At 50.0% G+C, this 115,343-nt stretch carries 103 protein-coding genes (2 of these 103 cut by a window edge); 61 read left to right on the plus strand and 42 right to left on the minus strand.

From position 1 onward, the window contains the following. Both ACO0K4_RS00260 and mpl read right to left on the minus strand, forming a co-directional pair. On the minus strand, window positions 1–50 hold the beginning of the coding sequence (locus ACO0K4_RS00260) for a YqiA/YcfP family alpha/beta fold hydrolase (protein ID WP_422954614.1). It extends 523 nt beyond the left edge of the window; the window shows 50 of its 573 coding nt (coding positions 1–50); its start codon is at window positions 48–50; its stop codon lies off the left edge, out of view. Beyond that, window positions 47–1,471, minus strand: a complete 1,425-nt coding sequence (gene mpl, locus ACO0K4_RS00265; RefSeq protein ID WP_422954615.1) for a UDP-N-acetylmuramate:L-alanyl-gamma-D-glutamyl-meso-diaminopimelate ligase — start codon at window positions 1,469–1,471, stop codon at window positions 47–49. Before mpl ends, ACO0K4_RS00260 begins: the two co-directional genes overlap by 4 nt. 317 nt (window positions 1,472–1,788) lie before the next feature. Here mpl and ACO0K4_RS00270 point away from each other — a divergent pair, with 317 nt between their 5' ends. The 7 genes from ACO0K4_RS00270 (at window position 1,789) to ACO0K4_RS00300 (ending at window position 7,937) form a co-directional block, all read left to right on the plus strand. After that, complete coding sequence (locus ACO0K4_RS00270; protein WP_422954616.1) at window positions 1,789–2,382, plus strand: hypothetical protein; 594 nt, start codon at window positions 1,789–1,791, stop codon at window positions 2,380–2,382. Further along, complete coding sequence (locus ACO0K4_RS00275; RefSeq protein ID WP_422954617.1) at window positions 2,379–2,918, plus strand: TlpA family protein disulfide reductase; 540 nt, start codon at window positions 2,379–2,381, stop codon at window positions 2,916–2,918. Before ACO0K4_RS00270 ends, ACO0K4_RS00275 begins: the two co-directional genes overlap by 4 nt. A 67-nt stretch (window positions 2,919–2,985) precedes the next feature. Further along, entirely contained in the window at window positions 2,986–3,423 is a 438-nt protein-coding gene (aroQ, locus tag ACO0K4_RS00280) for a type II 3-dehydroquinate dehydratase (RefSeq protein WP_422954618.1), read from the plus strand. 123 nt (window positions 3,424–3,546) lie between these two features. Then, a complete protein-coding gene (accB, locus tag ACO0K4_RS00285; protein ID WP_422954619.1) occupies window positions 3,547–4,005 on the plus strand; it encodes an acetyl-CoA carboxylase biotin carboxyl carrier protein in 459 nt (152 codons plus the stop codon). 152 nt (window positions 4,006–4,157) lie between these two features. Further along, on the plus strand, window positions 4,158–5,528 hold the full coding sequence (gene accC, locus ACO0K4_RS00290; protein WP_422954620.1) for an acetyl-CoA carboxylase biotin carboxylase subunit: 1,371 nt from the start codon (window positions 4,158–4,160) through the stop codon (window positions 5,526–5,528). 93 nt (window positions 5,529–5,621) lie between these two features. After that, the gene (prmA, locus tag ACO0K4_RS00295; RefSeq protein WP_422954621.1) at window positions 5,622–6,533 is read left to right on the plus strand and encodes a 50S ribosomal protein L11 methyltransferase; all 912 of its coding nucleotides are present in this window, start codon (window positions 5,622–5,624) and stop codon (window positions 6,531–6,533) included. Between the two features lie 12 nt (window positions 6,534–6,545). Then, entirely contained in the window at window positions 6,546–7,937 is a 1,392-nt protein-coding gene (locus tag ACO0K4_RS00300) for a DUF3426 domain-containing protein (RefSeq protein ID WP_422954622.1), read from the plus strand. Window positions 7,938–7,948: 11 nt separating this feature from the next. Here ACO0K4_RS00300 and ACO0K4_RS00305 read toward each other — a convergent pair whose 3' ends face one another. Beyond that, window positions 7,949–8,881, minus strand: coding sequence for a pseudouridine-5'-phosphate glycosidase (locus ACO0K4_RS00305; protein WP_422954623.1), 933 nt, complete (start codon window positions 8,879–8,881; stop codon window positions 7,949–7,951). A gap of 10 nt (window positions 8,882–8,891) precedes the next feature. Then, window positions 8,892–9,983, minus strand: coding sequence for a PfkB family carbohydrate kinase (locus ACO0K4_RS00310; RefSeq protein WP_422954624.1), 1,092 nt, complete (start codon window positions 9,981–9,983; stop codon window positions 8,892–8,894). Between the two features lie 626 nt (window positions 9,984–10,609). On the opposite strand from ACO0K4_RS00310, the gene rbsK reads away from it, so the two are divergent. The 10 genes from rbsK (at window position 10,610) to ACO0K4_RS00360 (ending at window position 20,476) form a co-directional block, all read left to right on the plus strand. Beyond that, the gene (gene rbsK, locus ACO0K4_RS00315) at window positions 10,610–11,539 is read left to right on the plus strand and encodes a ribokinase (protein ID WP_422954625.1); all 930 of its coding nucleotides are present in this window, start codon (window positions 10,610–10,612) and stop codon (window positions 11,537–11,539) included. Between the two features lie 221 nt (window positions 11,540–11,760). Further along, window positions 11,761–12,762, plus strand: coding sequence for a BMP family lipoprotein (locus tag ACO0K4_RS00320; protein ID WP_422954626.1), 1,002 nt, complete (start codon window positions 11,761–11,763; stop codon window positions 12,760–12,762). A 193-nt stretch (window positions 12,763–12,955) separates the two neighbouring features. Beyond that, window positions 12,956–14,533 carry an ABC transporter ATP-binding protein gene (locus tag ACO0K4_RS00325; protein WP_422954627.1) on the plus strand — a complete coding sequence of 526 codons (1,578 nt, stop codon included), beginning with the start codon at window positions 12,956–12,958 and terminating at the stop codon, window positions 14,531–14,533. 2 nt (window positions 14,534–14,535) lie between these two features. After that, a complete protein-coding gene (locus ACO0K4_RS00330) occupies window positions 14,536–15,612 on the plus strand; it encodes an ABC transporter permease (RefSeq protein WP_422954628.1) in 1,077 nt (358 codons plus the stop codon). 10 nt (window positions 15,613–15,622) lie between these two features. Next, window positions 15,623–16,594, plus strand: a complete 972-nt coding sequence (locus tag ACO0K4_RS00335; RefSeq protein ID WP_422955404.1) for an ABC transporter permease — start codon at window positions 15,623–15,625, stop codon at window positions 16,592–16,594. 202 nt (window positions 16,595–16,796) lie between these two features. Next, window positions 16,797–17,789 carry a nucleoside hydrolase gene (locus ACO0K4_RS00340; RefSeq protein ID WP_422954629.1) on the plus strand — a complete coding sequence of 331 codons (993 nt, stop codon included), beginning with the start codon at window positions 16,797–16,799 and terminating at the stop codon, window positions 17,787–17,789. Window positions 17,790–17,801: 12 nt separating this feature from the next. Then, on the plus strand, window positions 17,802–18,644 hold the full coding sequence (locus tag ACO0K4_RS00345) for an isopenicillin N synthase family dioxygenase (protein ID WP_422954630.1): 843 nt from the start codon (window positions 17,802–17,804) through the stop codon (window positions 18,642–18,644). A 166-nt stretch (window positions 18,645–18,810) separates the two neighbouring features. Further along, window positions 18,811–19,227, plus strand: a complete 417-nt coding sequence (locus tag ACO0K4_RS00350) for a cytidine deaminase (protein ID WP_422954631.1) — start codon at window positions 18,811–18,813, stop codon at window positions 19,225–19,227. Beyond that, window positions 19,224–19,445, plus strand: a complete 222-nt coding sequence (locus ACO0K4_RS00355; RefSeq protein ID WP_422954632.1) for a TIGR02450 family Trp-rich protein — start codon at window positions 19,224–19,226, stop codon at window positions 19,443–19,445. Before ACO0K4_RS00350 ends, ACO0K4_RS00355 begins: the two co-directional genes overlap by 4 nt. Window positions 19,446–19,594: 149 nt before the next feature. Next, window positions 19,595–20,476, plus strand: coding sequence for a dienelactone hydrolase family protein (locus tag ACO0K4_RS00360; RefSeq protein WP_422954633.1), 882 nt, complete (start codon window positions 19,595–19,597; stop codon window positions 20,474–20,476). Window positions 20,477–20,479: 3 nt separating this feature from the next. On the opposite strand, the gene ACO0K4_RS00365 is transcribed toward ACO0K4_RS00360, so the two are convergent. Then, the gene (locus tag ACO0K4_RS00365; RefSeq protein ID WP_422954634.1) at window positions 20,480–20,626 is read right to left on the minus strand and encodes a hypothetical protein; all 147 of its coding nucleotides are present in this window, start codon (window positions 20,624–20,626) and stop codon (window positions 20,480–20,482) included. Between ACO0K4_RS00365 and ACO0K4_RS00370 the strand changes: the two genes are divergently transcribed. From ACO0K4_RS00370 to ACO0K4_RS00385, 4 genes are all read left to right on the plus strand, one after another. Further along, the gene (locus ACO0K4_RS00370; RefSeq protein ID WP_422954635.1) at window positions 20,625–21,086 is read left to right on the plus strand and encodes a methyltransferase family protein; all 462 of its coding nucleotides are present in this window, start codon (window positions 20,625–20,627) and stop codon (window positions 21,084–21,086) included. The two genes, ACO0K4_RS00365 and ACO0K4_RS00370, sit on opposite strands and share 2 nt — an antisense overlap. A 114-nt stretch (window positions 21,087–21,200) precedes the next feature. Continuing rightward, window positions 21,201–21,881, plus strand: a complete 681-nt coding sequence (locus ACO0K4_RS00375; RefSeq protein WP_422954636.1) for a UPF0489 family protein — start codon at window positions 21,201–21,203, stop codon at window positions 21,879–21,881. A 136-nt stretch (window positions 21,882–22,017) separates the two neighbouring features. Further along, entirely contained in the window at window positions 22,018–22,824 is an 807-nt protein-coding gene (locus ACO0K4_RS00380; protein ID WP_422954637.1) for a ZIP family metal transporter, read from the plus strand. Window position 22,825: 1 nt separating this feature from the next. Then, a complete protein-coding gene (locus ACO0K4_RS00385; protein WP_422954638.1) occupies window positions 22,826–23,596 on the plus strand; it encodes a C1 family peptidase in 771 nt (256 codons plus the stop codon). Window positions 23,597–23,780: 184 nt separating this feature from the next. Here ACO0K4_RS00385 and ACO0K4_RS00390 read toward each other — a convergent pair whose 3' ends face one another. The 3 genes from ACO0K4_RS00390 to ACO0K4_RS00400 all read right to left on the minus strand — a co-directional run bounded on the left by ACO0K4_RS00390 (window position 23,781) and on the right by ACO0K4_RS00400 (window position 26,946). Then, window positions 23,781–24,638: a sulfurtransferase gene (locus tag ACO0K4_RS00390; RefSeq protein WP_422954639.1), complete on the minus strand. Its 858-nt coding sequence runs from the start codon at window positions 24,636–24,638 to the stop codon at window positions 23,781–23,783. A 105-nt stretch (window positions 24,639–24,743) separates the two neighbouring features. Then, complete coding sequence (locus tag ACO0K4_RS00395; protein ID WP_422954640.1) at window positions 24,744–25,697, minus strand: DMT family transporter; 954 nt, start codon at window positions 25,695–25,697, stop codon at window positions 24,744–24,746. Window positions 25,698–25,836: 139 nt separating this feature from the next. Further along, window positions 25,837–26,946 (minus strand): aromatic ring-hydroxylating oxygenase subunit alpha, encoded by a 1,110-nt coding sequence (locus tag ACO0K4_RS00400; protein WP_422954641.1) that lies wholly within the window; start codon window positions 26,944–26,946, stop codon window positions 25,837–25,839. Between the two features lie 750 nt (window positions 26,947–27,696). On the opposite strand from ACO0K4_RS00400, the gene ACO0K4_RS00405 reads away from it, so the two are divergent. Further along, on the plus strand, window positions 27,697–28,629 hold the full coding sequence (locus ACO0K4_RS00405; RefSeq protein WP_422954642.1) for a lipase family alpha/beta hydrolase: 933 nt from the start codon (window positions 27,697–27,699) through the stop codon (window positions 28,627–28,629). Window positions 28,630–28,705: 76 nt separating this feature from the next. Next, window positions 28,706–29,683, plus strand: a complete 978-nt coding sequence (locus ACO0K4_RS00410) for a lipase secretion chaperone (RefSeq protein ID WP_422954643.1) — start codon at window positions 28,706–28,708, stop codon at window positions 29,681–29,683. Window positions 29,684–29,829: 146 nt separating this feature from the next. Here the strand turns inward: ACO0K4_RS00410 and ACO0K4_RS00415 are convergent, their stop codons facing one another. Continuing rightward, window positions 29,830–32,100, minus strand: a complete 2,271-nt coding sequence (locus tag ACO0K4_RS00415) for a DUF1631 family protein (protein ID WP_422954644.1) — start codon at window positions 32,098–32,100, stop codon at window positions 29,830–29,832. 536 nt (window positions 32,101–32,636) lie between these two features. Here ACO0K4_RS00415 and ACO0K4_RS00420 point away from each other — a divergent pair. From ACO0K4_RS00420 to dxs, 3 genes are read left to right on the plus strand one after another with little or no spacing between them, the layout of a single operon-like run. After that, window positions 32,637–32,891 carry an exodeoxyribonuclease VII small subunit gene (locus tag ACO0K4_RS00420; protein WP_422954645.1) on the plus strand — a complete coding sequence of 85 codons (255 nt, stop codon included), beginning with the start codon at window positions 32,637–32,639 and terminating at the stop codon, window positions 32,889–32,891. Beyond that, entirely contained in the window at window positions 32,888–33,790 is a 903-nt protein-coding gene (locus tag ACO0K4_RS00425; RefSeq protein ID WP_422954646.1) for a polyprenyl synthetase family protein, read from the plus strand. The genes ACO0K4_RS00420 and ACO0K4_RS00425 overlap by 4 nt, the downstream gene beginning before the upstream one ends. Before the next feature lies 1 nt (window position 33,791). Continuing rightward, on the plus strand, window positions 33,792–35,660 hold the full coding sequence (gene dxs, locus ACO0K4_RS00430) for a 1-deoxy-D-xylulose-5-phosphate synthase (protein WP_422954647.1): 1,869 nt from the start codon (window positions 33,792–33,794) through the stop codon (window positions 35,658–35,660). A gap of 391 nt (window positions 35,661–36,051) precedes the next feature. Here dxs and ACO0K4_RS00435 read toward each other — a convergent pair whose 3' ends face one another. Further along, the gene (locus tag ACO0K4_RS00435; RefSeq protein WP_422954648.1) at window positions 36,052–36,603 is read right to left on the minus strand and encodes a cob(I)yrinic acid a,c-diamide adenosyltransferase; all 552 of its coding nucleotides are present in this window, start codon (window positions 36,601–36,603) and stop codon (window positions 36,052–36,054) included. A 231-nt stretch (window positions 36,604–36,834) separates the two neighbouring features. On the opposite strand from ACO0K4_RS00435, the gene ACO0K4_RS00440 reads away from it, so the two are divergent. Next, on the plus strand, window positions 36,835–37,725 hold the full coding sequence (locus tag ACO0K4_RS00440; RefSeq protein ID WP_422954649.1) for a LysR substrate-binding domain-containing protein: 891 nt from the start codon (window positions 36,835–36,837) through the stop codon (window positions 37,723–37,725). Here ACO0K4_RS00440 and ACO0K4_RS00445 read toward each other — a convergent pair. The 5 genes from ACO0K4_RS00445 to ACO0K4_RS00465 form a co-directional block, all read right to left on the minus strand. Next, window positions 37,710–40,058 carry a putative bifunctional diguanylate cyclase/phosphodiesterase gene (locus ACO0K4_RS00445; RefSeq protein ID WP_422954650.1) on the minus strand — a complete coding sequence of 783 codons (2,349 nt, stop codon included), beginning with the start codon at window positions 40,056–40,058 and terminating at the stop codon, window positions 37,710–37,712. The genes ACO0K4_RS00440 and ACO0K4_RS00445 overlap by 16 nt on opposite strands. Before the next feature lie 612 nt (window positions 40,059–40,670). Then, entirely contained in the window at window positions 40,671–41,567 is an 897-nt protein-coding gene (locus ACO0K4_RS00450; protein WP_422954651.1) for an aldo/keto reductase, read from the minus strand. Window positions 41,568–41,702: 135 nt separating this feature from the next. Continuing rightward, complete coding sequence (alaC, locus tag ACO0K4_RS00455) at window positions 41,703–42,932, minus strand: alanine transaminase (protein WP_422954652.1); 1,230 nt, start codon at window positions 42,930–42,932, stop codon at window positions 41,703–41,705. 99 nt (window positions 42,933–43,031) lie between these two features. Continuing rightward, complete coding sequence (locus ACO0K4_RS00460; RefSeq protein WP_422954653.1) at window positions 43,032–44,225, minus strand: anhydro-N-acetylmuramic acid kinase; 1,194 nt, start codon at window positions 44,223–44,225, stop codon at window positions 43,032–43,034. 195 nt (window positions 44,226–44,420) lie between these two features. Next, window positions 44,421–45,788: a peptidoglycan DD-metalloendopeptidase family protein gene (locus tag ACO0K4_RS00465; RefSeq protein ID WP_422954654.1), complete on the minus strand. Its 1,368-nt coding sequence runs from the start codon at window positions 45,786–45,788 to the stop codon at window positions 44,421–44,423. A gap of 348 nt (window positions 45,789–46,136) precedes the next feature. Here ACO0K4_RS00465 and tyrS point away from each other — a divergent pair, with 348 nt between their 5' ends. The 4 genes from tyrS (at window position 46,137) to ACO0K4_RS00485 (ending at window position 49,543) form a co-directional block, all read left to right on the plus strand. Continuing rightward, window positions 46,137–47,399, plus strand: coding sequence for a tyrosine--tRNA ligase (gene tyrS, locus ACO0K4_RS00470; RefSeq protein ID WP_422954655.1), 1,263 nt, complete (start codon window positions 46,137–46,139; stop codon window positions 47,397–47,399). Beyond that, entirely contained in the window at window positions 47,396–47,845 is a 450-nt protein-coding gene (gene dtd, locus ACO0K4_RS00475) for a D-aminoacyl-tRNA deacylase (protein ID WP_422954656.1), read from the plus strand. Before tyrS ends, dtd begins: the two co-directional genes overlap by 4 nt. A gap of 7 nt (window positions 47,846–47,852) precedes the next feature. Continuing rightward, window positions 47,853–48,518 carry a histidine phosphatase family protein gene (locus tag ACO0K4_RS00480; protein WP_422954657.1) on the plus strand — a complete coding sequence of 222 codons (666 nt, stop codon included), beginning with the start codon at window positions 47,853–47,855 and terminating at the stop codon, window positions 48,516–48,518. A 323-nt stretch (window positions 48,519–48,841) separates the two neighbouring features. Continuing rightward, window positions 48,842–49,543 (plus strand): hypothetical protein, encoded by a 702-nt coding sequence (locus tag ACO0K4_RS00485; protein ID WP_422954658.1) that lies wholly within the window; start codon window positions 48,842–48,844, stop codon window positions 49,541–49,543. Between the two features lie 196 nt (window positions 49,544–49,739). On the opposite strand, the gene ACO0K4_RS00490 is transcribed toward ACO0K4_RS00485, so the two are convergent. Next, window positions 49,740–50,351 carry a 5-formyltetrahydrofolate cyclo-ligase gene (locus tag ACO0K4_RS00490; RefSeq protein ID WP_422954659.1) on the minus strand — a complete coding sequence of 204 codons (612 nt, stop codon included), beginning with the start codon at window positions 50,349–50,351 and terminating at the stop codon, window positions 49,740–49,742. 43 nt (window positions 50,352–50,394) lie between these two features. Here ACO0K4_RS00490 and ACO0K4_RS00495 point away from each other — a divergent pair, with 43 nt between their 5' ends. From ACO0K4_RS00495 to ACO0K4_RS00525, 7 genes are all read left to right on the plus strand, one after another. Then, window positions 50,395–52,389 carry a transglycosylase SLT domain-containing protein gene (locus ACO0K4_RS00495; protein ID WP_422954660.1) on the plus strand — a complete coding sequence of 665 codons (1,995 nt, stop codon included), beginning with the start codon at window positions 50,395–50,397 and terminating at the stop codon, window positions 52,387–52,389. Window positions 52,390–52,396: 7 nt separating this feature from the next. Continuing rightward, complete coding sequence (locus tag ACO0K4_RS00500) at window positions 52,397–53,113, plus strand: glutathione S-transferase family protein (RefSeq protein ID WP_422954661.1); 717 nt, start codon at window positions 52,397–52,399, stop codon at window positions 53,111–53,113. Window positions 53,114–53,138: 25 nt separating this feature from the next. Continuing rightward, complete coding sequence (locus tag ACO0K4_RS00505) at window positions 53,139–54,386, plus strand: multifunctional CCA addition/repair protein (RefSeq protein ID WP_422954662.1); 1,248 nt, start codon at window positions 53,139–53,141, stop codon at window positions 54,384–54,386. A gap of 177 nt (window positions 54,387–54,563) precedes the next feature. After that, window positions 54,564–55,244, plus strand: coding sequence for a GNAT family N-acetyltransferase (locus ACO0K4_RS00510; RefSeq protein ID WP_422954663.1), 681 nt, complete (start codon window positions 54,564–54,566; stop codon window positions 55,242–55,244). Between the two features lie 474 nt (window positions 55,245–55,718). Further along, window positions 55,719–55,862: a hypothetical protein gene (locus ACO0K4_RS00515; RefSeq protein WP_422954664.1), complete on the plus strand. Its 144-nt coding sequence runs from the start codon at window positions 55,719–55,721 to the stop codon at window positions 55,860–55,862. A gap of 74 nt (window positions 55,863–55,936) precedes the next feature. After that, on the plus strand, window positions 55,937–56,815 hold the full coding sequence (locus ACO0K4_RS00520) for a response regulator (protein ID WP_422954665.1): 879 nt from the start codon (window positions 55,937–55,939) through the stop codon (window positions 56,813–56,815). 52 nt (window positions 56,816–56,867) lie between these two features. Beyond that, window positions 56,868–57,281 (plus strand): DUF1801 domain-containing protein, encoded by a 414-nt coding sequence (locus tag ACO0K4_RS00525; protein ID WP_422954666.1) that lies wholly within the window; start codon window positions 56,868–56,870, stop codon window positions 57,279–57,281. Here the strand turns inward: ACO0K4_RS00525 and ACO0K4_RS00530 are convergent. After that, window positions 57,265–58,101, minus strand: coding sequence for a hypothetical protein (locus ACO0K4_RS00530; RefSeq protein WP_422954667.1), 837 nt, complete (start codon window positions 58,099–58,101; stop codon window positions 57,265–57,267). The genes ACO0K4_RS00525 and ACO0K4_RS00530 overlap by 17 nt on opposite strands. Before the next feature lie 120 nt (window positions 58,102–58,221). Between ACO0K4_RS00530 and ACO0K4_RS00535 the strand changes: the two genes are divergently transcribed. Further along, complete coding sequence (locus tag ACO0K4_RS00535; protein WP_422954668.1) at window positions 58,222–58,968, plus strand: helix-turn-helix domain-containing protein; 747 nt, start codon at window positions 58,222–58,224, stop codon at window positions 58,966–58,968. Between the two features lie 45 nt (window positions 58,969–59,013). Here the strand turns inward: ACO0K4_RS00535 and ACO0K4_RS00540 are convergent, their stop codons facing one another. Beyond that, entirely contained in the window at window positions 59,014–59,514 is a 501-nt protein-coding gene (locus tag ACO0K4_RS00540) for an Lrp/AsnC family transcriptional regulator (RefSeq protein ID WP_422954669.1), read from the minus strand. Window positions 59,515–59,723: 209 nt separating this feature from the next. Between ACO0K4_RS00540 and hppD the strand changes: the two genes are divergently transcribed. Continuing rightward, window positions 59,724–60,839, plus strand: a complete 1,116-nt coding sequence (hppD, locus tag ACO0K4_RS00545) for a 4-hydroxyphenylpyruvate dioxygenase (protein WP_422954670.1) — start codon at window positions 59,724–59,726, stop codon at window positions 60,837–60,839. Window positions 60,840–60,934: 95 nt separating this feature from the next. Next, entirely contained in the window at window positions 60,935–61,864 is a 930-nt protein-coding gene (phhA, locus tag ACO0K4_RS00550) for a phenylalanine 4-monooxygenase (RefSeq protein WP_422954671.1), read from the plus strand. Between the two features lie 143 nt (window positions 61,865–62,007). Here phhA and ACO0K4_RS00555 read toward each other — a convergent pair whose 3' ends face one another. The 3 genes from ACO0K4_RS00555 to ACO0K4_RS00565 all read right to left on the minus strand — a co-directional run bounded on the left by ACO0K4_RS00555 (window position 62,008) and on the right by ACO0K4_RS00565 (window position 64,939). Beyond that, a complete protein-coding gene (locus tag ACO0K4_RS00555) occupies window positions 62,008–62,928 on the minus strand; it encodes a hypothetical protein (protein WP_422954672.1) in 921 nt (306 codons plus the stop codon). Window positions 62,929–63,203: 275 nt separating this feature from the next. Next, entirely contained in the window at window positions 63,204–64,067 is an 864-nt protein-coding gene (locus ACO0K4_RS00560; RefSeq protein WP_422954673.1) for a lipid A biosynthesis acyltransferase, read from the minus strand. Continuing rightward, window positions 64,064–64,939: a lysophospholipid acyltransferase family protein gene (locus ACO0K4_RS00565; protein ID WP_422954674.1), complete on the minus strand. Its 876-nt coding sequence runs from the start codon at window positions 64,937–64,939 to the stop codon at window positions 64,064–64,066. The genes ACO0K4_RS00560 and ACO0K4_RS00565 overlap by 4 nt, the downstream gene beginning before the upstream one ends. Before the next feature lie 329 nt (window positions 64,940–65,268). Between ACO0K4_RS00565 and metK the strand changes: the two genes are divergently transcribed. Together metK and ACO0K4_RS00575 are read left to right on the plus strand one after the other, a co-directional pair. After that, window positions 65,269–66,447, plus strand: coding sequence for a methionine adenosyltransferase (gene metK / locus ACO0K4_RS00570; RefSeq protein ID WP_422954675.1), 1,179 nt, complete (start codon window positions 65,269–65,271; stop codon window positions 66,445–66,447). Between the two features lie 268 nt (window positions 66,448–66,715). Then, complete coding sequence (locus ACO0K4_RS00575; protein WP_422954676.1) at window positions 66,716–67,579, plus strand: M14 family zinc carboxypeptidase; 864 nt, start codon at window positions 66,716–66,718, stop codon at window positions 67,577–67,579. A gap of 105 nt (window positions 67,580–67,684) precedes the next feature. On the opposite strand, the gene ACO0K4_RS00580 is transcribed toward ACO0K4_RS00575, so the two are convergent. Together ACO0K4_RS00580 and ACO0K4_RS00585 are read right to left on the minus strand one after the other, a co-directional pair. Further along, window positions 67,685–68,368 (minus strand): Fe2+-dependent dioxygenase, encoded by a 684-nt coding sequence (locus ACO0K4_RS00580; protein WP_422954677.1) that lies wholly within the window; start codon window positions 68,366–68,368, stop codon window positions 67,685–67,687. 182 nt (window positions 68,369–68,550) lie between these two features. Then, window positions 68,551–70,677, minus strand: a complete 2,127-nt coding sequence (locus ACO0K4_RS00585) for a TonB-dependent receptor (RefSeq protein WP_422954678.1) — start codon at window positions 70,675–70,677, stop codon at window positions 68,551–68,553. Between the two features lie 806 nt (window positions 70,678–71,483). Here ACO0K4_RS00585 and ACO0K4_RS00590 point away from each other — a divergent pair. Then, window positions 71,484–73,610: a prolyl oligopeptidase family serine peptidase gene (locus ACO0K4_RS00590; RefSeq protein WP_422954679.1), complete on the plus strand. Its 2,127-nt coding sequence runs from the start codon at window positions 71,484–71,486 to the stop codon at window positions 73,608–73,610. 148 nt (window positions 73,611–73,758) lie between these two features. Here the strand turns inward: ACO0K4_RS00590 and ACO0K4_RS00595 are convergent, their stop codons facing one another. After that, on the minus strand, window positions 73,759–73,887 hold the full coding sequence (locus ACO0K4_RS00595) for a hypothetical protein (protein WP_422954680.1): 129 nt from the start codon (window positions 73,885–73,887) through the stop codon (window positions 73,759–73,761). 210 nt (window positions 73,888–74,097) lie between these two features. Here ACO0K4_RS00595 and ACO0K4_RS00600 point away from each other — a divergent pair, with 210 nt between their 5' ends. The 4 genes from ACO0K4_RS00600 (at window position 74,098) to ACO0K4_RS00615 (ending at window position 80,767) form a co-directional block, all read left to right on the plus strand. Further along, window positions 74,098–75,849 carry an ABC transporter ATP-binding protein gene (locus ACO0K4_RS00600; protein WP_422954681.1) on the plus strand — a complete coding sequence of 584 codons (1,752 nt, stop codon included), beginning with the start codon at window positions 74,098–74,100 and terminating at the stop codon, window positions 75,847–75,849. Window positions 75,850–75,868: 19 nt separating this feature from the next. Further along, complete coding sequence (locus ACO0K4_RS00605) at window positions 75,869–77,614, plus strand: ABC transporter ATP-binding protein (protein WP_422954682.1); 1,746 nt, start codon at window positions 75,869–75,871, stop codon at window positions 77,612–77,614. Window positions 77,615–77,633: 19 nt separating this feature from the next. Beyond that, window positions 77,634–79,868, plus strand: coding sequence for a penicillin-binding protein 1A (locus ACO0K4_RS00610; protein WP_422954683.1), 2,235 nt, complete (start codon window positions 77,634–77,636; stop codon window positions 79,866–79,868). A 323-nt stretch (window positions 79,869–80,191) separates the two neighbouring features. Continuing rightward, a complete protein-coding gene (locus tag ACO0K4_RS00615; protein ID WP_422954684.1) occupies window positions 80,192–80,767 on the plus strand; it encodes a putative 2OG-Fe(II) oxygenase in 576 nt (191 codons plus the stop codon). Between the two features lie 327 nt (window positions 80,768–81,094). On the opposite strand, the gene metC is transcribed toward ACO0K4_RS00615, so the two are convergent. Beyond that, complete coding sequence (metC, locus tag ACO0K4_RS00620) at window positions 81,095–82,312, minus strand: cystathionine beta-lyase (RefSeq protein WP_422954685.1); 1,218 nt, start codon at window positions 82,310–82,312, stop codon at window positions 81,095–81,097. Window positions 82,313–82,778: 466 nt separating this feature from the next. Here metC and ACO0K4_RS00625 point away from each other — a divergent pair, with 466 nt between their 5' ends. From ACO0K4_RS00625 to ACO0K4_RS00635, 3 genes are all read left to right on the plus strand, one after another. After that, on the plus strand, window positions 82,779–83,258 hold the full coding sequence (locus ACO0K4_RS00625) for an Lrp/AsnC family transcriptional regulator (RefSeq protein WP_422954686.1): 480 nt from the start codon (window positions 82,779–82,781) through the stop codon (window positions 83,256–83,258). A gap of 124 nt (window positions 83,259–83,382) precedes the next feature. Beyond that, window positions 83,383–84,291, plus strand: coding sequence for an AEC family transporter (locus ACO0K4_RS00630; RefSeq protein WP_422954687.1), 909 nt, complete (start codon window positions 83,383–83,385; stop codon window positions 84,289–84,291). A 100-nt stretch (window positions 84,292–84,391) separates the two neighbouring features. Next, on the plus strand, window positions 84,392–85,483 hold the full coding sequence (locus tag ACO0K4_RS00635) for an enoyl-CoA hydratase/isomerase family protein (protein ID WP_422954688.1): 1,092 nt from the start codon (window positions 84,392–84,394) through the stop codon (window positions 85,481–85,483). Window positions 85,484–85,597: 114 nt separating this feature from the next. On the opposite strand, the gene ACO0K4_RS00640 is transcribed toward ACO0K4_RS00635, so the two are convergent. The 9 genes from ACO0K4_RS00640 to ACO0K4_RS00680 form a co-directional block, all read right to left on the minus strand. Continuing rightward, window positions 85,598–86,293 carry a DUF4197 domain-containing protein gene (locus tag ACO0K4_RS00640; RefSeq protein WP_422954689.1) on the minus strand — a complete coding sequence of 232 codons (696 nt, stop codon included), beginning with the start codon at window positions 86,291–86,293 and terminating at the stop codon, window positions 85,598–85,600. A 123-nt stretch (window positions 86,294–86,416) separates the two neighbouring features. Beyond that, window positions 86,417–87,571 (minus strand): deoxyguanosinetriphosphate triphosphohydrolase, encoded by a 1,155-nt coding sequence (locus ACO0K4_RS00645; RefSeq protein ID WP_422955405.1) that lies wholly within the window; start codon window positions 87,569–87,571, stop codon window positions 86,417–86,419. Window position 87,572: 1 nt separating this feature from the next. Further along, complete coding sequence (gene aroKB, locus ACO0K4_RS00650; RefSeq protein WP_422954690.1) at window positions 87,573–89,177, minus strand: bifunctional shikimate kinase/3-dehydroquinate synthase AroKB; 1,605 nt, start codon at window positions 89,175–89,177, stop codon at window positions 87,573–87,575. Window positions 89,178–89,206: 29 nt separating this feature from the next. After that, window positions 89,207–91,339, minus strand: coding sequence for a hypothetical protein (locus ACO0K4_RS00655; RefSeq protein ID WP_422954691.1), 2,133 nt, complete (start codon window positions 91,337–91,339; stop codon window positions 89,207–89,209). 28 nt (window positions 91,340–91,367) lie between these two features. Then, window positions 91,368–93,482 (minus strand): type IV pilus secretin PilQ, encoded by a 2,115-nt coding sequence (pilQ, locus tag ACO0K4_RS00660; RefSeq protein WP_422955406.1) that lies wholly within the window; start codon window positions 93,480–93,482, stop codon window positions 91,368–91,370. 32 nt (window positions 93,483–93,514) lie between these two features. Further along, window positions 93,515–94,060 (minus strand): pilus assembly protein PilP, encoded by a 546-nt coding sequence (locus ACO0K4_RS00665; protein WP_422954692.1) that lies wholly within the window; start codon window positions 94,058–94,060, stop codon window positions 93,515–93,517. Then, entirely contained in the window at window positions 94,057–94,704 is a 648-nt protein-coding gene (locus tag ACO0K4_RS00670; RefSeq protein ID WP_422955407.1) for a type 4a pilus biogenesis protein PilO, read from the minus strand. The genes ACO0K4_RS00665 and ACO0K4_RS00670 overlap by 4 nt, the downstream gene beginning before the upstream one ends. Window positions 94,705–94,727: 23 nt before the next feature. After that, window positions 94,728–95,348: a PilN domain-containing protein gene (locus tag ACO0K4_RS00675; RefSeq protein WP_422954693.1), complete on the minus strand. Its 621-nt coding sequence runs from the start codon at window positions 95,346–95,348 to the stop codon at window positions 94,728–94,730. Then, window positions 95,348–96,430 carry a pilus assembly protein PilM gene (locus ACO0K4_RS00680; protein ID WP_422954694.1) on the minus strand — a complete coding sequence of 361 codons (1,083 nt, stop codon included), beginning with the start codon at window positions 96,428–96,430 and terminating at the stop codon, window positions 95,348–95,350. The genes ACO0K4_RS00675 and ACO0K4_RS00680 overlap by 1 nt, the downstream gene beginning before the upstream one ends. Window positions 96,431–96,922: 492 nt before the next feature. Here ACO0K4_RS00680 and ACO0K4_RS00685 point away from each other — a divergent pair, with 492 nt between their 5' ends. Continuing rightward, window positions 96,923–99,235, plus strand: coding sequence for a penicillin-binding protein 1A (locus ACO0K4_RS00685; RefSeq protein WP_422954695.1), 2,313 nt, complete (start codon window positions 96,923–96,925; stop codon window positions 99,233–99,235). An 86-nt stretch (window positions 99,236–99,321) separates the two neighbouring features. On the opposite strand, the gene cyaY is transcribed toward ACO0K4_RS00685, so the two are convergent. Next, on the minus strand, window positions 99,322–99,636 hold the full coding sequence (gene cyaY / locus ACO0K4_RS00690; RefSeq protein WP_422954696.1) for an iron donor protein CyaY: 315 nt from the start codon (window positions 99,634–99,636) through the stop codon (window positions 99,322–99,324). Between the two features lie 159 nt (window positions 99,637–99,795). Between cyaY and lptM the strand changes: the two genes are divergently transcribed. Continuing rightward, window positions 99,796–99,981, plus strand: coding sequence for an LPS translocon maturation chaperone LptM (gene lptM / locus ACO0K4_RS00695; protein ID WP_422954697.1), 186 nt, complete (start codon window positions 99,796–99,798; stop codon window positions 99,979–99,981). 61 nt (window positions 99,982–100,042) lie between these two features. On the opposite strand, the gene ACO0K4_RS00700 is transcribed toward lptM, so the two are convergent. Together ACO0K4_RS00700 and ACO0K4_RS00705 are read right to left on the minus strand one after the other, a co-directional pair. After that, window positions 100,043–100,591 carry a 1-acyl-sn-glycerol-3-phosphate acyltransferase gene (locus tag ACO0K4_RS00700; RefSeq protein WP_422954698.1) on the minus strand — a complete coding sequence of 183 codons (549 nt, stop codon included), beginning with the start codon at window positions 100,589–100,591 and terminating at the stop codon, window positions 100,043–100,045. A 107-nt stretch (window positions 100,592–100,698) separates the two neighbouring features. Further along, window positions 100,699–100,905 carry a hypothetical protein gene (locus ACO0K4_RS00705; protein WP_422954699.1) on the minus strand — a complete coding sequence of 69 codons (207 nt, stop codon included), beginning with the start codon at window positions 100,903–100,905 and terminating at the stop codon, window positions 100,699–100,701. 282 nt (window positions 100,906–101,187) lie between these two features. Between ACO0K4_RS00705 and ACO0K4_RS00710 the strand changes: the two genes are divergently transcribed. Then, on the plus strand, window positions 101,188–101,424 hold the full coding sequence (locus tag ACO0K4_RS00710; protein ID WP_422954700.1) for a hypothetical protein: 237 nt from the start codon (window positions 101,188–101,190) through the stop codon (window positions 101,422–101,424). Between the two features lie 25 nt (window positions 101,425–101,449). On the opposite strand, the gene ACO0K4_RS00715 is transcribed toward ACO0K4_RS00710, so the two are convergent. The 5 genes from ACO0K4_RS00715 to ACO0K4_RS00735 all read right to left on the minus strand — a co-directional run bounded on the left by ACO0K4_RS00715 (window position 101,450) and on the right by ACO0K4_RS00735 (window position 107,705). Beyond that, window positions 101,450–102,046 (minus strand): sulfite oxidase heme-binding subunit YedZ, encoded by a 597-nt coding sequence (locus ACO0K4_RS00715; RefSeq protein ID WP_422954701.1) that lies wholly within the window; start codon window positions 102,044–102,046, stop codon window positions 101,450–101,452. Window positions 102,047–102,307: 261 nt separating this feature from the next. Then, a complete protein-coding gene (msrP, locus tag ACO0K4_RS00720; RefSeq protein WP_422954702.1) occupies window positions 102,308–103,288 on the minus strand; it encodes a protein-methionine-sulfoxide reductase catalytic subunit MsrP in 981 nt (326 codons plus the stop codon). 204 nt (window positions 103,289–103,492) lie between these two features. After that, entirely contained in the window at window positions 103,493–104,638 is a 1,146-nt protein-coding gene (gene ccsB, locus ACO0K4_RS00725) for a c-type cytochrome biogenesis protein CcsB (RefSeq protein WP_422955408.1), read from the minus strand. Window positions 104,639–104,749: 111 nt separating this feature from the next. Continuing rightward, entirely contained in the window at window positions 104,750–106,918 is a 2,169-nt protein-coding gene (locus tag ACO0K4_RS00730) for a cytochrome c biogenesis protein ResB (protein ID WP_422954703.1), read from the minus strand. A gap of 115 nt (window positions 106,919–107,033) precedes the next feature. Continuing rightward, entirely contained in the window at window positions 107,034–107,705 is a 672-nt protein-coding gene (locus ACO0K4_RS00735) for a c-type cytochrome (RefSeq protein ID WP_422954704.1), read from the minus strand. 340 nt (window positions 107,706–108,045) lie between these two features. On the opposite strand from ACO0K4_RS00735, the gene yihA reads away from it, so the two are divergent. From yihA to ACO0K4_RS00770, 7 genes are all read left to right on the plus strand, one after another. Beyond that, window positions 108,046–108,792, plus strand: coding sequence for a ribosome biogenesis GTP-binding protein YihA/YsxC (gene yihA / locus ACO0K4_RS00740; RefSeq protein WP_422954705.1), 747 nt, complete (start codon window positions 108,046–108,048; stop codon window positions 108,790–108,792). Between the two features lie 303 nt (window positions 108,793–109,095). Then, window positions 109,096–110,109: a porphobilinogen synthase gene (gene hemB, locus ACO0K4_RS00745; RefSeq protein ID WP_422954706.1), complete on the plus strand. Its 1,014-nt coding sequence runs from the start codon at window positions 109,096–109,098 to the stop codon at window positions 110,107–110,109. Between the two features lie 25 nt (window positions 110,110–110,134). Beyond that, window positions 110,135–110,785 carry a lysoplasmalogenase gene (locus tag ACO0K4_RS00750; protein ID WP_422954707.1) on the plus strand — a complete coding sequence of 217 codons (651 nt, stop codon included), beginning with the start codon at window positions 110,135–110,137 and terminating at the stop codon, window positions 110,783–110,785. Between the two features lie 66 nt (window positions 110,786–110,851). Further along, complete coding sequence (locus tag ACO0K4_RS00755) at window positions 110,852–112,099, plus strand: sterol desaturase family protein (protein ID WP_422954708.1); 1,248 nt, start codon at window positions 110,852–110,854, stop codon at window positions 112,097–112,099. Next, window positions 112,080–113,192, plus strand: coding sequence for a magnesium transporter CorA family protein (locus tag ACO0K4_RS00760; protein WP_422954709.1), 1,113 nt, complete (start codon window positions 112,080–112,082; stop codon window positions 113,190–113,192). Before ACO0K4_RS00755 ends, ACO0K4_RS00760 begins: the two co-directional genes overlap by 20 nt. A 112-nt stretch (window positions 113,193–113,304) precedes the next feature. Then, complete coding sequence (gene sbcB / locus ACO0K4_RS00765) at window positions 113,305–114,753, plus strand: exodeoxyribonuclease I (protein ID WP_422954710.1); 1,449 nt, start codon at window positions 113,305–113,307, stop codon at window positions 114,751–114,753. 251 nt (window positions 114,754–115,004) lie between these two features. Then, window positions 115,005–115,343, plus strand: partial view of a PAS domain S-box protein gene (locus tag ACO0K4_RS00770; protein WP_422954711.1) — the beginning only. The gene runs 1,446 nt beyond the window's last position; only the first 339 of its 1,785 coding nucleotides appear in the window; the start codon lies at window positions 115,005–115,007; its stop codon lies beyond the right edge, outside the window.

Below are 115,343 nucleotides of genomic sequence, written 5' to 3' on the forward strand. Positions count from 1 at the left end.
GCTTTAAAGGATTGTGGCGACGAGCGAAACCCGTGCAGGTACAAAATCATGCTTGTGCAGCCTTGCTCAAGGCATCCAGCAATTTTTGATGAATGCCGCCAAAACCACCATTACTCATGACCAGAATATGATCACCTGGCTGCGCTTTGCCGACAATATCCTCGACCAGTTCACTCAGCTCATGATGAGCGCTCGCCTTGTCGCCAAGCGGCTGCAAGGCTTCGGCCAGATCCCAGCCCAGGACGGTTTTACCTGTGGCAGGTGCGCCATAAGCGAAAACCAGATCCGCCTCTGCCAGACTGCCTGGCAAAGCTTGTTTCATGGTGCCGAGTTTCATGGTGTTGGAGCGTGGCTCCAGCACCGCCAGAATGCGTGCCGCACCGACCTTACGCCGCAAACCCGCAACCGTGGTCGCAATCGCGGTCGGATGATGCGCAAAATCGTCTACGACGGTAATGCCATTTGCAACACCGCGGACTTCCATGCGACGCTTCACATTAACGAATTGTCCCAAAGCCTCAATGGCAATCGCTGGCGTGACGCCAACATGGCGAGCCGCCGCAATCGCAGCCAGCGCATTCAGGCGATTGTGCGCGCCATTCAATTGCCACTGTACCGTACCCTGGAATTCACCATGAAAGAGAACGTCGAAATCTTCACCGTCTTTTAAGATCAATGACCAGCCTTGCTGGGCGTCACTGCGCACATCCGAAACGGGATCCCCGCCGAAAAATTCTTGTCCACTCCAGCAACCACGCTCCAATACGCGCTGCAAAGAGTCTTCCTGCCCATTTACGATCAATCGGCCAATACCGGGCACCGTGCGCACCAGGTGATGGAACTGGGTTTCAATCGCGGTGATATCGGGGAAAATATCGGCATGATCGTATTCGAGATTATTCAGAATTGCTGTCTTGGCGTGGTAATGCACGAACTTGCTGCGCTTATCAAAGAAAGCGGTATCGTACTCATCAGCCTCAATGACAAAAAAATCGGATGCCGCCTGATTCAATGCATGACCCGTCAGACGCGCAGAAATACCGAAATTCAAGGGCACGCCACCGATCAAAAAACCCGGCGCATAACCAGCAGACTCCAATATCCATGCCAGCATCGCGGACGTCGTCGTCTTGCCATGAGTGCCCGCAACTGCCAAAACCCATTTATCCCGCAGGATATGTTCGCCCATCCATTGCGGACCGGAGATATAAGGCAAGCCACGATTCAGGATTTCTTCCATTAAGGGGTTGCCGCGGGTAACCACATTACCGATCACATATAGATCAGGCTCAATGGCAATCTGCTCAACGCCAAAACCTTCCGTCAGCGTAATTCCCTGCGACTCCAGCTGCGTACTCATAGGAGGATACACATTCGCGTCACACCCCGTCACTTTGTGCCCGGCCTCCTTCGCCAACACGGCCAGACCACCCATGAACGTACCGCAAATACCTAATATGTGAATATGCATAATTATTTGGTCAAACGAGCTAGCTGCGCGCAAATTTCAGAATCCCGCAATTCTACCTGAGAGATGCCTTTAACCCAGCTTTTCCATCAGACCGTTTTATCTGCATGGAGGCACTGCTGACGTGTTAAGAACTCCATTCAACTCTATTCAATCCGATTGGTTTTTGATCCACACTTTCATGGCTGGACTGCAAGCGTGACGGTAACTATCAACTATCTGGCGAACTGCCTGACGCTACTTTGATAGTAAATCCGGCTTTACTTCAGCGTTAATTCAGCTTTAATCCGGGATTTCTCCTTTTGGTTTATCATGCCGACATGATGATAAGTACCTCTACAGAAGCCGAATCCCTGCGCGCCGAAATCGCTGCGCTGGCGGCTCGCATGATTGCTGAAGATGGCGCAGATTATGGCTCCGCCAAGCGCCGGGCCGCCAAACAATTGCTAGGCAATCAAAAAGTCCGTGGCGATGTCATGCCAGACAATCAGCAGATTGAGCAAGAAGTACGCGAATACAATGCAATCTTTTTTGGCGACACCCAACCACAACGCTTGCTGGAATTACGCGAAATTGCTCTGGATGCAATGCAACTACTGGAAAGGTTCAATCCGTATCTGGTCGGCGCCGTCATGAATGGCACAGCAGGTGATCATTCCGACATCTATTTACATTTATTTACCGACAATGGCAAAGATGTCGCCATTTTTCTGCTGAATCAAGATATCCGTTTTGAAGTCACGGAAAACGCTTCAAGCAAGCGGCATGAGCCAGTTGAGACCTTAAGTTTTATGTATCAGCAAGAGGGAGTGCACCTGGCGCTCTATAATCAAGATGATTTGCGCGCCGGGGGGCGTAATGAGCGCGCAGGCATGGCCGCAGTGGCGGCATTAATTTCAGAAAGTCAGGAATGAATAAACGTTTTTTCTTCGCCGCCGTTTTGGTCGCGATTGCGTCAATCACATTTGGCGTAGTCGCTGCCAACAAACAGCTGGCGCCCTCAGCCCCCAAAAACGCCAGCGTGGCGCAATTGCTCGCGCTATCCTTGCCGGACAGCAAGGGGCAAACCCAGAAACTCGCACAATGGCAAGGGAAGTTCTTACTGGTTAATTTTTGGGCAACCTGGTGCGGACCTTGCGTTCAGGAAATGCCGGAACTATCCGCGCTACAAAAAGACCTGGCCAGCGCCAACGTGCAACTTCTGGGCTTAGGCATTGATAGCCCGACCAATATCGCTGATTTCGCAAAAAAATATCAGATTACCTATCCCTTATTCGCTGCTGGCATGGAAGGCACCGAATTATCTCGCCAGTTGGGCAATCAGGCCGGAGGATTACCATTTACCGTACTGATCGCCCCGGACGGCTCGGTGGCAAAACAATATCTCGGTCGCCTGAAAATGGATGAGTTACGGGCTGATATAAGTAAACTGACTAAAGCCGCCAAATAGTTTTCCTTGCCAATCCACTACAAATAGCGGCAAAATGCGGCTATCTTCGTGAAACAGAATTGATAATATGGCAAGCAAACTGCTGCTGCTGAATGGTCCTAATCTGAATTTGCTAGGCACTCGTGAGCCGCAAGTCTATGGCGCAACGACACTGGCCGAGCTGGAAAATGCCGCACAAAACCAGGCGCAGCAAGCGGGAGCAAGCCTGCTCTGTTTTCAAAGCAATCACGAAGGTGCCCTGATTGACAGGATACATGCTGCGCGTACAGAACAGATTGACGCCATCATCATTAATCCGGGTGGTTTGACGCATACCAGCGTTGCTTTGCGTGACGCACTTGCCGGCGTTGCGATCCCTTTTATTGAGGTACATATTTCCAATGTGCATCAAAGAGAACACTTCCGGCATCATTCTTTTCTTTCCGACATAGCCAAAGGCGTGATTTGCGGCCTTGGCACTGAAGGCTATCGATTAGCGATTGACTTTAGTTTAAAAAATCTTTAAATTCTTGCATCTTCACGCAATTTACATACATTGGCTTCGATATAGCATATAATTGCGTGCATTCCAATAACGCTTACTGAACTAATTTTTGAGTTCAGACGCATCTTCACTAGGGGATTTCACATGGATTTAAGAAAACTCAAGACCTTGATTGATCTCGTTGCCGAGTCCGATATTGCCGAACTTGAAGTCACTGAAGGCGAAGGTAAAGTCAGGATTGTTAAAACCTCTGCCGTTCCGCAAAATCAAGTCGTGATGATGCAACCTCAGCACATGCAACAAGCAGCACCAATGGCAGCAGCACCGGCCGCCGCGGCTAGCGCACCCGCAGCGCCAGTCGTCCCAGAAGGTAATATCGTCAAATCTCCTATGGTAGGCACGTTCTACCGCTCTTCTGCACCAGGTTCCGCACCATTCGTTGATATCGGCAAAAACGTCAATGCCGGCGATACTCTGTGCATCATTGAAGCGATGAAACTGTTGAACGAAATCGAAAGTGATTTCAGCGGCACCATCAAACAGATTTTGGTAGAAAACGGTCAGCCGGTCGAATACGGCCAGCCTTTGTTTATCGTTGGCTAATTCAAGACTCTAGCCTGGACTTCGTTTTAAGATAGGCCAAGATATCAAAACGGCTAAACTCAGTATTCCACATTGCGTACTCGTTGAATTTTGTACCCAAGTGAGCATACTGCCTGCAACGCTGCAAGCAACGTTACTGCAAAATTTATATCATGTTTGAAAAAATTCTAATCGCCAACCGGGGGGAAATCGCGCTACGCATCCAGCGCGCCTGCCGTGAAATGGGCATCAAAACCGTGGTCGTTCATTCTGAAGCAGACCGTGAAGCAAAATACGTGAAGCTGGCTGATGAATCTGTCTGTATCGGCCCTGCTCCGTCGAATTTAAGTTATCTCAGCATGCCGGCAATTATCAGCGCCGCTGAAGTGACCGACGCACAAGCGATTCATCCAGGCTATGGCTTTTTGTCAGAAAATGCCGATTTCGCAGAGCGCGTAGAGCAATCCGGCTTTGTCTTCATCGGTCCGCGAGCAGAATCTATCCGTCTGATGGGCGACAAGGTATCTGCTAAGCACGCCATGATCAAAGCAGGCGTACCTTGCGTGCCGGGCTCCGAAGGCGCACTCCCTGATGATCCTAAAGCGATCGTGCAAACTGCACGTAAAGTCGGCTATCCGGTCATTATCAAGGCGGCTGGCGGTGGTGGTGGACGCGGCATGCGCGTGGTCCACACTGAGGCAGCATTACTCAATGCGGTCACCATGACCAAAACGGAGGCTGGCGCCGCATTTGGTAATCCTGAAGTGTACATGGAGAAGTTTCTGGAGAATCCGCGCCATGTGGAAATCCAGATCCTGGCGGATCAGCACGGCAGTGCCGTATGGCTAGGTGAACGTGATTGCTCTATGCAACGTCGTCACCAGAAGGTCATTGAAGAGGCACCGGCACCTGGCATCCCGCGTAAGATCATCGAGAAAATCGGCGACCGTTGCGCTGCAGCTTGCCGTAAAATCGGCTATCGCGGTGCTGGTACATTTGAATTCCTGTACGAAAATGGCGAGTTTTATTTCATTGAAATGAATACCCGCGTTCAGGTCGAACATCCGGTAACCGAAATGATCACCGGTATCGATATTGTGCAGGAACAGATCCGTATCGCGTTTGGTGAAAAACTACGGGTACGTCAAACTGATATCGAGCTGAAAGGTCATTCCATCGAATGCCGCATTAATGCAGAAGATCCGTTCAAGTTCGTACCATCACCGGGACGCATCACATCCTGGCATGCACCTGGTGGTCCTGGCATTCGGGTAGATTCACATGCCTACGCTGGCTATTTCGTTCCGCCAAATTATGATTCCATGATCGGCAAGGTAATCTCTTACGGCACGACCCGCGAACAGGCGATTCGTCGCATGCAGATTGCGTTGTCCGAAATGGTAGTCGAGGGAATACAGACCAATATTCCTTTACATCGCGAGCTGATGGTCGATGCACGATTCATCGAAGGCGGCACTAATATTCATTATTTAGAGCACAAGCTGGCAGAAATGCCCGATCTGGCAAAGAAAAATAAATCTTAAGTCCGGCTTCCGGATTGTCGAACTAAAAGTAAATCGGGACGCAGTGGATCCATTGATCTGCTGCGTCCTGATGTAGTAAACAAGGATATAAAAATGGGTTGGATAGAGATTGTCATCGAAGTAGCGCGCGATCATGCGGAAAGTCTGTCAGATGCATTGATGGAGGCAGGTGCGTTATCCGTTTCTGTTGAAGACGCTGATGAAGGTACCGATGCAGAAAAACCTTTATTCGGCGAGCCTGGCATGGAACCGGAAGAAGCCGCATGGGATCACAGCCGCGTCGTCGCGCTGATCGCAGAAGACGCAGATCCCGTCGCTATCCTGACCGCAGCATCGACTGAAGTCGGACTGCCGGCAGTTCCCGCCTATACAACCCGCACCGTCGAAGAACAAGACTGGGTCCGACTGACGCAATCCCAGTTCGACCCTATTCATATCGGTAAAAGCATTTGGGTCGTGCCAAGCTGGCATGACATTCCAGACCCAGACGCGCTCGTGCTTGAGTTAGACCCTGGCCTGGCCTTTGGTACTGGCAGCCACCCTACCACCCGTCTCTGCATGGAATGGCTGGAAGCACACGCACCGAAAGATCTGTCCGTATTGGATTACGGTTGCGGCTCTGGCATTCTCGCGATGGTCGCAAAAAAACTCGATGCACGCGCTGTGGTCGGTGTCGATATTGATCCGCAAGCGATTGAGTCAGCGCAATTCAATGCAGAACGCAATCATTGCGATATCACGTACGCGCTGCCAGAGACTTTTGCGGCATCACATCCGATTGGCGTACAGTTTGACGTCGTTGTCGCCAATATTTTATCCAGCCCACTCAAAGTCATGGCACCGATGCTGGCAGGTCGCGTTGCTAAAGGTGGCGCGCTGATTTTATCTGGCGTCTTAGCGCGGCAGGCTGAAGAAGTTGCTGCAGCCTATGCGCCATTCATTCAACTCACCGTCTGGGCAGAGCACGAAGGCTGGGTAGCCTTGTCCGGTCGCCGTTCAGCCTAAGGACGCACAAGCATGGCACTAGCCACTCAATGCCCTCACTGCCATACAACCTTCCGGGTTGCGAATGACCAGTTGAAGCTGCATGGTGGTCTTGTGCGTTGCGGCTCCTGCCAGCAGACTTTTAACGGCATTGAACACTTGCTGGCACCTGCCGCAGCGACACCTGCGGCGACTCCGCCTGCCCCATACCCCACTGCCACACCGGTCACTCCGACTACTTCAATTGATCAGATCGCTGCCAATCCAACGCCAGTTCCCGGAGTAATTGCTCCGGCACCTGCTGAGATTACGGCGCCGGTAATTGCGGAGCAAGCATCGGAGGCCATGCCGCAAGAAGAACTAGGTCATATCGCAAGCGCTGAGGCCTTGGAAGCAACCTCTCCGGAAGCGCTTGTCGATAAGGCTGGAACGCATCCTCCGGCAATCGCGGCAACTGCGGATGCGAGTAGCGAACCGCCATCAAGCGTTGACGATCTTGATTTTGATATGGGCGTCGAAGATCTTGATGCACCATCAGCGAATGCTCAAAATATCGTGCCAGCAGATGACACGCTCGACGATGAAAAAATCAATCAAGTTGAGCTGGAGACACGTATTGCTTTAATGGATGAGCCTTCATGGTCTGCTACAGAAGCCTCCGGCGAGAATGAGCCCGCAACAGACGGGGCAACAGAATCAGATAGCAGGCAAGAACCGCATTTAGATAATTCCGGCGCAACTGCCGATGACAGTGCGCATGATCCTCGGGACGAGGAAGTCTACTCCGGCGAGCCGGAGCAGCATTTGCATGACGGCTTAGACTTTGACACCAGCGGCAAATCCGACTCGATTACCGATGAATTATCACAACTAGAACAGCAGCCGGAGCATGAGGCAGAATTACCAGGCTTCGTCATCGCCGCAGAAAAAAACAAAGGACGCCGTCGCTGGATCCGTATTGCGATGATCGTTTTATCCCTGCTTATGCTGTTGTCACTATCAGGTCAGATGAGCTACAGCGCCCGCAATCAGATTGCGGCTTGGTTACCACAGACAAAACCTGTATTAATCGAGGGCTGCAAATTATTGAAATGCCAGATCAGCCTGCCTGCACAGATCGATCAGATTTCGATTGAATCAAATGAGCTGCAAGCGCTGTCTGCTGCCAGAAATGTTTTCACTCTGGCCGTACAGTTGCAAAACAAAGGGTCCCTCACGCAAGAATGGCCCATGCTAGAGCTGGTGCTGAACGATGCAAAAGACAAGCCAGTTCTGCGCAAAGTATTTGTGCCATCCGATTACCTGAACAATAAAAACGACCTGCCCAAAGGTTTTTCACCTTCCAGTGAGCAATCCGTTAAATTGTATTTTGAGTTATCCGACATCAAAGCTGCCGGATATCATGTGAGTATTTTTTATCCCTGATGTGGCACGAATCAAACAGTCTGATTCGCTGCATTCAGCATATTCAGCGCCACCGCCAGACGCGAACCGACTACCGCGTTATTCTTGACCAGAGCGATATTCGTGACCAGGCTGCGGCCTTCGGTTAATTGCTTAATCCTGTGTAATAAAAATGGGGTAACTGCCTTACCGCTGACACCCTGCTGTGCCGCCTCCTGCAAAGCCTGTTCTGTAATCTGATCAATCTCGACCTTTGGCATCGCGTCAGACTCTGGCACCGGATTAGCAATGACTACCCCGCCCCGCAAACCCAGACTCCATTTACAACGCACAAAACTGGCCTGTTCCTGCGCACTATCTAAACGGAAGTCCGCTTTGAAGCCGCTATCGCGAGTAAAAAACGCCGGGAACTCCATCTGACCGACGCTCACGACCGGTACGCCATGAGTTTCCAGATATTCCAGTGTCAGCCCCAGATCCAGTATCGACTTCGCACCAGCACATACGACTGCGACCGACGTTTGTGCCAGTTCCTGCAAATCGGCAGAGATATCAAAACTGGTTTCAGCTCCGCGATGAACACCACCGATACCGCCGGTGACGAATACCTGTATTCCCGCCAGCTCTGCACAAATCATCGTCGCCGCCACGGTAGTTGCACCTAGCTTGCCGGTCGTGAGTACATACGGCAAATCACGGCGACTGACTTTCATCGCATCTGGTGCGCTGGCAAGTTGTTCAAGCTCAGCATCAGACAAGCCAATCCGTATCTTGCCTCCGATGATCGCAATCGTCGCTGGCACCGCTCCCGACGCGCGAATCAATTGCTCGACTTCACGCGCAGTCTGAAGGTTTTGCGGATAAGGCATCCCATGGGAAATGATGGTGGATTCTAAGGCGACAACCGCTTTACCTTGTGCTTTTGCCTGGATGACTTCTTCTGAAAAAACGAGATGGTTTTGCATAATGTATTTTTTATTTAAGTAAATTTGTCAAAGTATCAGGAGTCAGGTCAGGGCAGACCGTTGCGGCACTTTGTAAGGTCAACGCAGCCAGATGTAGTCCACGCTGTGCTGCCGATATCATGTCAGTATCGTCATGACACAGCGACCAGCAAACCGCCGCGGCAAACGCATCGCCAGCGCCGGTGACATCACAGACATCCACGGCAGGCGCATGCAATACATGCCATTCCGCACCGTCGGTCAGCATCACGCCAGCCTCGCCCAAAGTGACGATGACATCCTGTACGCCTTGTGCCTGCACCAAGCGACAGGCATGCTTAATGTCATCCTCGGTATCGAGCGTTTGCGCTACCCGGGTTCCCAGCTCGGCCCGGTTAAGTATCAGCAACCTGACTCCTCGCAAGTTGTCAGGCAGGCGGCTCATCTTCGGCTGGGACACGGCCACCAGAACCAGCGGGTGAGCGCAACGTATCGCTTCAGCTTGTAAATAGTCAATACTGGATTTGGGCAAATTCAGATCTGCGACGGTCATCAGGGCAACTGCTCGTTGCGTCTGCCGGTTCGCCAGAAAAGTCACATCAAGCTGCTCGCACAATTGCATATGCGCCAGTGCCAGCACCATTTCACCATCGGCATCGAGAATCGCGGTGTAGCTACCACTACCCTGACCGCTCAGCGTCAGGCTGGCACTGGTATCCATCCCGGCAACACGCGCCTGCGCCAGCAAATCGGCACCGCTCGCATCATCACCCACCGCGCAGATCAGGCTTGTGGCGCTGCCCAGGCGAGCGAGATTTTCAGCGATATTGCGCGCCACGCCGCCAAAACTCTCGTGCTGGCTGACCGGATTCGATGTTCCCATCTGCAACGCCCCCACAGTCCGGACTTTACGGTCGATATTAGCCCCGCCGATGCATACCACCGGTCTGCGCTCAGGAAATACATAAGCACGTCCCAGTAAGCGTTTTTCGCGAATCAGGCTGGCGATATGACCTGCCACCGCCGAACGCGATAATTGCAGGCGCTCCGCCAGTTCCTGCTGCGAGATAAACGGCTGAGCATGGATAATCTGATAGACCTGTTCTTTTTTTGATTCGATCACGAGGCGTCCAAAAGTAGTACAAAGAAATAAAACAGTGAAAACGCTGAAGTAAAGAGGACTGACGCAAAACCACCATCTGATCACAGCCAAGCAGATTGAATCCGCAGTCTGGATGCGGCTTCCAAAGGTTTTTCGTGCCAAGAGGCGCACCCCGCTTGCGGATTCGTTTGGGGGAGTTTCTAAAAGATTTTCTCAAAACCCTTTAACCAATAGTCGAAGTCGAGGGAGCTACTTACTCCTGCCTTTTCCCAGCGCCTCCGTGGCGAGAGGTCTTGGTTTTTGCGTAAGCCCTATAAAAAATAAGATACAACAACAAACCAAAGCAGACATTTGTTTTTAATTATAAACAAATGTCTTCTTTGGTTCAAATTATTCGTCAAACTCTTCACGATATGATCATCAACTCCTCTCCATTTTTAATCGGATGCCACACCGGCGGAGTATTTTTTGCGTGATGATTTGACACGGCTAACTATCCCGTCCAAAATTTGCAACATTTTGAATTTGAAGCAAAATTTCAACGCTTTGCAGATTAGTTCTTGACTTGCATAAGCCCACCATAGTTAAATAGGAAATCGATTGCGCAAACGATTGCGCGATCATTTTTTTAGCCAAGAGATCGTCAAATGAAGCCACGCATCGCCGTTGTTGGTAGCGTCAATATGGACCTGGTGTTTCGCACCCCTCGCATGCCCGCCGTCGGCGAAACCATGCACGGTCATGAGTTCTGTCAAATCCCCGGCGGTAAAGGTGCAAATCAGGCCGTAGCGGCAGCACGTCAAGGAGCGGAAGTCAGCTTTATCGGCGCAGTAGGCAATGATGGTTTTGGTGAATTTTCTCAAACCTGTCTGGCGAAAGAAGGCATAGAACTCAGCCATCTTGCAACGATCAATGGTGTCGCCACTGGCGTCGCAGGTATTTTGGTCGAAGACAGCGGCAACAACAGTATCGTGCTGGCCGCCGGCGCCAATGCGCGTGTCAGCGTGGCCCAGGTAGAAAGTGCCAGCGCCACGATCAGTACGGCAAAGCTCTTACTCTGCCAGCTAGAAACCCCTCTGGCCAGCGTAGAACGTGCGATTCAGATCGCCCATCAGCATCAAGTCGGCGTCATCCTGAACCCGGCTCCCGCGCAAGACTTATGTGACGACATTTTGCAACTGGTTGACTATCTGGTGGTGAATGAGACAGAAGCATCTCAGCTCAGCCATATCACAGTGACCGACCAAAACAGTGCCAAATCAGCCTCGCAAGCACTGCTAAAGCGTGGTGTAGGCACCGTCCTGCTGACTATGGGTGAACACGGCGTCATCATTACAGATAAAACAGGTAGCCAGTTTATCGCCGCGATCAAAGTTGACGTCGTCGATACGACAGCAGCAGGCGACACCTTCGTTGGCGCATTTGCAGTTGGCCTGGCCAATGGATTGAGTGTGCTTGATGCCAGCCGCGAAGCGCAATACACGGCAGCACTGACGGTAACCAAACTGGGTGCACAAACCTCCATCCCGCATCGTCGGGATGTACTGGAATTTATGCAACGCCGCCACGCCGCTTAGCTAACACTAACTTCGCACATAATAGCTAAACCGGATATGGACATTACACCAGTCAGCTCAGCATCGCGGCAACAGATTTTGAAATAAAATCGGCGCTGCCCGACTGGAATAGAAAGACCATGTTAGGCTTGCTAGCCGCTGGTAAAAATACGCTTAAACTGATTTGAACCTGCCTGGCCAAGCAGTCATCTCCAACGAATACGACCGACGAGGATATACCGATGAAACTGAAGCATCTTTGCCTGACCATGACCGCTATATCGAGCCTGTTCGCGGCGAACGTGTACGCCGCGGATCCCAAGCTGGCGGTGATTTACGATGCAGGTGGCAAGTTTGACAAATCCTTCAATCAGTCAGCCTCCGAAGGCGCAGAGCGCTTCAAAAAAGAAACCAAAATCTCGTATCTCGAAGTTCAGGTCGCCAGTGACACCCAGACCGAACAAGTGCTGCGCAATCTGGCACGCAAGAACGTCGACCTGATTGCTGCAATCGGTTTTGCGCAGAGCCAGGCCGTTCAGAATATTGCCAAAGAATTTCCAAAAACCAGATTCGTCCTGATCGATGGCGTCGCCACCGGTGACAATGTCAGCTCCGTCCTGTTCAAGGAACAAGAAGGCTCTTATCTGGTTGGAGTAGCTGCCGCAATGGCGAGCAAATCCAAAAAAATCGGCTTCGTCGGCGGCATGGATATCCCGCTGATCCGCACCTTCTCTTGTGGCTACGCGCAAGGCGCCAAAGCGATTGACGCTAAAGTCGATGTCACAACCAATATGGTCGGCACCACGACGTCTGCCTGGAACGATCCGGCTAAAGGCGGTGAGCTGGCGCGTGCCCAGTTTGAACGTGGCGTCGATGTCGTCTTTGCTGCGGCTGGTGGCAGCGGCATGGGCACACTACAAACTGCCAAAGAAAAAGGCAAACTGGCAATTGGCGTTGACTCGAATCAAAATTATCTCTATCCGGGCACCATGCTGACCTCGATGGTGAAACGTGTAGATCAGGCCATCTATGACAGCTTCATGCAAATCAAAAACGGCAACTGGAAAGCCGGCGTCATCAGCAAAGGCTTAAAAGAAGGCGGCGTTGACTGGGCATTGGATAAAGACAACCGCAACCTGATTACGCCAGAAATCGAAAAACGTGTGAACGCCGCCAAGCAAGACATCATCAGCGGCAAAGTCAAAGTGATCGATTTTCGTGAAGGTAGTAAGTGCCCGGTTTGATACTGAATGTTTGATGCTGAATTCATGTCAGATTAATTGTCCAGCGAATCACCGGATAGACAAAGAGAGATTGATATAAGACCGCTGCCCACATTTGCAAAGATGATGGGCAGAATAAATTGCCGGTAAGCGTCAGTCCTCTGTTCCCATAAACATAGCCACCCTCACTCAGCTTATTTTTTACCATCCCTGTATGCAAGCAGCCGTAGAATTCCAACAAATATCGAAACGCTTTGGCGCAGTGCATGCCAATCGTGATGTGAGTTTTTCTATTGCGCCAGGCAGTATTCATGGCGTCATTGGTGAAAACGGCGCAGGCAAATCGACACTGATGAGTATCCTGTACGGCTACTATCGCGCCGACAGTGGCAAGCTGCTGATCAACGGTCAGGCACAACACATCCGCAACAGCCAGGAAGCCATCAAGCTCGGTATCGGCATGGTGCATCAGCACTTTATGCTGGTAGAAAACATGACGGTACTCGATAACGTGATGCTCGGCTCCGAAGGTGGCTTCCGCCTCGCCGCCCATCGCACTGAGGTAGAGAAAAAGCTACGTGAAATTTGCCAGCGGTATGCACTGGATGTTGATCCTCTCAGCAAAATTCAAGACCTTTCGGTCGGCTTGCAGCAACGGGTTGAAATTCTCAAACAGATCTATCGCAGTGCGAATATCCTGATCCTCGATGAACCGACTGCGGTTCTGACCGTACAAGAAACTGCATCTTTGTTTGCCGTATTGCGCCTGTTTAAAGAGCAGGGCAAAACCATCATCCTGATCACGCACAAGCTGCAAGAAATTCTCGACATCACCGATCAGGTCACCGTGATGCGCGCCGGTACAGTTGTCGGCTCCGTTGCCACCGCAACGACGAACAAAGAAGAGCTCGCCAACCTGATGGTAGGCCGCCCCATCCAGACACAATTGCCGCGTGCACCTTATGCACCGGGTCAGCCCGTGCTGGAAGTGAAGCATCTGAATTTGCGTAGCAAACAATCTGTCGAACTACTGAAAAATATTAATCTCACCATACGTGCAGGTGAAATTGTCGCCATTGCCGGTGTGTCGGGTAACGGTCAAAGCGAATTGCTGGAGATCCTGTCCGGCATGCGCTTGCCAAGCAGCGGTGAAATGCTCATGCAAGGCAAGGCATTACCAATCGCCAGACGCAAAGACGCCGACGGCCTGCCAGCAACCTTCCGCCAGCTAGGGATTGCGCATGTGCCGGAAGACCGCTTGCGTGATGCGGTTGTGAAGAATTTTTCGGTGATGATGAATAGCTTTCTCGGCTATCAGACACAGGTCAAAAAACGGTTCGGCTTGCTGGATCTTCAAGGGACGCTGGCGCGCTGTACGGATCTCTTGAAAAAATTTGACGTACGCCCGGCCGATCCTGCCCTGCGTATTGCTTTGCTTTCAGGCGGTAACCAGCAAAAAGTCGTGATTGCCCGCGAAATCGCTGCGGCACCGACATTAATGCTGATCGGACAACCGACCCGTGGTGTTGATATCGGTACCATTGAAAATATCCATGCACAAATCCTGGCAATGCGCGATGCAGGCGTCGCGATTTTGCTGGTCTCGGTCGAACTCGAAGAAGTCCGCGCACTGGCTGACCGGATTCTGGTCATGTCCGACGGCTGCATCACGGGTGAACTGATGGCAGAAGAATTCGACGCAACCCGTATTGGCCTGCTGATGGGCGGCTCCGCTGCCCAGCCAGCGCACCCAAGCGATACGGCGCGTCCGACATCACAGAGCAATGCATAGCCATGAATAATAATGAATTGCCACGCTGGGCTACAGCGATCGCCCTACCGCTTCTGAACTTGCTCTCCGCATTGCTGGTGGCTGCACTGGTTATTTATCTGCTGGGTGAAAGTCCGGTTGAATCGCTGGGCATTCTGCTTAACGCAGCGGTACTCAATCCTGAGGGCCTGGGCTACACCTTGTTTTATGCATCGACATTTATTTTTACCGGCTTGTCCGTCTCCATCGCAATGCAAGCGGGCTTGTTCAATATCGGTAGTGAAGGCCAGATGTATGTCGGTGGCCTGGGTTTAACGCTGGTGTTGCTGGCGCTCGATGCGAGTCTGCCGGGATGGTTGCTGATTCCTCTGGCAATTATCGGCAGCGCTGTGTTTGGTGCAGCCTGGGCCTATCTGCCCGGCTATCTGCAAGCCAGACGCGGCAGTCATATCGTGGTGACGACCATCATGTTTAATTTCATCGCGGCCAGCCTGATGAATTTTGTGATCGTGACTTATCTGATTCCAACCGGTCAGCAAAACCCCGCCAGCCGTGTGTTTGCAGAAGCTGCCTGGTTGCCGAAATTAAATGCAATCTTGCCCGTACTTGGTGAAACACCGCTGAACATCAGCTTCATCCTGGCGCTGGTCGCGCTGGCCATCTATAGCATCGCAGTGTGGCGCTCTGCCTGGGGCTATCAGTTGCGCGCCACAGGTCTGAACCAGCATGCGGCACACTATGCGGGTATCTCAATCACAAAAACCATCGTCATCGCGATGTTGATTTCCGGTGGTCTCGCTGGTCTGGCATCCGTGAATTCCCTAATGGGCTCAACGCATTATCTGAACCTGAATTTTCCGGCAGGCGCTGGTTTCATCGGCATTGCGATTGCCCTGATGGGTCGTCAGCATCCGCTCGGTATTTTGCTGTCATCAATCCTGTTCGGCGCGCTGATTCAGGGCGGCTTTGATCTGTCGCTGGAAAAACCGAACATCCCCACCGAAACCTTCATCTTTATCCAGGGCCTGATCATCTTGTTTTGTGGCGCTATGGAAAACCTGTATGCACCGGTGTTAGCGCGCCTACTTAAGCGGAACTGAAGCGGAGTTAATAATGTTTGATGATTTTCATTTCGCCAGCATACTGGTCTCTACCATCCGCAATGCGCCGGTTCTGATTTTCGCCGCGATGGCGGGTCTGTTTGCCGAGCGCAGCGGCGTCGTCGATCTGGCACTGGAAGGCAAAATGCTGGCCTCAGCCTTTGTCTCTGCTGCGGTTGCCTACACAACACAAAATCCCTGGCTGGGCATACTGGCGGGAGTCGGTATCTCTGTCGCAATCGCTTTGCTGCAAGGCTTTGTCAGCATCACACAAAAAGGTAACCAGCTGGTCGCCGGTATCGCGATTAATATTGCCATGAGTGGCCTGACGTTTGTCCTTGCCCAATTCTTTTTCTCGCAAGGTGGACGTACGCCAGATCTGGGTCAGGCGCGCTTGTTTGATATCGTCTTACCGGGTAGCGCGGCATTAGAAAACATCCCGCTGATCGGCTGGCTCTACAGCAAGTTAATCGGTGGTCACAGCGCGCTGGTCTATCTGGCTTTTGCATTAATCCCTGTCGTGCACTGGGTCGTTTATCACAGCCGTTTTGGCTTGCGCCTGCGCGCTGTTGGCGAGAACCCGCACGCAGCCGATGCCGCAGGTATCAATGTTGAGCGTACCCGCTTCATGGCAATGTTATGTGCGGGTGTCTTATGCTCGTTTTCGGGGGCTTATCTGTCTATCATACAAAGCGGATTCTTCCTGCGCGATATGTCTGCCGGTAACGGCTATCTGGCACTGACTGCACTGGTGTTCGGCAACTGGCGTCCTTTACAAACCGCATTGGGCTGCCTGATGTTCGGCTTTTTTACCGCATTGCAAGTACAGATCGAAGGTATCGAATTTCCAGGTATCGGTAAAATCCCTGGCTCCCTGATACAGATGATTCCGTATGTCGTCACCGTCGTCGTACTCGCGGGTCTGATGGCGAAATCGGTCGCCCCAAAAGCAATTGGTGTACCGTTTGTGAAGTCGCGTTAAAAAATTAAATGCGCTCTCCCGTCTGAGGGAGAGAACCATCGCTGAGATCGCAGCAGCCATATCGCTAGACGGCTATTTGGCCATATAGCGAACAGCCATGTTCGATCATGTTTTCGACCTCCTTGAACCGGGTCAACCGCAACAAGTCACTTCGCGTCTGGGTTCTGTTAATGGCCAGCCGGAGTAATTTTGGAGAACATCCATGCAAGCAAAACACAAAGTCATTTTTGATACAGACCCAGGTGTGGACGATGCAATGGCGCTGTACTTTGCACTCGCCCATCAAGACATCGACGTCATCGGTATTACCACCACTTTCGGTAATGTGTATGTAGAGCAGGCAACGATCAATGCCTTATATCTGACCCGTATCGCGGGCCGCAGCATTCCGGTAGCGCAAGGTGTGGACGTGCCATTCGCAAAAGCCGCCGGCACACCGCCCGACTTTATCCATGGTGCCGATGGTTTGGGAAATCTGCCAAGCCGTATAGACGTTGGTGGCAAAGCCGAAGTCGAAAGCGCCGCAGAATTCATCGTCAAAATGGCACGTCAGCATCCGGGTGAAATCACTCTGGTCGCGGTCGGTCCGCTCGGCAATCTGGGTCTGGCACTGAAGATGGAGCCGCAATTACCCAAGCTGCTGAAAAAAGTCGTACTGATGGCCGGTGCCGTTGACGAACCAGGCAATGTATCGCCGGTCGCCGAAGCCAATGTATGGAATGATCCTGATGCCGCCGATCTGGTCTTTACCGCAGGCTGGGATCTGACCATGGTCGGTCTGGACGTCACGCACCGTGTAGTATTGCCATCAAGCTTCTTTGCTCGCCTGGCAGCACAGCATCAGCACGTCGCGATGGATACGCTGTCACATGCGGTGAATTTCTATGCGAACTTCTACCAAAGCATTCGCCCTGACCTCGGTCATGCCTGCTATGGTCATGACGTACTGGCGTTTGTGTGGCTGGTTGCGCCAGAGATGTTCGAAACGCAATCCGGTCGTGTCCGTGTCGCCAAAGAAGGTATCGGCAATGGCCAAACCATGATGGCAAAACTCGCAATTCCTTACCCGCAACCGGGCTGGGAAATCAGCAAGCCAGAGACCCGCGTCTGCATGAAAGTCGATGCCGATGCCTGCGCTACATTGATCGATGCAACCTTGTCCGGCAACTGGCTACAACCAGCGCTGAGCAACTAAGGAGAAGCCGTCATGCATATTCAACCAGTTGATTATCGCGATCCGGACGCCGCAAAAAAATTCACCGAAAGCCTGCACAATACCGGCTTTGGCGTCTTGACCAATCATCCTTTGTCGCAAGATCTGCTCAATACCATTTACAAAGAATGGTATGACTTCTTCCAGACGGATGCGAAGAATAAATACGACTTCGATACCGAGAAAATGGATGGCTATTTTTCACCAAAAATTTCTGAAACGGCCAAGGGCAATACCAAGCGCGATCTGAAAGAGTTTTATCATATCTATCCGGAAGGTCGTTATCCCGCCGAAGTATCCGACGCAGCACGCCAGTACTATGATCAAGGCAACCTGCTTGCGACCGAGCTGCTGCAATGGGTAGAAGATCACACGCCCGCCGATATCAAAGCCAAATATTCAATGCCGCTGTCCGATATGATTACCGACAGTGACCTGACTTTGCTGCGCGTCTTGCATTATCCGCCTTTGCGCGGCGATGAAGAACCGGATGCCGTGCGCGCTGCGGCACATGGCGACATCAATCTGCTGACCGTATTGCCAGCAGCAACGCAAGCAGGCTTGCAGGTATTGGGCAAAGACGACACATGGCATGATGTGCCTTGCGACTTCGGTATGCTGATCGTGAACATCGGCGACATGCTCGATGAAGCGTCGCAGGGTTATTACCCGTCGACCATTCATCGCGTCCTGAACCCGACTGGCGAAGAGGCGAAAAAATCGCGTATTTCTTTACCGCTGTTCCTGCATCCCCGTCCCGATGTGGTGCTGTCGGAACGCCACACCTCTGGTAGCTATTTGCAAGAACGCCTGAAAGAACTCGGCGTTAAGAAATAAAGTTTTAGAGATTTTCAAAACGATCCCGCTTTATTCATGCGCCTTTCCAGCCTTTTTCGGCCTGGAAGCCGCACCGGATAAGCGGGATTGATTTTAAAATGATGATGAATCAATCTGCCTGGTCTGACTATTCTGTTCAGACACTTTACCTCCAAAGAGAATCCGCATGACAACCCAAGACCTCACGCAACACCTGATCGCCGAAGCCAATCAAGCCCGCGAACGTGCCTACGCACCCTACTCCAAGTTTAAAGTCGGTGCCGCGGTACAGACCAAGGACGGCAAAATTTTTCGCGGCTGCAATGTCGAGAACGCATCCTACGGCCTGTGTAATTGCGCCGAGCGCACTGCGCTGTTCAGCGCCATCGCAGCCGGCTATCGCCCAGGTGATTTCGCAGCGATTGCTGTCACGGGCGATACCGATGGCCCGATCGCTCCTTGCGGTGCCTGCCGCCAGGTCATCATCGAACTCGGCGGACCGGCATTAGCTGTCGTACTGACCAATATCAAAGGCGACATCAAACACACGACCGCCGGTGCACAATTACCGGATGCGTTTTATCTGGAACCGGACGCCAATTGAGCCACCTCAATCCCAAAAAACTCTTGCTCAGCAAATGGACTGCGGCCAAGCCTGAGAATAAAGAAAAACATTTTATTGTGACTCAGCTCATTGAGCCCGAGACGCCAGGTGCACCCTGTGAGCTGATCATCATAGAAGCAGTTCACTCCGGGAACAGCCGCACCATTCCCTGGAAGGAATTGACAGACACCACCAAATGGCTGCAAGGCTGGAAATAACACCATTTAAAAAATGATCGGATCGTTACTGCTATTGTGTGACAAGCTGGCACGGCGGCGATACAAATCACCAGCGCAAGGGTTTTAGGTTTTCCGGTATGCTATGCGCTGTTTTCCCCATGCCACAATAATTCCTTCAGGAGATTGTTATGCAGAATCAACAGGATTTCGATAGTCTGGTCGGCAAGTCAAAATTGGCTGAGGGCGTTGATCGCCGCAGCTTCATTCAAACCGCCGTCGGTGTCGGCTTTGCCGCCGCCGCATTACCCGTCATGGCGCAAACCATGATCAAAACCGACACCAACGGACTGACCGCCGGTGTCGTTGTACTAGAAATCAATGGGCAAAAAGTGCCCGTCTATCGCGCACAACCTGAAGGCAAAACCAACCTGCCTGTGGTTCTCGTGATCTCTGAAATTTTCGGTGTCCACGAACATATCGCCGATGTCGCGCGCCGCTTCGCCAAGCTCGGCTACCTCGCTCTGGCACCCGAATTATTCGTCCGTCAGGGCGATGCCAGCAAGTACCCGAACATCGGTGAACTGATTAAAGAAGTTGTCTCCAAGGTGCCCGATGCGCAGGTCATGTCTGACCTCGATGCCGTAGTTGCCTGGGCCAAGACCAACGGCGGTAATACCAGCAAACTGGCAATCACCGGCTTCTGCTGGGGTGGTCGTATTACCTGGATGTATGCCGCTCATAACCCCGGCGTCAAAGCCGGTGTCGCCTGGTATGGCCGCCTGGTCGGTGAGCCTACGCCGCTTGCCCCAAGCAACCCTGTTGACATCGCAGCAGGCTTGAAAGTGCCAGTCCTTGGCCTGTACGGCGCGAAAGATACCGGCATCAACGCCGAGTCGATTTTCAAGATGGAAGTGGAACTCAAAAAAGGCAACAGCAAATCCACATTCAAAGTCTATGAAAACTCAGGCCATGCGTTCCACGCCGACTATCGCCCTAGTTATGTGGAAGCAGATGCCAAAGACGGTTGGACTCGCTGCGTCGCCTGGTTTAAAGAAAACGGCGTCGTGTAAGTCTCACGGAACATACTGACCGCTGACCAAGCCCCCGGTCAGCGCCCTATCCGGTCCAAACAGGCTCAGACCGGATAGATTTTCTCCTCCCGCACAAGCTGCAATCAAGCGAATATCCACATCAGCCTGGTCACCAAGAGGACTCAGCATGTCATCTCTAGAACTCAAAATTCCACCTCCCTTACTCGCATTGGCAATAGGTTTTGGCATGAGCTTGCTAGCGCGCGTGCTACCGGCAATCGATTTACCGAATGCCCTCAGATTGACACTCTGTCTCGCCATCGCCAGCATTGGCGGCGCCTACAGCATCGCTGGCGCCATCGCTTTCCGCTCAGCGAAAACCACCGTCAATCCGATGACGCCCGAAAAGACTTCATCACTGGTACAAAGCGGTGTCTACCAGCTGACCCGCAACCCCATGTATGTCGGATTATTTCTCGTGCTGTGTGGCTGGACTGTATTTCTGATGTCACCGCTGGCGGCAATTGGTCCGGCTGGATTTATGCTCTGGATCAAGCACTTCCAGATCGCGCCGGAAGAGCGGGCGCTGACGGAATTGTTTGGTGATGAGTACCTGAAATATAAGTTGCGGGTTAGGGCTTGGTTTTAATTTTTTTTAAAAAAATTTCTAGTATCCCTAAGCAAACTTATTTTAATTAAAAACATCTATTTGTATTAGGTCGAATACTACCTGTTACATAGAATCAGATATTAAGTATTAAACATGGATAACCTAGACATTTCAACACTCAGACCGAACGACAACCTCTTAACACATATCGGAAAAAATATATGGCTAATGGATGATCATCGGTGGGCGATCTATGCATGGGAATCGCAAAGAAAGACTAATAAATATGATTTAGTTCATGCTGATTTTCACTGGGATGCTGTTTATGACTTCCACGACGACCCAATAGAAGAACAAACTTTGCTCAATGCGGACAGTGCTCGAATACATGAATATTTAGTCGAAAATCAATGGATCAGATTTGACTCTTTTATAGCACCAGCAGTCAGACGTGGCCTTTTTGAGGTAATTCACTTCTTTTGCAAAGAGACTGAATTCAACGATATTGCCATTGATTATGATCTTCTAAGAAGAACGAATACTACACAGACTATTCACGAATCTATTAATTCCCTATCAACTGCGACTTTTACAAGACCGATCATTTTTGATTTATGCCTAGATCTTTTTAATCATTCTGATCAATGGCAAACAGGAGAGCTCTGGACAGAAAGTGAAATAAGAGAATTTCTCTTACAAACTAAACACATCATTACTGCCGCTGAAATTGTGACCGTTTCACTATCATTTAACTATTCAGGAAATGAAGACGATACTCGACAATTAGCAAAATTAATATTACCTATTTTATTGCAGTACAGAACTAACAATTAAGCTCATGGATACCATAACCAAGAAAGTCGCATCAAACTAATTCCTATTTAGTTAGGGAAATTTATTCGCACGATATCGTTGCTAATTTGCAGAAAACCTCACTCTGTGTTTTAATTTGCAACCCAGTTGCAAGCGCATGGCTTGCATTGACGATTCGAGGTTCAAAATTCACTCCACGTTGTTATCTATTTTATTCGCCACGACGATTGCTGGCGTGCTGAGCATTAGTGCTGCGGCTATTTTTTCGTTTTCGCTGTTATCCAAAATGGTGGAGCGCATGGTCAGCCTGTCGGTCGGCATTATGCTGTCGACCTCACTGCTGCATGCACTACCAGAAGCATTTGAATCGGGTGCAGATCCACGTACTTTGTTTGCGTGTTTGCTGGGTGGTTTGCTGGCGTTTTTTTTACTCGAAAAATTTGCGATCCTGCGGCATTCGCATCATCACGAAGGCGATGGACACCATCACGAGCACGGACATGATGCACATGAGGCGGGCAAAGCAGGCTGGATGATACTGGTCGGTGACGGCTTGCATAATTTTACCGATGGAATTTTGATTGCTGCTGCATTTTTGGCGGATCCTAAGCTGGGTCTGGTGACTGGTCTGGCGATTATCGCGCATGAGATTCCGCAAGAGATCGGTGATTTTATCGTGTTGCTGAATGCGGGTTTTTCACGCACCCGTGCCTATATGTACAACCTGATTTGTAGTCTGATGGCGGTCGTTGGCGGCGTGCTGGGCTTTTATATGCTGGAGGGCGCGAGCAATCTGCTGCCGTACGTGCTGGTGTTTGCTTCATCCGGCTTTATCTATATTGCGGTAAGCGACCTGATGCCGCAAATGCAGCGTCGTGCGACCTTGCGTGAGACGATTCCACAAATACTATTAATCGCACTGGGCGTCGCTCTGGTGTTATTCGTTACGAGTCAACGAGGCTGATATGAGTAGAAAGATCGCGGGATATGGATGGTTGCCAGACTTGCCGGATCATCGCGATCATCGCTTCGATCTGCCACCGGATTATCTGCCTCATCTGCCGGCTAAGATTGACCTGCGTCCTCACTGCCCCAGCGTGTTTGATCAAGGCGAGCGCATCGGTAGTTGTACGGCAAACGCGGTGTGTAATGCGTTTCGCTTTAATCTGATGAAGCAAGGGATGCAACGCCCCTTCATGCCGTCACGCCTGTTCTTGCATTACAACGCCCGGGTCATGATAGGAACAGAACGCCAAAATCACGGCGCGCAGATTCGTGATGCGATCAAGAGTATCGCCAAGCAGGGGGTCTGTCGTGAAACTAGTTGGCCGTACGTCGCGAAGAAGTATGCGACCAAACCGCCGCGCACCGCCTATGACGAAGCACTGGATCATCAGGCAATCTGCTACCAGCGCTTACACCAAAAACTCGATCACTTCAAAGTTTGCCTGGCGACGGGTCATCCGTTTGTGTTCGGACTGACCTTGTACGAGGGTTTTGAATCCGACAAGATGGCAGCATCCGGTGTACTGAACATGCCGAAAAAAGATGAGGGACTGGTCGGTGGTCATTCGGTATTAGCGGTCGGTTATGACGATAAGAGCGAACGTTTTATCGTGATGAATTCCTGGGGGCCGCAATGGGGAAAACACGGTTTTTTCACCGTGCCTTATGCTTACTTGCTGGAGTCAAATCTGGCGGCAGATTTCTGGACCATACGCGCAGTCGAAGGCTGATGTGACTTGATCAAAATCAAGCGATACATCTGGCATATACCTCTCAAAAACAACATACTCCCGTCCTGTATATTTTCATATCCTAGAAAAAACATGCGGGATTGGGCATGTTTTATCTAAAAAATAGGGGAGTATCTGTACTTAGCTAGTTATTCACTTGTTCACTTCAGCCGCTTTATGCAGATTATCCCTCAGCACCGGTGACATAGGGACGTGCTGGCTCCGAGCACCATTCACTCCATGATCCAGGATATAACGCCGCACCGCTTAAACCGGCGACCTCAAGCGCCAGCAAGTTATGGCAAGCGGTTACCCCTGAGCCGCATTGCATAATCGATTTAGCCGCATCCGGCACAATCGCAGCCCATTCTGCCCGCAATTCCTCGGCTGATTTAAAGCGGCCATCTGGCTGAAGATTATCTTTAAAGAAGCGATTTTTAGCGCCGGGAATATGACCACCAACCGGATCGATCGTCTCATTCTCACCGCGAAACCGGTCCGCAGCGCGAGCATCCACCAGCGTGCGTGCCGAGGTAGCGAGATTGGCCAGTACGTCGCCGACGCTCACCTGATTGACCAGGCTGGCAGACGCGCTGATATTGCCACGGCCGCTCTCAGCAACTTTATCCGTCAATGGCAAACCCGCTGCCTGCCAGGCCGGAACACCGCCATCCAGCACGGCAACGGACCGGTGACCAACCCAGCGCAACATCCACCAAAGACGTGCTGCGAACATACCGCCGTGCGCATCGTACACAATGACCTGAGTCGAATGATCGATTCCCCATGAACGTAAAGCGCGGATGAAATCCTCCTTGGCAGGCAAAGGATGGCGTCCGTGAAAAGCACCGTTTGACGAGGTTTTAGCACCGGACAACTGACTGTCGAGATGAGCGAACTGGGCGCGCGGTAAATGACCTGTGTCATACGCTTTTTTACCGGCATGCGTGTCCATCAGATCATGGCGGCAATCGAGAATGACCCAGCGCTGGTCATCGATCCGGGCTGCCAAATCACTTGCAGAGATCAGAGTCGTGTACATAGTTTCCTTTATCTGAATAACTGACGAAAAATGCTTACAACACAAAATGTTTTCTGTAGAAAACACTGATGACAGAATACTCTTGCCTGCAGTGCGATGCCTGTATCACCGAGCGAAAGCTTGATATTCCGACGCAATCGGATCGTTAGGAAGAGCCGTTTTGTTACGACTATTATAAAACGTCGCGATCAGGCCGCTACTCAATATGATGGCGATACCACACCAGCTTAACCAAGCTAGCTGATCATGCCACAGCATCACATCCCAGATACTGGAAAACACAATGCCGACATATTGCAGGTTCGCGACTACCAGTGTATTTCCAAGGCGATAGGCCCGCGTCATCGCCATTTGCGCCGATGCCGCAGTGACACCAATGACCAACAATAACAGCAAACCTTTGAGCTTGTGGGGATGCCAGCCAGATGCCAGCGAATGATCGGATAAGCCGCCCGTAAGCAAGGCACCGAGTACACCGGCTACCGCACAGGTTGCAGAAAAATAAAACACGACACGGTACTCCGGCTCGCCCATCAAACCCATCTGGCGCACCTGCATATACGCGAGTGCAGCAAGCATGCCAGAGACCAGTGCAACCACACCACCCAGCATCTGATCGGCATGCATACTCGGTCGCAATAACAGGATCACGCCGGCGAATCCCAGTGTCACGGCACCGACCAAACCCCATTCGATACGTCGATTATCATTGCCATCGCGTCCGGCTTTAAACCAGGCCGTTGTGAATAGAAAAACGGCAATCCAGACCGGCGACATGTAATTCAGGGTAACCGCCATCGCCAGCGACAAACGACTGATTGAATAAAACCATAGCCACAATGCCAGCACGCCAATCGCCCCGCGCCATAGATGATGTCCTGGCATCGACGTGCGCAAGCTACCGCCCTGCACACGGATCAGGATAAAAATCATCAGCATGCCAATCGCACCGCGATAAGCAACGATCTCTGAGGTTGAGTAGGTATCCGAGGCGAGCTTCACGCAAACGCCCATGATAGAAAACAAGAAGCTGGCAACCAGCATCCAAAGTGACTGCATCGTTTTTCTCAAAAAATAAGGGGAGCTGTTCCGCTCCCCTATTATGCAGGTAATCGATTGACGTCTTCGTTTAGGTAACGAAGTTAAGTAACTAAGTTACCTAAACGATGGACGCAACCGAGGTAATTTAATCCTGCGACTAAAAATGCATTCTGCGTCGATACCACTCATGAAAATGCTGCATGCCATCTTCCATCGGTGATTGATACGGGCCGACTTCATTGACACCGCGATCCATCAGAATCTTACGACCAGCATCCATACGCAAAGCGATCTCATCATCTTCAATGCAGGTTTCCATATAGGCAGCACGCTCGGCTTCGATAAATTCGCGCTCAAACAGTACGATCTCTTCAGGGTAATAGAACTCAACCACATTACGCGTCTTGCCCGTTGCAGTCGGCCATAAGGTTGATACCACCAGCACATGGGGATACCACTCGACCATGATATTCGGATACAAGGTCAGCCAGATGGCACCGTATTTGGGTGTCTCGCCGTTACGGAATTTCAGCACTTGTTCTTGCCAGGCCTGATACGTAGCAGAACCGGACTTTAAGAGACCATTGTTCACACCAACCGTCTGCACGCTGTAGTCTTCGCCAAATTCCCAACGCAAATCATCGCAAGTCACAAAACTACCTAAGCCAGGGTGAAACGGCTCTACGTGGTAATCCTCAAGATACACTTCGATAAAGGTCTTCCAGTTGTAGTCACACTCATGGACTTCGACATGATCCAGCATATAACCGGTGAAATCGAGGTCTTTGGTGATACTGAGCTGCCCCATTTTTTCCATCACGTTATAACCGTTTTGCTCGAACAGTAAACCGTTCCAGTTTTGCAAAGGTGTGCGCGACAGATTCAGGCAAGGCGTGTCATCGAAATGCGGTGCGCCGATCAACTCCCCTTTGAGGTCATAAGTCCAGCGATGCAGCGGGCAGACAATATGATTGGTGTTGCCGCGACCATTGAACATCAGCGCCTGGCGATGGCGGCAGACGTTGGACATGAGCTCAATACCGGCAGCACCCTCGGCATTGCGAACAAGCATGCGGCCCTCGTTCTCGGCAGCGAGCGTGGCAAAGTCGCCGACATTGGGCACCATCAGTTCATGACCGACATAACGCGGGCCAGACTGGAAAAGTTGTTTGATCTCCCGTTGCAATAAGGATTGATCAAAATACACGTGAACAGGAAGTTGCGCGTCAGAGCGCGCGAGTTTGGAAAAAGAAGCCAGATCGGACATCCCTACCCCCCAAATTAATTTGCACCAACCTAAAGGAGAAAGAATCCACAAAAACCTGCTTTTAACTGCATATCGCGGTCAGTTGCGACAATATTCAGGCAAAAGCTCACACAAAAAGAATGAAGAGGAAATTTTGGACAAGACCGCGGATTATACCTGAATCGGCTGCACTGGGTAGCTACCGCGCGGCGATTGCCGCTGCGCTGGCTCAAATTTTTGCTTTCAGACTGTTGTCGGCAACCTACATATTTGCCTCAGAATGAACGCAAATGCATTTTTAGTAATTTTCGTCTAATTTTTTAGATCGTATCAACTTGTTTGTCCTGTGCAGTGACATTTTCTCAATTCTCCCCATGAGACAAATTTACCTCAAGAGAATTTCCCGCTCCGCACCACAGATGCTGCAGTGCACAGCGGTCACTATTTTTGCTGCGTCGCAGCTTGCTTATGAAATAGGCAAAACCTAGCCTGAGTTACTTCAAAGTCTGCGGATACATAGACAGGCAGTTACGGGTAGTTCCATTTCTTTGGAATAGCTATCTATCTCATAGTGCGTTTTTGCAGTTTTGTAACGACCAGAATAACCAATAAAAACAGTGTGGAGAGCACGGCACATTGGCGCGACCTGGTCGACACATACGGCAAAAAAATTCGTATCACGATCAACGAAGAAAGGAGGCACAGCAAAGGACACGACGCAGTCCTGCTTCATTTTGGTTATGTGAAAAAAATAATTTAAGAGACAAAAAAATGAACAAATCCTTCGTAAAAAAAATCTGCGCTTTACTGATTACGTTGACGGTGCTACCCGCACCTTCATGGGCCACCGGCTATACGGAAACAAAATATCCTATCGTGCTGGCACATGGTCTGTTTGGATTCGACAATATCGGTCCGGTTGAATATTGGTACGGCATTCCGGCAGCCCTGCGCTCCGATGGCGCCAAAGTCTATGCAACACAAGTATCCGCAGCGAACAGCACGGAAGTTCGCGGAGAACAATTGCTGACGCAAGTGAAGCAAATCATCGCGGTCACCGGCAAAGCAAAAGTCAATCTGATCGGACACAGTCATGGCGGTCCAACGGCTCGCTACGTCGCCTCGGTACGCCCCGATCTGATCGCATCCGTGACATCCGTAGGTGGCGTTAATCGCGGCTCTAAAGTTGCCGACCTGTTGCTGGGTATTGCACCGGATGGTTCGTTGTCGAACGCAGTCATCGTATCGATCACGAATGGTCTGGCAACCGTGATTAACTTCCTCTCCGGCGGCAAAGGCTTGACTCAGGATTCGCTGGCAGCAGCAAAATCACTGAGCACCGCAGGCTCACTGAAATTCAACACAGCACACCCGGAAGGCATTCCGACCAGCAGTTGTGGCGAGGGCGCATATCAGGTCAACGGCGTGTCGTATTTCTCATGGAGTGGCGCACAAGCTTATACCAACGTACTGGACATCATCGATCCTGCTCTCGCGTTAACATCACTGGCATTTAGCGGCGCCAAAAATGACGGCCTCGTCGCGAGTTGCTCGGCGCATCTGGGCAAAGTCATCCGCGATGATTACGCAATGAACCATCTGGATGAAGTCAATCAGACAGTAGGACTGGTCAATATCTTTGAAACTAATCCAGTAACGATTTACCGTCAGCATGCAAATCGCCTGAAGAATCAAGGACTGTAATTAGATCCGGGCAAAATCAAACCGGATCAACTCCAATAGAGCAGAAACAAATCATCACGATTTTTTTAAGAATGTCATGACTATCAAAAAAAATTCTGCCCTATTTGCAGGAATCATCGTGTTAGGCGCAGCGGTACTGGTTACCGCTGCTTTTTTTGCCTCATCAGCCTCTCAACACAATGAGAACGCCGGCGATGCACTATCCGGCAAAGATCCTTTTGCTTTCGTACGATCAATGGAGGGCACAGTACCAGACGGACAGATCAGACAATCCGATGGCGATACATTGATTGTAGATAATGCCTTGCGTCGCTTATTTGACTACTACCTGGCAGCTGTAGGTGAAAAATCTCTCGATGCGATTCGCACGGAGATAGAAAAAGAACTGGATGCGAAACTGAGTCAACATGCCGCGACTCAGGCAAAAAATTTATTGGGCCGCTATCTCGATTACAAACGGGAATTAGCCGATATAGAAAAAAACCCACCGTCAATCCGCCCTACTCCAGGAATGAATTCTGCAACTAGCGCCATCAAAGCGCGGCTCGCGATCATGCAGCAAACCCGTCAGCGCTATTTTAGCGAAAAAGAAAATCAGGCATTTTTTGCATTCGACGACGCCTACGATACAGATGCGATTGCACGCATGGACATCAGCGACGATCAGAGTTTGAGTGATGTGCAAAAAAAGAACCAATTGCAGGCCCTTGATGCGGCCATGCCAGCCAGTTTACGTGCCGAAAAAGAAGCGCCATATCAGGTAATCCGCTTAGAGGAAAATGTCGCAAAAATGCGCGCACAAGGTGCCAGCGACGATGAGATTTACCGCATGCGCGCCGCTGCCACGACACCGGAAGCGGCCGCCCGGCTGGCAGAACTGGACAGAGAAGATGCACAATGGAAAACCCGCATTGCCAACTATCTGACCGAACGCAGCAGGATCTTAAGCGACGCTGCGAATAAACCCGCAGCAGAACAAATCGCAGCGCTTCAGCAAATCAGAAACCAGATGTTTGATAGCAATGAACAAAAGCGCCTGGCGGCTTACGAGTGAATATCGGCATCACCGTGAGCAAAAAATACGCGCCATAAAAACATAGAAGAACAGATTCAACCGAATAATCAGAACAACTGGCTGTTCATGGAAATTAGTGGTTTATAAGGACGGAAAATAGACCGCGGCAGACCTGGACGACTGCTTTATTCGCTTAACGCTGTCTCTGGCTCAGGCGTCTGCTCGAGTGCTTCCATCAGGGCACGGTCAACGACTTTGTCCAGCATCAGAATTTGAGCGCGCTGCTCACGGAAGGTTTGTTCCAGCTCCTGAGCAGACACTGAGAATGACTTTTCTTTTTGGTTTGTCGTAAAGATGAACAAACTGCGCATAGGACTAACCCATGCGAGTCTTACCCTGTTGGTGTTGCCATCTTTTTTGGTCAGCTGTAACCAGACTCCTCTTTCGAGATTGGCGACCACCTCAGCATAATCGTCTTCGCCTGGCTCTGTATTAGGAATGCCATCGATCTCTGCTGTCTCGGCAGCATTCGCCTCTGCTTGAGCTTGAGCTTGAGCCTCAGCCTGGGCACGTTTTTCGAGCCGGCGTTCAGCGGCCAATTGGGCTGCTTCTACCGCAATTTCAATCTGACGTTCCGGTGACAATTCCAGAGGCGCCCTGACAATCGAGGCATGACACTCGGCTAACTCGGCAAAAAATTGTGCCCGGTCTGCATCGTCCCATTTGATCAGGCTCAACCATTTATTCAATCGTGCCAAAATTGCCGGTAACCGGTTCAACAGTTCCTGACGTTGCGGCAAGGTGATTTTGGGCTTGCAACTCCAGATCAGATCATCCATCGTTTTGATCGCATCAGCGACTGCATGCGGTTTTTGCTCTTGGACGCTATAGGCAAGCGTCAATACTTTGGTCCAGCGATTCTCAAGGAAGGTTTCGACAAAGGCGACCACTTCGCCCGTACCAACACGCATGGCAACCTCGTTGGTCGCAGCGATATTCGCTTGCTTGATCCGTTCTTTTTGGAGCGCACGCTTAATCGGTTCTTGCAAGGCCGTGGCACTGGCCTCTTCTTCTTTTGCGACAAAACTTTCGAGATCTGACACAACCTCGTCAAACAGCGTCATCTGCTGATCAAATTCGTTTTGCACACGACTGACATTACGCTGCATCGTCTGGAACAAAGGATCTTCCTGACCTTTGCTCTGATCTACCGCGACACTGTATTGCGTCAGCAAGTCAATCAGGCGACGCGCCGGATGCGCTTCCTGAAAAAAGAACTCCTTGTCCATCAAGGCGGCTTTTAACACTGGAATTTGCAATACACCGATCAGTTCCTTGATCTGCGTCGGAATGGTCTGATTATGAAAAACGGTATCAAATATTTTTGACAGCAAATCGAGTGTGGTTTTCTCTACACTGCTATTCGCCAATTCCGGCATCTGTTCGCGCATTTGCGATAAGCGCATTACATCCTGAGCGCCTGCAACGAACTGGCGCAACGCCATACCTTTTTGCAGATCCGCCAGGTAATGAAAGAGGCGTGTATCGGTTACCTGGGAAGAGGCGTCGGCATACTCTGGCTGATGGAATTGAGAATGGCTAAAGCGACCATCTTGCTCGTTATTATTTTGTCGATCAGATGCGTCATTGGCAGCGCGTCCAGATGGTGATCCAGTGGGATTCTTCCGGGAAAAAATGTCTTTCAGCTTTTGTTTGACATCGGTTTTCTCGACGGGATTACTCTCGTTATTTTGTGTCTTTTTAATGCGATACGATTCATGCAGATCCGGCAGTACGCCCTGACGCACCAGAAACTCATTCAGCGATTGCAGGATCGGCGACAGATCAAATAAAATTTCTGCGCGCAACAACGGCAAAATCAGCGGGTGAGCCTCAGCATCGGGGTTGAATTCACACCAGGCAGCATGCAAGGAACGTAAAAAAATCTCGGGCCGGAAAGGATTCTGTGCGGTGCTCAGGCTATCGACTTCCAGCACACTGGCAAGACGCATATTCAGCGCTGCCAGCTGCTCAGCGCTCGCCAGTTCCAGGCTGCGGCTAGCGCGACCCATAGCCAGTTTATTGTCCATTTCCTCATATGACACCAAGGTCAGGGCAACGTCTGCGGCCTGGACATTCGGCGTCTTTGGCTTGCTGGATAACTGAAGTGCTTGTAATTCTTTACGAAACGCCGCTTCGATACCGGCGGAACTCAGGTAATAGAAGGCATAACCATTATTCTTCAGTAATTGAGCTGAGTTAAAACTCAAATTGGCTTCACGCGCGTCACTGACCTGCTCGGACGCCGCAAAAAATGCATTCGACAAACGCGCAGAAAATGCATCTAGCTGCGCTACCACCAGATGAGTCGCCTGCGGAATCAGCGCACGCAACATCTCCGCACGCGCTAGGGGCGCTTTCTGAGCTGGGCGGTGATCGGGCGACTGGGCAGACATGATGGCTTTAGGTCAATTGGCTTTGCTTTGCTTAACTTAAGGTAAGGCTTATTGCTGGTGCTTTTTTACGATGCTGGCGACGACACAATAAGAAACGAATAGTGCTTAAAATAAAGTTTACCGAGTTTAATGCTTTATTAAAATGTAACCAACAAAAATGCGCAAAAGAAATCAACTTGGTTGCACTATAGGCGATTAATTTCCACGTGGAAATGTTTGAAACGCAATTTACGTCACTTTTTTTCACAAATTTTGTTACCAGATGCGACAAAAAAGTCAGTTCTCGTCAACTCTCATTTCAAATCAGCTCAATAGTAGAGACGAGATTAAGCAAGCGAGTAAGTTCAAGACTGAGTACAACATGAAGTTCATAACAGCATCGCCAGGCACTTCCGTTTCTTGGCAACAAGAGTTAGCAACGGGAGCTTAGCAACAAAAATTTTGCCAAAATCCCTGACAAACAATACTAATCCCCATTTATCGGCAAGCTTTGCACTAAAATGCAGGGTTAATCTTAATTTGCATCTGCTATTTATATGCCAAAAAAATCGTCGGGCACCGGTCAGCCAGAATCATTTGAAGCCGCCATGTCAGAGCTCTCTGAACTGGTCGCACAAATGGAAGCTGGCGAATTGCCGCTAGAAGCTTCTGTAAGTGCTTACCAACGTGGTTCGGAGCTAATTAAATACTGCGCCAGCCAGCTGGATAAAGTCGAGCAACAAGTCAAAGTCCTGGAAGCCGGTATGCTGAAGCCTTTTTCCGCTGACAACAGCGACGAGGCCAACTCATGAGTCACGCGGATCTGAATCAGGATTTTCGCCAGTGGATGACATCTACCCAGCAGCAGTGTGAAGAGGCATTAGCATTCTTCCTGCCAGCCAGCGATGTCATTCCGGGCAGACTGCATGAGGCCATGCGGTATGCGGCGCTGGACGGCGGCAAACGTGTGCGGCCACTGCTGGTATTCGCCGCAGGCCGCTTGTTTGATGCCCCTGCTGAGTTATTGGCAAGAGCGGCATGCGCCTTAGAGATGATTCACGCTTACTCGCTGGTACATGACGACATGCCGTGCATGGATGACGACGCACTGCGTCGCGGCAAGCCTACAGTCCATGTTAAATACGACGAAGCGACCGCCCTACTGGTGGGTGATGCATTGCAAGCCCAGGCATTTCTGGTACTCTCGGCAGGTGAAGGCGATCCGGCAACACGTTTAGCGATGCTGCGTTTGCTGGCACAGGCCGCAGGATCAACTGGCATGTGCGGTGGTCAGGCAATTGATCTGGCCAGCGTGGGCTTAGCGCTGACGATAGAGCAATTAGAGCAGATGCATCGTTTAAAAACCGGTGCCTTATTGCGTGCCTCGGTCTTGCTCGGCGCGATGAGTGGCAAAACCTTGTCTGACGATGAAGTCAAGTCACTGGATGCGTATGCAAGCGCCATCGGCCTGGCGTTTCAGGTTGTGGATGACGTGCTCGATGCCACCGCAGACTCGGCAACGCTCGGCAAAACCGCAGGCAAAGATGCGGCTGACAACAAACCGACGTATGTGTCACTGCTAGGCTTAAGCGCCTCACAGGAACTCGCACAAAAACTATGCAAAGACGCCCACGCAGCGTTATTGCCCTTTGGAGAAAAAGCTCACATGCTGCGCAGCCTCGCAGATCTGATTGTGCAGCGGAAAGCGTAATATGAATTTACTCGATACTATCAATTCCCCGGACGACTTACGCAAACTCTCACGCTCCCAGCTCAAGCCGCTGGCGGATGAGCTACGACATTTTGTGATTGATTCCGTCTCCAAAACCGGCGGCCATCTGTCGTCCAATCTGGGTACCGTAGAACTGACGATTGCTCTGCACTATGTATTTCAGACGCCGGAAGATCGCCTGGTCTGGGACGTCGGCCATCAGACTTATCCGCATAAAATCTTGACCGGTCGCCGCGATCGCATGCATACCTTGCGTCAGCTCGACGGCATTTCTGGTTTCCCGCGTCGGGTGGAAAGTGAATACGACACTTTTGGTACCGCCCATTCGTCGACATCGATTTCGGCAGCACTCGGCATGGCACTCGCAGCAAAAACCAAGGGCGAAGACCGTCATTCGGTAGCGATTATCGGTGATGGTTCGATGACGGCTGGCATGGCGTTTGAGGCGCTCAACAATGCCGGTGTGTACGACGATATTAATCTGCTGGTCATCCTGAACGACAACGATATGTCGATTTCACCGCCAGTCGGTGCGCTAAACCGTTATCTGGCGCGTCTGATGTCAGGTAAATTCTATGCGGCAGCGCGCAATGTGGGCAAATCTGTCCTGCCACCGCCGATGCTGGAGCTGGCAAAGCGCTTTGAAGAACACGCAAAAGGCATGATCGTTCCGGCGACGATGTTTGAGGAATTCGGTTTCAATTACATCGGCCCTATCGATGGCCATGACCTCGACTCACTCGTACCAACATTGCAAAATCTGAAGAACCTCAAAGGTCCGCAATTTCTGCATGTGGTGACAAAAAAAGGTCAGGGTTATAAACTTGCCGAAGCTGATCCGATTCTGTATCACGGCCCGGGCAAGTTCAATCCGGCCGAGGGCATCAAGCCGTCAACCGCTCCGGCCAAACAAACGTACACCCAGGTGTTCGGCAACTGGTTATGCGATATGGCCGCCGCCGATCCGCGGCTGATCGGGATCACGCCAGCGATGCGTGAAGGCTCGGGCATGGTTGAGTTTGAACAAAAATTTCCCTCCCGGTATTACGATGTCGGTATCGCCGAACAACACTCGGTGACATTCGCCGGCGGTATGGCGTGCGAGGGTTTGAAGCCCGTCGTCGCGATTTATTCGACCTTCTTGCAACGGGCTTATGATCAATTGATCCATGACGTCGCTTTGCAAAATCTCGACGTTACCTTTGCTCTCGACCGTGCCGGGCTGGTTGGTGCCGATGGTGCGACACACGCGGGCAATTATGATCTGGCCTACCTGCGCTGTATTCCGAATATGGTAGTCATGGCCGCCTCCGATGAAAACGAATGCCGCCAGATGCTGTCAACCGGCTTCCATTATCCTGGTCCGGCAGCGATCCGCTATCCACGCGGCGCAGGCGTTGGCACAGCGATGTCATCAGAATTGACGACTCTGCCTATCGGTAAAGCGGAGTTACGTCGCCAGGGACAGCGCATTGCGATTCTGGCATTCGGCTCCATGGTCCAGCCTTGCCTGAAAGCAGCGGATAAACTCGATGCTACTATCGTCAACATGCGCTTCGTCAAACCATTAGATACAGAGATGCTGGCAAGCATCGCGGCGAGCCACGAGTTCATCGTGACGGTCGAAGAGGGTACCGTGATGGGCGGCGCTGGCTCAGCAGTAGCAGAGGCGATGGCCGAGGCTGGCATCAGCAAACCGCTGTTAATTCTTGGCTTGCCTGATCAGTTTGTCGATCATGGTGATCCGGCGATTCTGCTCGCACAATGTGGCCTGGATGCTCCCGGCATTGAAGCATCTATCCGCAAAAAATTTGCCCCCGACGCACCGAAGTTGGTCGTGAACAATTAGAGAGAAAATCCAGCTCGCCAACAAATTCGGTTTACGCAGATATGCCTCCCCACAGCCGTTATGAAATTTGAAGGCTGAACCGGACATCCACAAAAAAAGCCACGCTGCGCTGTTGCAGACGTGGCTTTTCATTTTGGTCAGATTCTGCACCGGCAGTGTATAGACTCGCAGGGAGTTGCAGTGAATTACAAATATACTCCCTACAAGTATATTTAAACGCACCTTTAAAACAGTGCGGATTAAGCCATATCCAGATAAAATAATGGGGAGTATCTTATGTAAACGATATTTCAACATTCGTTTAGGCATTCATTTAAACAGGCGTTTCAGCCGCTAACGCAGCAATAGAGCATCTACAATATGCTAATTGCACGCTCCCCCTAGAAAGCGATCAGCGCTGTCTTTCTTTTTCCCACAGGACATCGCTACCACCTGCATAACGATTCAGAACACGCGACAAAACGAATAAGAGATCGGATAAGCGATTCATGTATTGGCGCGGATGCTCATTGATTTGCTCCGCTTTACCGACACTCACAATCGCGCGCTCCGCACGACGGCAAACGGTGCGGCAAACATGCGCAATCGCCGCCGCACGCGAACCACCCGGCAAAATGAAATCCCGCAGCGGCTCCAGATCCGCGTTGTAATGCGCTAGCAAAGCATCCAGACGTTCGACCTGGGCTTCAGTGATCATGGTGTAACCCGGAATACAAAGCTCACCGCCCATATCGAATAAATCATGCTGAATCGACACCAGCGCATGTTGCATTGTTTCTGGCAAGTCTTCGCATAGCAGTACACCGATCTGTGAATTCAGTTCATCCACATCCCCCATCGCATGCACACGCAAAGCATCTTTATCAATACGGCTGCCATCACCCAAGCCGGTAGTACCTGCATCACCGGTGCGGGTGGCAATTTTTGAAAGTCGGTTACCCATGATTACCTATAGCAAGAAGTTTATTCGTTGTTTGATGTCGGCAGGATACGGCATTTTTTTGAGGAACGCATCATAATGGACGACTAAAAGTGGCTCGAGAATATGATCAATGGGTCTAAACAGATGTTTATCGTAACCTCGTCTACAGTACGATGAGCTGACCAATAAACATTAATCCGATACGACAACGCAGCAATTACAACGCATTTACGACCTACGGACACTACCATAATGGCAACACGTTTACCGCCAGTACACGCCTTATCCGCCTTTGAAGCTGCTGCCCGCCACGCCTCATTCGCGGTGGCAGCAGAAGAGCTTTGTATTACTCCCTCCGCCTTATCTCATCGTATCCGCCTGCTGGAAGAACATTTATGTGAACGTGTATTTGTCCGGGAAGGTCGCAGCGTCACACTGACCGAATTCGGCAGGCGCTATCTTGATGTGGTACGCACGGCTTTACGGACCTTGTCAGATTTTCCGTTACCACACAAAGCAATGCAAAAGCAGTTGCGCGTCAAAGTAACTTTGCCGCCAACTTTTGCGCGCTATATGTTTATGCCGCGTCTGGCGAGCTTTACTGCATTGCATCCGGACATAGAAATTGAAATTTTTTTGTTCGTCCCGTTATACGACCTGAGTCTGTCAGAAAGCGATGTCGAGATTCGCTTTGGCGCAGGTGAATATCCCAATCTGGTGACAGAAAAATTATTTGTAGAGCCATCTTTTGCGGTGGCTAGTCCAGCATATTTAAACACGATTCCAGCGATTCAACATCCGGCAGACCTGCAGCACGCCAAGCTATTGCGCTCAGCACTGGAACCATGGCAGCCCTGGTTTGAAGTCGCCGGACTGGAATGGCCAGAACCGACCACCGGCTTACGTGTCGACGATCTGGGCTTGTTATTGGAAGCAGTCAAGCATGGTCATGGTATCGGCCTGACGCGCCAACATTTTGCTCAGGAAATGATAGAGCGGGGCGACGTCGTCCGCCTGTTCGACACACAACTCGCCACCCCGCCGCATGCCTATTATCTGGTGCACGAAGCGCAGGCGATTATCCGGCCTGAAGTACAGTTGTTTATTAACTGGATGCGTCAGACGTATCAATCCCCGGTATAGATGTGCATTTCGGCGGAAGGATTTTTTTCAAGCCATCCGTTGATCGATATTGGCCGGCAATACAAGCATCCCTGCAAACTGGCACAGCCACTCTCAATCAGGAAATCTGCCTGCTGCTGTGTCTCTACACCCTCCGCAACTACACGCAATCCGAGGTGGCTGGCCATCGATAAAATCGATTGCACAATCGCCGTATCATTTGGATCGCCGGGTGTGTCGTCGACAAAACTTTTATCGATTTTCAGTTCATAGATCGGTAGTTTTTTCAGATAGGCGAGACTCGAATATCCCGTACCAAAATCATCAATCGAGAAGCGCACACCCAAGGCCGCCAGAGCATGCATGCGCTCGACGGTTTCTTGCAGATTATGGATCAATAATCCCTCAGTGACTTCCAGCACCAGACGCGATGCCGGTGCGCCGGTTTCATTCAATACGGCGATGACTTTATCCACAAAATCGGCTTGCCTGAATTGTTTTGGACTGACATTAATCGATAAAGTCAGCGGCCACCCGGCTTGTTCCAGATGGAGCAATGCCAGGCATCCCTGCAATAATGCCCAGTCACCCAACTGAACAATCATGCCGGAATCTTCTGCAATCGGAATGAACAGCGCCGGAGAAACCGGGCCACGTTCGGGATGCATCCAGCGCATGAGTAACTCGGCGCCTTCGGGTTTGCCTTCATGATTGACCTGAGCCTGCATCACCATGTGCAACTGCCCTTCATACAGTGCTTTTGCCAGATCTCTGGTGAGAATCAGACGCTGTTCGACTTCTGACTGCATAGCCGCCTCAAAGAAGGCGATTTGATTGCGCCCTGCCGCCTTAGATCGATTCAGCGCAGTATCTGCCTCACGCAATAAATCATCGGTATTTTGCTCACTTTTTGGTAACAGAGTAACGCCAATACTACATCCTGAGTTGTACACCTGCCCGTCGATCTCGAAAGGATCCGCAATCGCTGCCCTGATTTTTTCAGCGACGGCTAATGCACCCAGTGCACCGGTACCGATGTCGCTGGCAATATTCGAAATGATGGCAACAAATTCATCGCCGCCAATCCGCGCTACAGTGTCAACTTCTCGCAATAAGGATTTCAGTCTTTGTGTCACTCGTACCAACAAAGAATCGCCGACGGCATGACCTCGGGCATCATTGATGTATTTAAAATGATCAAGATCAATAAACAGGACGGCGCTGACCAATCCTGTACGTCGCGCAGTGGCTAGCAAGATATCGAGCCTGTCCATCAGCAGGCGTCGGTTTGGCAACCCCGTCAGCACGTCAAAATAAGCAAGCTGATACAACTGCTGTTCGGCTTTTTTTCGTTCCGTAATATCACGTTCTACGGCAACCCAATGACTTGCAGACCCTTTGTCATCTTCCAGTGGAACGACATCCATTTCAACCCAGAATTCTTCGCCAAATTTGGTGTATTTGATCAGCTCGGCATGCACGGATGTCCCTGACTTAAATGCCTCCGCAATTCTGCTTAATTCTGATGTCTGTGTGTTCGGCCCGTGCAAAATACTGGCGGTTTGACCGAGTACTTCACTCAGGGTATAACCGGTTTTACGTTCGAACGCGTCATTGACAAAAACAATCTGATGCTCTGCGCCGGATCCCACGTCCATAATCAAGACAATATCGTTAAGGCGCGCAAGTGCGACCGCATTTAAACGCAGCGCCGTATTTGCTGCACGTAAATTGGATTGCTCAACCTTCAGCGAAGCAGCGATTGCCAGTTGCTCCCTCAGCGATCGTTCAAGGCGTTGTAGCAACACACCGCAAGAAATCGTAATCACCGAGCTGATAAAAGTGAAATTCAGCGTAATGACAATCCACTGAATAAATGGCTGGTCATCGTATTTTTCAATATGCAAATTCGCATTAAAAAAATAACCGATACACAGCATGGACATCGCATTCCAGAGTAAAGCGATGACTGCAGGACGAAAACCTACCAGCAACGCCGCCATCACAGGAAACGCCATCAGATAAATCTGACTGACCGAGCCGACCGTGAGCAAAAACCAGATGCCTAGTAAGTACAGCAGTATCAGCAAATTCCATGCACGGACATGAAACGGCAATTGCGGCTTGAGCCACAGCATCCCGACCCAGGCAAGCGCGAGCAGATCAATGGCAACGATGGACAGTAAGCCTTGTTTTAAGGCAAGCAAAATACTGGGAATCGCTGTAACAGCGCCCAAAGCAAACGCGACAAACAGAACGGCGGATAAAACTTGCGCACGCCATTGCTGCATGTCAGTCACGCCTGACTGACCGATCAGGAATTGATTGCGTATCCATTGCAAGAGAATCGCCAAACTATCCCTCCATCAATAGGTGAGAGGTGGTTCTGCGTAAAAAAGTGATCTGCTCAGGCGCTCGCTGCGGCTACGGCTAAGTAGCCCACTGCAAGGAATTTACGGCTTACCGGAAGGCATCACTTGATTTGGCTGATAAAAATACGGTTCATGTGGATGTAACAACATTAACAGCGACATCCGGGAAATGCCAGTACTATCTATTAGACATGATCTTACATTGCAGGGGCAAAAAGACAGCGCAGCTATGCGATCGTTTTTATATCATCGCAGAATGAATAAACGAACTATTGAATCCGCAAGCTGGATGCGCCTGTTGGCATGAAATGCCTTTGAAAGGCGCATCCAGCTTACGGATTCGTTTCAGGGAGTTTCTAAAAACTAGGAAGTTGAAAAATTACGCCTGATAAAATAAATGAGGTTTTCAGAAGTTTCCCTCAATACTTACTCGATGAGGTCTTGTTTTTCGTCTGAGCCTGCCGCTCTGTACTGAGAGAGTCACCTCTCTATCAAGCATGCGCTTCGCCAAGGCAACAGCAATCCGAATCAACGAGTCTCATTGTTTATCTACCTGAGCAATTTTCAGTACTTTCCAACCATTCTTCATTATTCCTAATCGACACCCTTACCTGCGGATGCACACCACAAGGTGAACCACTGCTCACGTGTCAGATGAATGCTGGTCGCCTGCGCCGCCTCTTTGATTGCGGCAATACGTCCGGAACCGGTGAGTACCACGGGCTTGGAAGGATGCTGCAATATCCAGGCAATCGCGACTGTCGACGGCGAAACGTGCAACTGCTCTGCAACAGAGTGCAAGGCCTGACGCACACGTATACCGCGCTCACTTTCATCAGCAAATAAGCGCCCTCCCGCCAGTGCGGACCAGATCATCGGTGCAATGCCCAGACGCTGACATTGATCCAGCGTGCCATCGTGTAAAGGCGGCAAATGCATCAGGGACAGTTCCACTTGATTCGTCACAAGCGGGAAACGGGACGCCAATAATTCAAACTGGGGCGGAGTAAAATTCGATACGCCAAAGTGCCTGACCTTGCCGCTCTTTTGTAAATAATGGAAAGCTTCTGCCATCTCATCCGCATGCATTAAAGGATCAGGGCGATGTATCAGCAACAAATCCAGTGTATCAATTTGCATCTGGCGTAAAGAATTTTCCGCAGAAGAAATGATGTGCGTACGACTGGTGTCGTAGTGCTGCATATGATGCGCAGGCCGCTGATCTGAGACCAGTTTGATGCCGCATTTGCTGACGATTTCTATCTTATTACGCAGATGCGGTGCAATTGCCAGCGCTTCGCCAAACAGCCGCTCGCACTGGTAATTACCGTAGATATCCGCATGGTCCGTCGTGGTGATACCCAACTCCAGTGCCTGCTCAATCAACGTCACACGCTGCTGCGGTGTCATGTTCCAGTCAGCCAGACGCCACAAACCCAGTGCAATGCGGGAGAACTGGGAACCTCCGAGAGAAATATTAATCCGTTGCATATCGTTATCTATCAAAATGTGAATAACATCCAGGCGCCGTAATACACATCACGCACATCACGCACATCACGCATATCACATCTATCACGCGTAGGTACATATCGTCCGGATCGCCTGGATCACCCCGCGGTCTGGCTATACCGTCAGACCGTCTTCCGCAAACATCTTCTTGAGACCACGCAATGCCTGCCGTATCCGCGCCTCATTTTCAATCAGGGCAAAGCGCACGTACTCATCGCCATATTCACCAAACCCGATGCCGGGCGAAACACACAGGCGAGCTTTTTCCAGTACCTGCTTGGCAAATTCCAGTGAACCGAGCTGACGATACTGTTCAGGGATATGCGCCCAGATGTACATCGAGGCTTTTGGTGTATCGACCATCCAGCCCAGCTCATGTAAGCCCTTCACCAGCACATCACGACGGCGCTGATACTTGTCGCGAATGTCGTTCACGCAGGTCTGATCGCCCTCCAGAGCAGCAATCGCGGCAACCTGTACCGGCGTAAAACTACCATAGTCATGATAGCTCTTAATACGCGCCAGAGCAGCAACCAGTTCTTTGTTCCCGACCATAAAACCAATACGCCAGCCAGCCATGTTATAACTCTTAGACAGCGTAAAAAATTCAACTGCAACATCACGCGCACCCGGTACCTGCATGATGGATGGCGCTTTCCAGCCATCAAACACGATGTCGGCATAAGCGAGATCATGGACCACTAAAATATGGTGTTCTTTCGCCAACTTCACTACACGTTCAAAGAATTCCAGCTCAACACATTGCGCCGTCGGATTCGACGGAAAACCGAAGATCATCATCTTCGGCTTAGGGTAACTTTCACGTATCGCCCGTTCCAGTTCCGCAAAAAAATCGACGCCCGGACTCATGCGTATGGAACGGATATCCGCGCCGGCAATGACGGCACCGTAAATATGAATCGGGTAGCTGGGATTCGGTACGAGAACGGTATCGCCTTTATCCAGCGTCGCCAGCATCAGGTGGGCGAGCCCTTCTTTAGAACCTATCGTGACGATTGCTTCTGAATCAGGATTCAAATCAACGTCATAGCGTGCCTTGTACCAGTGCGCAATCGCACGACGTAAGCGCGGGATGCCTTTGGATGCCGAATAGCCATGCGTGTCAGGCCGCTGCGCCACCTCAACCAGTTTGGCAACAATGTGCGCTGGCGTAGCACCATCGGGGTTACCCATCGACATATCGATAATATCCTCGCCACGGCGACGTGCAGCCATCTTGAGTTCGGCAGTGATATTAAAGACGTAAGGGGGAAGACGATTGATACGGGAAAAGGAATAACCTTGGGAATAACCCCGTCCCGGCGGAGTAGCTGTATTTGTCATGATCTCAATTGTACGTAAGCGCCCGGATCCGTCCGAGCGACGTTGAAGCGATTGCTTCGCTAACGATCATAACCAGCGAAATCGATTCCTGCAATGATTTTATGCAGGGTACAAAGCGCCTAAGATACGTTGTGCTTTGGCTCCGGTCACATCAGGCAAATTCCCTGGCAAACCCAGCATAAACTGCTGCGCCAGCCAGGCAAATGCGAGCGCCTCGACATGATGCGGTGAGACACCCAAATCCTCCGTCGTAGCGAGTACAGCCAACGACCGGCGTAAGTGCAGTTGTGCTGCAATACGCTGCATTAAATACCGGTTATACGCACCGCCACCGCAGATATAAATGCTACTGACATCAGGCGCATACCTCAGGATCGCATCGGCTAAGGTCTGCGCAGTGAACTCGCATAAAGTCGCCTGCACATCGACCGCCGGCACCTCAGGAAATGCATGTAATTTTGCGTTCATCCATTCCATCCGGAACAGATCACGACCAGTACTTTTCGGCGGCATCTGATGCAGAAATACCTCATCACATAAGGCGGCAAGCAAGGCCTCGTGTACCTGTCCCTGACTGGCCCAGTCACCATGAGCATCATAGGTCTTTGCCTGATGCTGTGCGATCCAGGCATCCATCAGAACATTACCCGGGCCAGTATCAAAACCGGTGGTTGAACCATCCGCATGCAAGATACTGATATTGCTGATACCGCCGATATTGGCAACCACACGACACTGACCGTTGAATCCAAAAATAGCCCGATGAAACGCCGGTACCAGCGGCGCGCCCTGCCCTCCTGCGGCAACATCACGGCTACGAAAATCTGCAATCACATCAACGCCGGTCAACTCGGCCAGCAAGGCGGGATTATTCGTCTGCCGTGTATAACCCAATTCCGGACGATGTCGTATGGTCTGACCATGCACACCGATTGCACGTACAGCTACCGACTCAGTTGCTGATCCAGTCGCTGATTCAGCTACAAGATCGGATATCATCGGATCACCTGAGAGTTGCCGCTGCAAGTCAGCAACGCAAACCGCGTAACGTTCTACGAGAGCGTTGGCAACCATTGCCTCGCGATGAATTTCGTTTTCACCGGATTGCTGCAAAGCCATCATATCAGCGCGTAGTCCATCGGAAAACGGCACATAAGAACTTGCGAGCAAGCGCATCGCAGAGTGTTCTCCCTTCGCTGGCAAGATGACGGCAACGCCATCCACACCGTCCAGGCTGGTACCCGACATCAGACCGATATATAGATTGTTCGTTGCGCTATTTAATGTAGTCATTGCTGGCATCTGAAAGAGAGATTGCACAATATTATCCCGCCAAGGCCTAGCCACGAAGACCGCACTTTAGTACGGAGAGGAGCTGGGAAGGAGCTACAACAGAGCTAGGTGGTTTTGTGTAATTCCCATGAAAAAGAAAAAGGCCGAACATGCAGCTCGGCCCTGTATTGTAATCGCAGTGTCACCTCAGATACATTATCTGGATGCGAGCTTCATGGTTTCCGCCATGCGTTCAGGGCGTAATAAAGCGAAACGATGGGACATCTCATCGGCCACCGTTTTAAACCGTGGCAAATCCGCTCCAGCCAGCGGCGGGGCGCTCGGTACGCTAATCGACATAGGATCACGCGCCTCATTGTTGACGCGGAATTCATAGTGTAAATGTGGCCCGGTTGACCAGCCTGTCGTACCGACATAACCGATCACTTCACCCTGGACTACCTTGCTGCCTTTATGAATCCCCGGGGCAAAGCGGCTCATGTGCGCATAGGCGGTACTGTAGTTGTTCCAGTGCTTAATCACAACCAGATTACCGTAACCACCGCTTGGCCCTGCCGTATCGACAACACCGTCACCGGAAGCACGAATTGGTGTTCCCGTTACCGCGGCAAAGTCCACACCTTTGTGCGCTTTCCATTGACCGGAAATCGGATGTACACGCATCGAAAATCCCGATGAGACGCGGGTGAATTCCAATGGTGATTTCAGGAAGGCTTTTTTCAGCGACTTACCATCAAAGCTATAGTAGCCGCCACTGTTAGGGGATTCGTCAAACCAGACAGATTGAAATACTTTGCCGGCATTGCTGAACTCGCCAGCCAAGACCCGGCCGGTTTTAACGAACTCGCCGTTTTGCCAGAAAGTCTCATACACCACATTAAAATGATCGCCGCGCTGCAGATAGCGAAAATCAACATTCGTTTCAAACATGCTGACGATCTGGTTAGCGATGTTATCTGGAATTTGTGCATCATCCGTCGCAGCAAACAAAGAAGAGCGGATATCGCCGGAACGCATCTCAACGCGCTTTTCCAGTTTTGCATTCGTATCGGACGCGATCAATTTGCCGTTGGCATCGCGGGTGACGGTGATACTGCGCGCTGGTTTGTCATTGCTGTCCAGCAAAGTCGCCTGTAACCATTCCAGCTCACCCTCGTCGTTCGTCTGTGCTCGCACAGATTTACCTGCGCGCAATTGCATCAGGCTACGGGCCGTCGCATCGGATTTCATGAAATCACTGGCTTCGCTGTCATCAACACCGAGACGCAATAACAAGGCGCTTAAGGTATCGCCGCGCAACACTTTTTCTTCGCGAATGAAATGCTGCTCGTGTTCTTCCAGAGCGGCGATCTGCTCATCGAGCTTAGGCAAAGCGAGTTGTTGGGTAATCTTCTTGACTGGCAGATCAGAGGCGTCAGGTGCCATCGGTGCCACACCGACTGCACCAAAAGCGCACACGGCAAAAAACAATCCGCACACCGAAACGATACGTGACGTGCGCGTGGTGCCGAACAACAGCCTGCTGCCAGAAGTTAAATGATGGAATTTATCTGATAGACGCATGCAATAAGTTAAAATTAACTGTTTTTACCGACAAAATTCTGATGAACAGCGTTTTGTCGAAGTGATTAATCAGTAAATAATTGCTGCTCATTTAGTTGCCCACATGATTACTCATTTAATGTGAACCAGCATGTGAGCCATCTCTAACGAAACACAATTATTTATTTGCTATTTTTTAGCTATTTCCGTCTGTATTACTGAATTCTGATGCGATGAAAAAGTCGCGTGATTATATAGCAAAACCTTGGTAATACCTTAGCGAAACCTTTTGAACGAAACGCCGATTATGGGCTTGCGGTAATCATTCGACTAGCAGTGTTACAAAAAATCGATGTATAAAAAATCAACATGACTTCTACACAAATTAACGCCAACAATCTCAAATCTACTCCGGTCGCTCTGCCTTTATCCGACGCTGTGCAACATGCGCTGGCCGTGACTAAACGCGGGGTCGATGAACTCCTGATCGAATCCGAATTCGCCCAGAAACTCGCTCGCAGTGAACAATCTGGCAAGCCTTTGCGCATCAAACTCGGTCTTGATCCGACTGCACCAGATTTGCACCTCGGCCATACCGTTGTTTTGAACAAAATGCGTCAGTTGCAAGATCTGGGCCATAACGTGATTTTTCTGATCGGTGACTTTACCTCCATGATCGGCGATCCGTCAGGACGTAATGCAACCCGTCCGCCGCTGACACGCGAGCAGATTGAAGAAAACGCACAAACCTATTTCAAACAAGCGAGTCTGGTACTCGATCCGGCAAAAACCGAAATCCGCTACAACTCAGAATGGTGCGATCCGCTTGGTGCGCGCGGCATGATTCAATTGTCATCAAAATACACCGTAGCACGCATGATGGAACGCGATGATTTCACTAAGCGTTTTAAAGCGGGCACGCCGATCTCTATTCATGAATTCTTGTATCCATTAATGCAAGGCTACGATTCCGTTGCGCTGCATTCGGATCTGGAGCTGGGTGGAACGGATCAAAAATTCAACCTTCTGGTTGGACGCGAATTACAAAAAGATTACGGGCAAGAGCCGCAATGCATCTTGACCATGCCTTTGTTGGAAGGTCTGGATGGTGTCGAAAAAATGTCCAAATCCAAAAACAACTACATCGCGATCACTGAGCCAGCCAACACCATGTTCGCTAAAATCATGAGTATCTCCGACATCATGATGTGGCGTTATTACGAACTGCTGTCGTTCTGCTCTCTGGAACAAATCGCCTCACATAAACAAGCCGTCGCAGACGGTCAGAATCCGCGTGACATCAAGGTCGCCATAGCACAAGAAATCGTGACACGTTTCCATTCCCGGCAAGCGGCAGAAGATGCGCTGGCCGATTTCGTCAATCGCTCCAAAGGCGGGATTCCCGACGACGTGCCAGAGATCCACCTGAGTGGCGCACCTATCGCTATCGCGCAGTTACTGAAGCAAGCGAATCTCTGCCCTTCTACTTCTGACGCGATGCGTATGATCGATCAGGGTGGCGTACGTCTGGATGGCGCCGTTATCAGCGATAAGGCAGTGAAAATTGAGGCAGGCACCTTTGTACTGCAAGTCGGCAAGCGCAAATTCGCCAAAATCACCTTGTCTGCATGATCGCCTTATTGCAGCGAGTCACAGAAGCTAAAGTCGTCGTCGATGGCAATACCGTCGGCGCGATTGATGCAGGCCTGCTGGTGCTCTTGTGCGCAGAGCGCGGCGACAGCGAAATACAAGCCGATGCCTTGCTCAAAAAGCTGCTCGCATACAGGGTCTTCTCCGACGACTTAGGCAAGATGAATCGTAGTCTGACGGACACCAAGGGCGGTTTGTTACTGGTACCGCAATTCACCCTGGCAGCCGACACGAACTCCGGCACGCGCCCCTCATTCACACCGGCCGCACCACCCGATGAAGCGAGACGCCTTTTCGATTATGTGGCGCAGCAGGCAGCGTCCAAACATGAGCGTGTTGCGACCGGTCAATTTGGCGCGGATATGAAAGTCTCGCTGACCAATGACGGTCCAGTCACGTTCTGGCTCGCCAGCAAGCCTACCCTGTAAATAGTCTATGACCGAAATTCTCTTAATCCGCCATGGCGAAACCGCCTGGAACGCCGTGCGCCGCCTGCAAGGCCATCTCGATATTCCGCTGAATGCCGAAGGCACACGTCAGGCCAAAGCACTGGCCTGGGCATTGCAAAATGAAAAACTCGATGCCATCGTCTCCAGCGATTTACAAAGAGCCGTTCAGACCGCTGGTGAGATCGCCAGACTGCAAGGACTGAGCACACGCATTGATGCCGGTTTGCGTGAGCGCTGCTTCGGCGGATTTGAAGGCGTTCTGTATAGCGAGATTCCGCACCAGTTCCCTGAAGCGTATACGACCTGGCAATCGCGCGATCCGGATGCCCCGTGTCCGCCGGGTGAAAATCAAGGTGAAACCATACGCCAGTTTCATGAGCGCGCCATCACACACATTCTGCATTACGGCCAACAATTTGAAGGCAAAAAAATCGCTCTCGTTGCGCATGGTGGCGTACTTGAATGCGCCTATCGTGCAGCCAAAAATCTGCCATTGAATGCCCCTCGCGACGTCACCATCTACAACGCCAGCATCAATCGCTTTCGTTACGACAGCGCGTTATCCAACGGTCTGGAATTATTGTCCTGGGGTGACATCGCGCATCTGGATGCCGATGCGATCGATGAAATTAATCAGAGTATGTCCAAATAATTTGAAAAGTATTTTTTTAATTCATTTTTAAATTCGTTTTTTAAATTCGTTTTTAAATCATTTTAAAAACGAATACCTCAGTATTCATGCGGCTTACAGACCAAAACATGCCAGCAAGCGCATGAACACTGCGGAATAGTGTTGAAATTTAAAAAATATCTCAATCAGCGTGCAATCTCATACCTGTAATGAGTCCCCTTGGAATTAACGTGTTTGCCGCCATCTAGCAGTTTGACGACCAACATATTGCGCTAAGACCGTACCAATCAGCCGTCCCTCCGGACATCAGCACACCTACATGTAAGCATTGGCGAAGGTAATTCATGGGCTTAGATCTTCTCAATTTAAAACAGGCTTCCAGCGATTTTGAACAATCGATGGAACGTCTGATCGAGCGAAATGTAGCGCCGCTGGTCGATCGTTCGATACAACAAGTCAGTACCGAACTCTCGCAAGTGATCCAGCAAGCCGGTGCGCAAATTGATCGCAATATTGCAGTGCTATCAGACGAAATTCATAATCAGCGCAGCATGACCAAGGATGACATCAAAGCCTTGATTGATTATTCGACCGAACAGATAGGCGCCGCGCTTGATCAGCGGATTCTGGCGATCAAACATGAGACCTCGACCCTGATCAATGAAAAAATCGACATGCTGAAATGCGAACTCGAAGATGCGGCCGTGACGAGCCGCAAAACCATGTATGTGAATGTCGCGATCTCTATCAGTGCAGCGATTGCCATGGCGATCATCGGCCTGATCTATAAAAAAATCTCGCTTGGCGAGCTCAATTTACTCAATGTATTCCGGGTCACTTTATTGTCATGCGCCACGTTCACTTTTGTGCTGTCGGTAATGAAGGGATGGCAGCGCTGGCGCGGCATGAAGCAAAGTAAAAAAGGCGTTGCAACGATCGCTATTTCCTATTTTGGCGTATTGCGGCCAAACGGTGCGGTGGGATTATTTTTGTTAAGTCTCGCCTTATTGGCCGGGTGGATGGCGATGTATCATTTTGTGACTTGAGCTGAGCTGACATGCGCTTACCGTACGCATAATAAAGTTGAAAGATATTTTAGAAGTTCCCGGTAGAGCATCCGTAACACTGATGCGGTCTACCGGACACTTTCGCCTGGCAAGCCGCATTTACCCTGGGGTGACAGAATGAAATCCCTCACTACCACTTAAGTTTATTCAATTAAGTTATTTCAATTAAATGACTTCAAAAATTTCCAGCCATTTTTTCGGTCAGCACAAAATCTAATGCCACGTCATGCAACTCCACAGCAAATTCCGTCTGCGCCAGTGCATAGGCGATGCCTAGCGTTTTAGGACGCGGCAGAAGCGCCAGGGTTCTGTCATAAAATCCGCCACCGTATCCAAGCCGGTAATTCGCAGAATTAAATCCTACGCAGGGAATCAACAAGGCCTCAGGCTGACTCAGTTTCGCTCGTTGTGCCGGTACCGGAATCCCGTAATCGTCCTGTACCATGAGGTCGCCGGGCGTCCAGCTTAAGAACTGTAAGGGCTTGTCCTTGGCAAGCACCAGTGGCAGGGCAAGTTGCACTTGCATCTGTTGCAAACGGGCATAACAATCGCGCAGATCCGGTTCGGCCTGGATGGGCCAGAATACGCCAAGACTGCTGATCTGATAACGCTCACACCAGGCAATCACTTGCTGTCCCAATTGACGGTCCCATTGCGTCCGGTCTTCGGCGCTGCTGGCGCGACGTGCATCGAGCAATTGCTTGCGCAATATACTGCGACTGATTTGTGTGCCGGATTTTCCGCTGTTTTGCAGACTCAGGCTTGCTTGCTGGGAGGGCTGTGTCATACTGTGAAAAACATCATGATGGAAGCGGTAGAAAATGTGGTCTATGAAGAAAATTGCCGGTCGCAGCATGCAGTCCGGACAAGAATTTGCACGAAGATACGTCCTGCCAGTCAGCCTTTGCATGGTAGCAGTTTTATCCTTGCAGACTAGCGCGGTAGCGGCAAAAAGCAACAAGAGTTTTGTGAATGACGATGACCGCTTTATGGCCTTGCGCGATGCAGCCATGCATGACGATGCGGCGCAGGCAGAACTCCATGCAGCGGCACTGAAAAATTTCGACATCCCTTCTTATGTCGATTATTACCGTCTCAAGACACGGTTCCGTGCTGCCTCTGCCAGCGAATTTCAAGCTTTTTTAACGCAGTACGAAGGCAGCGCCATCGCCGATCGCCTGCGCAATGACTGGCTGCTGATCCTCGGTCAACGCGGCGAATGGGATACGTTTGACATCCAATATCCGCAATTCCTTGTCGCTGACGATACGCAACTCAAATGCTATGCCTTACTGTCCAAAGCCGTCAAACAACAAAAAGTCGCCGATGCAGCACGCGCGCTGGTCACCGCACCGCGCGATTACGGCGCTGGTTGCTATTCGCTGGTGACTTATCTGGCGGAGCATGGCCAGTTCAGTGAAGCCGATCTGTGGGCACAAATGCGTATCGCTGCCGAAAACGGTGCGTTGCCGCTGGCGCAAAGACTGGCGAAGCTGTTGGATATCGCCGAGAAACAGGTCGTGACAGCCATCGACAAGCCGACTACTTTACTCAAAAAAACACCGGAAGCCGGTAAAGCCGCGCATGAGCTCTACCTGATCGCGCTCGGTCGCCTGGCAAAAACAGATCCCGATGAGGCGGCAGATACCTTGTCGCGCTATAGCGGCAAATTCAGCGAGACTGAAAAAGCACAGGGATGGGCGCATATTGCACTGCAAGCCTCGCTAAAATTACAGCCAGAAGCCCTCGGTTACTGGCAACGTGCGGACGGCGCAAATCTTTCTCTGGAGGGCTATCAGTGGCGCGTCAGGACAGCCTTGCGCGAAGGTGAGTGGAAGCTGGTAAAAAGTGCGATTGCCGCCATGCCTGCAAACTTAAAAAATGAACCTGCATGGGTTTATTGGTATGCGCGGGCACTGAAAAATGAAGGTAAGAACGAAGAAGCGCAGACAATGTTTGCCAGTATCGCTGATCAGTTACATTTTTATGGTCAGCTGGCGCTGGAAGAACGTGGTCAGAAAATCGGCGTTCCTTTAACCGTTAAACCCGTCACCGCCGATGAACTGGCACCGATGGAGAAGAACCCCGGGCTGCAACGGGCGTTGCGGTTTTATGCCATGAATTTGCGCTTCGAGGGTACCCGCGAATGGAATTGGGAACTGCGCAAAATGAATGAGCGTCAGCATATTGCGGCGGCAGAATTAGCGCGCCAGAACAATCTCCTGGACCGCATGGTCAATACCTCAGACCGCACCAAGGCGGAGATGGATTTTAGCCAGCGCTATCCGACGCCGTTTAACGACAGTATGTATAAAACGACGCAGGCACTGGGACTCGACATGGCGTGGGTCTATGGTCTGATCCGTCAAGAGTCACGCTTCATCATGACGGCGAAATCGCATGTCGGCGCCTCTGGCCTGATGCAGATCATGCCGGCGACTGCGCGTTATGTTGCAAAGAAAATCGGCCTCGGTAATTTTGTACCGGATCAGGTCAATGATATCGATACCAACATTGCACTTGGTACCAATTATCTGAATATGGTGCTGACGGATCTGGGTGGCTCGCAGGCTCTGGCATCCGCCGCTTACAATGCAGGTCCCGGACGACCACGCGCCTGGCGCGCCTCACTGACGCGTCCAGTCGAGGGGGCAATTTTCGCGGAAACGATTCCGTTTGCTGAAACCCGTGGCTACGTCAAAAATGTGTTGTCCAACGCAACCTATTACGCGGCATTATTTGAGAAAAAACCCCAGTCGCTGAAAGCACGTCTGGGCACAGTAATTCCCAAAGGAATGTCAGCGACGGATTCCGATTTACCTTAAGGTCTTTATGCAAGATACTGAATTAGAAACTACGCTCGCCGCCATCTTTTCTGGCGACAAAAAACCATCACTGCAATTGGTGATCGGGAATAAAAATTATTCGTCATGGTCGATGCGCCCATGGGTCGTGATGAAAGCGTTTGGCATTCCGTTTGAAGAAATCCGCATCCTGCTCGATAAGCCAAACACGACCTCTCAGATTTCCGAATACTCACTGGCGGGACGCGTTCCGGTTTTACTCGCGAATGAAATTACTGTCTGGGATTCTTTAGCGATTTGCGAATTTTTAGCAGAACAATTTCCATTACAAAATCTATGGCCTGAAGACGTTGCGGCCAGAGCGATTGCGCGCAGCATCTGCGCTGAAATGCATTCTGGTTTTGCAGCCTTGCGTTTTGATATGCCGATGAATATCCGGGCAAACCTGCACGGCAAAGGCCGTACGATAGGCTCCCAGGCAGACATCGGACGTATTAGCGAAATTTGGGAAGACTGTCTATCCGGTTATGGTGCACATCAGTTTTTGTTCGGCGATTTCTCGATTGCTGACGCGTATTTTGCACCGGTTGTAATGCGCTTCCGCACCTATGGTGTATCGCTGGCACCCGCCTTGCAAGCCTATGTCGAGCGCGTGACAGCGCATCCGGCAGTGGCTGAATGGATACGCGATGCTGAAGCCGAAACCGACGAGATGCCAGGCCATGATGCACGTCCGGCGGTCTGACTATTAGCTCCATACAAACATCAGAATGAAAATCTATATTGTTGGCGGTGCAGTACGGGATCGTTTGCTCGGTCTGCCGGTCCAGGATCGTGATTACGTGGTTGTCGGCGCCAGTCCGGAAAGCATGCTCGCACTGGGCTACACGCCGGTCGGTAAAGATTTTCCCGTCTTCCTGCATCCCAAAACGCATGAGGAATATGCGCTGGCCAGGACTGAGCGCAAGACTGCCGCGGGTTACAAGGGATTTGTATTCCATACCGATGCCGGAGTGACCTTAGAACAGGATCTGATCCGTCGTGACCTGAGCATTAATGCGATGGCACAGGATGAGGATGGCAGTATCGTCGATCCGTTTGGCGGACAGCGCGACTTACAAGCTAAAGTGTTTCGTCATGTCTCGGCGGCGTTCACCGAAGATCCGGTCCGCATCCTGCGTGTCGCACGTTTTGCCGCACGTTTTTCGGTTGAGCCGCATGCGTTTACTGTGGCAGAAGAAACCAATCAATTGATGCAAGAGATGGTCCATGCCGGAGAAGTCGATGCTCTGGTGCCGGAGCGGGTCTGGCAGGAGCTGGCGCGCGGGCTGATGGAAGCGCGTCCATCCCGCATGTTTGAGGTCTTGCGTGATTGCGGTGCACTGGCACGTTTGCTACCCGAATTAAACGTCCTGTGGGGCGTACCTCAACCGCCCAAACATCATCCGGAAATCGATACCGGCGTACACGTCATGATGGTCGTCGATTACGCAGCACAGCAAGGCTATTCACTGGCGGTGCGCTTTGCCGCCCTGATGCATGATCTGGGAAAAGGCGCGACCCCGGCTGCGGCCTGGCCCAGCCATCATGGACACGAGCAATTCGGTGTCGATCTGGTCGACGCGCTCTGTCAGCGCTTAAAGATACCCAATGACTGCCGCGATCTCGCCATAATGACCGCACGCGATCACGGCAACATTGGCCGTGCGCTGGAATTACGGCCAGATACCATCGTGGCGCTGCTGGAACGCAGCGATGCATTCCGCAAGCCTCAACGGTTTTTAGAATTATTACAGGCTGCGCAATCCGATTGCTTTGGTCGTGCAAATTTGCCTGACGTGAAATTTCCGCAGGCAAATTATCTGGCTCAGGCACTGCAAGCAGCCCAGCAAGTGCAGGCAGGCGAAATCGCACAACGCTTCCCCGGACAACCGCAACAGATAGGCGTGGCCATCCATCAGGCGCGTGTAGAAGCCGTCCGTAGCTTTAAGCGACAATACGAGCTCGCCCAACAATAATCAAAAGCACCGTCGATACCTTATGCAGATCATCCCAGGTCTGCTGACGTCACAATGCGCACAATGCTGGTTGGGATGTCGACAGGCCAGGGAGGTTTTCTGGAATAATCCATGATGTTCGTCTACAATGAAGCGACGATTGTGCACCGCACAATTTGCTTTACCGGAAGGATCGCCATGAACGTTTCAGACATATTCCCCAGCGGCAAAGATGGTGAGCCATCCGAAGCTAAACCTGCCCCGAAACATACCGTGTTCGTGAAGGAATTATCCGAAAAAGACCGCCGACGGATCTTGCGTCACTTCTTGGCACTCAAAGAAAGTGATCGCCTGCTGCGCTTTGGCACCTACCTGCCGGATGAAATGGTGACCAAGTACGTCGAAGGCATCGACTTCTCGCGTGACAAGGTATTCGGGGTCATGAGTGCGCATTTCCGTCTGGTTGGTGTGGGTCATCTGGCGTTCGCGCCGAAGCAAGCCGCAGACGAAGTCACGGATAAAGACAAAGTCGCAGAGTTCGGTGTATCGGTCTCAGAATCCGCACGCGGCAAAGGTGTGGGTTTCAAACTGTTTGAGCGCGGTGCGATTCATTGTCGCAATGCGGATGTCGACACGCTGTACATGCATTGCCTCTCCTCGAATCAGACCATGATCCATATCGCTAAAAAAGCAGGGATGGAAATTCATCGTGAATATGGTGAGGCAGACGCTTATCTCAAGCTATTACCCGCCGACGCTGCCAGCGTTTTAAAAGAGGCCATGCAAGAACAAGTCGCCGCTCTTGACTACACGATCAAAGCCAACACCCGTGCTGCGGTCAAATGGCTGGGCAATCTGTCCGGCACGAAAAGCGAATAGCAATACACTGGCATTGCGAGACTTCAAAATTTGTCATGCCACCGACGTGATGCGCTCAAGTATCAGGTTTTTAGACGCCACTAAGGGAACGTCTAAAAACCTCCAGATTGGAAATCACATCGACCGACTTGCGCAAAATTCAAAATCTCTCACCACAGCGACACGGATGCACAATGACACAGAGAAAACAGGAGTAAGCGGTTCCATGAAATAGGGATTAAAGCGCTTTTAGATGCACCCAAGAAGCAATCCGCATATTAGACGGGGCTTCCCGAGCCATTTCGTGCCAAAAGGCGCGTCACTGTTGCGGGTTCAATCCAGATTTTCATCATGATTTGAGATGCTAGGGATAATACGCTGAACCAGGCGCTGTTGGCGCAATCGAAGCGCATATGACGAAGCAGCACAAAGAGAAACATCCACAATGACCGGAAACCTGCCGTCAGAAGTCAACCAGCAGCTCTGCGGACTTGAATGAACAATCTCGACTCCGTCCTGCAATCTCAACGCAATACACCAGTTAGCCTGGCAGGCATTCTGTTCACCAGCTTAGTCCGCGGGCATTCGCAATACCAGGTTTTAACTGAAGCAAAAAAAACTGATAATTCATCAAGCTGAGAATATTGTGTTATCATTTCGCCAACAACACAAAAAGACACGTATCTCCAACCCATCAGGGACACATTTTCATCATGAACCAGACGTCAGCCCCCGCAGGAATACCCAATAACGATAGCCGTCAGTTCATTCTTGAAATGCTGGGCTTTTCTGACGCAGAAAAAACGATGCTGGCATCCACCTTCCGGCTCACGGGGCGCAGAAGTTTTTGCTATGCGGAGCTGACGAGTGAAGAAGACCGTACCGACATTTATCTGGTGAATACCGACAATCCCGAGGCAATGCAGGAGCTGGAAAAACGCGCACCGAATATCCATGCACCTGCCGTACTCATCGGTCGCGATCCGGCGGTTGCTGTCGACTGGCCGCTGATACAAAAACCAATACACTGGATGCGCCTGTTTGGTCAGCTAGATGAACTGATGAACGCCGCATTGCAAGAGCGCGGCCGCCGCCAGCAAGGAAGCGAGCAACATTGGGATGGTCATACCTATCGCCGCACCATCGACAAAAAGCAATTACCCGAAGCCTTATACATTCCGAAAAAAGCCGCAGAATCCGTGCTGGTCGTTGATGACAGCGCGACGGTACGTGCGTTTATGCGTATCAAATTAGCCCCTTTCCACTTCGATGTCGACTACGCTGAAAATGGTGAGCAGGCGATTGCGATGACCGAGGTCAAAAAATACACCTGCGTATTTTTGGATATCTTGATGCCGGGAATCGATGGCTATAAAGTCTGCAAACATATCAAGTCGAATGCCGGCACCAAAAATACAGCCGTGGTCATGTTAAGCAGCAAATCCTCTGCTTTCGATAAATTCCGTGGTAGCTGGGCTGGTTGCGATGCCTATGTCGGCAAACCGGTTGATGAGAACGAATTACTCTCAACGATTGCCAAGTTCTTGCCAAGTGCACGCGAAGCGTCGGTAAAGCAAACCTCGGTGGTGTAGGCAAGGCGATATAAACAGTCCTCCGACGACCAAGCCTGCCGCCAGCATGGCCATGGAATCAATCAGCAATCCGGCAGTAGCCAAAGTACTTGACGGCTACCCGCCACTGATCCGGCAGAAACTGCTGGCACTGCGCGAACTGATCTTCGCAACCGCAGCCACAACGCAAGGTGTCGGTCCGCTGGAAGAAACATTGAAGTGGGGCGAACCCGCTTACCTGACCACTATTAGCAAAAGTGGCAGCACCATCAGAATTGCATGGAAGGCGTCGCAACCTAAGCACTACGCCATGTACTTCCACTGCCAGACCAACCTGATCAGCACCTTCCGTACTCTATTTCCGGATGACTTCCATTTTGAGGGAAATCGCGGCATTGTTTTTCATCAGGACACACAAGTGCCGACAGAATATCTTGCGTTCTGTATTGCAGCAGCCCTGACCTATCACCTCAAAAAACAGAAGTAGCAGAGGTAGCAGAGCTACCGGCGTTAGCCAAAACTCTGGTACGCATCACCAGACGTCTTACCAGAATAGCGGCGGCCAGCGTGGCCAGCAGATGCTTTAAGGTGTGACCACTGATGGCATGCAAGGCATGCGCTAACTCATGGTCATGTATCTCTGCAAGCTTGGCCAGCACATACACCGCAAGTGCAGCAGCAAAGGCGATACGGTCAGCGCTAGCCGCGCCATACAGTGTCTGCCACAACGGAATCAGGATCAGGGGCAGACCTTGCAATAACAGGTAAAAACGCAAATCACCTGCCCCCTGTCTATCGGTGAAAAACCACCAGGCAACGCTGATCACGGCAAACATTACAAACCCAATGACATCGCGTCGCTGGCGTACAGTATCAATTGAGGCCGTTACGACCGTCTCTGCTCTCACCGCAGCCAGCAATCCCGCAAACGCCAGAGCGATCGGCAACCTGTCCCATAATAGCCGTGCATTATCCGGCGCAAGGTGATAAAAGCCAGAGCCAAAAGCCGTCAAGAACAGACTGACCAGAAATAACCGGTAAGCGCACCAGCCCGCCTTGATCGCAGGATGAGTACGTACTGGCCATAAACGCCACATGCCCCATAAGGCAACCAGCGCAAATCCACCATTCGATAACACATCTGCCGCATGCGACAAGCCGCACCACACCGATTGATCAGCAAATTCATGATAGTGAGGTAGCTGTGCAATCGGTCCATGTAGCAATAATGCCGCACTGATCACACCAACGAGCCACGAAGGAAGATGACAATAGAAAGAGCGCTGCTGAGTCGCTAAAGAGTTCAAGATAAGGTCTCCGGTAATTAAAATAATCAACTCGGAATTTGCCTTACATAAAACAAAAGTGATACCTTGATGAATAAAGTTGATTTATTTTACCAACGAAGGATCTAATTTCAATACCAAATGACTGAAACTACGCAATTAATTGCTACTCTCAAACGCCAGTTACGACAGCAGGGTAAAACCTATAAAGACGTCGCCAGCCTGCTGAACTTATCCGAGCCAGCCGTCAAACGTTTGTTCACGTCGACGCGCTTCCCGTTAGACCGCATCGTCCACATCGCGAATATGCTGGGTTTTACGCTCGCAGAACTAACGCAAGAAGCAGCCAGTAACGGATCGCGCTTACATACCCTGACAGATGCACAAGAAAAAGAGCTGGTCTCTGATCCTCAATTATTACTGGTGGCTGTCTGCGCGCTGAATCAATGGACCTTAAGCGACATCCTGAGTCGCTATCAGTTGACTGAGGTCAATTGTGTCACCCTCTTATTGCGACTGGACAAACTACAACTGATTCATCTGCTACCTGGCAACCGGATACGATTAAATGTCAGCCGCGATTTTGACTGGCGCCCGAATGGCTGGATACGACAATATTTTCAACAGCAAGGCTTGAGCGATTTCCTGGATAGCGGTTTCTTAGGCAGTCAGGAATCCTGTCAGTTTGCCCACGCCATGCTGACAGATGCAGCGATTCAAAAAATGCAATTGAAGTTACTGCAAATACGCAACAAATTCGCAGAGCTGCACCAGGAGAGCCTCTCGTCACCACTCCCCAAACGACGCGGCAGCGCACTACTGCTCGCGATGCGCGAGTGGGAACCAGTTGAGTTTGTGAGCTTAAGACGTTACGAGGACTTAAAATAAATTATCTCAATAAGAGAAAAATTTACATATAGCGCACTCAACTATTCAAGCATTCAATACCGGCAATGCCGTCGTATCTTTAATTTGCTGCAAGGCAAAGCTCGACTTTACGTCAAGTACCGCCGGGTGACGCAGCAGGGTTTCCATCATGAAGCGGGAAAAGTGATCCATGTTCTCGACATGTACCCGCAGCAGATAATCCATTTCCCCCGTCATCGCATAACACGCGACAATCTCCGGCCACTGCTCTACCGACGCCGCGAAATCATTACGCGGCGAACGTGACGCGCCTTTTCCCGGTGCATCGTTATGCTTCTCCAGACGCACGTTCACATAGGCCAGCAAGCCAAGGCCGATCTTGGCTGGCTCCAGCAGAGCGACATATTTGCGGATCACACCGCTCTCCTCCAGCCGCTTGATACGTCGCAGACACGGCGACGGCGATAGGTTGACTCTCTCGGCGACCTCCTGATTGGTCAAGCGTCCGTCAGCCTGCAAAATCGCCAGAATCTTGCGATCAATCTTATCCAAAGGAATTGTCGTCATAGTTTGCCAATATTTTAGTTATCACAGCAATATTATTGCGTAATTTTTGCAATTCTTGGGTTATTTTGCAATTTAATGGCGTGAATCAAGAACTATACTGAGAACTTAATCTATGTCAAAAACTTTGACTTTGATGGCCACCATCCGGCGCACTGGCACGATGTTGCTACTGTCGCGCAGATGCTAGACGATTACTTCAGGAGACAAGCATGACCTTCCAAACTTGGGAAAACCCTATGGGTACCGATGGCTTTGAGTTTATCGAGTACGCAGCACCCGATCCAAAAGCACTCGGTGAATTATTCGTCACTATGGGTTTTACTGCGATTGCCAAGCATCGCACCAAGGATGTGACACTGTTCCGTCAAGGTGGTGTGAACTTCATCATCAATGCAGAACCTGATTCTTTCGCACAAAAATTTGCCCGCAAACATGGCCAGTCTGTTTGCGCATTCGCTTTCCGCGTCAAGGATGCCAACGCTGCCTACAAGCGCGCACTGGAACTGGGTGCCTGGGGTTTCGACAATAAAACCGGCCCTATGGAACTCAACATTCCTGCCATCAAAGGTATCGGCGATTCCCTGATTTATTTCGTTGACCGCTGGCATGGCAAAGATGGCGCAGATGCAGGTGCCATCGGTAATATCAGCATCTATGATGCTGACTTTGTGGCACTGCCTGGCGTGGATTCCAATCCTGTTGGCAAAGGCCTGACTTACATCGACCACCTGACCCACAATGTGCATCGTGGCCGTATGAAGGAATGGGCAGATTTCTATGAAACCCTGTTCAGCTTCCGCGAAATCCGTTACTTCGATATCGCCGGCAAGCATACAGGCCTGAAGTCCAAAGCCATGACTTCTCCTTGCGGCAAAATCCGTATTCCTATCAATGAATCTTCGGATGACAAATCCCAGATCGCTGAATATCTGGACCTGTACCACGGCGAAGGCGTGCAACATATCGCCATGGGCACAGACAATATCTATGACACCGTGGGCGGCATGAAAGCCAATGGCGTGGTATTCCAGGACACCATCGATACATACTACGACCTGGTAGATCGCCGCCTGCCTGGCCATGGCGAAAACCTGGAAGCACTGCGCAAGCTGCGTATCCTGGTGGATGGCAAGAGCACAGAAACATCGCGTGAATTGCTGTTGCAGATTTTCACGACGACAGTCATCGGCCCTATCTTCTTTGAAATCATCCAGCGCAAAGGCGACCAGGGTTTTGGCGAAGGTAATTTCCGCGCATTGTTTGAGTCCATAGAGCTGGATCAGATCCGTCGTGGCGTTCTCAAAGACGATAAAACCCCTGCGTAATTCAGCAGCTCGTTAAGAGAATGCAAGGTCAACCAGATCGACAGCCAGGTGCGTCGTCTGTTGACCTTTTTTTGTTTGAGGAAGGAGACAACATCATGACTACTGCAACCGCATCGAATGCTGCAGTTGATACCGCACACAATGCCACTTCTACGACTATTTCGAATGAAGACTTTCTCGCTACCGTCGCCGAAAAATCGGACGGTGCCGCGTTGCGCGGTGATTACAAGCTGGCAGATACCCAATATGTAGTAGAACAGAATTGGGATCGCTACACAGAAGAAGAACACGAACTCTGGCGCAAACTCTATCAGCGGCAAGAGGCCTTATTACCAGGGCGCGCCTGTAATGAATTCATTGATGCATTACATAAAATGAATGCGGCTGGCGGCATACCGGATTTTGAGCAGACCTCCGCAGCATTGTTTAAAGCGACCGGCTGGCGCATCGTCGCCGTGCCTGGCTTGATCCCTGAATTTACCTTCTTCGAGCATCTCGCGAACCGCCGTTTTCCAGTTACAGTATGGTTGCGTACGCCGGAGGAATTCAACTATATCGTCGAACCTGATGTATTCCATGATTACTTCGGCCACGTGCCGATGTTGTTCAATCCAGTGTTTGCCGACTATATGCAGTTGTATGGCAAAGGCGGTTTAAAAGCCATGGGGTTGGGCGGTCTCGATTATCTGGCACGGCTGTATTGGTACACCGTCGAATTCGGATTGATCAATACACCGGAAGGCCTGCGCATCTACGGCGCGGGCATCCTATCGTCTGGTGGTGAAGTGGAATATTGTCTGAAATCCGGCACCACATCACGCCATATTCATCTCGACATACAGCGTTGCCTGCGCACTTTGTACAAAATCGATTCGTATCAGGAAAGCTATTTTGTGATCAACAGTTTCCAGGAATTATTCGACGGTACCGCACCGGATTTCGCGCCGTATTACGAAAAACTCAAACAACTTGAGGCGTTACCGGCAGATACCCTGCTCGCGGGTGAGATCGAGTTACTGGCTTAGCCAGTTGATGCGTATCAGAGTGCTTTGATACGCAAACACTGTCATTAAAAACTAAGGGCGCACTGTCTGGGCAGTGCGCCCTTATTATTAGTCGAGACTGATTGAGACTAGTTGAGTCAGGCTGAATGTGTGCTCGGGGACCACTACTTCGGAAACATATATTCCACTGCCGTCTTAGACATCCCCTTATCGCTATGCCCTACCCCGGCGACTGTCAGCAGTTCCCATTTCAGAGGCGCATTCAGTGTCGCAGCAACTTCTTTTGCCGTCTTCATAAAATTCTGCCCGCGTTCAAACCGATTTTTACCTTCTGCCCGGGCCTGAGGTGAATTAGGAACATGCCCACCTGATTCCTGCAAATCATCTTCACCCAACATGACCACCAAACGACGTGAAAAAACCGTGGCGAGCTGCGTTTCGCTGACAACGTCCTTATCCAGGCTCATCGGAAAGCGCGCCTGATTCCACGCGGGATAAACCGGCATTGTATAACTGCCAGCGTTAGCAGAAAACGCCACCTCAACTCTTGGCGATGGCATGAAGATCATGAAGCGATGAACGAATTGTGCTCCCGCCGAATGACCGTACAAGTAATAGCTAGGCGTGCTCAGTGATTCACGTTGACGCAGGTCGTCAAACAAATGCTCGATAACCCAGAAACTCCATTGCGTGTGATTGGAATTCGTCACATTGCCGAACTGATAGGCAGCACTGGGAAAATATCGCTCGGCAAACTCAGGGACGACTAACAAAAACTGATATTTCTCTGCATATGCTTTCCAGGCGTTACGATAATCCTCGCCATTGCGTTTGGTACCGTGCATCACGAACAGTACTTTGGTCTGCGCATTGAGCGTCGCTGGTTTGTAGTACCAGACCGTGACCGGTTTATCCGGCGCGCTCAGCGTATCGGTAAAACTGAAACTATTGCTACCCGCCGCTAAGGTAGTAGTTGGTGCGACAGCTGAAGGGGCGGCTAAAGGGGAGGCCAAGGGATCGGCTGCAACACAGACAGACGACAAAGCAAAAAATAAGGCAATCAAGCCTGTGAGATGAGTGAGCATATGAGTAAATATATGTGTAAGTAAGCGTCGCATTGTTCGTCGATTCCTTATTTAGATAATTAGATAATCCATCGTCTGATATACCTGATGCTCACTATTTATCAGTGGTTCAGCAGTAACTCAGCAATCACTAAGCGGGAACTTCTAAAACCCTTTAATCGAGATGCCGCACTAGGTACAAAACGCAGCAATACGTCGGCATTGCTGCGTTTTGCGACGGCGCAATGCGCTCACCTATTGGGCTTTTAGAAGTCCCCAACAGACGGCTAAGTCCGTCAATAAACGCTCGGTACGCCAGGTGGTCTGGTTTTAAATCGCTTATGCGCCCAAAAATATTCTGCCGGTGCTTTCAGGATTTCTGCCTCGATGTAGTCGTTCATCATGCGTGTTGCGGCGATGATGTCGTCGCCAGGATAATCAAGCCAAGGCTCACGGAAACTGACTTTCCATCCCTGATAATCAGGCAGCATCGTCGCAATGACTGGGATCACTTTGGCATGTGTAGTGGCAGCGATTCTGGCGACCGCAGTCAGGGTAGCTGCGGGTACGCCGAAGAAGGGTATAAACTCCGCATCCTTAGGTCCAAAATCCATATCCGGCAACATAAAAAACGGCAAACCCTCACGTATCGCACGGACAATCGGTTTGACGCCTTCGGCACGAGAAAACAATTTCACAGGACGAAAACGTGAACGGCCTTTACGTAAAGCCTGATCAAACACTTGGTTGCGTTGCTCGGTATAAATCGAGCACAAGGACGACTCCAGCATCACAGCAACACCTGCGACATCCAGGCTGACAAAATGTGGGCACAGCAAAATCGTCGGCCCGTCCTGAATACTCGCCAGCGGCACAGCTGGGTCAACCTGAATCAATTTCTTTAAGCGTTTTTCTGAAGCCCACCACAAGATGCCGCGCTCCAGCACGCTACGGGTATAGGCTTGAAAATGCTGTCGTGCGAGTTTGATCCGTTCTTCCTCACTGAGATGCGGCAAACACAGCCGCAAGTTCGTCAGCGTGATATGGCGGCGCGATTTAATCACTCGAAACAGCATGCTGCCAACGGCATCCCCAAAGCGTCCCAGCACTGGTAACGGCAGCCAGTGCATTACCCACATAAATCCCAGAACGAATCTCATGTGCGATCCTTTACCGAATCCGTGGAAACAGCCGAAGTCACCGGTGCAGCGACACCCTGCGGAATTTTGTAGCGGTTATAGCTCCAGAAATACTGCGCAGGCTTGCGGGCAATCAGTTTTTCCATCGCGGCATTGATCGCCTCTGCTTGTTGCGTGGCGTCTTCGCCCAACACTTCATCAAATGCGACAAAGCGCACCACGTAGCCGCGACCATGGGGCAAACGCTCGGCATACGTCAGTATCAACGGAGCGCCTGTCATCTTATGCAGCTTGGCCGACAGCGTCATGGTATAGGCAGGCTTGCCAAAAAATCTGGCCCAGACGCCTTCACCCTCTTGCGGCACCTGATCGGGCAGCAAGCCAATCGCTTCACCCTTCTTCAAGGCTTTTGCCATGGTACGAACGCCCGACAGATTCGCTGGTGCGAGGATCAGATTATCGCGGGCTCTGGCGCCTTCGATTAAGGGCTTCAAGGCGGCTTTACGCGGCGGTCGGTACAGCGCGGTTAAGCGAGTTCTGGCGGCAATCGCTTGGGCAATAATTTCAAAACAACCAAGGTGGGGCGTCAGTAAAATCACACCTTTTCTGGCATCAAGCGCAGCCTGAACCAGTTCCCAGTTTTCAACTGTCGCGGTGCGCAATACACGCTCTGGGTCAGCGCACCAGATAAACGGCAGCTCCATGATGTTTTTACCCGCCTCGCGTACTGCGGAGGAAGTATCAGCAGCAAAACCGGCACGGCGGATGTTTTCTTGCAAACGACGACGATAGGAGCCAGACGCCATATAGACCAGCCAGCCCAGACTTGCACCAATAGCATGCAAGACAGGCAATGAAAAAATAGACAGGAAGCGAAATAAAGCTACGAGCATGATGCATCTCAGGTCTGAGAGAAAAAATTAGAGGCGGAATTTCCAGCGATTAGACACGACCTCAAGAAGAAGCGTAAAATATCACACAATGTGTAAAGCCTATTGCAAAATTAAGCTGGCTAGACGCGCCGACGAAGACAGTACGCACTGTACGGTGAGTCGGTGTCACAATGCCCGATTCCATTTGTAATAGTAGGATAGGCTTTATCTAAGAACCGCCGAGTTAACAGACAACTTGCGAGGCGGTATACAAGTTCCGCTAAAGCGTCGCAGGTTCTCTTTCCGACTGCGGCATGTTTAATACGGTCATTTTTTACAAGGAGCCTGCGATGGCTAATGATTTTCTCTTCACCTCTGAATCGGTCTCTGAAGGACATCCCGACAAAGTCGCCGATCAAATTTCCGATGCAATTCTCGACGCGATCTTTGAACAAGATCCACTCTCCCGCGTCGCTGCTGAGACTCTGACGAATACTGGCCTGGTCGTATTGGCTGGCGAAATCACCACCAACGCCAACGTCGATTACATCCAGGTCGCCCGCGATACCATCAAGCGCATCGGCTACGACAATACCGAGTATGGTATTGACTACAAAGGCTGTGCCGTACTGGTCGCTTATGACAAACAATCCAATGACATCGCGCAAGGCGTCGATCATGCGTCCGACGACCATCTGAACACTGGTGCGGGTGATCAGGGTCTGATGTTTGGCTATGCCTGCGATGAAACGCCGGAACTGATGCCAGCGCCGATCTACTATGCTCACCGTCTGGTAGAGCGTCAGGCGCAATTGCGTAAAGACGGCCGCCTGCCTTTCTTGCGTCCTGATGCGAAGAGCCAGGTCACGATGCGTTATGTCGATGGCAAACCGCACAGTATCGATACCGTCGTCTTGTCCACACAGCACAGCCCGGATCAAAGCGATGGCAGCAAGATGAAGCCGTCCTTTATCGAAGCAGTGATTGAAGAAATCATCAAACCAGTCTTGCCGAAAGACTGGCTCAAAGAAACCAAATACCTGATCAACCCGACCGGTCGCTTTGTGATTGGCGGTCCGCAAGGCGATTGCGGTCTGACAGGCCGTAAGATTATTGTCGATACCTACGGCGGCGCATGTCCGCATGGTGGCGGCGCATTCTCCGGTAAAGACCCTACAAAGGTCGATCGTTCTGCCGCCTACGCAGCACGTTATGTCGCTAAAAATATCGTCGCTGCCGGTCTGGCGAAGCAATGTCAGATTCAGGTCGCGTATGCGATTGGCGTCGCACGACCGATGAATGTCACGGTATATACCGAAGGCACGGGCGTGATTCCGGATGAGCAAATCGCCGCTCTGGTGAATGAGTATTTTGACCTGCGTCCAAAAGGCATCATCCAGATGCTGGATCTGCTGCGTCCGATTTATTCCAAGACGGCAGCGTATGGTCACTTCGGTCGCGAAGAACCGGAATTCACCTGGGAACGTACGGACAAAGCCGTGTTGTTACGCAAGGCTGCCGGACTCTGATCACCTTGTTTGTAGCGTTTTTGACCGTTGTAGTACGTGCTTGAATATGGACTGAAGTATGCAATGCCGGGCCCCGTTGTTGTCTCAAGTAGTACTTAGGGAAGCGCAGATTGATTCGATAAGCGCAACATCACATTTTCTTACGAAACACGTCACTAAATACGTAAAGAAATACGTAACGACGCAGCAAGATCATCGCTGTTCGACGAAAAAATGTGATGCCCCCGGCTTATCTTCTAGCCTTGCATGCGTTGGTCTGGTAGTCCTGATGTCTGCTATCTCCATGTGGTCGCCGTATTCCCTGGCGGCCACAGCCTCCTCGCCTGCCACACCGCCTAAAGTCAGCAAACCCGTCACCGACTGGTGCACGCCACTAGTGGCGCGCTTGCCCAAAATTTCTGACAGCGATTGCCGCAATAGCAAAGTCCAGCCAGCAGGGGCAAATTCTGCCAACGGCTTTCCAATTCTGGTGCGGGATATCGCAGCGGACCCACGTCGCAAGCAAGCATTAAAAGTATTGCTGTTAGGTGGCATTCATGGAGACGAACAAACCGCGTCAGCGATCGTGTTCAAGTGGATGGAAGTGATGCATAAACCGGCGGCGCAAGAATTCCAGTGGAAGGTTGCGCCCATCGTCAATCCCGATGGCTTGCTGGCGGCCAAACCCATGCGCGTCAATGCGCGTGGTGTCGATCTGAACCGCAATTTCCCAACGCCCAACTGGCAGCAGGATGCCCCGCGCTACTGGGCCAAAACAACGCGTAGTGATCCGCGTCGTTTCCCCGGCAAAGCGCCCATCTCAGAACCTGAGAGCCGCTGGGTCTATGACACCATAGAAAAATTCAAACCCGACGTCATCATCTCGGTACACGCACCGTTTGGCGTGCTCGACTTCGACGGCCCTGTTACCCCTCCGCGCCGCTTTGGCCGCTTGATCTACAACCGGGTCGGCGTCTATCCCGGCTCACTCGGTAACTACAGCGGTCTGCACAAAGACATCCCGGTTGTGACCATCGAATTACCGAACGCCACCGTGATGCCGCCGGATGCCGAGGTGCAACGCATCTGGCTGGATATGCTGGGCTGGATCAAGCGCAAGGTTCCTGCGCAAGCCAAACTCGCGCAACGATAACTCTGCGGAAGCATATACTCCCTCTGATTTTTAAAAAATAGGGCTTACTCCGCACTGTTTATCTAGTGAATTAAAAATACTGGTATGGAGTATATTAAAATTTGACTACACTGGCTCTGCCCACATACGTAGCAGATTGTGATAGTTACCAGTCAGTTGCAGCACCGCCTGAGTATCTGCACCGCCGGCCGTCAGTCGCTGAATACTGCTATCCAGACTGAACAGCAAAGCCCGCTGCGCGTCGTCCCTGATCATGCTTTGCACCCAGAAAAAAGATGCCAGCCTGACGCCGGACGTCACTGGCGTCACCTGATGTACGCTGGTCGACGGATACAGCACCATATGTCCGGCAGGCAGCTTGACGTTGTGCGTGCCGTAAGTATCGACGATCTGCAGCTCGCCGCCTTCGTACTCATCGGGATCCGACAAAAATAAAGTCGCTGAGATATCCGTACGAATTTTTTTCCCGGTTCCGGGCAACAGCCGTACGGCGTTGTCGATGTGATGACCAAAATGCTGACCGCCACCATACAGGTTAAACATCGGCGGATACACCACTGCTGGCAGCGCCGCGCTGATAAATTGCGGATGCCGTTCCAGCGTCGCCAGAATCAGATCGCCGAGAGCGAGTGCTTGTGGGCGCGATTCTGGCAATTGCAAATTATGCTTGACCTGACTGCCCTGATAACCGGCACTCGCCAGTCCGTCAACCCACTGGGCCTGATTAAGTTGATCACGACAAAAATTAATTTGATCAAGACTGAGTACGTCGGGGATAGCGAGCAGCATGATAATGAAAAATGGATGAGTTGAATTAAATCAGATGAGCAATCAAACTAAGTAAGCAAACTGAGTAATTGAACTGAGCAATCAAATTGAAAACGCGATTAACAACGCCCCATTCGCTGATCCGCCAGATCGGATGAATCAGCCAAATCAGTCAGACCAGCAAATGGGAAGCTTACCTCAGCTTAGAAACGATATGCCACCGTGACCAGTGCGCTACGCCCTTTTACCGGCGTGGCGCGTCCGCTTGATGCCGTTTCAAAGTATTTTTCATCTGTCAGATTTTGCAGATTAAAACGGATGTCATAGTCTTTTTGTTTATACGCAATGGTCGCGTCGTAGCGTTTGTAAGCATCGACATAAGCGGTCTCAAAATTATTCAGATAACGCTTCGATGCATACAAAACCCCGCCACCGATTTCCCAGTTTTGCATCGGGCTATAGGTTGTCCAGACAGTGACGTTATCACGCGGCGTGTTCGGTAATGTTTTACCGACTGCAGAGATACCACTGCTTAATTCTTTCAGCGCATTGATCTTGCCATCCAACAGTGTATAACCCGCCATCACTTGCCAGTCTGGCGTGATACGGCCAACTACACCAATTTCAAAGCCTTGCACCTGCGTATCGCCAGACAATGTCACTACGGAAGTCAGCGGATCCGTCGTACGGGCATTGGTTTTTTGCACCCGGAAAATCGCACCGTTCAGGCTCAGATTACCATCAAGAAAATCGAGCTTGGCACCCGCCTCGATGGATTTATTTTTCTCAGGATCGAGATTCACATTCGATGCCGACAACGCCAGTGTTTCAGTCGATGGATTAAACGACGTACCATAAGACACATAGTACGATTGCGCCTCTGACGGCTGCCAGATGACACCGGCACGGGTACTCAGCATCTTATCGGTATGCGCCAGGCTGGTTGTGACTTTTGTCGTATAGTTGTACGACGTTTGCGACGCGCTGTATCGGTCCCAGCGCAATCCCGCAACCAGCTTCCACTCTTTACTCAAATCCACCTGATCATTCAGGTACACCGCAACAGTATCCGCATCAGAATCAGTTTGCGTGCTGGCAGCACGTACTGCCGTTGCTGGCTTGGCAGAGTATTTGGGAGCGGCCAGATTCACACTGCCTACCCCCGTCCAGGAATATGCCGCATTCGCATATTTATCTTTAGCGAGTTCCAGACCGGTAGTGAAGGTATGCTGCAAACCCGCCAGATTCACTTTAGCAATCAGATCCGTCTGATTAACCAGAGACGTATCGTTGATCACGCGATCACCGGGATTATAAGTCGCGGTAATTTTATCCAGCGCAGTACCGACCGGATAAGTCCCTGTGATGGTGATACGGGTCGGTGATGCGGTCGTTTTATATTTTCCGTATTGAGTACGGTTTTGCAGTGTCGTATCTTTATCGAATTTATGGCGAATACTGGCACTGATAATATCGGCGTCCTGGTCGTATTTATCGTCGGTAAAACCAAAGTAGCGATTGGCCGGTGCATCAATCGGCTTGCCGTTGACCACAGGAAAACCATAGTCAGGAATATCTTTATTCCGCTGAATAAAAGCAGTAATTAAAATCTCGGTCGGCGTACCGATCCCGAAGCGCACTGACGGCGCCACACCAAAGCGTTTATTCTCGACGACATCGCGTGTCGATTTATTATCCTGCGCAAAAGCATCAATCCGGAAAGCCGATGTCTCAGACAAAGGACGATTGAGATCGACTGTGCTACGGTAATAACTATCAGTACCCACAGTACCGGTGACTTCACCACTGGCTTTCAGATTCGGTTTGCGGCTGGCCTGATTAATCACACCACCGGTAGAACCTCGACCAAACAACATCGATGACGGGCCTTTCAACACCTCGACTGCTTCCAGATTAAACGTATCACGGGTGTACTGACCACGATCACGGAAACCGTCGAGATACACATCCGTACGAGCCGAATAGCCGCGCAGATTAATGTTGTCGCCAATCTGACCACCCTCGCCTGCAGAAATCGTAATGCCCGGCACATTGCGCAATGCCTCAGTCATCGTCGTCGCCGCCTGCGCATTCAAGACCGCACGATTGACCACGTTTACCGTCTGCGCAATATCACGCAGGTCAGTGGCGACCTTGCCTGCAACCGCCGTTTTTTCCGGTGCATAACGGTTTTTATCCGCATTGTCCTGGACTTTAATTTCCGGCAATGTGCTATCAGTAGTGGATACGGGAGCAGTTTGCGCCAACGCAACAGGCGCGGCGACAGCAGCCAGCAAGGCGGCAGCCAATGGGGTGAGACGACGTTTCATTACTTTCCTTTTATTGTCAGCGATCCGGCCCCTATAGAGGAAACCTGGATTCTTAGCGAGTGTAAAAATTGATTGAAAAATCAAATAAATAAGGCTGGCTGACAGAGGGGGAGAGTGTCGTGGCTGGCTGAAAAATAGTGCGGCGATGTACAGAGGAGGTGATTATAGATGAGAATGATTATCAATAACAAGATATTTTCTATCCTAAGCTTCCAGTGCAACATTTATTACGACCCTGTTTATAGGCGACAAGTTGCGGCCAAGCGTGTTACCGGGAGCATTCAGTGATGTTTATCGCGATCAGTAGTCTGGTCGTTACGAAAATCTTCTGTAGTGAATTTAGCATAATGAAAAATCGGTCAATTAATCAACCGGCATATCACCAATAATCGCAGCACATTCCCGCCCGAAAATCTACGCGAAATTACTCCGGTCGCTCGATCATCAATTGCTAATGCGCGAACTGATCTATGGGGTCAAGTCACTACACTCCTCACAAATCCACGCTAAATTTTGTCTTTTGCTTAAACTCAAAACTTAGTTTCGATCCTGAGCACAATTCACGATGCATGATCGGCAACGTCCGCATTAGAATCATGCTGCTGTCTCACGATCTGGTTCAGTGCTTATTACACCCTGGCTCGATTCTGATTCAACCGGACTTTTACCTGGTACCGATGCTACGTCAGTAATGAACTTAATCATCCTAAAACAGGTCAATCTTCAGTCTGGATAAAGGCCGGCAAACACGGACGTAACTCATAAAAAATCTGCGCAAGGCATTGCGCTCGACAATAAGGAAGAGAATGAAACGCCACACCAATACCACTCTGCTCGCTTCCCTGTTCTTACTCGGCATCATCGGTAATGCGGCTGCGCAAAGCACGCTAGCAGATCCGCATCAATGGCTGGAAGATGTGACCGGCGACAAGGCACTGGACTGGGTTAAGTCACGTAATCAGATTACCCGCAGCAAGCTCGACAGCGATCTGGCATTTTTAAAATTACGCAGCGATCTGCAGGTCGTTCTCGACTCTAAAGACCGGATTCCCGGCATCCGTAAGATGGGCAATTATTATTACAATTTCTGGATGGATGCGGAACATCCGCGCGGCCTGTGGCGCAAGACGACGCTGGAGGAATACCGTAAAGCACAACCTAAATGGGAACCGGTGCTCGACATCGATGCGCTGGCAAAAGCGGAGAATGAAAACTGGGTTTTTAAAAACAGCATCTGTCGCGATCCGGCTTATGATCGCTGCCTGATCGAGTTGTCACGTGGCGGTGCAGATGCCGTAGTCATGCGTGAATTTGATCTGAACACCCTGAGCTTCGTCAAAGACGGATTCAGCCTGCCAGAAGCCAAGATGAGTCTGGACTGGCGCGATAAAGACACGCTGTTTGTCGCGACTGATTTTGGCGCTGGCACGCTGACGGATTCTGGCTATGCACGTATCGTCAAAGAATGGAAACGCGGCACTCCCTTGACCACGGCCAAGGTGTTGCTCGAAGGTGAAAAAACCGACATGGCGATCTCAGCGCAGAGCAGTGATCACGGTGGCATTCATCATGAACTGGTGAATCGTCAGATCACGTTCTACTCATCCGAACAATTTTTAAAAGAAGGCGACAAGCTGACGAAGCTTGACGTACCTAGCCATTCCAGCGTCAGCTTTTTTGGCAAACAATTCGTTGTCACACCGCGTGAAGCATGGACCACGGGTGGCAAGACATATGCATCCGGCAGCATGTTAGCCATGGATTTTGATGCGTATAAAAAGGGTGAGCGTCATTTCACCATCTTGTTTGAACCCAGCGACAGCACCTCGCTAACCGGCGCGGCATATACAAAAAATTATGTGCTGGTACAGTCATTGAATACCGTCAAAAGTAATCTGAGTGAATGGAAACTGGAGAACGGTAAATGGGTGTCGCGTCAGGTCGTCTTGCCGACCATGGGCGAGGTCGGCGTCAGTGCACTGGATGCCAATAACTCGGATGATTATCTGCTGCGTTATTCCGATTACCTGACACCGAGTGTCTACATCCTCGCTCATGCGGGCAATGATCAGCGCGAATCATTAAAATCTGCACCGAGCTTCTTTGATGCCTCTCCTTATGAGACGACACAACAGTTTGCAACGTCCAAAGACGGCACCAAAATTCCTTACTTTCTGGTCAAACGCAAAGATGTGAAATACGACGGCAACAATCCAACGCTGCTGTATGGCTATGGCGGATTTGAAATCTCGCTGACTCCGTCTTATTCCGGCGGCATCGGTAAGTCATGGCTGGAAAAAGGTGGTGTGTACGTGGTCGCAAATATCCGTGGCGGTGGCGAATTCGGTCCGCGCTGGCATCAAGCAGCATTGAAAGAAAATCGTCAGCGTGCCTATGATGACTTTGCCGCAGTGGCCGCCGACCTGATCGCCAGCAAAATCACCAGCCCGCAGCATCTGGGCGCCATGGGTGGCAGCAATGGCGGCCTGCTGGCTGGCGTGGCACTGACGCAGCATCCGGAACTGTTTAACGCGGTCGTCAGCCAGGTTCCTCTGCTGGATATGCAGCGTTATAACAAATTGCTGGCAGGCGCGTCCTGGATGGGTGAATACGGCAATCCGGATATCGCAGCGGAATGGGATTACATCTCACGCTACTCCCCGTATCAAAACGTGAAGGCAGGTGTCACCTACCCTAACGTTCTGTTCATCACCTCTACCCGCGATGACCGCGTCCATCCGGGCCATGCGCGTAAGATGGCAGCGAAAATGCTAAGTCAGGGTCATCAAAATGTCTGGTACTACGAAAACATTGAAGGCGGCCACGGCGGTGCTGCGAACAATGCGCAGCGTGCCGATATGTCTGCGATCACTTATTCGTTTTTGTGGAATATGCTGAAACGGGATAATGCGGATGTCGTGATTAAGCCTTAATCAGTAAATATTAAGAAGTAATCATTAAGCAGTAATCACCGCATCTGATGCGAAAACCGCTGGCTTGCACCCGGCGGTTTTTTTATGGTGATCCAGGTGGAACAAGTATGCTGCGTTCTAATTTTGTGTAAAAAAAATCGTCTTGATATCATGCCTTATTCAACTCATTGGCGACGCTCTCGTCCCGCCTTGGATTGGGTACATTGTTTTCTGCATCAGGATTCGTGATATCCGCTAATAAAAAAGCAATCCGCAATACCGGCGCGCCTTCTGGCATGAAATACCTTGAAAACCCGCACCAGCATTGCGGATTCAATTCTGGCTCTCAAACAATCATCTGTATAAGGACAAAGTCCCGCCAAATCAAATGCTGTATCATCACTGGCTCTGATCACGGCGGATCCTGAGGATCGTGTGCAATGCCACGCGATCACAACACCGCCAATCCACCTGACACCTAGCAATAACCAAGTCATAAGACGCCAACATGAGTTTGTACCAACTGCTTGCCCAATTTATCCGCGACCACAAACGTCACTATCTTGCCGCCGCCGCGATGCTGTTCTCCGTTGCGGTTTTAACCGTGCTGATTCCGCGCAAGGTCGGTGCAGTCATTGATGCGATGGTGGCGCACAATCTGGATACGCGCGGCCTGGCGATACAGTTAGGTGAGTTAGTGCTGATGGGGGTGGCGATTTATTTTTTGCGGGTTGGCTGGCGCATACAATTATTCACTGCCTCTTTTCAACTCGGGGTGCAACTGCGTACCCGTCTGTATCAGCGTCTCAGCCTGCAAGGCGCTCCTTTTTTTCAGCAGCAACGTACCGGCGATCTGATGGCGTTAGGCACCAATGATGCGGATGCGATTGAACTCGCATCGGGCGAGGCGATGCTGGCTGGTTTTGATGGCAGCATGACCTTTGCCCTGGTCATCGGCATGATGCTGCTGGGTGTGGACTGGCGGCTGGCGCTCGTCGCCTTATTGCCTTTTCCGTTTATGGCATGGGCATTTAAAACGATTACCCATCATGTGCATGATGCCTCGCGTGATTCGCTGGATCGTTTCAGCAAACTGAACGATCAGGTGCAAGAGACCCTGGCAGGTGTGAGAACCTTGCGTGCGCTAGGTCTGGAGCAGCGCAGCGCAGCACAATTTGCGGAACTGGCGGAACACGCTGCCGATGCCAGCCTGAGTGCACAGCGCTGGGAAGCCGCATATGAGCCCGCGGTCGGCATTGCCCTGACCTCGGCAGGTGCATTGACACTCTGCATGGGTGGCTATCTGGTGTGGCATAACGACATGACGATTGGCACCCTGACCAGTTTCACAATGTATCTTGGACAACTGATCTGGCCGATGTTTGCTGCGGGCTGGGTATTGTCGCTGCTGGAGCGTGGCAAAGCCGCATGGAATCGACTGCAACCGGTATTAGCGCAGGAACTTAGTATTCAGGATCATGGTCAGATAAGCGCATTACCGCATGGCAGCTTAGGATTTAATGCAATCAGCTTCTCGTATCCGGGGCAGCAGGCAGTCGCTCTGGATCAGGTGTCATTTACCTTAAATGAAGGAAAAACTCTGGGCATTGTCGGACATACCGGATCGGGCAAATCAACCATCATCCGGCTTCTGCTACGTCAGTATGATACGACGCAGGGAAGCTTGCAATGGGGCAAGGAGCAGATCTCAGACTACCGCTTACACAGCCTGCGTTCGGCAATCAATTGGGTCGCGCAAGAACCGTTTTTATTCTCCGCCTCCATTGCCAGCAATATCGCACTCGGCAACCCTGATGCGACACGTGAACAGATTATGCATGCTGCCACGCTGGCCGCGGTACACGATGACATACAACGTTTTCCGCAAGGCTACGATACGCCGGTCGGTGAGCGCGGCGTGACCTTGTCTGGCGGCCAGCGTCAGCGAGTCGCGATTGCCCGTGCCTTGCTGACAGACAGTCCCTTGTTACTCCTTGATGATGCCTTGTCCGCGGTTGATACGGATACCGAAACACGTATCTTGCAGCACCTGTACGAGCTACGACAGCAGAGCAAAGAACGCAGTGCCATTATCGTGAGTCACAGACTGAGTGCCGTGGCCGACGCCGATCATATTATCGTGTTGCGTGAAGGCCGTATTATCGAACAGGGTACTCATAACGAGTTATTGGTGCACGCAGGATGGTACGCCTCGCAATGGCGCTATCAGCAACTGGAGGCGAGTCTTGATGCAGCCTGAGTTGACACAGAAACTCCCCATGACAGAAAGTAAGTCAGAAAAAAAACTCGCGGTGCATCTGTTGATGCAAGCAGCGCAACCGGAACGCCGCCATGTAGCATTAGGGATTTTTTATTTATTCATCGCAGCAGGACTGGAAGCGCTGGGGCCGCTATTGGGCAAAGCATTTATTGACCGCTATCTGCTGCCTCGTCAAATGGATGTGGCCGTCGTCGCCGGTTTGTTAATAACCTACGTCGCGACCGGCTGGTGGGCGACCTGGCTGCGTTATCTGCAACTGTCACGACTAGCCGGTGTGGCGATGCGCTCGGTGCGTCGCTTGCGCGAACAAGTGTACGGTCATGTATTGCGCTTGCCGATGGCGTTCTTTGACAAAGCAATTACCGGTCAACTCGTGAGCCGTGTTACCAACGATACGGAGTCGGTAAAAAATCTGTACGTCCAGGTATTGTTCGTCATGCTGGATTCTTCCATTGTCGTGATCGGCGCACTGGCAGCGATGGCGTGGCTGGACTGGCGGCTGATGCTGATCGTGCTGATGCTGATCCCGGCGGTCGTGATTATCGTCTGGTTTTATCAGCGCTGGAGTGCCCCGGCGGTCAGTCGTGCCCGTCAATTACGCAGTGAGATCAATGCGCAGGTTGCCGAGAGCATCAATGGGATGAGCGCACTACAGGCAAGCAATGCCGAGCGACGTTTCGGCGCCCGTTTTGATGCGACGAATCAGCAGCACTATCATGCGCGGCTAGATGAATTGCGCGCCAATGCCTGGCTGCTGCGTCCGGCACTGGATTTGCTGAATTCTTTGTTACTGGTCGTTGTGATTTTTTGCTTCAGTCAGCGTGATTTTTCGGGTGTGGAAATCGGTATTCTGTATGCGTTCGTCAGCTATATCGCACGCGTGGTTGATCCGCTGATCCAGATTACTTTGCAATTCGGACAGATACAGCAGGCCGTGGTTTCTGCAGCACGGGTGAATACCCTGCTGCGCGAGCCGACGAGCCAAGCGGTCGTCAGCGATGCACACATAGGCAGAGGCGATCTGCGTCTGCAATATCTGCGCTTTGGTTACGATCCTGCGCATCCGGTGTTGCACGGCATTGATCTGCATATCCCGGCAGGAAGTTTTTTTGGTATCGTCGGCCATACTGGCAGCGGTAAATCTACCTTACTGAGTTTGCTGCTGCGCTTCTATATCGCGCAGTCGGGTCGCATTGCGATTGATGATCAGGACATTACCAGTTTTAGTGATGCGCACTTCCGCGCCAGTGTCGGGCTGGTTCCGCAAGAGCCGTTCCTGCTTGCCGCGAATGCGAGAGAAAACATCGCCATGGGGCGCGACATCAGCGATGCCGACATCATTGCCGCTGCCAGGGCGGCACGGGCGCATGACTTTATTCTGCAACTCGAACAAGGCTATGACACGCCTCTGGGTGAAGGCGGTGCACGCCTGTCCACCGGACAAAAACAACTGATCGCGATTGCCCGTGCGCTGGCAGGCAAGCCGCGTATCTTGTTTCTCGATGAAGCCACCTCACATATCGATAGCGAGACTGAGCAAATCGTACAAACAGCCCTGACCGAATTACGCGGCAGCGTAACGATCGTTGCGATTGCCCACAGGCTCTCGACCATCCGCGATGCGGATCAGATCGTCGTGCTGAATCATGGGAACATCGCCGAGCAAGGTACGCATCAGCAACTGATGGCGCTGGAACTCGGGATTTATCAAAAACTATATTTGCTGCAAACCTTAGAAGAGTAAGAACGATATGAGTGCTTTGATGAAAATGATCGTTGGCGGTATCGCCATCCTGACCGCCTGTTTTCTTGGCGCTCTGATTTATATATTTTTCGGCATCTTGCCCAATCTGCCTTCGCTCGATGCGGTCACTGATTACCAGCCAAAAATTCCGCTCCGTATTTATACCGCAGACAATGCGCTGATCGGTGAATTTGGCGATGAGCACCGTGATTTTATTGCGATCAAAGATGTGCCTTTAGTGATGAAAAACGCCTTACTGGCTATCGAAGACAAACGTTTTTATGAGCATAGCGGCATTGATTTTCGGAGTGCCTTACGCGCAGTGCTGGCAGATTTACGCGGCGGCTTCCATCAGGGCGGCTCGACGATCACAATGCAAATTACGCGCAATATTTTGCTGACACAAGAAAAAACTGTCATGCGCAAGTTCAAGGAAATTGTACTGGCCTACCGGATTGAAGCAGCCTTGTCAAAAGACCAGATCCTTGAGCTGTACATCAATCAAATTTATCTTGGCCAGAGAACGCACGGCTTCGCCAGTGCAGCTAATACCTATTTCGGAAAATCGCTCAAAGACATCTCTATCGCAGAGGCCGCGATGCTGGCAGGTTTGCCGCAAAATCCGACGCGCCATAATCCTGCAGTGAATCCGCAACGGGCTAAACAACGTCAATTGCTGGTCTTAAAAGCGATGCAAGACGATGGCTATATTACGCAGGCGCAGTTTGATCAGGCGAGCAAAGAAGAACTGCATATCAGTAGCCATCAGCAGTTTGATGCGCATGCAGACTATGTCGCAGAAATCGTGCGTCAGCAAATCGTTGCCGAATATAAGGACACCGCCTACACCAGCGGTCTCAAGGTTTACACCACGATTTATAAAGCCGAACAGGATGCCGCTTACGAATCCCTGCGCCGCAATGTGATGGCCTACGATCAGCGCCACGGCTATCGTGGTCCAGAGGCATTTATCGAATTGCCATCTGATGAAGATGAGCGGGACGACGCGATTGATGCATTGATGTTAAAGCATCCGGGCAATGATAAATTACTCTCCGCTGTGGTCATCGAAGCGAGTCCCAAATTAGTCAAAGCAGAAATGGCTTCCGGCGACACCATCACCCTCAGCGGGGAGACCTTGCGCTTTGCCGATAAAGCACTGCAAGCGAATGCGAACCGTGATTTAAAAATCCGTCCCGGTGCGCTGATACGCGTCATGCTGGATGCAAAAAAGCGCTGGACTATCACGCAATTGCCGGAGGTCGATGCGGCCTTTGTCGCGCTGAATGCGCAAGACGGATCCTACCGCGCCATGGTCGGCGGCTTTGATTTCAATCGCAAGCAATTCAATCATGTGACCAGTGCATGGCGTCAGCCCGGCTCCTCCATTAAACCATTCATTTATTCTGCCGCTTTAGAAAAAGCTTATTCACCGGCGACTATTGCGAACGATGTGCAATTATCGGAAACCAGTACCGAAGAACTCAAATGGGATCCACGTAATGATGACGGCAAATATGACGGTCCGATCACACTGCGCACAGCGCTGGCACAATCAAAGAACGTCGTATCAGTGCGATTGCTGAAAGCCATAGGTGCAGGATATGCACGTGACTTTTTGCCCCGCTTTGGCTTTGACATCAACAAGCAACCGCAGAACCTGACAATGGCATTGGGGACCGGCTCTGTCACACCGATACAGCTTGCAGCAGCCTACGGCGTATTCGCGAATGGCGGCTATCAGATCAAACCCTGGCTGATCCAGAAAGTTACTGATGCACGCGGCAAAATCCTGACCGATAATAAAGCCCCTGCGATCGCACAGGAAGAGTCTCGTGTACTCGACAGCCGTAATGCTTTTGTCATTGACAGCATGCTCAGAGAAGTCGTCAGAACCGGTACAGGCGCGGCAGCAACACAACGCCTTGGCCGTCGTGATCTGGCGGGCAAGACCGGTACAACCAGCGATGCTGTCGATGGCTGGTTCGCCGGTTATGCCGGTGATGTCGTCGCTGTAGCATGGATGGGTTATGACGATCCCAAGTCACTGGGCGGCAGAGAATTCGGCGCGACCTTATCGCTACCGATCTGGATCGATTACATGCGTCAGGCATTGTCCGGCAAACCAGAAACCCAGCGGGCAGTACCGGAAAATGTCAGCAATGCAGAAGGCGACTGGGTATATAACGAATTTCTGAATGGTGCCGGCATCAAAACGCTGGACATTGATCTGCCGGTAACACCACCGCAATAAAATACCGTCACAAAAATTTGCAGGACAAAAAAAGCCCGCTACAGGAGCGGGCAAAAATCCTACCTTTGGAGAGTATTTCAGGATTGGTGCCAGTATATTTCTGAGATATTACGGCGATATGACAGCGGTAGATCGTGACATCATTGTCAGTCATTACCCATTATTTCCGCGCTCCGTCTGAAATACACTGCCCTCCTCCAGGCATGTCAGGTATCGCCATGCAGCCTGCTGCAACAATGCGAAGCGATACAAATGTAAATGTTTCATCTACCATGAGATGTTTTTCATGCAGCGACAATATTTATAAAATTACAGGAGATGTGATGGACATTGAAGTCTTATTCCCTACGCTGGTTGGTATCTCGCAAGCAGATGACGCGACCATTAATGCAATCAACGCAGAAGTCTTGCAGCAAAGAACGCTCATGGAAAGTCTGCTTAGCCAGTCCTGGGGAGACAATGTACTGACCTCATTTAATAAAGAAAAAAACCTCTTCGCCCACGCCCGTCTGCACACACTCAGAAAATTTATTGAAGATAATATTCTCGAATTCGTCAGCAAAACCCGCAAGGATCAAGCCTTCCAGTTTGATCATACGTACACACAGAGCTGGATCAATATCACGAAGAAATTTGGCTTTCAGGAACGTCATAATCACGAGCGTAACGTCGAAGGCCTGCCCATCAGTGGCGCCTATTATTTCAACACCAATCAACACGACGGCGATCTCGCGATTTTCCCGACGGACATGCATTACAAATTGTTTGGTAATTATGTGATTGAACCGGCGATCGGTAAGCTGGTCCTGTTCCGCTCAGATGTGTTTCACCGGGTGAGCGCGAATATGACGGACAACGACAGGGTATCGTTTAGTTTTAATTATTTGCTGACTAAGTAGGTGTTCGACTGGCGACGCGTGGCAATACGTTGAAATCCATTACAACTACCACCCCGCCTCACTTATCTGCAACATAAAAAAAACCCGCCAGATCTCAGCGGGTAAAAGTTCTACTTTTTGGAGAGAGTAGAATTCAGGAATGCGTATGTATAGTAAGACTAGTTAAGGCTCTATAAGTTCGACAAAGACAAAGTTCCGACAAAACAGATACAAACAACAGACAATTGAGCCAAGGCAAGATGTCGTTTCTTTCTTCCACGTTTTGTCCTCGTTTGAGATTGCACTAAGCGAAGCAACCAGACCATTTTTGAGAAAAACTGAACCAGATTAAGCGGCGATTGCTTCTGTCGTATCTACGCTAGTCAGCATTCTCAATGCATCAAAACCTTGCTGCAGATCGCGTTGCAAATCCTGTACCGACTCTAGCCCGATATGCAGCCGTATCATTGGTGCCTGCCATTTGGAGGCATTGACGCTGCGGCAATTCGATGGCTTGGTCGGCAGGATTAGGCTCTCGTAGCCACCCCAGCTAAAGCCGATACCAAACAATTCCGTTCTGTCGATCAAGGCGGCGACTTGTTGTTCTGTGATGTCCGCATGGAATATAGCTCCCATCAGGCCGCAGGCGTAGTCAGGGTGAAAATCACGTTTCCATAATGCATGCCCTGCGGCACCGGGCATCGGCGGGTACAGAACTTCGGCGATCTCGGGTTGCACTTGCAACCATTGGGCGATCTGCATGGCACTGACACGATGCACGGCCAGGCGTGCGGCCATACTGCGCAAGCCGCGTAAGGCTAAGGCAGCATCATCGACACCGATCGACAAACCAAGCTGCTTGTAGGCATCACGTAAGCGGCCCTGCAACTCGGCAGTGGTCAGGATCACGCCCATCAAGGCATCGGAATGGCCGACGATGTACTTAGTGGCTGCATGAATCGAGACATCAATCCCCAATTCAAACGACGACCAGCCTATCGGCGTTGCCCAGGTACTGTCGGAGACCACGATAGCGCCGCGTGCATGAGCGACCGCCGCAATCGCCGGAATGTCCTGAATTTCAAACGTCAGTGAGCCAGGAGATTCGACAAAAATCAGCTTGGTATTTAACTGCATCAGGCTGGCGATTCCACGGCCGATCGACGGATCGTAATACGTGGTGCTGATACCCATTTGCTTCAGCAGTCCATCGCAAAACAAACGCGTGGGATCGTAGGTAGTATCGACCATCAGCAAGTGATCACCGGGCTTGAGTAAAGCCAGCAATGTGGTGGTGATGGCGGAGAGTCCCGACGGTGTCAGCAGGCATGCAGCAGCGCCCTCAGCGGCGCACAGCGCCTGCTCCAGCGCATAAGTGGTCTCGTTACCATGACGACCGTAAATCGCACGCGTGCCGGTCGCTTCCTTCAGTCCGGCGACATTCGGGAACAGCATGGTCGACGCACGGATTACCGGCGGATTGACCGGGCCATGATGGGCTTTGCCTTTGCGACCTGCATGAGTGAGTTTGGTAGCCGTCTGCCAGTGCGATGTGGAATGTGTCATGGTTGTTCTCGGATCGGTTCAGATTGCAGATTGTTTTGATTACTTGAATTACTTGAATTACTGTCGTTGCCAGGACTTACACAAAACAGAGAGCTATTACTCACAATTCACATTGAACCCGCTGGCTGGATGCGGCTTTCAGAGGCATTTCGTGCCAACAGGCGCACTCAGCTTGCGGATTCGTTTGATGAATTTCTAAAAACTCTTTAATCGGTAGTTCATGACCGCTTGCTCCGGCCTTTTCTCCGTCTCTCTGCGGTGAGAGGTCTTGGTTTTTGCGTAAGTCCTCGTTGCTCTGCATACGGTGGTTCTTACAACGAATTCGCGATACCGGGAGCTGGGGCAGTGCGTTGTCGTGTTTTAAATCAGGCACAGGCAAATCCTAACAATGCTGGGATGAAATTTTTTACCAAACTTTCAGCTAAATTTCATGTATTTGAGAAAATTTTTCTATAAAATTAAATATATGGATAAAAAAGATATCGAAATTCTTCATATTTTGCAGAAAGATGCCTCTATTGCTCTGGCGGATCTGGCGCAGGCGGTGCATTTGTCCGTCACCCCTTGCTGGCGGCGGGTGCAAAGACTGCAGGATGATGGTGTAATTCAGCAGCAAGTGGTGTTGTGTGATCCGCGCAAACTCAATCTGGGCCTGACTGTGATGGTGGCGGTCAAAGCAGCGCAACACAACGAAGCCTGGATGCAGCGGTTCGTCAGTGGCGTGCGTGACATACCGGAGATTGTAGAAATTTTTCGCATGAGTGGCGACATTGATTACCTGCTTAAAATGCATGTGCCAGACATGGCGGGTTTTGATATCGCGTATAAAAAGCTGGTCAAAGTCGCTGATTTACAGGATGTGAGTTCCAGCTTTGTGATGGAAGTCATTAAAAGTACCACGGCGCTGCCACTGGATTATGCGGTACTGAAAACAAGTAAATCCTGAAATAAATCTAATTAACTAACATACTCCCATAGAGTATTTTTTCAATCCCTAATGGAATATTTCGGAATAAGGTTAATTTTGTATTAAAAATGGGGAGTATGTCTCTGTGATGCAGAAAGTCTGAATGGAATTACTGGAAAGAATCGTCTCGATTATTTTGCCGGTGTTTATCGTGATCGGCCTCGGCTATGCCTATGCGCGCTACAAAGGAGCTGGCGTTAAAGATGATATGGTGGCGGTCAACCGGGTCAGCATGGATGTCCTGTGCCCGCTACTGGTATTTACCGCACTGGCTGGCAAAGACTTTGATGTCGCACACAATGCCTGGCTGATACTGGCGGGCGTCTTGATTGCCCTGGGTTCCGGTCTGTTGTCATGGCCTCTGGCGCGCCTGCTTGGTTACGACGTGCGCACCTTTGTGCCACCGATGATGTATAACAATTGCGGCAATATGGGCCTGCCTCTGGCAGCACTGGCGTTTGGCGCGAATGGACTGTCTGCGGCCGTCGCCTTATTTATGGCATGCAATCTCGTGTACTTCACGGTCGGGATCAAAATCATTCAACGCGGCCACCCCGATCATCAGGGTTCATCATTGAAATTTTTGTTCAGCCCGATGATGCTGTCCATGATGGTGGGCATGGTGTTCGCACTGCTGCATCTTCATTTACCAGACTATTTATTCATCGCCATGAAAATGATGGGTGACGCCTGTATTCCCATCATGTTATTTGCCTTGGGTGTGCGTATGATGGACATCAGTTTCTCTAGCTGGCGTATCGGTGTCGTGGGCGCGCTGATATGCCCTGTGGCAGGTTTGCTGGTTGCACTGTTACTCGATCCAATCCTGCCTCTCAACTCCGCTCAACGTGGCCAGATGTATTTGTTTGCCGCCCTGCCACCCGCCGTTTTTTGTTTTATGGTGGCAGAGCAGTATCAGCAAGAGCCAGATAAGGTAGCGTCCATCGTCTTACTCGGCAATCTGGCGGCATTGTTGTTTGTACCTGCTGGTTTGTGGTTGGGGTTGCGATAAGCAATTATGTAGGTTTTTTTATTTTTTTGCCGGTTAAAAGCTCTGCAACTGCGCTGTTAATTTAGTTAAAATTCTTTCTTCTTATTTTTTGACTGTCATCATGAGCGACTACGTCCAGACCTCCGTCCGTAACCACATCGGCTTTATTACTTTGGATCGTCCAAAGGCGCTGAACTCGCTATCCCTGGCGATGGTTCGCGCTATTACGGCGACCTTGCTTGGGTGGCGCGACAATGCCGGGATCCATGCAGTATTTATTCATAGCAGTGCAGAGAAGGCCTTTTGTGCAGGTGGTGATATTCGCTTTTTCTATGATGTCGGCACGGCGACGCCCAAAGGTGACAGCGCATTGCTGGAAGATTTTTTCACCGAGGAATACGCACTCAATCATCTGATTCATTTTTACCCTAAGCCTTATATCGCTTTGATGAATGGCGTTGTGATGGGCGGTGGCATGGGCATTGCGCAAGCTGGTGAAGATTGTCGCTTGCGTATTGTGACAGAGCGTACCAAGATGGCGATGCCGGAAGTGAATATCGGACTATTTCCTGATGTCGGTGGCGGTTATTTTTTATCGCGGGCACCGGGGCAAATCGGTACCTATTTAGGACTGACGGGTGAGGTGATCAATGCCGCCGATGCGCTATACGCAGGACTGGCAGACGTGTATATCCCGACCACTGAATTGCCTGCCTTGATGGAGATGCTGGCGACTACAGCGAGCGATGATATACGCTTAAGCATTACTGAATTTGCCGATACTTTTACCGGTCAGGTCAGCGCGGAGCAGAGCCAGCTTGCACAGCATCGCGCCATTATTGATCAGCATTTTTCTGGTGATGATGCAAAAGCGATTGTCGCTTCTTTGATGCATGATCCGCATCCATTCGCACAACAAGCAGCGAACGTCATGCAAAAGCGTTCTCCGTTATTGATGAGTGTCACTCTGGAGCAATTACGCCGCGGGATCACAATGTCCGTTGCCGATTGCCTGCGCATGGAACGCACCATAGTGCGGCATTGCTTTAAGCATGGTGAAGTATTAGAGGGCGTACGGGCGCTAGTCGTTGATAAGGACAACGCCCCTCAGTGGCAACCAGCTAGCTTGGCGGATGTGACGGCAGAAATGGTAGCGTCGTTTTTTGTCGATGCATGGCCAGATTACGCGCATCCTCTGCGACATCTGGATTAGTTGATTTCGTCTGAGTCTTGTCAATTCTCATGGAGCAATAGAAAAAAGCGCTGAAGAAAAAATTCTTCAGCGCTTTTTTTCATCGATATGACGAAGCGATTATCTGATTGCGACTTACTTTAGCAAACCAAATACCTTGCCAATGATTTTGCTGCCGGCTCCGATAGGATCTTGCCTGATCGCTTTTTCTTCTTCTGCAATCATTAAATACAATCCGTCTAAAGCACGCTGCGTAACATAACCTTCAACGGTTGCCTCTTGTTCGGAAACCACACCAAATTTCTGCGCTTGCCCCATGACAGAATTGTACTTAGCAGACAAGCCTGCTTTATCCGTTACCCCTTTGACAAGAGGTAAAAATTTACTACTTAACGGTGCTGAGGTTTTTTGTTTGAAGAAATCCGTTACCGAGGTGTCACCGCCGGTCAGGATATTTTTTGCATCGGTGACCGTCATGGATTTAACGGCGTTTACCAAGAGTGGTTTTGCCATTGGCACTGCTTGCTCTGCAGCGCGATTCATGGACACAACGAGCTCATCCAGCTGCTGACCACGACCGGACATTTTCAAAATCGGACGTGCCTTTTCCAGCACTGACGGCAGTTGGATTTTTACTTTGTCATTGTTTAAAAAACCGTTCTCCACACCGAGTTTGGCAACTGCGGCAACCGAACCTTTATCCAGTGCAGCTTTTAATCCTGCACTGGCATCTTGATTACTAAGATCATCAAGCGAAAAAGCAAAGACAGCGGAAGAAGCCAAAAGCAAAGTACAGACAGTCGTCCGGCGAAAAATAGATGCGTGCAACATAGAACACTCCTTAACGGAACACATGATAAAAATGGATTGCAATATTGAATCGGCTTACTCTCGCCATTGATGCTCAGTATTACTGCGAGATAAAGATACTACTCAGTATGATGCAAGCGTCAGCTAGACTTCATCCACAGAGAATAGGCGGCGATGCTCCAGCATCGCATATCGATCCGTCATACCCGCAATGTAATCGGCAATTTTACGCGCTTGCTGCGTGTCATGTGTAGCCTGGTCAGTAACAGTTTTTTTGATCTGATAGTCATCTGGCAGCAAGATGGGTTCGTACATCATGACATTAAATAAATCCGTCACTACCCGCCGCGCCTTGCTGGACATGCGGTTGACCATGTAATGACGATATAAATTCGCATGCAAAAACTGTTTGAGTAGTGTCGCCTCTTTTTGCATGGCCTCTGAAAATGCAATCATGGGATTCATGTTACGCACATCATCCAATGATTGTGGCGCGCAGTCTTTGATGCGTTGTTCCGAGGTCGCAATCAAATCAACAATGAGTGCGTTGATCATGCGTCGTATGGTTTCAGAAATTGCCCGGCGACCACTGATACCAGGATAAGTCGCAGCAACTTCTGCACGGAATTTCGCGTAAAAATCGAGTTCGCTTAATTGCGATTCAATCAGCAAGCCTGAACGCAGACCATCATCAATATCGTGGTTGTTATAAGCGATTTCATCGGCGAGATTCGTGAGCTGCGCTTCCAGACTCGCTTGCTTCTTCTGAATGAATCGCTGACCAACATCACCTAGCTTATGTGCATTCGTCAATGAACAATGCTTGAGGATACCTTCACGCGTTTCAAAACAAAGATTTAACCCGTCAAAGGCACCGTAGCGCTCCTCCAGAGCATCAACTACCCTCAGGCTTTGCAGGTTATGCTCGAATCCGCCGAATGCTTTCATACAGGCATTTAGCGCGTCTTGACCGGCATGGCCGAACGGTGTGTGGCCAAGGTCATGAGCCAGTGAAATCGCTTCGACCAAATCCTCGTTTAAACGTAAATTACGCGCAATCGAGCGGGCGATTTGAGCAACTTCCAGGCTATGCGTGAGGCGCGTCCGGAATAAATCCCCCTCGTGATTAACAAAAACCTGAGTCTTATATTCGAGACGACGAAATGCGGTGCAGTGAATAATGCGATCACGATCACGCTGATATTCTGAGCGCGAACTGGAAGCAGGCTCCGCATGACTGCGCCCGCGTGATGTCGCAGATTGAGCGGCATAAGGGGCGAGATGCGTGTCGGAGAACATATTATTGGATGCTGGCACGCAGCGTTTCAAGCAATCGCTCTTTCGGCGCTGTGGTAATAAGAGGAGCACCCAGAGGCTTCAGCAGAATGAATTTAATTTGACCGCCTTCATTCTTTTTATCGACCTCCATCAACTCCAGCCAACGCGCCTCACCCAGATCAGGTGCAATTGTTGGTAAACCTGCAGCCTCAACCAAATTAGTAATCCGGACCTTGCTAACATAATCGATCAGACCAAGCCGGAAAGACAAATCTGCCGCCATCACCATGCCACAACCGACCGCCTCACCATGCAACCATTTACCATAACCTAAGCCAGATTCAATCGCATGTCCGAAGGTATGTCCGAAATTAAGAATAGCCCGCAAACCACCTTCGCGCTCATCCTGGCGCACGACATCTGCCTTGATCTCGCAAGAACGGGAGATAGCATAAGCGAGACTTTCAGGATCTTTAGCACGCAGGCGATCCATATTCGCTTCTATCCAGGCAAAAAATGGTGCGTCAATAATTGCGCCGTGTTTGATGACTTCTGCTAAGCCTGCCGATAATTCTTTGTCAGGCAAAGTAGTCAAGGTAGAGGTATCAGCGATCACGGCCTGTGGTTGGTAAAAAGCACCGATCATGTTTTTACCCAGAGGATGATTAATGCCAGTCTTACCACCAACTGAGGAGTCGACCTGTGACAATAAAGTCGTAGGAATCTGAATAAAAGGTACGCCACGCATATAAGACGAGGCCGCGAAACCCGTCAAATCACCGATCACTCCGCCGCCAAGGGCAATCATTGTCGTCTTACGATCACATTTTGCCTCTAACAACGCGTCATAGACTGTCATCAGACTATTCCAGGTTTTATGCTCTTCTCCATCAGGCAAAATGATACTGAGAATTTGCTTTCCAGCGGCACGCAACAACTCTTCGAGCCGGGCCAGATACAAGGGGGCAACGACATCGTTAGTCACGACCGCAACACGCTCGCCTTTGATGTGGGATGCAAGAACGGTTGAGTCCGACAAAAGTGACTGACCAATCGAAATTGGATAGCTACGTTCACCCAAATCGACGTGCAGAGTGTGATGGTTTTGTTGAAGCATTGTTACGCCTGGAATATTCGAGGAATTAGCGCGCTGCTCAAGCTGCGCCAAAATAGATTGGACCAGAAACTGCACGTTAGGACGGCCCGTTTCAATGACCAAATGTGCGACTTCATGATAGAGAGGCTCGCGCTGTGCTTCCAGTTCTTCGAGCTTTTTGCGCGGATCGGCAGTTCTGAGCAAGGGCCGATTTTTATCATGACGAGTGCGCTGTAAAATGCTGCTGATACCAGCACGCAGATAAATCACCGTACCGCGTTCTTGCAAATATTTCCGGCTAGCTTCGCTCAGAATTGCACCACCACCAGTGGCCAGCACAATGCCGTCTTGAGCAGTAAGATCGCGAATCACATCTGCTTCTCGCTGACGGAAACTAACCTCACCTTCAATTTCAAAAATCACAGGAATCGAGACGCCAGTACGCGCCTCGATTTCGTGATCAGAATCAATGAACTGCTTATTGAGCTTCTTTGCCAGGGCCCGGCCAACTGTCGTTTTGCCGGAGCCCATTAGGCCTACTAGAAAAATATTACCAGAATTCAATTTGAATTAAATGTAAAAGCTGTCCCGTTTCCTTTAGGTGTTTTTACAGAAATGGTAATCGAACCTGATCCACATGCGCCGTCTGGCTTCACTGTTACGCTATGAAAGGTCCCGCCAACAGAATTTGTTGATAACACTTTATCAGGGAAATATGTACCCGTAGAAAGTTTATTAGAATCCCCCGTGGTAATTGTAGTGTCGGCCGGCAAGGGGTTGTTATTTAAGTCTGTAAGTCTAAAATTTAGGCTTTGGGCAAAACAATCTACTCCAGACACGGGTGCAGTAGCAGGTGCGGTAATATGAGCCGAATATAACCCAGTAATAATAGAAGCATTTCCATCAGCCGCAGTCCAGTCACGACAAGTACCACTAGTACAAACTTGCCTGATTAGCTGTGCAAACGAACCGCTAAAAATAATTTCAGCCGATTTACGTATGTAATTAATTCCCCACTTGCCATCACCAGTCGCAGAATATGTAGTGTGATTATAAGGAAAAGGTAAATCACCATTCGCGGGCGTGTACACATTGTCCAAGGTTCCGGAAGAACTGACGCCGCTAGTCGCGGCTAAAGAACCCGTATCAAGGAAAGCATCCCCTAAATCCGTAAAGGGTTCGCCGCCACTTATACATATATCAACTAAGGGGCGGTAAACACTCGGGACATTCCCATCAGTGTCTTTAAAATTTGTACAAGAATATTGCCCATCGCCATTAGAGTCAATGAAATCCTCTATCCCTTGAGTATAGGCTAAAATCGTAACACGTCCGTTCAACGGGCGAAACGCCTGACTTCTAAAGTTAACAGTACAGCCGCCGTTTGTAGTGTTGCATGCCCCTTGACCAGAAGAGCCTATTGCGCCGCCTTCTGCCACAAAATTGATAGTGGTATTATCAGAGACAGGATTTCCGTACTGATCTGCTAACAAAACCGTAACTTTTGCAATTTCACCATCATAGTCCCAGCCTTCAATGTTTAATTTATCAACACTCAAAGACATTGATTTTTGTATTGGCAACCCAGTAGAAATTGTCAAAAAATCAGATAAGCCACTTATCGTATTCCCGTTCCGCGTGGCAGAAGCAATAACTTTCACTGGCGTTGGGATGGTTCCAGAAGATACAGTTGTTGACACATTGCCATTAGAATCCGTTGTCGCGCTTGCAGGAAGTACTGTCAAACCACCTGTAGTTGTTGTAGCAGAAAAACTAACATTAACACCAGCAAGTCCTACATTAGTTTGATCAACTACTTTAAATGTAACAACGGCTGACTCCTTACGACCCGTACCTCCTGTGCCTTTCAGAACAATAGCTGATCCTGGGCTATCAGTTCCGACAAACTGAATTGAACCTACGTTTGCACTGATTACTGCAAGCGAAATCGACTGAGAGGAATTTCCAATTGCTACAGTAATTTGATCAGTTCCTCTTGTGCATCCTTTATTTGTATAAGTTGCAGAAAAGACACCTACCGAAGTAGATGGTCCCTGTACAAGAGAAGCGGTTCCATCCCCGACGCAAAGTGACGTTAAGCTCAAGCCAGAAATACTCGTGACGGCTTTTCCATTGCTTGTGACCGGGAAATTAACTGTAATTGTACTAAAAGCCGGTAATGCAGCAGTAGGAGCAGGAGAAAAAGAAAGTGTCCCAACCGTTAGAGGTGCAGCCCCTACAGCCAAGTTAAAAGTCGTCGATGCAGTCAACGTACCACTCACTGCCTGTGCTGTAATTGCAACGGCTCCTGCTAACGTAAAACTAGCAGGTTTAATATTTAGAACTGCGATCCCATTTGCGTCAGTCAAAGCTGTGCCAGAAATTGGTACCAACTGAATTAATGACACATCACCGGAAAAAGTTACTACAGCATTCGCAATTGGAGAGCCGGATCCAGAAGTAAACTTTGCTTTTAACGTACCAATGTCGCCGCCTGAGAGACTCGTTATGGCTACTCCATTAGCATCAACTAAAGATACAGACAAGCTTGGACTGTTGCTAGCTCCACCTGCCGTAGACGTTCCAGAAGAACCACCACCACCACCGCAAGCGAATAATAATGCAATTAAAAACAACGAAATATATAGACGAAAAAAATTCGTCATTGAAGGTTTTTTTTCTAATAAATTCATAAAATTTTCCTAAACTTGTTTCAAGTGACTATTTTGTCGTTAAACGTTCCGTAATGATTTTCGGTGTAATAAAAACTAAAAGCTCAGTTTTATCGTTTGTACGCCCAGTAGTTTTAAACAAATTTCCAAACAATGGAATATCACCAAAAAATGGTATTTTTGTTACATTATCTCGCTCATTTTGTTGAAAAATGCCACCTAACACCACTGTTCCACCGTTTTCCACGAGCACCATAGTTTTTACCTCTTTCGTATCAATGGCAAAACCTGCGCGCGTCTCGGCTCCAACACTGTCCTTGTGAACATCGACATCTAAAATAACATTACCATCCGGTGTAATCTGAGGAGTAACCTCCAAGCGTAAACTTGCTTTGCGAAAGAAAATGGAGGTTGCTCCGCTACTAGTTGCAACTTGATATGGTAATTCTGTGCCTTGCTCTATTGACGCTTTTAGCTGATCAGCAGTAACAACTCTGGGACTAGAAATAATTTTCCCTTTGCCATCGGCCTCAAGCGCTGATAACTCTAAATTCAAAAATCGATTCGCAGCAGAGGAAAAAAGACTCACGGCAAGACTACCTGGATTCAATCCATTAATACCGGAAGCGGGTAGGCTGACAAACTGTGTATTAGGAATATAACTTTGATCAGTTATTTTTGCTTGACCTGTTTGCTCACCGACACCAAGATAATTACCAGTCAACGCAACCCGTTGGTTACCGCTTAATTGATAGCCTGTGTCACCACCCCGCAAACCTCTCATATCAGCGAAGCCTAATTTGGCACCAAGATTTTTGCTAAACTTATCATCGGCTTCAACGATACGTGCCTCAATTAACACCTGCTTAGAGGCAATATCCGTTTTTTGAATTAATTTCCGAACCTCTTCCAGTTTGCTCGCAACATCGGTAATAAATAATTGATTCGTTCTTGGCTCAATCACAGCACTACCACGCTTAGACAAGATCCTGTTTGCACTTGCTCCATCGACACCAAACACAAGCTTAAAGGCTTCCGCTTTTTGATAATTTAATTGAAATGCTTCGGTTTTTAATGGTTCTAATTCAGCTATTTGTGCTTTTTGTTCTAACTCTAATTTCTCTTTAGTCAATAATTCGTCCTTTGGGGCAATCCAAATCACTGATCCATTTTTACGCATATCCAACCCTTTAGATTGCATAATAATATCAAGGGCCTGATCCCAAGGAACATCCTTTAAACGTAAAGTTGAGCTACCTGTAACCGTATCACTTGCGATAATATTCAACCCACTAAATTCAGCAACAATTTGCAATAAGGCACGAACTTCAATGTTTTGAAAATTAAAAGAAAGTCTCTCCCCTCGATATCCCTGAGTTCCTTGAGTTAGCTTATTAGGGTCCTCTTTAATTGGCTTCACCTCAATGACTAACTGCGTATCACTTTGATAGGCACTATGTTCCCATAAGCCTTGAGGCTCAATTGTCATACGAACATTCTCACCCTGTGTACCTGTTGTGATAGCTTGTACGGGAGAACCATAGTCTCCGACGTTTAAGCGTTTCCTAAGTATCTCAGGAAGCCCCACTTTAATGAAATCAACAACAATTTTCTGGCCTTGCTGACGAACATCAACAGCAACCTGATTGTTAGGTAAATCAACAACAATTCTTCCTTCGCCATTATTTCCACGACGGAAATCAATATCGCGCAGATTCTGTTTGACTAATGCGATCGCTTTAAGCGTTGTCACTGGCAATCCCACCGAGTTTACGGCAGTCGCTATTCCACCCGAACCATCAATGGTAACTATGATCGAATTACCCTCTATTGCAGTTGCATAATTAAGCGGTTTATTCATATTAAAAACTAGTCGAGAGCGACCACTAACCTCAACGAGATTAACGCTCCGCAATTCGCCCATATTGACATCAACAGACGACTTACCTGTACCGTTACTGGTGTCTGAAAAGTCTAAAGCAATACGAGCAGGATTTGTTATTGCAAATCCAATAGGAGGTTTTATAACTGGATTTTTCAAACCAATTTTGACAATAGTATTGATACCCTGCTGATTAACGGTGATCGACTCGATACTATTAGATTGCGCAAAAGTTAGCTGACAAAATGTGAGTAAACTTATTGCAGTTAGTTTGACAAGCATAGCGCTTCCTTTACTTGCATTTATTAAGGCATTCATTTTTTTGCTTCCTGCAAATCTAACTTCACTTGACGTTCAGTCCACTCTCCAGCCGCGTCTTGAACGATTTCCTTAATTTCAATTTCGTTGTCGGTAATTTTCGTAATCATTCCGAAGTTTTGCCCTAAATAATTACCAATTTTTGCTTGAACAACTTTATTTTCACCAGATACACGGATTAAGGCATATTTTAAATTTGGTCTCTCTATAGTGCCTACCATCTGAAGCGTGTCTAATGGATAAGACTCTAAAACTTCCCTTCTCCTTTCCATATCTGGTTTTAAACCATTGTTTGATTCAGCCTTTAGCCTTGCAAGCACTACCAACAATTTTGTCGGATTAAACGGGTCGACATCATTTTTTCCGGTGTACGCAAACGGAATGTAAATTTTTGGCTCAGTGACTTTAGAAATAACGACACGTGTGTCTTTCTTTATTTGTCCCATCCATTCCTTAACATCTGATACACCATTATCGCTACAACCAGCTAAGCCCGTACTAACAATTAATATAAAAAAAATGGTACTAAAAGGGCTCGTCATTTTTTAGCTCCTTTTTTTAAAGCAGCCTGTGTAGAAACTTCTTCTGGATCAAGATAACGAAAAGTTTTTGCAACCACATCAAGCACCAAAATATTGTCTTTATTAGTAGCAATGGCTAAATTATTTAAGGTAACAATTCGAGGCAATTTAGCAATATCACTCACAAACTCCCCCATATCATGATAACTACCAACTAACTTAATATCTATTGGCAATTCGGCATAATAATCTTTGACTGTTGGCTGACCGGGTTTAAATCCATCAAACGTCAAACCTCTACCGGTAGCAGCTTGGTTTATATCTGACAGCAGTGCATCCATTTCCGCCTTACTAGGCAACTGCTTTTCCATTGCTGCGACGTATTGAAGAACTAATTTGCGCTGTTCTTTGAGTGCATCCAAACTAATGGCCTGCTGCATCTTTTGTTTGTATGAATCCTTTAGCTTTTGCTCCTCCTGTTGCCCCATGTCGAGATCCGTCAGTTGGGAGTCCCAATAAGCAAACCATCCCAATGTAATGAGTGCAATTAATAACAATACTGCCGCCAGAAGTCTTGGTGCGAGCGGCCACAACCCAGGATGTAATCCGTTTAAGTTACTGAACTGCCCGCTAACCGACTCACTAAGTTCATTCAAAGTTGTCATCATTATTTCCTGTTCGGTTCCTATCAAGGCTTTTTGACGTCTGGATTTATGACTGCAGCACCAGAGGCAGTGGCAGAGTCCCTCTCACGCGGACGCTTGATCCCTACGTTAACAGTGAAATCAAATACTTTCTTTGCATCCCGACCTTGGCCAAGTCCTGCAGATTTAATCTCAATCAACTCAGGCTTATCCATCCAGGGCGATTTATTGCCGAGGTTACGCAAAAACTCGGAGACTCGTTGATTCGACTGTGCGTAACCGTTCAACACAATCCGCTGACCATCTTGTTTGAGTGCCTTCAGAAATACACCCTCAGGGGTTAATTTAACCAATTCATCCAACATAAATACCGGCTGATTTCTATCTCCCTGAAGATCTTCAACAGCTTGCTGGCGAGCTTTTAGTCCGTCGATTTCCTGTTTGAGGCTTGCAACCTCTTTAATTTTTTCGTCTAGCTTAGAATTTTCTGCTTTTATAAAATTATTACGGTCAGACTGCTGAGAAATCCTCATAGAAAAAAAGGTTCCAACTGTAATAATAATTAGCGCAGCAACTATCGCAGAAAACAATAGCAGTGTATAAAAATCATTCTTAAGCTGCTTCCGTTTAGCCTCGCGATGAGGAAGGAGGTTAATTTTTATCATTAGCCGAATCTCCGCATTGCCAAACCACAAGCCACCATGTAAGAAGGGGCGTCAGTACGCAGAGCCTTCTCGCTTACATTTGATGATAATTCCATGCCCTTAAATGGACTTACAACGCTGGTGGATATTTTCGTACGCTCAGCAATCATATCGACCAGCCCAGGGATCACTGCACAACCACCCGCCAGGAAGATCTGATCTACTCTGGTGTAAGGAGTGGAGGTGAAAAAGAATTGAATTGCCCGGGTGACTTCAAGTGCGGCACTTTCCAGAAACGGTTCAAGCAACTCCATCTCATAACTATCGGGTAAATCGCCTTGTTTTTTCTTGAGTTCCGCCTCTTCAAAAGCCAAACCGTAATTACGCACGATATCTTGCGTTAACTGATTGCCACCAAATTGCTGATCGCGCTCGTAAATCACCTCTCCGTTGAGCAAGATAGAGATGTAGGTGACCTTGGCGCCAATTTGAAACAAGGCATAAATCTGATCTTGGCCCGCATTTGGTTGCTGCTCGATTAGTCGCAAGACGGATGCACGTGCAGCGTAGGATTCAATATCCATGACCTTCGCCTGCAAACCAGAAGCTTCAGCAACCGCAACTCTGTCCTCGATTTTTTCTTTTCTTGAAGCAGCCAGCATGACCTCAACATCTTCCTCGGCATTATTAGCCGCAGGACCAATGACGCAAAAGTCCAGGCTAACCTCATCCATTGCAAACGGAATATATTGGTTAGCTTCTGACTCAACCTGAAGCTCAAGAGCCTGCTCACTCAGATTGCCAGCCAGGATAATTTTCTTCGTGATCACCGCAGAGGCAGGCATTGCTAATGCGACATTTTTTGCACTGACTCCGCTTTTTTTAATTACCTTACGGATCGCCTCTGAAACCTGTTCGATATTTTCAATATTTCCGTCTACCACAGCACCTTTAGGCAGCAGTTCGGAGCCATAACGTTCTAACTTGAACGCCTTATTGCTCCCCTCAGAAATCTCCACAAGCTTGACATCAGACGTGCTGATGTCCAGCCCAATTAAAGGCGGATTTTTTCTACCGAGCAATGATGCTAGATCTAAAGCCAAGGATATCCCCTCAAAATATACTGTTTTATTTGCATTACTTTTAGCCTGCGGCTGTTGCTACAAAATGCCTAAATATTGCGCACGTCAAATAGAAATTTTCTTTTAAAAACCGCTATTTAGGAGACAATCATCCAAGCTTACATGAAATCCTAGCAATAAGCGCTTCATTGTGTAAAGCATTTTCCACGCAGCATCAACATTATCCGTTGCCAATTCCCCACGCAAAAAATGAGAACTCTGCGCAGAATCGGCTAAAAGCCATATAAATCTCTGTTATTTAATTGCAAAAAAGCAAAATTTTATCAAAATCCCACTCCGATTTAGATTTAGCAACGTTTGGTTACACAAAAATTAAATGGCTGGAACTAGTCGGTGGCAATACTTATTATTGTTGCTTTTATTTACATACTTTACAGCTTTCGCTGGGCTACTTCCGTCAGAGGATATAATGTCAGCCTAAATTATCAATCGAAACACCACTAAAATTCGCCCATGCCAACGACGCCCACTTCTCCAGATACACCAAAACCACAAGAGACGACAAAGACCCGCCATTGGGCAGTCAAGTTACTGTTGGGAACTGGCGGCATTATTCTGGGTTTATTCGTCGCCGGATTACTGATGATCGGATTCGCCTTAACTATGGCTTATCCAAACTTACCTGAACTGGATTCGATCACCAGCTATCGTCCGAAAATGCCTTTGCGCGTGTTCTCAGCCGACAATATGCTGATCGCCGAGTTTGGCGAGGAAAGACGTAATGTCGTGCATTTCAAGGAAATCCCTGAAATCATGAAAAAAGCCGTGCTGGCGATTGAAGATGATCGTTTTTACGAGCATGGCGGGGTCGACTACCTGGGCATTACCAGGGCAGCACTGCATAACCTGACGGGTGGCGCCAAACAAGGTGCATCAACGATTACGCAACAGGTAGCGCGCAACTTCTTTTTGTCCAGTGAACAAACCTTTAAGCGCAAGATTTATGAAATCCTGCTGGCCTGGAAGATTGAACAAAATCTGACCAAAGATCAGATCCTTGAGGTGTACATGAACCAGATCTACCTGGGTCAGCGCGCTTACGGGTTTTCGTCTGCGGCGCAAATCTATTTTGGCAAAAGCCTGAAAGAACTTACTGTCGCCGAAGCTGCGATGCTGGCTGGCTTACCAAAAGCACCGTCTGCCTACAACCCGGTCGCCAATCCCAAACGCGCCACCGTTCGCCAGCAATATATCTTGCAGAGGATGAAGCAACTTGGCTACATCACCGAGGCGCAATATGAACAAGCCAAAACCGAGGTGTTTCACACGAAAACCGACAGTAGCGAATTTGGTATCCACGCCGAATACGTGGCAGAGATGGCGCGCCAATTAGTGTACGAGCAGTTCAAGGAAGAAACATACACCCGTGGATTAAACGTCTACACCACGATCACCAAAGCGGACCAGGATGCTGCCTATCTGGCGCTGCGTCGTGGTGTCATGGATTATGAAAAGCGTCACGGTTATCGCGGCCCTGAGGCCATCATTGAAATACCAAGTAGCAAAGAGGCCGCTGAAGATGCGATTGAAAAAGAACTCGCTCAACATTCCGATAGCGATGACCTGGTGATTGCGATGGTGCTTGACGCTAACCCTAAACAGGTGAAAGCCGTGCTGGCATCCGGCGAGGAGATTCAAATTACCGGTCCAGGGTTAGCATTTGCCGCAGCAGGTCTGACAGCAACAGCACCAGCAAACAAAAAAATTCAGCGCGGTGCGGTGATACGTGTCACGCAAGAAGGTAAAAACTGGAACATCACCCAGCTCCCTGAAGTGCAGTCCGCCTTTGTCGCAGCCAGTACGACCGACGGCGCTATTCGCGCGCTGGTTGGTGGCTTTGACTACAACATCAATAAATTTAATCACGTAACACAGGCATGGCGCCAGCCAGGTTCCAGCTTCAAACCATTTATTTATTCGTCGTCACTAGAAAAAGGACTGTCACCGGCAACCATCATTAACGACGCGCCAATCAGTTTTGATGCGGGTCAGACCGGTGGTCAGGCCTGGGAGCCGAAGAACTACGATGGCAAATATGAAGGTCCGATGACCATGCGCAAGGGCTTAACCAAATCCAAAAACATGATCTCGATCCGTATCCTGCATAAGGTTGGTGCGAAATACGGGCAAGAATACACGAATCGTTTTGGCTTCTTACCCGAAAAAAATCCCCCCTACCTGACATTGGCTCTTGGTGCAGGTGCGGTAACGCCTTTGCAAATGGCTGGCGCCTATGCCGTGTTCGCCAATGGCGGGTACAAAATCAATCCTTATCTGATTTCAAAAATCACCGATACAAACGGCAAGGTCTTATCGCAGGCAAATCCCGATAAATCCGGCGATGAAGCTAATCGCGTTATCGACGAACGTAATGCATTTTTAATGGATAGTATGATGAAAGACGTCGTGCGCTTCGGCACGGCGACCAAAGCATTGTCCCTGAAGCGTCCCGATATCGCCGGCAAAACCGGTACTACCAATGATTCGTTCGATGCCTGGTTCGCGGGATATCAGGCCAAGTTGGTCGGAATTGCCTGGATCGGCTTTGACCAGCCGAGAAATCTCGGGAATAAAGAAACTGGCGGCGGGCTGGCACTACCGATCTGGATAGGCTATATGCAAAGAGCGCTCAAAGATATTCCTATCGAAGAGCGCCCGGTACCGAACGGTATTATCTCTGCAAATGGCGACTTTTATTATGCTGAAAATCCCCCGGGGACTGGTATACAGTCCTTGGAAGCAGAAACAAAAGTCATCGAAGAATAGGCACAGCAATAGATACAGCAGAGTTCTCACCCTTGCCTCTGGTCTCACGATCAAGACGGTTGAGAAAATCGCGTGAGCTCTGCGACTTACATCGCACCCTGCACTTTAGCTACGGCGGACAGAGTGCTGAAAAATTCTGAACCATCGCGCGTATTGAGCCAGTGCTGACCGTCGTAGCGATAATGAAAGCCACCAGAACGTGCTGCCAGCCACATTTCTTGCATTGGCGCCTGACTATTCACAATGATTTTTGAGCCATTGTTGACGAACTCTATTTCTAGTACATTGCCACTTCGTTTGCATTCAACATCGAGTTCGTCATTTTCAAACGCCTGTTCAAAAATGCTCTCTACCTGACGCAGGCAGTTGTCCGCCAGGGTCAAAAATTCGGTTTCGGTCATGCTACACTCCAGCGCAAACTTAAAACGCCATTGTAAGCCGTAATCCCGGATCGGCTGCCAAAGGACCACGGAACGCAAGGACAATCAGCTTGCAGGTGTATGGAGACAAGTAGACGTCAACATAAAACCTGCAAACGCTCACATCAACCAGGAATTTGTATGACCATCAAAATCACACGACTGTTAATCAGCACCGCATTCTTGTTCGCAGTCACTGCCTGCGGCCAAAAAGGCCCTTTGTACATTCCGAATAAATCGGGATTAGCGGCTGCAGCTAACGTCGAGCCTGCGATAACTCCGGTAACAGCAGTGCGAAAAAAATATACTGAGGATGAGTATATTTAAAAGCCCTACGTAAAACATGCGGCGCAAGGCATATTTATACCTATACTCCCCCTCATACGCATTAATCATCTGCTCGCAACACGATAGGTGACGCCAATTCCGGCCGGCACCCCTGCGTATTTTGCAAGACCGCTCGTATCGCCACCATATCGTTGGGCACATCTCCGGTCAGTGACAAATAATCGATCAGGCCGATTTCTTTTTTAGCGAAATCGAAGTACGCACACCCCACGGGGATCTTGGCGGCCAGCGCAATATGATAAAAACCGCTACGCCAATATGGGCGATGACTGCGCGTCCCCTCGGGCGTGATAGCCAGCCAATACCAATCAGCGCGGTTGATGCGCTCGGCTAAGCGGGCGATAGCCCCGGTTGATGCCTTGCGCTCAACCGGCTCGCCGCCAAGATAGCGCACCAGACGACCGATGGTCGCGCCGGTCACGCCCCCAAACAACGTGGATTTAGCGATGAAATGAAAAGGCATGCCAATCGCCCACATGGCCAGGACACCGACGACGAAATCCCAGTTTGATGTATGCGGATACACGACGATCACGCCACGCGGTCCGGGCAAGGGTTTATACAACACCCGCCAACCGATCAGTTTCATTATTATTACAGCAAAACGCTGCAATCCTGTCTCGACATTTTTTGTTGTAAGTAGATGTGCTGTCATAATTTTTCAGTTTGGTGTGCGGCGATTATGCCAAGGAGAAATTAATGATGCAAAACAAACTGTCGTTTTTGTTCATACCAGGTTTGTTTAGCAACACAGCCTTCGCCGCCCACCCTCTGGTGACCGAGGACACTGGTATGCAAGGTCTCGACAAGCAGCAGATCGAACTCAATACGGATCATGTCGGCTTCGCAGGCAAACACAGGCATGCCTGCGGACTCACCTGCTCTACGACTGCTCGGCAACATTGACCTACCTGTAAGCAAATCTAACGCTGACCTGGACACAGCCGTCAGGCATTAACGACATGGCGCTAGCTACCACGATCTTGTTTTTGGAAAAACAGAAACTGAAACTCGCTGTCAAAGCAGAGTGGCAACTACCAACCGGTAATGCGAAAAAGGGATTAGGAAGCGACAGTCAGGATGCGAGTTTATTGTTGGCTAGGGTCCGTGCAAAGCTACCTCACCCTCACTGCACATCGCTTCCGAGACACGATCGATCAACCACAAAGACAGCCGTAGCGTCGCATGGCACACCTCGACTGCCGTGCTCTACACCATCTGGCCTCAATGGAAAGTATTAGCATCGCACAAAATGAATTGCTCTCCCGGCGCAATGCGGAAGTCACCGTAGTAACCGGCATCTTTACCTCCTCCACGCCAGAGATTGACGTGGAAATCGGAGTGCAATTTGCACAGCACGATAGCAGTCTGGAAAAAGGTGGGGCGCGGCACTTAGCCTGCGCTATTGAGTGTGACTATTGAGTACGACTACCGCACACTTTGTTTATTACTGACGACCCGTCAAAGGCATGCGGCTACTTTGCCAGCGCCAGAACAAGCGCACAATAAGCAATGCCGCTACGATCAGGCCGAATAAAACTGGCTGAGAAAAATCATGCTTACCAGCCTTCATCCAAAAGTAATGCAGAACACCTAAGGGAGCAATCAGGTAGATTAGACGATGCAGCCATTGCCAGCGCTTACCGCCCAGACGTTTAATCATGCTATTGGTACTCGTCACCGCCAGCGGCAGCAACAAGACAAACGCTATAAAACCGACGGTAATAAAAGGCCGTTTCAATACATCCTTCCACATCTCGGCCACATCAAATCCATGATCGAACCAGAGAAACGTCGTGAAGTGCAGCAAGGCATAAAAAAACGCGAACAAGCCCAACATACGCCGCAAACGTATCAGCCAATGCCACTGCGTGAGTTTGCGCAGCGGTGTCATTGCCAGCGTGATACACAGCAGATACAAGGTCCAGTCACCGGTATTTCTGGTAATGAATTCGACCGGATTTGCACCCAGCTTGTCCAGAAAAGCGAAACTGAACAGACGTAAAAACGGCAATAGCGCGACAATGAACAAAATAACTTTCATCAAAGAAAGTTGCTTAGATGATGGCTGATATGCTGGCAAGCGCATTACTTAATCCAAAGTAGGTGGCGTAATTAGGAACAAAACAGATGTGGCAGCCTGTTAATAAGATCAAAATCTGCTCTGATTTCGACAGATTGCGCGCATTTGACACTGCTTTTACGGCATTCATCCGGCATTAATCCAGCATTAATCCAGCATTAATTGCAAAGAGATAAACTGGCTAAACCAACCGAAACTCAGTACGGCTCAAGCCTGCTCAGATCAATAGAATTTTTTCAAATCCATCCCTGTATATAAAGATGCGACTTCGTTATAACCGTTGAACATCAGCGTCTTGCGCTTTTTGGCGAATAAGCCGTCTTCGCCAATACGGCGCTCGGTTGCCTGCGACCAGCGCGGATGATCGACATCAGGATTCACATTCGAATAAAAACCGTACTCACTTGGCGCGGCGATATTCCATGCGGTTCTGGGCTGCTCTTTCGTCAAGCGGATTTTGACAATCGACTTCGCTGATTTAAAACCATATTTCCATGGTAAGACCATGCGTACCGGTGCGCCGTTTTGATTCGGCAATACTTCACCGTACATGCCCAGACTCAGCAGTGCCAGAGGATGCATTGCCTCGTCCATACGCAACCCCTCTACATACGGCCATTCAAGCACCGGACGGCGCAAGCCTGGCATCTGCTTTTTATCATCCAGCGTGATGAATTCGACAAATTTCGCGTTACCGGTCGGTTCAACTTTTTTAATCAGGTTCGATAAAGAATAACCAATCCATGGAATCACCATCGACCAGCCCTCAACACAACGCAAACGATATACACGCTCTTCCAGCGGGGCGAGTTTGAGCAAAGCATCGAGATCCAGTGTCACCGGCTTCTTCACCTCACCTTCAATCGTGACAGTCCACGGCCTGGGCTTTAGCGTGCCAGCGTTCATTGCAGGCTCTGATTTATCGGTGCCAAATTCATAAAAATTGTTATAGGTCGTCGCATCTTTGTACGCTGTTTTTTTCTCTATCAGCGCATAAGCAGGATTTAGCGTCGCAGCAAGTTTTTGCGCACCGGGCGTCTGGGCAAATGCTTCACGGTTCGCCATCTCAAACAAGGCGCTGCCGGCAATCGACCCGACCGCCAACTGACGGATGAAATCCCGGCGCGATTCAAATACCTCACGCGGCGTGATCTCGGATGAAAATGGCAATTCGATACCGTTGGGACTACGTTTGATCAACATGATGACTCCATTTACGACGACGAAGGGATGAACTTACTTGATTTATAAGCCAGTCAAGATGACGGCTCAAAACTTAGACGACACAAGTAAGGATTTAGTTTCTCATGAGTCGACATAGTCTGCTGAACCTTACATTTTTTTGAATTTCGCCATAAAAAAAGCACTGCATTTTCAGATGCAGTGCTTTTTTCAGTCAGCGCAAACTTACAGTGCGCCGTAAGAATGCAAACCCGACAAGAACATATTCACGCCGAGGAACGCAAAGGTGGTCACGATCAGTCCGATCAACGCCCACCAGGCCGCCATCTGGCCTCGCAATCCCTTCATCAGGCGCATATGCAACCACGCAGCATAGTTAAGCCAGACAATCAATGCCCAGGTCTCTTTAGGATCCCAGGACCAGTAACCACCCCAGGCTTCTGCCGCCCAGAGCGCGCCGAGAATGGTCGCAATAGTGAAGAAAGCAAAACCGACGGCAATCGCTTTGTACATTACATCATCGAGCACTTCGAGCGAAGGCAGGCGATCTTGCAAATAGCCTTTAGATTTTAGTAAATAGGCAACCGCCACCATCGACGCGAGGGCAAAGGTACCGTAACCGATAAAGTTTGCAGGTACATGAATTTTCATCCACCAACTTTGCAAGGCTGGCACCAGCGGCTGAATCTCGGATGCATCACGCTTGACGGTGTACCACAGCAAAAAACCGACCGCAGCAGAAATCACAATCAGGACAAACGGACCGAGCTGACGTGTCGCATATTGTTGTTCGTAATACAGATAGAACAGCGCCGTGATCATCGAAAACAGGATAAATACTTCATACAGATTCGAGACCGGAATATGACCAATATCCGCGCCGATCAGGTAAGACTCATACCAGCGCACCAGCATGCCGGTGAAGCCCATAATCACCGCAGACCAGCACAAGATAGAGCCGACCGAAGAACCGAAATCCGAGCGTGCAATCAATCCACCCCAATAAAACAAGGTCGATAAAAAGAACAGCGTGCTCATCCACAAAATCGCCGATTGACTCGACAATAAATATTTCAGGAAAAACTTTTGATTCGCCATTTCCAGCGAACCGTTATACAAATGCACGGCAAAGAAGGTGATTAGAGCAAGGACGAGAAACAGGCGACGCACGGCTTTCCAATGCCATCCAAGCCACGCAAACGCGGGAACGGCGCATAGCAGAATACCCTTTTCATACACGTCCATAAAAGCACCGAAGCGACTAAGTGCCAAGATCGCGCCAATACTCAGCACGAATGCATAAAGCCAGTCCAGAGCACCGAGACGTTGAAAGAATCCTTGGTAAGGTGCGTTGTTATGTGTCATTTCCATCATATTTCCAATCTTAAATCTTACTTTCCGGCGCAAAGCGATACATCTGGGACGCAGAGAGCAAGAATCATACGCTCACTAAAGTGACCACAGTGTAGTCGATTAGCTCGCTTAGGGTACTTGTCCCGGCGTTGATGCAGATCCAGACTGCGGCGACAAATGCGCGAGCTGGTTCTTCAACTGCTCAAATTCTTTTTCAAAATCCAGCGTCTTGCGTTGCGAACTCAATGCCATCAGAGCCTTGGTCGTATTTTCGCCACTCTCACTGTCTTTTAACCAGATCCATAAGCGACGCTCCCGGATATAAAACATCGAGAACACGCCAATCACCAAGAACAGACATCCGAGATAAACCACGTTCTTGCCGGGCGAACGCGTTACTTGCAATACCGATGCTTTCACTTCTTCAAACCCGCTAAGCTGCAAATACACTGGCGCACCATAGAAAAAGGAATCAGACAAAGCGTTGATCGATAACTGCATAAAGCGGGCGCGTTTCTCAGTCAGTTCCAGCACAGGCAAACCCGCTTGTTCACGCGAGACTTGCCACAGATCCCACATGCTGCCATTGAGTATTTTCATAAAAACATCAGCGGCTTTCCCCTGCTCCGCTGCTGGAATTTGCTCAAGAAAACGGGAGATCGCGACAAAACCGGTGGCCGGATTTTTACCGTCTTTAGTATCTCCAGCAAAAATTGCCAGTCCTTTGAGTGCAGACAAGCGCAACTGTTCCTGCAATTGCTTTTGCATTTGCTCCGAGCTCTCGGGCAGCGCATGTTTGACATAGCGCTGAGCAGCGATCTCACGCCACGCTGGATTTACTAGCGCGGCACGTAGCCGCATCCACTCAATAATCGTGTCATCATCGTCAGCCGGGATGCGCAGATAGCGGAATTGCTCATTCGGATTGTCACGCGTACCGGCAAGGAACATCGTTGCACCGTCGAGCTTCATAGGCTGCATATAATTATGGAATTCTCTGGCCTGTCCGTTCTTGTCTCGCAGTTTGTACTGCACGCTCGGTCCGACGTTTTTTAAGTCTTTGCTGTTCGCATTCTTTGCCGCCGATCCGGTATGTTTGTCCAGATCAAGGCTCAGTTGCTGATTAAAACTCGTATTGGTATTCACTGCACGCAGATCTTGTCCGGCCTTCATATTTTCCACATTGAATGGCCGGAAGCCCGACCACTCTATCGTGTAATCATCGCTCGCCGCCGATTTAAGCGGGGTAGAACTACCAACCTCTCCTGCCAGGGCAAAGCTGGTCGATTGGGCTCCCGTCATAGGGAAAGCCGTCATGGACAAACGACTACCACCATCTTCAAAGCTTGACTGATACACCGCCACACCTTTGTAGATCAGCGGTTCATTCACTTTGATGGTGGCGGAAAAAGTCTTGCCGGTCTCATGATCCTTGACCATGACTTCGCTGGCGAACAACTTCGGCATACCCGTCGAATAATAATCAATGATGAACTTATTCAGTTTGATGGTGAAGGGTAAATCCTGAATCAGCACGCCTTTAGGCTGAGGAATAATCGCCGTGCTGCTGGTTGCGCCTTCTGGAATCATGGTATTGCCGCGGAACGTAGGATTGGACAAGGATAAACGATGTTGTTGCGGAATATTCGCGATGATACCGCTGCCATCAAATGCAACCTTACCCATGAACCATTGCTGCATGCGGATAGATAAATCCGAGTCCAGCATGCCACCGATGCAGATAATTACAATCGCACTATGCGCAAAAATATAACCCCATTTGTTTGCCGCACCTTGCTTGGCGCTGATCAGCGTCGCACCGTCTTTTTCAGAAACTTTGAATTTATAACCCAGTCGTGCAATGTGGGTGCTGATCTGATTCGCACTGACAATCCGCGACCCGGCCATGTGCCAATCTGCTTTATGATGAAAATTACGCAGTGACTGCTCGCGCACATTGTCACGCCAGCTGCGCATATCCTTCAGCATTTTGGGTGCATTACGGATCAGGCACAAACTCGTCGACAACACCAGAAACGTCATGATCAGCAAAAACCACCACGCTGAATACACGGCATACAAACCGAGTTTGGCAAAAATATCAAACCAGAACGGACCGAACTGATTCACATAATTCGGCATAGGCTCGTTCTGTTTCAGCACCGTGCCGATGGTGGAGGCAATCGCAATCAGCGCCAGCAGGCTGATCGCAAAACGCATTGATGACAGTAACTCAACCGCGTCCGCCAGCCAGCGACGCTCGGTTTTGATCTGTATTCCAGCGGTATTTGTTTCCATAAATTCCTGAAAATAAAAAAAGGGATGGCTTTTGCCACCCCCTCCGTTTACTACTTATTTGTTTGATCGGCGATTACTTAAGCTTACTTAACATTACTTATTATCGCTTACTTGCTTACTTCAAGCCTGCGACGTAGTCCGCAACTGCTTTGATTTCATCATCAGACATGCGCTTGGAGATCGTCGTCATCTGTGCGCTGTTTTTACGCACGCCAGTACGGAAATTAGTCAATTGCGCAATCGTATAATCCTGATGCTGACCCGCGATACGTGGGAATTGCGCCGGAAGACCGGCGCCGTTCGGGCTATGGCAGCCAGCACATGCAGGAACGTTTTTCTCAGCGATACCACCACGGTAAATTTGTTTGCCGATTTCAACGATATCTTTATTTTTTGCAGAACCTGGTTTGGATTTTTGTATGCTCAGATAAGCCGCCAGATTTTTCATGTCGTCTTCTGTCATCGCTTTAGCGAATGTCGTCATGACGGCATTGTTACGATCAGGACCGGTGAAATTCGACAATTGTTTGGCGATATAAGCTTCGTGCTGACCAGCCAGTTTAGGGTTCACAGAGATAGTTGAATTACCTGCTGTGCCGTGGCAAGAGGCACAGGCCACGATGCCGCGTGCGGCGTCGCCATTGGTGTACAGGGCTTCGCCTTTGGCTGGATCTGCTTTAGCAGGAGCTTTGTGCTCTTCGTTGGCATAGGCCATTGAGGTGACTGAGGACAACGCCAGAACAGCGATGCTGAGGGACTTCAAGAAAGGAGAAAAAGCACGGTTCATTCAAACACCTTGAGACTAAATGATGGAAATCTGCCTATTGGCAACGCATAGTTGCGCTGTTGGTAGCGATGCCTGAATTGCATCAGCACGACCCGACAGTACAATAAATACAACAAACATACAAAATGCGGGATCGGAAACATGCAGCCCAATACCTAACCCCTTATTGTACAATAGCTTTTAAGTGAAACACTTTCTTCTGTTGCATTTTCCATGCAATTTCGATGCTCCGGGTTGCTTCGTTCTGCCTAGTCCAGTGTAAGTACCAGCTAAATACGGACTTTAGTGCCGGCGTCACCCCCGATCATCTTTACTATTATTTAAAGCGCACGTACCTCTTATGTCTATCCTCTGGCAAGCCCGTTTCTTTACCACGGTCAATCATCTGCGCGATTTACCGCACACCACCGTACCGGAAATTGCCTTTGCCGGCCGCTCCAATGCGGGCAAATCGACTGCGATTAATATCCTGTGCAATCAAAAGAAATTATGCTTCGCGTCCAAAACACCGGGACGCACGCAGCATATCAACTATTTCTCCATTGGCGGAGCTCATGTAGGGCAGCATCGCAAAGATGAAACCCGTGTTGATGAAATCCGCGCCTTGCTGGTTGACCTGCCCGGTTACGGCTATGCCGAAGTGCCCGGCGCGGCTAAAACTCACTGGAATCAATTGCTGGGCTCGTATGTACAAAAACGCGATCAGCTATCCGCCTTGGTCTTGATGATGGATGCGCGTCGTCCTTTTACCGATCTCGATACGCAAATGCTCGAATGGTTTGCACCGACAGGCAGACCCATCCACTGCCTGCTGACCAAAGCGGACAAACTGAACCGCAACGATGCGACAAATGCGCTGCGCCTGACTAATAATATTTTATCCAGCTATACCGATGCGAATGGCGAACCGTTTCCTTTTACGGCACAATTATTTTCATCACTGAAACGTACAGGTATTGAAGAGGCTGATGCCAAGATACAGAATTTATTGGGGCTGGATATTCCATTTACTCCAAGTATTCCGCTGGCCGAGAATGCGACAGACTCTCACGCCAGCGACCCGGCAGCCATTGATACGCAAGATTAAAAACAAAAAGCGCAGCTGATCCACTCTGAGGAAAAAAAGCGAAATTACCGGCAGTGCGCCTGTTGGATAATCGATGGGATCAACACGGTGTAATGTGCCACCATAAAAAAACCCCGGCCGATTACATCGAGCCGGGGGAACAACGCCGATTCGCATAGGGACGAACGGCGCCCGCTCAGGGAGGAGAAGCGGTAGGCTTAAGACACTGGATTTTGAAGACCTGCACTTAACACCTATCCATCTGAGCTTGCGCTTGGAAAAAAGTTTCATTACTCTGAACAAAAAATTTTTACGGTGATCGTCATGCCTATTACAAAACCTGCCCAATTCCCTGCTATCCGTATGCGCCGTATGCGCCGTGATGTATTTTCACGCGCGCTGATGCGCGAAAACAGCGTGACCGCATCCGATCTGATTTATCCTGTGTTCGTGATTGATGGCGTTAATCAATGTGAAAAAGTTGCGTCTATGCCTGGTGTGGAGCGCGTGTCGGTAGATGTGCTGTTAGGGGTAGCGGAAGACTGCGTTGCCCTCGGCATTCCTGTGATGGCCTTGTTCCCGGCGATCAATCCTGGCCTAAAAACACCGGACGGGATTGAAGCAACCAACCCAAAAGGCTTGATCCCGCGGGCGATTCGCGAACTCAAAAGCCGCTTTCCGGAACTCGGCATTTTGACCGACGTTGCACTCGATCCGTACACCAGTCATGGCCAGGATGGCCTGATCAATGCAGACGGTTATGTATTGAATGACGAAACCACCGAGATGCTGGTGCGCCAGGCCTTGACCCAGGCGGAAGCCGGTGCCGATATAGTCGCACCAAGCGACATGATGGACGGCCGTATCGGTGCGATCCGTCATGCACTGGAGTCGCATGGCTATATTCATACCCGCATCATGGCTTACTCAGCTAAATATGCATCAGCGTTTTATGGCCCATTCCGCGACGCCGTTGGTTCAGCGACTAATCTGGGCAAAAGCGATAAAGCAAATTATCAGATGGACCCGGCAAACAGTGATGAAGCCTTGCGCGAAGTCGCCCTTGATCTGGCAGAAGGTGCCGATATGGTCATGGTCAAACCAGGCATGCCGTATCTCGACATCGTACGTCGCGTCAAAGACGAATTCAAAGTACCCACGTTTGCTTATCAGGTCAGTGGTGAATACGCGATGATCAAAGCCGCAGCGCAAAATGGCTGGCTCGACCACAACAAGACGATGATGGAAACCATGCTGGCATTTAAACGTGCTGGTGCCGATGGCATCCTGACGTATTTTGCCCGTGACGTCGCACGCTTACTGAAACACACTGCCTGATCATCTCAGGCGACTGCTTATTACGATGATGCTGATCCTGTTAATCATCGTCTCCGCCGCGCTGGCGATCGCTGGCGCAGGCGCGCGAGACAATGTGATCTGGCTACACTATGTGTGTAAGCCGCTGACCACCATATTGATTTTTTACCTCGCTTTCCGCGCCACCAGTGTTAACCCGCCGTATCGACGCGCTATATTGACGGGCATTATTTTCTCCCTATTGGGTGATATTTTTTTGATGCTGCCAGCGACCGTCGTCAAGCCTGGATTTTTACTTGGCCTCGGTAGTTTTTTATGTGCGCATATCTGCTTTCTGCGCGCACTGACTAGCGATCACCGTTTCTTCTCACGTCCGCTGATTTTTCTTGGTATCGGTACGCTTGGCGCAGCGAATTTATTTGTGCTGTGGCCGGGACTTAGTACGGACTTGCGCGTTCCGGTTGTGATCTATGTCACCTGTCTGTTGTGTATGACAGCGCAGGCAATCACACGCCACCTGAGCATACAAACCTCTGCAAGCAAATGGGCAATGGCTGGCGGCATACTATTTATGCTGTCAGACACGCTGCTGGCTTACAATAAATTTTATACGCCGCTACCGCAGGCGAGCCTGCTGATTCTGGCGACTTATTATGCTGCACTGAGTTTGATTGCGCGTTCGGTGAATCGCTCTTGAATACTGGCTGATTACATCTGAATTCTTTTACCATCGACACTCCACATCATTTTTATCGCGATCATCATGCAAGAGAAAATCATTACCTTTGCGAGTCCCGTTTTTTTCTTATTGATCGCAATAGAATTCATCATCGCCCGGCGTCGTCAGCGTCATCTGTACCGGATTAACGATGCCATCAATAGTTTGAGTCTGGGCGTAATGAGTCAGATAATTGGTGTGTTTTTAAAAGTTCTGGCGGTCGGTGTTTATGCCTGGGTCGCGCAACATTGTGCGATCTTTCATTTATCCGGCGATGATTGGTGGGTCTGGGTGTCCGGCTTGTTGCTGTATGACTTCTTGTATTACTGGTTGCACCGTATGGGGCATGAGACCAATCTCTTGTGGGCAGCGCATGTCGTCCATCATCAGAGTGAAGCATACAACCTGACTACCGCCTTACGCCAGACTAGCACCGGCGCTTTATTTGGCTGGATTTTCTATTTGCCGCTGGCGGTACTTGGCTATCCTGTACATGTGTTCATCATCGTTGCACTGATCGATTTGTTATATCAGTTCTGGATCCATACCGAACAGATCGACAAGCTCGGCTGGTTTGATCGCGTCTTCGTGTCACCGTCGAATCACCGTGTACATCATGGTGTCAATGATCTGTATCTGGATAAAAACTACGGCGGCATTTTGATTTTATGGGATCGCTTGTTCGGCACTTTTATCGAGGAACAAGATGCACATCCTGTGGTGTTCGGTACACGCAGTCCATTGCGCAGCTGGAATCCTCTCTGGGCTAATCTGGAAGTGTATAAGGCCGTTGCTGCCGATGCCTGGCGTACACGTAACTGGTGGGATAAATGCCGTATCTGGCTGATGCCACCGGGATGGCGCCCTGCCGATATTGCGGCGAGCGAACCGGCGAAATCCTTCGATCTACAACGCCCTGAATACAATCCGCCACTGAGCGGAGCACGCATGTGGTATTGCCTGATCCAGTTCGCAGTAAGCTTGCAAGTTGCCACCCATTTCCTGACGGTTGCACCTGCCGCTCATGCTGCGCAAATGGTGCCTTATGCTATCTGGCTCGTCGCCGGACTGTGGATCGTCGGTGGTTTAATGGAAAAAAAACGCTGGTATGCGGGAGTAGAAGCAGCGAGATTATTAAGCACATTGGCAATGGTCGTTGTCAGCGCCAGCCGGTTTCAATTAGTCGTTTTACCATTGACGGCACAGGTGGTCATCGCTACGGCTTGTATTGCCTCACTTATCGCACTCGGACTCATTTTTAAGACTACTGGGCATGGACATCTTTCACGTTAATGACACACAAGTTGTACTGAACCCGGATGCATCGGTTCAGCCACAAGGATTTATCTGGCTCGACGCGACACATGATGAGGTCAATCTGAATCCCGAAGCGTGGCGTGAAGAAGTCGCACGGCTAACAGGTACACAGATTTATGATTTGCATTTAAAAGACGCGGTGAATTTAACGCACCCGTCTTACTTCGATGCGACCCAGGATTATGAAATGGTGGTATTTCGCAAACTAGCATTAAATGGTGAAGCAAGCGGATTACCGGGCACGGAACCAAGCGAGCAGCAAAAGCGCAAGATTCCTGCGGCACTGAATAAACTCGTGACGGTACCGGTCTCATTTTTTTTGATGGGAAATGCGCTGGTCACCGTACGCGCAGAGAAAAGCCGCACCATCGATAGCGCACGTACCCGCCTGCTGAATTACAAGCACAAAGCAGAAGGTAACGGCCACTCCAGTCGCCTGCCCTGCTCGCCGGAGGATCTGATGTTACGGTTGCTCAACGCGATGGTGGATCAGTATCTGGAGTTACGTCAGCCGCTGACGCAGCAACTCGACCGCTGGCAACATGCGCTGCTTGATCCGCGTCGCCCTTTTAACAACTGGATGGCGCTGCTCGACTCGCGACTGGAACTACGTAAGCTCGATAATCTGTGCGAAGAACAACGTGACGCGTTACAGGAATTACGTGACCACATCGTCGATGCACATGATGGTAGCGACAGCAACGATGGCCGCGCCAAGGATTTGCTGCTGGTTCGGACCAATGATGTGATGGAACATATCAGCCGTGTCCTGAACCATGCCCGCCGTCTGGAAGCATCGCTGGAATCAGCGGTGCAAATTCATTTCTCTGCGATGGCACACAGAACTAGCGAGATCATGCGCACGCTAACCGTGATCACCGCGCTGTTTATGCCGCTGACCTTGATTACCGGCGTATTCGGGATGAATTTCGAGGTCATGCCTTTACTCAAAAATGCATCGGGATTCTGGATCACAATGGGTACCATGCTGTTGATCGTGATTGGATTGCTAGTCTATTTCCGCAGTCAGCGCTATCTTGAAGATCAGGCAAGTCGTCGTCGCGACTGATACCAGCATCATATACTGGGGTGGAGTAAGGGTAAAAAATGCATTCATCCGCAATGATTACGCAGGCGTTTAAAAATACTCCCCCTATATTGAATTAATACAAAGAAACCATATGCAAGAACTCAGCTTTCTCTGGCACGACTACGAAACCTTCGGCGCACAAGCGCGCCGCGACCGCCCCGCCCAATTCGCCGCAATCCGCACCGATGCTGAACTCAATGAAATCGGCGAACCCATCATGCTGTACTGTCAGCCGGCGAATGATTTTTTACCGGATCCGCAATCGTGCCTGATCACGCATATCACACCGCAAACCTGTCTCGAACGCGGCATCCCGGAATATAAATTTGCTGCAAAAATTGAACGCGAACTAGCCCAAACCGGCACCATCGGCGTCGGTTACAACACCATCCGCTTTGACGATGAGATCACCCGCTTTATGTTCTGGCGTAATCTCATGGATCCGTATGCGCGCGAGTGGCAAAACCAATGCGGTCGCTGGGACATCATGGACATGCTGCGCACCACCTATGCGCTGCGCCCGGAAGGGATCAACTGGCCAGTCAATGACGAAGGCAAGCCAAGCTTCAGACTGGAGCATTTAACTGCGGCGAATGGCATTGCACACGAAGCGGCACATGATGCCTTGTCCGACGTACGTGCCACGATTGCGCTAGCGCGGCTGGTAAGAGAAAAGCAGCCGAAGCTCTTTGACTTTTGTCTGGCGTTGCATAAGAAAGATAAGGTCGCGGCAGAAATCGGCTTGCCGATGATGGGCAAGGCGTTTCTGCATGTGTCCGGTATGTTCCCGACCGAACGGGGTTGCCTCGCACTGATGTGGCCACTAGCAGTACATCCAAAAAATAAGAATGAAGTCATCGCCTGGGATCTCGCTCACGATCCGGCAGAACTGGCGACGCTCGACGCCGCGACAGTACAATTACGCATGTTCAGCAAAACCGGTGATCTACCTGAGGGCGTCAGCCGCCTGCCGGTGAAGACGGTGCATTTAAACAAATCACCGGTCGTCATCGGCAATCTCAAAACTCTGTCACCGGCAATGGCAGAACGCTGGAAAATCGATATGAACGTAATACAAAACCATATCGACAAAGCCACGGCATTGATGAGTGATCATGCAGCACCATTACGCGCATTGTGGGAACACGTATATGCGCCGCGCGATCAGGAGACAGCCGATGTCGATGAAGACCTGTATGGCGGCTTTGTAGGCACCGGAGACAGGCGTTTGCTAAACGATCTGCGCACGATGAGTCCAGAACGCCTGGCACAGGCACAACCGGATTTTCAGGATGCTCGCTTAAGCGAATTGCTGTTCCGCTACCGCGCACGGAATTTCCCCGATAGCCTGAATGAGATGGAACAAGCGCAATGGGAAGAACATCGCATTGCCAGACTGCTAGACGGTGAGGGCAAAGCACGCAACGTCGATCAGTATTTCAATGAAATTGACCAGCTATCAGAAGAGGCGAGCGAAGCCGACGAAGAAATTCTAGGCGCTTTGTACGACTATGCGGAGATGGTAGTGCCAGCCCGGTAATTTGAAATATCGGACAAAGAAATCAAATGCGGAGATCGCACAACTCAGCAGATCATTCAGCAGATCGCTGATCAAAATTACTCACGACAATCGCGACGACCGTATTCCGCGTCAGCATCAATCAAGCATTGGCATCGCGACTCATCCCGATTCCACTGCTTTTTTCTTTCCCAAAAAAACAATGCAAAACTTGAACCATTGTAAAAGTTACACTATAAAGGAGTATTACGCACTTATTGCATAAGGCGCTTATGACTCCCGAAGACATGGATCAACTATTTGGCCTGCTCCTGGAGACAGCACCCATCGGCGTAGCGGTCATCAACCGAGACATGACACTGCGCTACATCAACAAGCGCCATGCAGACCTCAACCACCTGCAGATTTCCGCTCAAATCGGCCATCACATCCGTGATTTTTTACCCGCTGCGGCCGTCACAGTTGTCGAGCCCAAATTACAGTTTGTTCTTGATACCGGCTCACCGCTGGTGAATCAAGAGATCCGTGCAATTGATCCACTTCAGTCAGATCGCCCGCTGCATCGACTCGCATCGTACTATCCATGGAGAAACAAGCATGGCAACATTCTT

The sequence above is a fragment of the Undibacterium sp. RuTC16W genome, assembly GCF_049339445.1.
Lineage (GTDB): Bacteria > Pseudomonadota > Gammaproteobacteria > Burkholderiales > Burkholderiaceae_D > Undibacterium.

Coding starts and splice junctions, on each gene's coding strand:
- ACO0K4_RS00385 (WP_422954638.1), top strand. CDS start 22,826: ATGAGTAGAAAGATCGCGGGATATGGATGGTTGCCAGACTTGCCGGAT.
- ACO0K4_RS00325 (WP_422954627.1), top strand. CDS start 12,956: ATGCAAGCAGCCGTAGAATTCCAACAAATATCGAAACGCTTTGGCGCA.
- ACO0K4_RS00655 (WP_422954691.1), bottom strand. CDS start 91,339: ATGAATTTATTAGAAAAAAAACCTTCAATGACGAATTTTTTTCGTCTA.
- ACO0K4_RS00450 (WP_422954651.1), bottom strand. CDS start 41,567: ATGCAACGGATTAATATTTCTCTCGGAGGTTCCCAGTTCTCCCGCATT.
- ACO0K4_RS00635 (WP_422954688.1), top strand. CDS start 84,392: ATGAGCGACTACGTCCAGACCTCCGTCCGTAACCACATCGGCTTTATT.
- ACO0K4_RS00495 (WP_422954660.1), top strand. CDS start 50,395: ATGAAGAAAATTGCCGGTCGCAGCATGCAGTCCGGACAAGAATTTGCA.
- ACO0K4_RS00585 (WP_422954678.1), bottom strand. CDS start 70,677: ATGAAACGTCGTCTCACCCCATTGGCTGCCGCCTTGCTGGCTGCTGTC.
- ACO0K4_RS00480 (WP_422954657.1), top strand. CDS start 47,853: ATGACCGAAATTCTCTTAATCCGCCATGGCGAAACCGCCTGGAACGCC.
- ACO0K4_RS00360 (WP_422954633.1), top strand. CDS start 19,595: ATGCAGAATCAACAGGATTTCGATAGTCTGGTCGGCAAGTCAAAATTG.
- ACO0K4_RS00560 (WP_422954673.1), bottom strand. CDS start 64,067: ATGAGATTCGTTCTGGGATTTATGTGGGTAATGCACTGGCTGCCGTTA.
- ACO0K4_RS00270 (WP_422954616.1), top strand. CDS start 1,789: ATGATGATAAGTACCTCTACAGAAGCCGAATCCCTGCGCGCCGAAATC.
- ACO0K4_RS00645 (WP_422955405.1), bottom strand. CDS start 87,571: ATGTTCTCCGACACGCATCTCGCCCCTTATGCCGCTCAATCTGCGACA.
- ACO0K4_RS00735 (WP_422954704.1), bottom strand. CDS start 107,705: ATGAACCGTGCTTTTTCTCCTTTCTTGAAGTCCCTCAGCATCGCTGTT.
- ACO0K4_RS00485 (WP_422954658.1), top strand. CDS start 48,842: ATGGGCTTAGATCTTCTCAATTTAAAACAGGCTTCCAGCGATTTTGAA.
- ACO0K4_RS00435 (WP_422954648.1), bottom strand. CDS start 36,603: ATGGGTAACCGACTTTCAAAAATTGCCACCCGCACCGGTGATGCAGGT.
- ACO0K4_RS00710 (WP_422954700.1), top strand. CDS start 101,188: ATGGCACACCTCGACTGCCGTGCTCTACACCATCTGGCCTCAATGGAA.
- ACO0K4_RS00565 (WP_422954674.1), bottom strand. CDS start 64,939: ATGCTCGTAGCTTTATTTCGCTTCCTGTCTATTTTTTCATTGCCTGTC.
- ACO0K4_RS00670 (WP_422955407.1), bottom strand. CDS start 94,704: ATGACAACTTTGAATGAACTTAGTGAGTCGGTTAGCGGGCAGTTCAGT.
- lptM (WP_422954697.1), top strand. CDS start 99,796: ATGACCATCAAAATCACACGACTGTTAATCAGCACCGCATTCTTGTTC.
- alaC (WP_422954652.1), bottom strand. CDS start 42,932: ATGACAAATACAGCTACTCCGCCGGGACGGGGTTATTCCCAAGGTTAT.
- ACO0K4_RS00320 (WP_422954626.1), top strand. CDS start 11,761: ATGAAACTGAAGCATCTTTGCCTGACCATGACCGCTATATCGAGCCTG.
- ACO0K4_RS00640 (WP_422954689.1), bottom strand. CDS start 86,293: ATGTTGCACGCATCTATTTTTCGCCGGACGACTGTCTGTACTTTGCTT.
- ACO0K4_RS00370 (WP_422954635.1), top strand. CDS start 20,625: ATGTCATCTCTAGAACTCAAAATTCCACCTCCCTTACTCGCATTGGCA.
- accC (WP_422954620.1), top strand. CDS start 4,158: ATGTTTGAAAAAATTCTAATCGCCAACCGGGGGGAAATCGCGCTACGC.
- ACO0K4_RS00305 (WP_422954623.1), bottom strand. CDS start 8,881: ATGCAAAACCATCTCGTTTTTTCAGAAGAAGTCATCCAGGCAAAAGCA.
- ACO0K4_RS00400 (WP_422954641.1), bottom strand. CDS start 26,946: ATGTCCGATCTGGCTTCTTTTTCCAAACTCGCGCGCTCTGACGCGCAA.
- ACO0K4_RS00440 (WP_422954649.1), top strand. CDS start 36,835: ATGGCAACACGTTTACCGCCAGTACACGCCTTATCCGCCTTTGAAGCT.
- ACO0K4_RS00610 (WP_422954683.1), top strand. CDS start 77,634: ATGAAAATGATCGTTGGCGGTATCGCCATCCTGACCGCCTGTTTTCTT.
- ACO0K4_RS00685 (WP_422954695.1), top strand. CDS start 96,923: ATGCCAACGACGCCCACTTCTCCAGATACACCAAAACCACAAGAGACG.
- dtd (WP_422954656.1), top strand. CDS start 47,396: ATGATCGCCTTATTGCAGCGAGTCACAGAAGCTAAAGTCGTCGTCGAT.
- aroQ (WP_422954618.1), top strand. CDS start 2,986: ATGGCAAGCAAACTGCTGCTGCTGAATGGTCCTAATCTGAATTTGCTA.
- ACO0K4_RS00615 (WP_422954684.1), top strand. CDS start 80,192: ATGGACATTGAAGTCTTATTCCCTACGCTGGTTGGTATCTCGCAAGCA.
- ACO0K4_RS00595 (WP_422954680.1), bottom strand. CDS start 73,887: ATGCCAGAAGGCGCGCCGGTATTGCGGATTGCTTTTTTATTAGCGGAT.
- rbsK (WP_422954625.1), top strand. CDS start 10,610: ATGAAGCCACGCATCGCCGTTGTTGGTAGCGTCAATATGGACCTGGTG.
- ACO0K4_RS00535 (WP_422954668.1), top strand. CDS start 58,222: ATGACTGAAACTACGCAATTAATTGCTACTCTCAAACGCCAGTTACGA.
- ACO0K4_RS00675 (WP_422954693.1), bottom strand. CDS start 95,348: ATGATAAAAATTAACCTCCTTCCTCATCGCGAGGCTAAACGGAAGCAG.
- msrP (WP_422954702.1), bottom strand. CDS start 103,288: ATGTTGATCAAACGTAGTCCCAACGGTATCGAATTGCCATTTTCATCC.
- ACO0K4_RS00630 (WP_422954687.1), top strand. CDS start 83,383: ATGGAATTACTGGAAAGAATCGTCTCGATTATTTTGCCGGTGTTTATC.
- dxs (WP_422954647.1), top strand. CDS start 33,792: ATGAATTTACTCGATACTATCAATTCCCCGGACGACTTACGCAAACTC.
- metK (WP_422954675.1), top strand. CDS start 65,269: ATGGCTAATGATTTTCTCTTCACCTCTGAATCGGTCTCTGAAGGACAT.
- ACO0K4_RS00730 (WP_422954703.1), bottom strand. CDS start 106,918: ATGGAAACAAATACCGCTGGAATACAGATCAAAACCGAGCGTCGCTGG.
- ACO0K4_RS00590 (WP_422954679.1), top strand. CDS start 71,484: ATGAAACGCCACACCAATACCACTCTGCTCGCTTCCCTGTTCTTACTC.
- ACO0K4_RS00705 (WP_422954699.1), bottom strand. CDS start 100,905: ATGTTGCCGAGCAGTCGTAGAGCAGGTGAGTCCGCAGGCATGCCTGTG.
- ACO0K4_RS00300 (WP_422954622.1), top strand. CDS start 6,546: ATGGCACTAGCCACTCAATGCCCTCACTGCCATACAACCTTCCGGGTT.
- ACO0K4_RS00555 (WP_422954672.1), bottom strand. CDS start 62,928: ATGCTCACTCATCTCACAGGCTTGATTGCCTTATTTTTTGCTTTGTCG.
- ACO0K4_RS00665 (WP_422954692.1), bottom strand. CDS start 94,060: ATGACGAGCCCTTTTAGTACCATTTTTTTTATATTAATTGTTAGTACG.
- ACO0K4_RS00580 (WP_422954677.1), bottom strand. CDS start 68,368: ATGCTGCTCGCTATCCCCGACGTACTCAGTCTTGATCAAATTAATTTT.
- ACO0K4_RS00340 (WP_422954629.1), top strand. CDS start 16,797: ATGCAAGCAAAACACAAAGTCATTTTTGATACAGACCCAGGTGTGGAC.
- ACO0K4_RS00625 (WP_422954686.1), top strand. CDS start 82,779: ATGGATAAAAAAGATATCGAAATTCTTCATATTTTGCAGAAAGATGCC.
- ACO0K4_RS00760 (WP_422954709.1), top strand. CDS start 112,080: ATGGACATCTTTCACGTTAATGACACACAAGTTGTACTGAACCCGGAT.
- ACO0K4_RS00465 (WP_422954654.1), bottom strand. CDS start 45,788: ATGCGTCTATCAGATAAATTCCATCATTTAACTTCTGGCAGCAGGCTG.
- tyrS (WP_422954655.1), top strand. CDS start 46,137: ATGACTTCTACACAAATTAACGCCAACAATCTCAAATCTACTCCGGTC.
- hemB (WP_422954706.1), top strand. CDS start 109,096: ATGCCTATTACAAAACCTGCCCAATTCCCTGCTATCCGTATGCGCCGT.
- ACO0K4_RS00345 (WP_422954630.1), top strand. CDS start 17,802: ATGCATATTCAACCAGTTGATTATCGCGATCCGGACGCCGCAAAAAAA.
- yihA (WP_422954705.1), top strand. CDS start 108,046: ATGTCTATCCTCTGGCAAGCCCGTTTCTTTACCACGGTCAATCATCTG.
- ACO0K4_RS00415 (WP_422954644.1), bottom strand. CDS start 32,100: ATGTCTGCCCAGTCGCCCGATCACCGCCCAGCTCAGAAAGCGCCCCTA.
- ACO0K4_RS00500 (WP_422954661.1), top strand. CDS start 52,397: ATGCAAGATACTGAATTAGAAACTACGCTCGCCGCCATCTTTTCTGGC.
- ACO0K4_RS00700 (WP_422954698.1), bottom strand. CDS start 100,591: ATGAAACTGATCGGTTGGCGGGTGTTGTATAAACCCTTGCCCGGACCG.
- ACO0K4_RS00425 (WP_422954646.1), top strand. CDS start 32,888: ATGAGTCACGCGGATCTGAATCAGGATTTTCGCCAGTGGATGACATCT.
- ACO0K4_RS00575 (WP_422954676.1), top strand. CDS start 66,716: ATGTCTGCTATCTCCATGTGGTCGCCGTATTCCCTGGCGGCCACAGCC.
- ACO0K4_RS00600 (WP_422954681.1), top strand. CDS start 74,098: ATGAGTTTGTACCAACTGCTTGCCCAATTTATCCGCGACCACAAACGT.
- metC (WP_422954685.1), bottom strand. CDS start 82,312: ATGACACATTCCACATCGCACTGGCAGACGGCTACCAAACTCACTCAT.
- ACO0K4_RS00395 (WP_422954640.1), bottom strand. CDS start 25,697: ATGCAGTCACTTTGGATGCTGGTTGCCAGCTTCTTGTTTTCTATCATG.
- ACO0K4_RS00515 (WP_422954664.1), top strand. CDS start 55,719: ATGAACAATCTCGACTCCGTCCTGCAATCTCAACGCAATACACCAGTT.
- ACO0K4_RS00540 (WP_422954669.1), bottom strand. CDS start 59,514: ATGACGACAATTCCTTTGGATAAGATTGATCGCAAGATTCTGGCGATT.
- ACO0K4_RS00390 (WP_422954639.1), bottom strand. CDS start 24,638: ATGTACACGACTCTGATCTCTGCAAGTGATTTGGCAGCCCGGATCGAT.
- ACO0K4_RS00525 (WP_422954666.1), top strand. CDS start 56,868: ATGGAATCAATCAGCAATCCGGCAGTAGCCAAAGTACTTGACGGCTAC.
- sbcB (WP_422954710.1), top strand. CDS start 113,305: ATGCAAGAACTCAGCTTTCTCTGGCACGACTACGAAACCTTCGGCGCA.
- ACO0K4_RS00460 (WP_422954653.1), bottom strand. CDS start 44,225: ATGACTACATTAAATAGCGCAACGAACAATCTATATATCGGTCTGATG.
- ACO0K4_RS00380 (WP_422954637.1), top strand. CDS start 22,018: ATGGCTTGCATTGACGATTCGAGGTTCAAAATTCACTCCACGTTGTTA.
- ACO0K4_RS00350 (WP_422954631.1), top strand. CDS start 18,811: ATGACAACCCAAGACCTCACGCAACACCTGATCGCCGAAGCCAATCAA.
- ACO0K4_RS00420 (WP_422954645.1), top strand. CDS start 32,637: ATGCCAAAAAAATCGTCGGGCACCGGTCAGCCAGAATCATTTGAAGCC.
- ACO0K4_RS00505 (WP_422954662.1), top strand. CDS start 53,139: ATGAAAATCTATATTGTTGGCGGTGCAGTACGGGATCGTTTGCTCGGT.
- ACO0K4_RS00490 (WP_422954659.1), bottom strand. CDS start 50,351: ATGACACAGCCCTCCCAGCAAGCAAGCCTGAGTCTGCAAAACAGCGGA.
- ACO0K4_RS00405 (WP_422954642.1), top strand. CDS start 27,697: ATGAACAAATCCTTCGTAAAAAAAATCTGCGCTTTACTGATTACGTTG.
- ACO0K4_RS00715 (WP_422954701.1), bottom strand. CDS start 102,046: ATGAAAGTTATTTTGTTCATTGTCGCGCTATTGCCGTTTTTACGTCTG.
- ACO0K4_RS00275 (WP_422954617.1), top strand. CDS start 2,379: ATGAATAAACGTTTTTTCTTCGCCGCCGTTTTGGTCGCGATTGCGTCA.
- aroKB (WP_422954690.1), bottom strand. CDS start 89,177: ATGGGCTCCGGCAAAACGACAGTTGGCCGGGCCCTGGCAAAGAAGCTC.
- ACO0K4_RS00750 (WP_422954707.1), top strand. CDS start 110,135: ATGATGCTGATCCTGTTAATCATCGTCTCCGCCGCGCTGGCGATCGCT.
- accB (WP_422954619.1), top strand. CDS start 3,547: ATGGATTTAAGAAAACTCAAGACCTTGATTGATCTCGTTGCCGAGTCC.
- prmA (WP_422954621.1), top strand. CDS start 5,622: ATGGGTTGGATAGAGATTGTCATCGAAGTAGCGCGCGATCATGCGGAA.
- ACO0K4_RS00510 (WP_422954663.1), top strand. CDS start 54,564: ATGAACGTTTCAGACATATTCCCCAGCGGCAAAGATGGTGAGCCATCC.
- ccsB (WP_422955408.1), bottom strand. CDS start 104,638: ATGGAAATGACACATAACAACGCACCTTACCAAGGATTCTTTCAACGT.
- ACO0K4_RS00755 (WP_422954708.1), top strand. CDS start 110,852: ATGCAAGAGAAAATCATTACCTTTGCGAGTCCCGTTTTTTTCTTATTG.
- ACO0K4_RS00330 (WP_422954628.1), top strand. CDS start 14,536: ATGAATAATAATGAATTGCCACGCTGGGCTACAGCGATCGCCCTACCG.
- hppD (WP_422954670.1), top strand. CDS start 59,724: ATGACCTTCCAAACTTGGGAAAACCCTATGGGTACCGATGGCTTTGAG.
- ACO0K4_RS00410 (WP_422954643.1), top strand. CDS start 28,706: ATGACTATCAAAAAAAATTCTGCCCTATTTGCAGGAATCATCGTGTTA.
- ACO0K4_RS00375 (WP_422954636.1), top strand. CDS start 21,201: ATGGATAACCTAGACATTTCAACACTCAGACCGAACGACAACCTCTTA.
- ACO0K4_RS00365 (WP_422954634.1), bottom strand. CDS start 20,626: ATGCTGAGTCCTCTTGGTGACCAGGCTGATGTGGATATTCGCTTGATT.
- cyaY (WP_422954696.1), bottom strand. CDS start 99,636: ATGACCGAAACCGAATTTTTGACCCTGGCGGACAACTGCCTGCGTCAG.
- ACO0K4_RS00520 (WP_422954665.1), top strand. CDS start 55,937: ATGAACCAGACGTCAGCCCCCGCAGGAATACCCAATAACGATAGCCGT.
- ACO0K4_RS00605 (WP_422954682.1), top strand. CDS start 75,869: ATGACAGAAAGTAAGTCAGAAAAAAAACTCGCGGTGCATCTGTTGATG.
- pilQ (WP_422955406.1), bottom strand. CDS start 93,482: ATGCTTGTCAAACTAACTGCAATAAGTTTACTCACATTTTGTCAGCTA.
- phhA (WP_422954671.1), top strand. CDS start 60,935: ATGACTACTGCAACCGCATCGAATGCTGCAGTTGATACCGCACACAAT.
- mpl (WP_422954615.1), bottom strand. CDS start 1,471: ATGCATATTCACATATTAGGTATTTGCGGTACGTTCATGGGTGGTCTG.